At 66.3% G+C, this 114473-nt stretch carries 98 protein-coding genes and 3 tRNA genes (2 of these 101 cut by a window edge); 72 read left to right on the plus strand and 29 right to left on the minus strand.

Translation table 11 applies throughout. From position 1 onward, the window contains the following. From gyrA to cysM, 15 genes are all read left to right on the plus strand, one after another. On the plus strand, window positions 1-1867 hold the 3' portion of the coding sequence (gyrA, locus tag ACN6O8_RS01490; protein ID WP_427989318.1) for a DNA gyrase subunit A. Its footprint begins 791 nt before the window's first position; only the last 1867 of its 2658 coding nucleotides appear in the window; its start codon lies off the left edge, out of view; it ends in the stop codon at window positions 1865-1867. Beyond that, window positions 1867-2997, plus strand: a complete 1131-nt coding sequence (gene serC / locus ACN6O8_RS01495) for a 3-phosphoserine/phosphohydroxythreonine transaminase (protein WP_427989319.1) — start codon at window positions 1867-1869, stop codon at window positions 2995-2997. The genes gyrA and serC overlap by 1 nt, the downstream gene beginning before the upstream one ends. Beyond that, complete coding sequence (gene pheA, locus ACN6O8_RS01500; RefSeq protein WP_427989320.1) at window positions 2990-4075, plus strand: prephenate dehydratase; 1086 nt, start codon at window positions 2990-2992, stop codon at window positions 4073-4075. The genes serC and pheA overlap by 8 nt, the downstream gene beginning before the upstream one ends. A gap of 7 nt (window positions 4076-4082) precedes the next feature. Beyond that, entirely contained in the window at window positions 4083-5204 is a 1122-nt protein-coding gene (gene hisC / locus ACN6O8_RS01505) for a histidinol-phosphate transaminase (RefSeq protein WP_427989321.1), read from the plus strand. After that, complete coding sequence (locus ACN6O8_RS01510) at window positions 5201-6103, plus strand: prephenate dehydrogenase (protein WP_427989322.1); 903 nt, start codon at window positions 5201-5203, stop codon at window positions 6101-6103. Before hisC ends, ACN6O8_RS01510 begins: the two co-directional genes overlap by 4 nt. A gap of 5 nt (window positions 6104-6108) precedes the next feature. Next, window positions 6109-7431, plus strand: a complete 1323-nt coding sequence (gene aroA / locus ACN6O8_RS01515) for a 3-phosphoshikimate 1-carboxyvinyltransferase (RefSeq protein WP_427989323.1) — start codon at window positions 6109-6111, stop codon at window positions 7429-7431. Window positions 7432-7461: 30 nt separating this feature from the next. Further along, window positions 7462-8142, plus strand: coding sequence for a (d)CMP kinase (cmk, locus tag ACN6O8_RS01520; RefSeq protein WP_427989324.1), 681 nt, complete (start codon window positions 7462-7464; stop codon window positions 8140-8142). A 223-nt stretch (window positions 8143-8365) separates the two neighbouring features. Further along, a complete protein-coding gene (rpsA, locus tag ACN6O8_RS01525; RefSeq protein ID WP_427989325.1) occupies window positions 8366-10078 on the plus strand; it encodes a 30S ribosomal protein S1 in 1713 nt (570 codons plus the stop codon). Window positions 10079-10081: 3 nt separating this feature from the next. Continuing rightward, the gene (locus ACN6O8_RS01530; RefSeq protein ID WP_049072346.1) at window positions 10082-10441 is read left to right on the plus strand and encodes an integration host factor subunit beta; all 360 of its coding nucleotides are present in this window, start codon (window positions 10082-10084) and stop codon (window positions 10439-10441) included. 191 nt (window positions 10442-10632) lie between these two features. Continuing rightward, entirely contained in the window at window positions 10633-10947 is a 315-nt protein-coding gene (locus ACN6O8_RS01535) for a lipopolysaccharide assembly protein LapA domain-containing protein (RefSeq protein ID WP_427989326.1), read from the plus strand. Between the two features lie 60 nt (window positions 10948-11007). After that, window positions 11008-12225: a lipopolysaccharide assembly protein LapB gene (gene lapB, locus ACN6O8_RS01540; RefSeq protein ID WP_427989327.1), complete on the plus strand. Its 1218-nt coding sequence runs from the start codon at window positions 11008-11010 to the stop codon at window positions 12223-12225. Continuing rightward, window positions 12222-13163 (plus strand): D-glycero-beta-D-manno-heptose-7-phosphate kinase, encoded by a 942-nt coding sequence (gene rfaE1 / locus ACN6O8_RS01545; RefSeq protein ID WP_427989328.1) that lies wholly within the window; start codon window positions 12222-12224, stop codon window positions 13161-13163. Before lapB ends, rfaE1 begins: the two co-directional genes overlap by 4 nt. Next, complete coding sequence (rfaD, locus tag ACN6O8_RS01550; protein ID WP_427989329.1) at window positions 13160-14149, plus strand: ADP-glyceromanno-heptose 6-epimerase; 990 nt, start codon at window positions 13160-13162, stop codon at window positions 14147-14149. The genes rfaE1 and rfaD overlap by 4 nt, the downstream gene beginning before the upstream one ends. A gap of 197 nt (window positions 14150-14346) precedes the next feature. Next, on the plus strand, window positions 14347-14856 hold the full coding sequence (locus ACN6O8_RS01555) for a ComEA family DNA-binding protein (RefSeq protein ID WP_427989330.1): 510 nt from the start codon (window positions 14347-14349) through the stop codon (window positions 14854-14856). 171 nt (window positions 14857-15027) lie between these two features. Beyond that, window positions 15028-15939 (plus strand): cysteine synthase CysM, encoded by a 912-nt coding sequence (gene cysM, locus ACN6O8_RS01560; protein WP_427989331.1) that lies wholly within the window; start codon window positions 15028-15030, stop codon window positions 15937-15939. 122 nt (window positions 15940-16061) lie between these two features. On the opposite strand, the gene ACN6O8_RS01565 is transcribed toward cysM, so the two are convergent. Together ACN6O8_RS01565 and ACN6O8_RS01570 are read right to left on the minus strand one after the other, a co-directional pair. After that, a complete protein-coding gene (locus ACN6O8_RS01565; RefSeq protein WP_427989332.1) occupies window positions 16062-17042 on the minus strand; it encodes a Bug family tripartite tricarboxylate transporter substrate binding protein in 981 nt (326 codons plus the stop codon). Further along, a complete protein-coding gene (locus tag ACN6O8_RS01570) occupies window positions 17039-17815 on the minus strand; it encodes an IclR family transcriptional regulator (protein ID WP_427989333.1) in 777 nt (258 codons plus the stop codon). The genes ACN6O8_RS01565 and ACN6O8_RS01570 overlap by 4 nt, the downstream gene beginning before the upstream one ends. Window positions 17816-17883: 68 nt before the next feature. Between ACN6O8_RS01570 and ACN6O8_RS01575 the strand changes: the two genes are divergently transcribed. Beyond that, complete coding sequence (locus ACN6O8_RS01575) at window positions 17884-18933, plus strand: cyclase family protein (protein ID WP_427989334.1); 1050 nt, start codon at window positions 17884-17886, stop codon at window positions 18931-18933. Window positions 18934-18984: 51 nt separating this feature from the next. Here the strand turns inward: ACN6O8_RS01575 and mltB are convergent, their stop codons facing one another. Continuing rightward, window positions 18985-20142 carry a lytic murein transglycosylase B gene (mltB, locus tag ACN6O8_RS01580; RefSeq protein WP_427989335.1) on the minus strand — a complete coding sequence of 386 codons (1158 nt, stop codon included), beginning with the start codon at window positions 20140-20142 and terminating at the stop codon, window positions 18985-18987. 10 nt (window positions 20143-20152) lie between these two features. Here mltB and ACN6O8_RS01585 point away from each other — a divergent pair, with 10 nt between their 5' ends. The 16 genes from ACN6O8_RS01585 to ACN6O8_RS01660 all read left to right on the plus strand — a co-directional run bounded on the left by ACN6O8_RS01585 (window position 20153) and on the right by ACN6O8_RS01660 (window position 38691). Then, window positions 20153-21076, plus strand: coding sequence for a histone deacetylase family protein (locus ACN6O8_RS01585; RefSeq protein WP_427989336.1), 924 nt, complete (start codon window positions 20153-20155; stop codon window positions 21074-21076). A gap of 79 nt (window positions 21077-21155) precedes the next feature. Continuing rightward, window positions 21156-21905 carry an electron transfer flavoprotein subunit beta/FixA family protein gene (locus ACN6O8_RS01590; RefSeq protein ID WP_020924586.1) on the plus strand — a complete coding sequence of 250 codons (750 nt, stop codon included), beginning with the start codon at window positions 21156-21158 and terminating at the stop codon, window positions 21903-21905. A gap of 1 nt (window position 21906) precedes the next feature. Beyond that, window positions 21907-22836: an electron transfer flavoprotein subunit alpha/FixB family protein gene (locus tag ACN6O8_RS01595; RefSeq protein WP_427989337.1), complete on the plus strand. Its 930-nt coding sequence runs from the start codon at window positions 21907-21909 to the stop codon at window positions 22834-22836. A 213-nt stretch (window positions 22837-23049) separates the two neighbouring features. After that, window positions 23050-24741, plus strand: coding sequence for an aspartate-alanine antiporter (gene aspT, locus ACN6O8_RS01600; RefSeq protein WP_427989338.1), 1692 nt, complete (start codon window positions 23050-23052; stop codon window positions 24739-24741). Window positions 24742-24881: 140 nt separating this feature from the next. Next, window positions 24882-26708: a bifunctional aspartate transaminase/aspartate 4-decarboxylase gene (locus ACN6O8_RS01605; RefSeq protein WP_427989339.1), complete on the plus strand. Its 1827-nt coding sequence runs from the start codon at window positions 24882-24884 to the stop codon at window positions 26706-26708. A 37-nt stretch (window positions 26709-26745) separates the two neighbouring features. Then, entirely contained in the window at window positions 26746-28449 is a 1704-nt protein-coding gene (aspT, locus tag ACN6O8_RS01610) for an aspartate-alanine antiporter (RefSeq protein WP_427989340.1), read from the plus strand. A 298-nt stretch (window positions 28450-28747) separates the two neighbouring features. Then, a complete protein-coding gene (locus ACN6O8_RS01615; RefSeq protein WP_006388282.1) occupies window positions 28748-29389 on the plus strand; it encodes a peroxiredoxin in 642 nt (213 codons plus the stop codon). A gap of 225 nt (window positions 29390-29614) precedes the next feature. Further along, the gene (locus tag ACN6O8_RS01620; RefSeq protein WP_427989341.1) at window positions 29615-30643 is read left to right on the plus strand and encodes a sulfate ABC transporter substrate-binding protein; all 1029 of its coding nucleotides are present in this window, start codon (window positions 29615-29617) and stop codon (window positions 30641-30643) included. A gap of 24 nt (window positions 30644-30667) precedes the next feature. After that, window positions 30668-31558 carry a sulfate ABC transporter permease subunit CysT gene (gene cysT, locus ACN6O8_RS01625; protein WP_427989342.1) on the plus strand — a complete coding sequence of 297 codons (891 nt, stop codon included), beginning with the start codon at window positions 30668-30670 and terminating at the stop codon, window positions 31556-31558. Beyond that, a complete protein-coding gene (cysW, locus tag ACN6O8_RS01630; RefSeq protein WP_427989343.1) occupies window positions 31555-32454 on the plus strand; it encodes a sulfate ABC transporter permease subunit CysW in 900 nt (299 codons plus the stop codon). The genes cysT and cysW overlap by 4 nt, the downstream gene beginning before the upstream one ends. A 25-nt stretch (window positions 32455-32479) precedes the next feature. Further along, on the plus strand, window positions 32480-33544 hold the full coding sequence (locus tag ACN6O8_RS01635; RefSeq protein WP_427989344.1) for a sulfate/molybdate ABC transporter ATP-binding protein: 1065 nt from the start codon (window positions 32480-32482) through the stop codon (window positions 33542-33544). Continuing rightward, a complete protein-coding gene (locus tag ACN6O8_RS01640) occupies window positions 33541-34287 on the plus strand; it encodes a phosphoadenylyl-sulfate reductase (RefSeq protein WP_427989345.1) in 747 nt (248 codons plus the stop codon). The genes ACN6O8_RS01635 and ACN6O8_RS01640 overlap by 4 nt, the downstream gene beginning before the upstream one ends. Before the next feature lie 39 nt (window positions 34288-34326). Continuing rightward, entirely contained in the window at window positions 34327-35235 is a 909-nt protein-coding gene (cysD, locus tag ACN6O8_RS01645) for a sulfate adenylyltransferase subunit CysD (protein ID WP_427989346.1), read from the plus strand. Between the two features lie 43 nt (window positions 35236-35278). Beyond that, window positions 35279-36577: a sulfate adenylyltransferase subunit 1 gene (locus ACN6O8_RS01650; protein ID WP_427989347.1), complete on the plus strand. Its 1299-nt coding sequence runs from the start codon at window positions 35279-35281 to the stop codon at window positions 36575-36577. Window positions 36578-36789: 212 nt separating this feature from the next. After that, window positions 36790-38199, plus strand: coding sequence for a PA0069 family radical SAM protein (locus ACN6O8_RS01655; protein WP_427989348.1), 1410 nt, complete (start codon window positions 36790-36792; stop codon window positions 38197-38199). Window positions 38200-38259: 60 nt separating this feature from the next. After that, entirely contained in the window at window positions 38260-38691 is a 432-nt protein-coding gene (locus tag ACN6O8_RS01660) for a hypothetical protein (protein WP_427989349.1), read from the plus strand. 80 nt (window positions 38692-38771) lie between these two features. On the opposite strand, the gene ACN6O8_RS01665 is transcribed toward ACN6O8_RS01660, so the two are convergent. Then, window positions 38772-39644, minus strand: coding sequence for an EamA family transporter (locus tag ACN6O8_RS01665; RefSeq protein WP_427989350.1), 873 nt, complete (start codon window positions 39642-39644; stop codon window positions 38772-38774). A 237-nt stretch (window positions 39645-39881) separates the two neighbouring features. Between ACN6O8_RS01665 and rplS the strand changes: the two genes are divergently transcribed. Together rplS and ACN6O8_RS01675 are read left to right on the plus strand one after the other, a co-directional pair. Continuing rightward, a complete protein-coding gene (gene rplS / locus ACN6O8_RS01670) occupies window positions 39882-40262 on the plus strand; it encodes a 50S ribosomal protein L19 (protein ID WP_006218237.1) in 381 nt (126 codons plus the stop codon). A 123-nt stretch (window positions 40263-40385) separates the two neighbouring features. After that, entirely contained in the window at window positions 40386-41117 is a 732-nt protein-coding gene (locus ACN6O8_RS01675; protein ID WP_427989351.1) for a CoA pyrophosphatase, read from the plus strand. Window positions 41118-41153: 36 nt separating this feature from the next. Here the strand turns inward: ACN6O8_RS01675 and rsgA are convergent, their stop codons facing one another. Together rsgA and ACN6O8_RS01685 are read right to left on the minus strand one after the other, a co-directional pair. Beyond that, a complete protein-coding gene (gene rsgA / locus ACN6O8_RS01680; protein ID WP_427989352.1) occupies window positions 41154-42116 on the minus strand; it encodes a ribosome small subunit-dependent GTPase A in 963 nt (320 codons plus the stop codon). Next, on the minus strand, window positions 42113-43363 hold the full coding sequence (locus ACN6O8_RS01685; RefSeq protein WP_427989353.1) for a M48 family metallopeptidase: 1251 nt from the start codon (window positions 43361-43363) through the stop codon (window positions 42113-42115). The genes rsgA and ACN6O8_RS01685 overlap by 4 nt, the downstream gene beginning before the upstream one ends. A gap of 76 nt (window positions 43364-43439) precedes the next feature. On the opposite strand from ACN6O8_RS01685, the gene orn reads away from it, so the two are divergent. Together orn and ACN6O8_RS01695 are read left to right on the plus strand one after the other, a co-directional pair. Next, window positions 43440-43985, plus strand: a complete 546-nt coding sequence (orn, locus tag ACN6O8_RS01690) for an oligoribonuclease (protein WP_427989354.1) — start codon at window positions 43440-43442, stop codon at window positions 43983-43985. A 43-nt stretch (window positions 43986-44028) separates the two neighbouring features. Next, a complete protein-coding gene (locus ACN6O8_RS01695) occupies window positions 44029-44661 on the plus strand; it encodes an NAD(P)H-hydrate epimerase (protein ID WP_427989355.1) in 633 nt (210 codons plus the stop codon). A 30-nt stretch (window positions 44662-44691) separates the two neighbouring features. Here the strand turns inward: ACN6O8_RS01695 and paaX are convergent, their stop codons facing one another. Beyond that, window positions 44692-45621: a phenylacetic acid degradation operon negative regulatory protein PaaX gene (paaX, locus tag ACN6O8_RS01700; RefSeq protein WP_427989356.1), complete on the minus strand. Its 930-nt coding sequence runs from the start codon at window positions 45619-45621 to the stop codon at window positions 44692-44694. Between the two features lie 172 nt (window positions 45622-45793). On the opposite strand from paaX, the gene paaA reads away from it, so the two are divergent. The 9 genes from paaA to paaK all read left to right on the plus strand — a co-directional run bounded on the left by paaA (window position 45794) and on the right by paaK (window position 53942). Beyond that, entirely contained in the window at window positions 45794-46783 is a 990-nt protein-coding gene (gene paaA, locus ACN6O8_RS01705) for a 1,2-phenylacetyl-CoA epoxidase subunit PaaA (RefSeq protein WP_427989357.1), read from the plus strand. Window positions 46784-46874: 91 nt separating this feature from the next. Further along, window positions 46875-47159 (plus strand): 1,2-phenylacetyl-CoA epoxidase subunit PaaB, encoded by a 285-nt coding sequence (gene paaB, locus ACN6O8_RS01710; protein ID WP_006388300.1) that lies wholly within the window; start codon window positions 46875-46877, stop codon window positions 47157-47159. 15 nt (window positions 47160-47174) lie between these two features. After that, window positions 47175-47939 carry a 1,2-phenylacetyl-CoA epoxidase subunit PaaC gene (gene paaC, locus ACN6O8_RS01715; protein WP_427989358.1) on the plus strand — a complete coding sequence of 255 codons (765 nt, stop codon included), beginning with the start codon at window positions 47175-47177 and terminating at the stop codon, window positions 47937-47939. Next, window positions 47936-48442 carry a 1,2-phenylacetyl-CoA epoxidase subunit PaaD gene (gene paaD, locus ACN6O8_RS01720; protein ID WP_427989359.1) on the plus strand — a complete coding sequence of 169 codons (507 nt, stop codon included), beginning with the start codon at window positions 47936-47938 and terminating at the stop codon, window positions 48440-48442. The genes paaC and paaD overlap by 4 nt, the downstream gene beginning before the upstream one ends. A gap of 14 nt (window positions 48443-48456) precedes the next feature. Next, window positions 48457-49545: a 1,2-phenylacetyl-CoA epoxidase subunit PaaE gene (paaE, locus tag ACN6O8_RS01725; protein WP_427989360.1), complete on the plus strand. Its 1089-nt coding sequence runs from the start codon at window positions 48457-48459 to the stop codon at window positions 49543-49545. A gap of 45 nt (window positions 49546-49590) precedes the next feature. Further along, window positions 49591-51255 carry a phenylacetic acid degradation protein PaaN gene (gene paaN / locus ACN6O8_RS01730; protein ID WP_427989361.1) on the plus strand — a complete coding sequence of 555 codons (1665 nt, stop codon included), beginning with the start codon at window positions 49591-49593 and terminating at the stop codon, window positions 51253-51255. A 15-nt stretch (window positions 51256-51270) separates the two neighbouring features. Next, window positions 51271-52059, plus strand: a complete 789-nt coding sequence (paaG, locus tag ACN6O8_RS01735; protein ID WP_427989362.1) for a 2-(1,2-epoxy-1,2-dihydrophenyl)acetyl-CoA isomerase PaaG — start codon at window positions 51271-51273, stop codon at window positions 52057-52059. Then, window positions 52059-52532 carry a hydroxyphenylacetyl-CoA thioesterase PaaI gene (gene paaI / locus ACN6O8_RS01740; RefSeq protein WP_049072392.1) on the plus strand — a complete coding sequence of 158 codons (474 nt, stop codon included), beginning with the start codon at window positions 52059-52061 and terminating at the stop codon, window positions 52530-52532. The genes paaG and paaI overlap by 1 nt, the downstream gene beginning before the upstream one ends. A 93-nt stretch (window positions 52533-52625) precedes the next feature. Beyond that, window positions 52626-53942 carry a phenylacetate--CoA ligase PaaK gene (paaK, locus tag ACN6O8_RS01745; protein WP_427989363.1) on the plus strand — a complete coding sequence of 439 codons (1317 nt, stop codon included), beginning with the start codon at window positions 52626-52628 and terminating at the stop codon, window positions 53940-53942. A gap of 63 nt (window positions 53943-54005) precedes the next feature. Here paaK and ACN6O8_RS01750 read toward each other — a convergent pair whose 3' ends face one another. The 6 genes from ACN6O8_RS01750 to radC all read right to left on the minus strand — a co-directional run bounded on the left by ACN6O8_RS01750 (window position 54006) and on the right by radC (window position 60172). Beyond that, window positions 54006-55406 carry an MATE family efflux transporter gene (locus ACN6O8_RS01750; protein ID WP_427989364.1) on the minus strand — a complete coding sequence of 467 codons (1401 nt, stop codon included), beginning with the start codon at window positions 55404-55406 and terminating at the stop codon, window positions 54006-54008. After that, window positions 55403-57133, minus strand: a complete 1731-nt coding sequence (locus ACN6O8_RS01755; RefSeq protein WP_427989365.1) for an ArnT family glycosyltransferase — start codon at window positions 57131-57133, stop codon at window positions 55403-55405. Before ACN6O8_RS01755 ends, ACN6O8_RS01750 begins: the two co-directional genes overlap by 4 nt. Before the next feature lie 124 nt (window positions 57134-57257). Then, complete coding sequence (locus ACN6O8_RS01760; protein WP_006388310.1) at window positions 57258-57524, minus strand: type B 50S ribosomal protein L31; 267 nt, start codon at window positions 57522-57524, stop codon at window positions 57258-57260. A gap of 187 nt (window positions 57525-57711) precedes the next feature. Then, window positions 57712-58560 (minus strand): tryptophan 2,3-dioxygenase, encoded by an 849-nt coding sequence (gene kynA / locus ACN6O8_RS01765; protein WP_427989366.1) that lies wholly within the window; start codon window positions 58558-58560, stop codon window positions 57712-57714. Window positions 58561-58761: 201 nt separating this feature from the next. Further along, entirely contained in the window at window positions 58762-59391 is a 630-nt protein-coding gene (kynB, locus tag ACN6O8_RS01770) for an arylformamidase (protein ID WP_427989367.1), read from the minus strand. Window positions 59392-59494: 103 nt separating this feature from the next. Then, entirely contained in the window at window positions 59495-60172 is a 678-nt protein-coding gene (radC, locus tag ACN6O8_RS01775) for a RadC family protein (protein WP_427989368.1), read from the minus strand. Window positions 60173-60223: 51 nt separating this feature from the next. Here radC and ACN6O8_RS01780 point away from each other — a divergent pair, with 51 nt between their 5' ends. Genes ACN6O8_RS01780 through maiA form a run of 3 tightly spaced genes read left to right on the plus strand, consistent with a single transcriptional unit; the run spans window position 60224 to window position 62366 of the window. After that, complete coding sequence (locus tag ACN6O8_RS01780) at window positions 60224-60700, plus strand: FKBP-type peptidyl-prolyl cis-trans isomerase (RefSeq protein WP_175132455.1); 477 nt, start codon at window positions 60224-60226, stop codon at window positions 60698-60700. After that, entirely contained in the window at window positions 60700-61683 is a 984-nt protein-coding gene (ispH, locus tag ACN6O8_RS01785) for a 4-hydroxy-3-methylbut-2-enyl diphosphate reductase (RefSeq protein WP_427989369.1), read from the plus strand. The genes ACN6O8_RS01780 and ispH overlap by 1 nt, the downstream gene beginning before the upstream one ends. 38 nt (window positions 61684-61721) lie before the next feature. Then, window positions 61722-62366, plus strand: a complete 645-nt coding sequence (maiA, locus tag ACN6O8_RS01790; RefSeq protein ID WP_427989370.1) for a maleylacetoacetate isomerase — start codon at window positions 61722-61724, stop codon at window positions 62364-62366. 66 nt (window positions 62367-62432) lie between these two features. On the opposite strand, the gene ACN6O8_RS01795 is transcribed toward maiA, so the two are convergent. The 4 genes from ACN6O8_RS01795 to ACN6O8_RS01810 form a co-directional block, all read right to left on the minus strand. Beyond that, window positions 62433-63890: a DegQ family serine endoprotease gene (locus tag ACN6O8_RS01795; RefSeq protein WP_427989371.1), complete on the minus strand. Its 1458-nt coding sequence runs from the start codon at window positions 63888-63890 to the stop codon at window positions 62433-62435. Window positions 63891-63954: 64 nt separating this feature from the next. After that, on the minus strand, window positions 63955-65295 hold the full coding sequence (locus ACN6O8_RS01800) for an ATP-binding protein (RefSeq protein WP_427989372.1): 1341 nt from the start codon (window positions 65293-65295) through the stop codon (window positions 63955-63957). After that, complete coding sequence (locus ACN6O8_RS01805; protein WP_427989373.1) at window positions 65292-65951, minus strand: response regulator; 660 nt, start codon at window positions 65949-65951, stop codon at window positions 65292-65294. Before ACN6O8_RS01805 ends, ACN6O8_RS01800 begins: the two co-directional genes overlap by 4 nt. A 178-nt stretch (window positions 65952-66129) precedes the next feature. Beyond that, a tRNA-Thr gene (locus ACN6O8_RS01810) sits at window positions 66130-66205 on the minus strand. 211 nt (window positions 66206-66416) lie between these two features. Here ACN6O8_RS01810 and ACN6O8_RS01815 point away from each other — a divergent pair. The 3 genes from ACN6O8_RS01815 to ACN6O8_RS01825 all read left to right on the plus strand — a co-directional run bounded on the left by ACN6O8_RS01815 (window position 66417) and on the right by ACN6O8_RS01825 (window position 68842). Continuing rightward, window positions 66417-66492: transfer RNA gene (locus ACN6O8_RS01815), tRNA-Asn, on the plus strand. Window positions 66493-66824: 332 nt separating this feature from the next. After that, window positions 66825-67832, plus strand: coding sequence for a CobW family GTP-binding protein (locus ACN6O8_RS01820; protein WP_427989374.1), 1008 nt, complete (start codon window positions 66825-66827; stop codon window positions 67830-67832). Between the two features lie 110 nt (window positions 67833-67942). Next, window positions 67943-68842, plus strand: a complete 900-nt coding sequence (locus ACN6O8_RS01825) for a LysR family transcriptional regulator (protein WP_427989375.1) — start codon at window positions 67943-67945, stop codon at window positions 68840-68842. Window positions 68843-69892: 1050 nt separating this feature from the next. Here the strand turns inward: ACN6O8_RS01825 and ACN6O8_RS01830 are convergent. Beyond that, window positions 69893-69969, minus strand: a tRNA-Met gene (locus ACN6O8_RS01830). A gap of 69 nt (window positions 69970-70038) precedes the next feature. Here ACN6O8_RS01830 and scpB point away from each other — a divergent pair. The 8 genes from scpB (at window position 70039) to typA (ending at window position 81621) form a co-directional block, all read left to right on the plus strand. Then, window positions 70039-71235: an SMC-Scp complex subunit ScpB gene (gene scpB, locus ACN6O8_RS01835; protein ID WP_427989584.1), complete on the plus strand. Its 1197-nt coding sequence runs from the start codon at window positions 70039-70041 to the stop codon at window positions 71233-71235. A gap of 35 nt (window positions 71236-71270) precedes the next feature. Then, on the plus strand, window positions 71271-73031 hold the full coding sequence (rluB, locus tag ACN6O8_RS01840) for a 23S rRNA pseudouridine(2605) synthase RluB (protein WP_427989585.1): 1761 nt from the start codon (window positions 71271-71273) through the stop codon (window positions 73029-73031). A gap of 431 nt (window positions 73032-73462) precedes the next feature. Beyond that, the gene (gene rimP, locus ACN6O8_RS01845; RefSeq protein WP_427989376.1) at window positions 73463-73966 is read left to right on the plus strand and encodes a ribosome maturation factor RimP; all 504 of its coding nucleotides are present in this window, start codon (window positions 73463-73465) and stop codon (window positions 73964-73966) included. Beyond that, window positions 73963-75441 (plus strand): transcription termination factor NusA, encoded by a 1479-nt coding sequence (nusA, locus tag ACN6O8_RS01850; RefSeq protein WP_427989377.1) that lies wholly within the window; start codon window positions 73963-73965, stop codon window positions 75439-75441. The genes rimP and nusA overlap by 4 nt, the downstream gene beginning before the upstream one ends. Before the next feature lie 92 nt (window positions 75442-75533). Further along, window positions 75534-78587, plus strand: coding sequence for a translation initiation factor IF-2 (infB, locus tag ACN6O8_RS01855; protein ID WP_427989378.1), 3054 nt, complete (start codon window positions 75534-75536; stop codon window positions 78585-78587). A gap of 23 nt (window positions 78588-78610) precedes the next feature. Next, window positions 78611-79012, plus strand: coding sequence for a 30S ribosome-binding factor RbfA (gene rbfA, locus ACN6O8_RS01860; protein ID WP_006388333.1), 402 nt, complete (start codon window positions 78611-78613; stop codon window positions 79010-79012). A 39-nt stretch (window positions 79013-79051) separates the two neighbouring features. Beyond that, window positions 79052-79801 (plus strand): tRNA pseudouridine(55) synthase TruB, encoded by a 750-nt coding sequence (truB, locus tag ACN6O8_RS01865; protein WP_427989379.1) that lies wholly within the window; start codon window positions 79052-79054, stop codon window positions 79799-79801. Beyond that, window positions 79798-81621: a translational GTPase TypA gene (gene typA, locus ACN6O8_RS01870; protein ID WP_427989380.1), complete on the plus strand. Its 1824-nt coding sequence runs from the start codon at window positions 79798-79800 to the stop codon at window positions 81619-81621. The genes truB and typA overlap by 4 nt, the downstream gene beginning before the upstream one ends. Before the next feature lie 149 nt (window positions 81622-81770). On the opposite strand, the gene ACN6O8_RS01875 is transcribed toward typA, so the two are convergent. Further along, complete coding sequence (locus ACN6O8_RS01875; protein ID WP_427989381.1) at window positions 81771-82163, minus strand: tautomerase family protein; 393 nt, start codon at window positions 82161-82163, stop codon at window positions 81771-81773. Window positions 82164-82269: 106 nt separating this feature from the next. Between ACN6O8_RS01875 and ACN6O8_RS01880 the strand changes: the two genes are divergently transcribed. Both ACN6O8_RS01880 and ACN6O8_RS01885 read left to right on the plus strand, forming a co-directional pair. Then, entirely contained in the window at window positions 82270-83130 is an 861-nt protein-coding gene (locus ACN6O8_RS01880; protein ID WP_427989382.1) for a LysR family transcriptional regulator, read from the plus strand. 168 nt (window positions 83131-83298) lie between these two features. Continuing rightward, on the plus strand, window positions 83299-84723 hold the full coding sequence (locus ACN6O8_RS01885) for a M20 family metallopeptidase (protein WP_427989383.1): 1425 nt from the start codon (window positions 83299-83301) through the stop codon (window positions 84721-84723). Between the two features lie 67 nt (window positions 84724-84790). On the opposite strand, the gene ACN6O8_RS01890 is transcribed toward ACN6O8_RS01885, so the two are convergent. Further along, window positions 84791-85417 carry a TIGR00730 family Rossman fold protein gene (locus tag ACN6O8_RS01890; protein ID WP_427989385.1) on the minus strand — a complete coding sequence of 209 codons (627 nt, stop codon included), beginning with the start codon at window positions 85415-85417 and terminating at the stop codon, window positions 84791-84793. An 88-nt stretch (window positions 85418-85505) separates the two neighbouring features. On the opposite strand from ACN6O8_RS01890, the gene polA reads away from it, so the two are divergent. The 3 genes from polA to ACN6O8_RS01905 all read left to right on the plus strand — a co-directional run bounded on the left by polA (window position 85506) and on the right by ACN6O8_RS01905 (window position 90091). After that, on the plus strand, window positions 85506-88223 hold the full coding sequence (polA, locus tag ACN6O8_RS01895) for a DNA polymerase I (RefSeq protein WP_427989386.1): 2718 nt from the start codon (window positions 85506-85508) through the stop codon (window positions 88221-88223). A gap of 123 nt (window positions 88224-88346) precedes the next feature. Continuing rightward, window positions 88347-89186: a ZIP family metal transporter gene (locus tag ACN6O8_RS01900; RefSeq protein WP_427989387.1), complete on the plus strand. Its 840-nt coding sequence runs from the start codon at window positions 88347-88349 to the stop codon at window positions 89184-89186. A 116-nt stretch (window positions 89187-89302) separates the two neighbouring features. After that, entirely contained in the window at window positions 89303-90091 is a 789-nt protein-coding gene (locus ACN6O8_RS01905) for a dienelactone hydrolase family protein (RefSeq protein ID WP_427989388.1), read from the plus strand. A gap of 141 nt (window positions 90092-90232) precedes the next feature. Here ACN6O8_RS01905 and ACN6O8_RS01910 read toward each other — a convergent pair whose 3' ends face one another. Next, window positions 90233-91894, minus strand: a complete 1662-nt coding sequence (locus tag ACN6O8_RS01910; RefSeq protein WP_427989389.1) for a Na/Pi cotransporter family protein — start codon at window positions 91892-91894, stop codon at window positions 90233-90235. Between the two features lie 175 nt (window positions 91895-92069). Between ACN6O8_RS01910 and ACN6O8_RS01915 the strand changes: the two genes are divergently transcribed. Further along, window positions 92070-93461: an L-serine ammonia-lyase gene (locus tag ACN6O8_RS01915; protein WP_427989390.1), complete on the plus strand. Its 1392-nt coding sequence runs from the start codon at window positions 92070-92072 to the stop codon at window positions 93459-93461. 69 nt (window positions 93462-93530) lie between these two features. On the opposite strand, the gene htpX is transcribed toward ACN6O8_RS01915, so the two are convergent. Then, on the minus strand, window positions 93531-94412 hold the full coding sequence (gene htpX / locus ACN6O8_RS01920) for a protease HtpX (RefSeq protein ID WP_006388347.1): 882 nt from the start codon (window positions 94410-94412) through the stop codon (window positions 93531-93533). Window positions 94413-94565: 153 nt separating this feature from the next. On the opposite strand from htpX, the gene ACN6O8_RS01925 reads away from it, so the two are divergent. Further along, window positions 94566-95420, plus strand: a complete 855-nt coding sequence (locus ACN6O8_RS01925) for a DMT family transporter (protein WP_427989391.1) — start codon at window positions 94566-94568, stop codon at window positions 95418-95420. A 37-nt stretch (window positions 95421-95457) separates the two neighbouring features. Continuing rightward, on the plus strand, window positions 95458-96309 hold the full coding sequence (locus ACN6O8_RS01930; protein WP_427989392.1) for a sulfurtransferase: 852 nt from the start codon (window positions 95458-95460) through the stop codon (window positions 96307-96309). Window positions 96310-96377: 68 nt separating this feature from the next. Here ACN6O8_RS01930 and ACN6O8_RS01935 read toward each other — a convergent pair whose 3' ends face one another. Together ACN6O8_RS01935 and ACN6O8_RS01940 are read right to left on the minus strand one after the other, a co-directional pair. Further along, entirely contained in the window at window positions 96378-96947 is a 570-nt protein-coding gene (locus tag ACN6O8_RS01935; RefSeq protein ID WP_427989393.1) for a phosphonate degradation HD-domain oxygenase, read from the minus strand. Window positions 96948-96998: 51 nt separating this feature from the next. Further along, window positions 96999-97862 (minus strand): LysR family transcriptional regulator, encoded by an 864-nt coding sequence (locus ACN6O8_RS01940; protein WP_427989394.1) that lies wholly within the window; start codon window positions 97860-97862, stop codon window positions 96999-97001. Window positions 97863-98034: 172 nt separating this feature from the next. On the opposite strand from ACN6O8_RS01940, the gene ACN6O8_RS01945 reads away from it, so the two are divergent. From ACN6O8_RS01945 to ACN6O8_RS01965, 5 genes are all read left to right on the plus strand, one after another. Continuing rightward, window positions 98035-99165: a putative 2-aminoethylphosphonate ABC transporter ATP-binding protein gene (locus tag ACN6O8_RS01945; protein ID WP_427989395.1), complete on the plus strand. Its 1131-nt coding sequence runs from the start codon at window positions 98035-98037 to the stop codon at window positions 99163-99165. 28 nt (window positions 99166-99193) lie between these two features. Continuing rightward, window positions 99194-100936: a putative 2-aminoethylphosphonate ABC transporter permease subunit gene (locus ACN6O8_RS01950; protein ID WP_427989396.1), complete on the plus strand. Its 1743-nt coding sequence runs from the start codon at window positions 99194-99196 to the stop codon at window positions 100934-100936. Window positions 100937-100962: 26 nt separating this feature from the next. Beyond that, a complete protein-coding gene (gene phnX / locus ACN6O8_RS01955) occupies window positions 100963-101784 on the plus strand; it encodes a phosphonoacetaldehyde hydrolase (protein ID WP_427989397.1) in 822 nt (273 codons plus the stop codon). Between the two features lie 114 nt (window positions 101785-101898). Then, on the plus strand, window positions 101899-102921 hold the full coding sequence (locus tag ACN6O8_RS01960; protein WP_427989398.1) for a putative 2-aminoethylphosphonate ABC transporter substrate-binding protein: 1023 nt from the start codon (window positions 101899-101901) through the stop codon (window positions 102919-102921). Between the two features lie 86 nt (window positions 102922-103007). Further along, complete coding sequence (locus ACN6O8_RS01965) at window positions 103008-104138, plus strand: TIGR03364 family FAD-dependent oxidoreductase (protein ID WP_427989399.1); 1131 nt, start codon at window positions 103008-103010, stop codon at window positions 104136-104138. Window positions 104139-104236: 98 nt separating this feature from the next. On the opposite strand, the gene ACN6O8_RS01970 is transcribed toward ACN6O8_RS01965, so the two are convergent. The 5 genes in view from ACN6O8_RS01970 to ACN6O8_RS01990 are tightly spaced (each overlapping or abutting the next) and all read right to left on the minus strand, a layout consistent with a single transcriptional unit that may run on beyond the window. Beyond that, a complete protein-coding gene (locus ACN6O8_RS01970; protein ID WP_427989400.1) occupies window positions 104237-105031 on the minus strand; it encodes a thioesterase II family protein in 795 nt (264 codons plus the stop codon). Then, window positions 105028-106131 (minus strand): Gfo/Idh/MocA family oxidoreductase, encoded by a 1104-nt coding sequence (locus ACN6O8_RS01975; protein ID WP_427989401.1) that lies wholly within the window; start codon window positions 106129-106131, stop codon window positions 105028-105030. The genes ACN6O8_RS01970 and ACN6O8_RS01975 overlap by 4 nt, the downstream gene beginning before the upstream one ends. Then, entirely contained in the window at window positions 106128-107273 is a 1146-nt protein-coding gene (locus ACN6O8_RS01980; protein WP_427989402.1) for a saccharopine dehydrogenase NADP-binding domain-containing protein, read from the minus strand. Before ACN6O8_RS01980 ends, ACN6O8_RS01975 begins: the two co-directional genes overlap by 4 nt. Continuing rightward, a complete protein-coding gene (locus tag ACN6O8_RS01985; RefSeq protein WP_427989403.1) occupies window positions 107270-112792 on the minus strand; it encodes an amino acid adenylation domain-containing protein in 5523 nt (1840 codons plus the stop codon). The genes ACN6O8_RS01980 and ACN6O8_RS01985 overlap by 4 nt, the downstream gene beginning before the upstream one ends. After that, window positions 112789-114473, minus strand: partial view of an amino acid adenylation domain-containing protein gene (locus ACN6O8_RS01990; protein WP_427989404.1) — the 3' portion only. 4927 nt of this gene lie beyond the right edge of the window; only the last 1685 of its 6612 coding nucleotides appear in the window; its start codon lies beyond the right edge, outside the window — the gene reads right to left on this strand; it ends in the stop codon at window positions 112789-112791. The genes ACN6O8_RS01985 and ACN6O8_RS01990 overlap by 4 nt, the downstream gene beginning before the upstream one ends.

Raw genomic sequence — 114473 nt, forward strand, 5'->3', positions numbered from 1 at the left:
CCCCTACCAGGTCAACAAGAAGACGCTGCAGGAACGCATCGCCGAGCTGGTCAACGACAAGAAGATCGAAGGCATCTCCGACATCCGCGACGAGTCCGACAAGGACGGCATGCGCCTGGTGATCGAGCTCAAGCGCGGCGAAGTGCCCGAGGTGGTGCTGAACAACCTCTACAAGAACACGCAGTTGCAGGACACCTTCGGGATGAACCTGGTGGCGCTGGTCGACGGCCAGCCTCGCCTGCTCAACCTGAAGCAGATGATCGACTACTTCCTGCAGCATCGCCGCGAAGTGGTGACGCGTCGCACGGTGTTCCAGCTGCGCAAGGCGCGCGAACGCGGCCACGTGCTGGAAGGTCTGGCCGTGGCGCTGGCCAACATCGACGACTTCATCACCATCATCAAGGCCGCGCCGACGCCTCCCGTGGCGCGCCAGGAACTGATGGCCAAGTCGTGGGATTCCTCGCTGGTGCGCGAGATGCTGTCGCGCGCCGACGGCGACACGCCGGGCGGCCGCGCGGCCTTCCGTCCCGATGACCTGGGCGCCGAATTCGGCCTGCAGGGCGACGGGCTGTACCGCCTGAGCGATACCCAGGCCCAGGAAATCCTGAACATGCGCCTGCAGCGCCTGACCGGCCTGGAGCAGGACAAGATCGTCGGCGAATACAAGGACGTCATGTCCGCCATCGCCGACCTGCTCGACATCCTGGCCCGTCCCGAGCGCATCACGACCATCATCGGCGAGGAATTGCAGGCCATCAAGGCCGAATTCTCCACCGGCGCCAAGGACACGCGCCGCTCGGAAATCGAACTGAACGCCACGGAACTCGACACCGAAGACCTGATCACGCCCACCGACATGGTCGTGACGCTGTCGCACGGCGGCTACATCAAGAGCCAGCCGCTGTCCGAGTACCGCTCCCAGAAGCGTGGCGGCCGCGGCAAGCAGGCCACGGCGATGAAGGAAAACGACTGGATCGACCAGTTGTTCATTGCCAACACGCACGACTTCCTGCTGTGCTTCTCGAACCGCGGCCGGGTCTACTGGCTCAAAGTCTGGGAAGTGCCGCAAGGCACGCGCAACTCGCGCGGCAAGCCCATCGTCAACATGTTCCCGCTGGCCGAAGGCGAGAAGATCACGGTGGTGCTGCCGGTCAAGGAATTCAGCGAAGACCACTACGTCTTCATGGCGACCTCGCGCGGCACGGTCAAGAAGACCCCGCTGTCCGACTTCTCCAACCCGCGCAAGGCCGGCATCATCGCGGTCGACCTGGACGACGGCGACTACCTGATCGGCGCCGACCTCACCGACGGCAAGCACGACGTCATGCTGTTCTCGGACGCTGGCAAGGCCGTGCGTTTCGACGAGAACGACGTGCGCCCGATGGGCCGCAACGCCCGTGGCGTGCGCGGCATGATGCTCGAGGACACGCAGAACGTGATCGCGTTGCTGGTGGCCGGGGATGAAACGCAGAGCGTGCTGACCGCCACCGAAAACGGCTACGGCAAGCGCACCCCCATCACCGAGTACACGCGCCACGGTCGCGGCACCAAGGGCATGATCGCCATCCAGACCAGCTCGCGCAACGGCAAGGTGGTGGGCGCCGTGCTGGTGATGCCTTCGGATGAAATCATGCTGATCACCACCGGCGGCGTGCTGGTGCGTACCCGCGTCGCGGAAATCCGCGAAATGGGCCGCGCCACGCAGGGCGTCACCCTCATCAACGTCGACGACGGCAGCACGTTGTCCGGCGTGCGCCGGGTCGTCGAAAGCGATGCCGACGATGACAGCGAAGACCTGGACGACGGCCAGGAAGAGGGCAGCGGCGACGCCGGTGCAACGGATTCGACGGAACCTACGGAGCAATAATGGCCCGCCCCTGGAACTTCTCGGCTGGCCCCTCGGCCCTGCCCGAGGTGGTACTGCAGCAAGCCGCTGCGGAAATGCTGGACTGGCACGGCAGTGGCATGTCCGTGATGGAAATGAGCCACCGCGGCAAGCACTTCGTGCAGATCTGCGACGAAGCGGAAAGCGACCTGCGCGATCTGCTCGGCCTGTCTCCGGACTACGCGGTGATGTTCATGCAAGGCGGCGGTTCCGGGGAGAACGCCATCGTTCCCATGAATCTCATGGGGCGGCGCGGCACGCCGGCGGCCGACTTCGTCGTCACCGGCCATTGGTCGTCGCGTTCCTACAAGGAAGCCGGCCGCTACGGCGACGCGCAAGTCGCGGCCAGCAGCGCCCAGGCGACGCAACTGGACGGCCGCGAGCAGGCGCCGTTCACGTGGGTGCCGCCGGTCGACACCTGGAAGGTGCGCAAGGAATCGGCCTACCTGCACCTGTGCAGCAACGAAACCATCGGCGGCGTCGAGTTCATGGACTGGCCCGATACGGCCGCGCTGGGCGCGCCCGACGTGCCGCTGGTGGTCGATGCGTCGTCGCATTTCCTGTCGCGGCCGATGGACGTCAGCCGTTGCGGCATGATGTACGCGGGCGCCCAGAAGAACGCCGGCCCGGCCGGCGTGACCATGGCCATCTGCCGCCGTGACCTGATCGGCCACGCGCTGCCGATCTGCCCGTCGGCGTTCGACTATGCCAACGTGGCCGCCGAGCATTCGCGCTACAACACGCCGCCGACCTTCGCCATCTACATTGCGGGTCTGGTGTTCAAGTGGGTCAAGGCCAATGGCGGCGTGGCCGGCATGGAAGCGGCCAACAAGGCCAAGGCCGAGCTGCTGTACGGTTACCTCGACAGCACCAGCTTCTACCGCAACCCGATCCACGCGCCCGTGCGCTCGCGCATGAACGTGCCGTTCGTGCTGCGCGACGAATCGCTCAACGACGCCTTCCTGCAAGGCGCCGAGGCCGCCGGCCTGACGCAGCTCAAGGGCCACAAGAGCGTGGGCGGCATGCGCGCCTCGATCTACAACGCCGTGCCGCTGGCCGCCGTGGCCGCGCTGGTCGAGTACCTGAAGGAATTCGAGCGCCGCTATGGATGACGATCTGCAGCGCAAGCTGCGTCCCTTGCGCGACCGTATCGACGCCATCGATGCGCAAATCCTCGATCTGCTGTCGCAGCGCGCCCGCGCCGCGCAGGAAGTGGGCGAGGCCAAGCACGCCGCCCATGCCGACGGCCCGGTGCTGCGCCCCGAGCGCGAAGCCGAAGTCATCCGGCGCCTGCAGCAACTGAACCCCGGCCCGTTTCCGGCGGCCGGCGTGGCGTCGGTCTGGACCGAGATCATTTCGGCCTGCCGTGGCCTGGAGCGCGGCATGACCGTCGCTTACCTCGGGCCGCAGGGCTCGTTTTCCGAGCAGGCCGCGCTGGAGCATTTCGGCCATGCGGTGCAGAAGCTGCCGTGCGTGTCGTTCGACGAAGTCTTCCGCGCCGTCGAGGCCGGGCAGGCCGACGTCGGCATGGTGCCGGTCGAGAACTCCACCGAAGGCGCGGTCAACCGCAGCCTGGACCTGTTGCTGAACACGCCCCTGCGCATCCTGGGCGAGCGCTCGCTGGTGATCCGCCATTGCCTGATGTCGCAGTCCGGCAGCATGGACGGCATCAAGGCGATCTCCGCGCATCCGCAGGCGCTGGCCCAGTGCCAGGGCTGGCTGACGCGCAACTACCCGGATCTCGAACGCGTCGCCGCCGCCAGCAATTCCGAAGCCGCGCGCGTGGCCGCGTCCGACCCGACCATTGCCGCCATCGCCGGCGAAGTGGCGGCGCCGGCCTGGAACCTGCAGGTTGTCAGCGCCGGCATTCAGGACGACCCGCACAACCGCACGCGTTTCCTGGCCATCGGCAACATCGAGCCGCTGGTCAGCGGCAAGGACAAGACCAGCCTGATCCTGGCCGTGCCCAACCGTGCCGGCGCCGTCTACGAGATGCTGGCGCCGCTGGCGGCCAACGGCGTGTCGATGACACGCTTCGAATCCCGGCCGGCCCGTACCGGCGAGTGGGAATACTATTTCTACGTCGATGTCCTGGGGCATCGCAACGACCCGAATGTCGCGCTCGCCCTCGATACCCTGCGGGCGCAGGTCGCCTACCTGAAAGTGCTGGGTTCCTACCCGGCGCCGTGAGCCTTCCATGACCAACACCTCCAAGCCTCTCGCCGCTCCCGCGCACGTCAGCGCCATCGCCCCTTACCAGGCGGGCAAGCCCATCGAGGAACTGGCCCGCGAATTCGGGCTGGATCCGGCCGGGATCGTCAAGCTGGCTTCCAACGAGAACCCGCTCGGCATGCCGCAATCGGCGCGCGTCGCCATGCTGGCCGCCGCCGAGTCGCTGGCCCGCTATCCGGATCCCAACGGTTTCGACCTGAAGGCCGCGCTGGCCGCGCGCTACGACGTGCCGATGAACTGGATCACGCTGGGCAACGGCTCCAACGACATCCTGGAAATCGCCGCGCTGGCGCTGCTGGAGCCTGGCGTCTCGGCGGTCTATGCGCAGCATTCGTTCGCGGTCTACCGGCTGGCCACGCAGGCCCGCGGCGCGCGCCACATCGTGGTGCCGGCCAAGGACTACGGCCATGACCTGGACGCCATGTTCGACGCCATCGCCGACGACACGCGCCTGCTGTTCATTGCCAACCCCAACAATCCCACCGGCACCTTCGTGCCGGGCGACCAGGTGGCCGCGTTCCTGGAGCGCGTCCACGCTGCCCATGGCGACCGCGTCACGGTGGTGCTGGACGAGGCTTACAACGAATACCTCGATCCGGAATTCCGCTTCGACAGCACCGCGCTGGTGCGCCGCTATCCCAACCTGATCGTTTCGCGCACTTTCTCCAAGGCCTATGGCCTGGCGGGCCTGCGCGTGGGCTTCGCGGTGGCGCAGCCGGCGCTGACCGACCTGCTCAACCGCGTGCGCCAGCCGTTCAACGTCAACACGCTGGCGCAGGCCGCCGCCGTGGCCGCGCTGGGCGATGCCGCCTACCTGGAACAGGCCTACACCTCGAACAAGGCCGGCAAGGCGCAACTGTGCGAAGCTTTCGACCGTCTCAAGCTGCGCTATGTGCCCAGCTACGGCAACTTCGTGCTGGTGCACGTGGGCGATGCCCCGCGCATCAACCTGGCGCTGCTCAAGCGTGGCGTGATTGTGCGCCCGGTGGCAGGTGATGGCCTGCCCGAGTGGCTGCGCGTGTCCATCGGCCTGCCGCAAGAGAACGCCCGATTCATCGAGGCGCTGACCGCCATTCTGTCCGAATGAACGGTGCTTCCTCCAAGCCGAATCAGGGGGCCGCTGGCCCCCTGATTCCTGTGCTGGCCGTCGTCGGCGTGGGACTGATCGGTGGTTCTTTCGCCGCGGCACTGCGCCGGGCAGGGCAGGTGGGACGGGTGCTGGGCGTCGGGCGCAATGCCGCCTCGCTGGCGCGCGCGGTGGAACTCGGCCTGATCGACGAGGCCGTCGGCGCCGAAGAGGCCGCCGCCTGCGCCGACCTGATTTTCCTGGCCACGCCCGTGGGCGGCCTGCAGGACGTGTTGGCGCGCATGCTGCCGCATCTGCGTGACGCCACGCTGCTGACCGACGGCGGCAGCACCAAGGCCGAGGTGGTCGATGCCGCCCGCCTGACGCTGGGCGCGCGCATCGGTCAGTTCGTGCCGGGCCATCCGATTGCCGGTGCCGAGCGCACCGGCCCCGATGCCGCCGATGCCGGTCTTTATCAAGACCGCTGCGTCATTCTGACGCCGCTGGCCGAGAACGCCGCTGCCGCCGTTGCCCGGGTGCGCGAAGCCTGGCAGGCCTGTGGTGCCCGGGTGATCGACATGGACGCCGGCGCGCATGACCGCGTGCTGGCCTCGGTCAGCCATCTGCCGCACCTGCTGGCTGCGGTGTACATGGAACAGGTGGCCACCGCCGCCGACGCCGCCACGCGGCTGGCGCTGGCCGGCAGCGGTTTCCGCGACTTCACCCGCATCGCGGCGGGGTCGCCCGAGATGTGGCGCGATATCTTTCTATCCAACCGTGACGCCATGCTGGCCGAACTGGCGGCCGTGCGCGCCGTGCTGGATCGGGCCGAGCGCGCGATCGACGGCGGCGACGGCGCGGCCTTGCTGGCCCTGCTGGACACGGCGGCGCAGGCGCGCCGCAACTGGCGCAAGGAGTAATCGACATGGGCGCTTTGCCTTTCCTGGATCTGCCGCGCGTGCGGCGCGCGCAGGGCGTGATGGCCTTGCCCGGTTCCAAGAGCATTTCCAACCGCGTGCTGCTGCTGGCGGCCCTCGCCGAAGGCGAGACCGCCATCACCGGCCTGCTGGATTCCGATGACACGCGCGTCATGCTGGCCGCCTTGCGCCAACTGGGCGTGCCCGTGTCCGACCTGGCCGAGGGCCGCGTCAGCGTGCGCGGCCTGCGCCGTTTTCCGGTCGACAGCGCCGATCTCTTCATGGGCAACGCCGGCACCGCCATCCGGCCGCTGACCGCGGCGCTGGCGCTGATGGGCGGCGATTACCGCCTGTCGGGCGTGCCGCGCATGCACGAGCGCCCCATCGGCGACCTGGTCGATGCGCTCAAGGCGCTCGGCGCCCGCATCGACTACCTTGGGCAGCCCGGCTACCCGCCGCTGCATATCGGCCGCGGCCAGATCGCCACGCCGGCCGTGACGCAGGTGCAGGGCTCGGTCTCCAGCCAGTTCCTGACCGCCTTGCTGATGGCCGCGCCGCTGCAGGCCGGCCAGAGTGGCCAGCCAGTGGTGATCGAGGTGCTGGGTGAACTGATCTCCAAGCCCTACATCGAGATCACCCTGAACCTGATGGCGCGCTTCGGCGTCACCGTGCAGCGCGACGGCTGGAGCCGTTTCACCATCGCGGGGGGCGCGCGCTATCGCAGCCCGCAGCGGATCGCGGTCGAGGGCGATGCGTCCACCGCCTCGTATTTCCTGGCGCTGGGCGCCATCGGCGGCGGACCGCTGCGGGTCACTGGCGTGGGCGCCGACAGCATCCAGGGCGATGTGAAATTCGCCGACACGCTGGCCGCCATGGGCGCGTCCGTGACCTATGGCGACGACTGGATCGAGGTCAGCGGCGCGCGCGTGGCCGAAGGCGGCCGCCTGAAGGCATTCGATACCGATTTCAACCTGATCCCCGACGCCGCCATGACCGCCGCCGCGCTGGCGCTCTACGCCGACGGCCCGTGCCGCCTGCGCAACATCGGCAGTTGGCGCGTCAAGGAGACCGACCGCATCCACGCCATGCAGACCGAACTGGAAAAGCTGGGCGCGCGGGTGGAATCGGGGCCGGATTGGCTGCGCGTCACCCCTCCCGCCGATGGCGCCTGGCGTGACGCGCACATCGGCACCTGGGACGATCACCGCATGGCGATGTGCTTTTCGCTGGCCGCGTTCGGTCCCGCGGCGGTGCGCATTCTGGATCCGGGTTGCGTCAGCAAGACGTTCCCGGGTTACTTTGATGTTTACGCCGGCCTGGTGTCGGCGTAGCGAACCCGGGCTTGCGCCCATTTTTCCTACATGACTTCGACACATCCGACTTCCGCCGTCCCCGTCATCACCATCGACGGCCCCACCGCCTCGGGCAAGGGCACCGTGGCCCATCGCGTCGCCAAGGCGCTGGGTTGGGCGGTGCTGGACAGCGGCGCGCTGTACCGGCTGACCGCCCTGGCGGCGCTCAAGCGCGGCGTGGACGCCGCCGATGAGCCGGCCGTGGCGCGCGTCGCCGAAACCCTGGACGTGCGTTTCGACGGGCCCCATGTCTACCTGGAAGGCGCCGACGTCGGCCACGAAATCCGCCGCGAGGAAGTCGGCAATTTCGCGTCCCGCGTGGCCGCTTTTCCTGGTGTGCGACGGGCGCTGCTCGAACGCCAGCGGGCGTTTCGCCTGGCGCCCGGATTGGTGGCGGACGGCCGCGACATGGGCACGGTGGTGTTTCCCGATGCGTCCCTGAAGGTGTTCCTGGTGGCCGATGTGGTCGCGCGGGCCGAGAGGCGGCGTAAGCAGTTGATCGAAAAGGGAATTTCTGCTAATCTAGACGACCTTTTGCGGGATATGCGCGAGCGGGATGCCCGCGACACGCAGCGCGCCACCGCGCCTTTGGCCCCCGCATCGGATGCACAGGTACTGGATTCGTCGAATCTGACGATCGCGGAAACCGTGCAGGCAATACTGGATTTCTGGCAGGCGATTCCCCGATAGGAACCCCTGACGGAAAGCCTGGCGCAAGTCCGGCATGCTGGCAAACCCCGGCAATCCGCGCGTTTTCGGTTTTCTTTTATAGGCCCTGTCTTTGGCCAGGCGACACCCCCACGGGACACCCCGCAAGGGCAAACCGGCAGACAGGTATTTTGACTCCACTGTGGCGGGCAATCCGCTGCGGTGTGTTTTTAACGGCCATTTCGGCCCAATGGATTTCAACCCCATGTCTTCCGTTTCCACTACCGCCACCGGCGGCGAAAGCTTCGCCGACCTTTTCGCACAAAGCCTCAAGAGCCAGGACATGAAGTCCGGCGAGGTCATCAGCGCCGAAGTCGTGCGCGTCGACCATAACTTCGTCGTCGTCAACGCCGGCCTGAAGTCCGAAGCGCTGATCCCCCTGGAAGAGTTCCTGAACGACCAGGGCGAGCTCGAAGTGCAACCCGGCGATTTCGTCTCGGTGGCCATCGATTCCCTGGAAAACGGCTACGGCGACACCATCCTGTCGCGTGACCGCGCCAAGCGCCTGTCGGCCTGGCTGCAACTGGAAAAGGCCCTGGAAAACGGCGAGCTGGTCACCGGCACCATCACCGGCAAGGTGAAGGGCGGCCTGACCGTCATGACCAACGGCATCCGCGCGTTCCTGCCGGGTTCGCTGGTGGATCTGCGTCCGGTCAAGGACACCACCCCGTACGAAGGCAAGACCCTCGAATTCAAGGTCATCAAGCTCGACCGCAAGCGCAACAACGTCGTGCTGTCGCGTCGCCAGGTGCTGGAAGCCAGCATGGGCGAAGAGCGTCAAAAGCTGCTCGAAACCCTGCACGAAGGTGCCGTGGTCAAGGGCGTGGTCAAGAACATCACCGACTACGGCGCGTTCGTGGACCTGGGCGGCATCGACGGCCTGCTGCACATCACCGACATGGCCTGGCGCCGTGTGCGTCACCCCTCCGAAGTCCTGCAAGTGGGTCAGGAAGTCGAAGCCAAGGTCCTCAAGTTCGACCAGGAAAAGAGCCGCGTCTCGCTGGGCGTCAAGCAACTGGGCGAAGATCCGTGGGTGGGCCTGGCTCGCCGCTACCCGCAAGGCACCCGCCTGTTCGGCAAGGTCACCAACCTGACCGACTACGGCGCGTTCGTTGAAGTCGAAGCCGGCATCGAAGGCCTGGTGCACGTCTCCGAAATGGACTGGACCAACAAGAACGTCGATCCGCGCAAGGTCGTGACCCTGGGCGAAGAAGTCGAAGTCATGGTTCTGGAAATCGACGAAGACCGTCGTCGCATCTCGCTGGGCATGAAGCAGTGCCGCCAGAACCCGTGGGAAGAGTTCGCCACCAACTTCAAGCGTGGTGACAAGGTCCGCGGCGCCATCAAGTCGATCACCGACTTCGGCGTGTTCGTCGGCCTGCCCGGCGGCATCGACGGCCTGGTTCACCTGTCCGACCTGTCGTGGACGGAAACCGGCGAAGAAGCCGTGCGCAACTTCAAGAAGGGCGACGAGATCGAAGCCGTGGTTCTGGGCATCGATACCGACAAGGAACGCATCTCGCTGGGCATCAAGCAGCTGGAAGGCGACCCCTTCAACAACTTCGTCGCCACGTTTGACAAGGGCGCCGTGGTTCCGGGCACCATCAAGTCGGTCGAAGCCAAGGGCGCCGTGGTTACGCTGTCCGTGGACGTCGAAGGCTACCTGCGCGCTTCCGAGATCTCCTCGGGCCGCGTCGAAGATGCCACCACCGTGCTGTCCGCCGGCGAGAACATCGAAGCCATGATCGTCAACATCGACCGCAAGACGCGTTCGATCCAGCTGTCGATCAAGGCCCGCGACAACGCCGAAACCGCCGAAACGATCCAGCGCATGTCCGACGCCAGCGCTTCGTCCGGCACCACCAACCTCGGCGCGCTGCTGAAGGCCAAGCTGGACCAACAGCGCAACGACGGTTAATTCGTGACCAAGTCGGAGCTGATCGCCGCCTTGGCGGCCCGCTATCCTCAGCTGGCCGCCCGCGACACCGATTACGCGGTCAAGACCGTGCTCGATGCAATGACCCAGGCCCTGGCCTCGGGCCAGCGCATCGAGATCCGCGGTTTTGGCAGCTTCTCGTTGTCGCAGCGGTCTCCCCGTATCGGCCGCAACCCGAAATCCGGCGAACAAGTGCTGGTGCCTGGCAAACAGGTGCCGCACTTCAAGGCGGGCAAGGAATTGCGCGAGCGGGTGGACTTGGTCGGCGGCAACGACGAGGACGCTCAATCCTCTGGATCGAGTGAACCGATGCCGTCGATGGCAAGCCTGCACGCCATGCATTGACGGCTCGGCCAGCAAGCCGCCTTCGGGCGGATCGGACCGCGAGCAACGCCCCTTGAGCAATCAAGGGGCTTTGTTTTTGGGCGTCCGGCCAAGGCGCTTGGCGACCATCGAGGGCATGCCGCCGATGGCCGATACACGAGGTGTGGAGGTCGCTTACAATTGACCCTCTCGAATTCTTAGGAGCATGCGTCATGCGCTACCTTGTCTGGGCCCTGCGATTGCTCGTATTCGTGGCGGTACTGATGTTCGCGTTGAAGAACACCGATCCCGTCGCCGTGAAGTTCTATGCCGATTACGTGGTGCAGGATGTGCCGCTGATCGTCGTCATGCTGGTGGTGTTCGTGGTCGGCGCCCTGTTCGGCCTGCTGCTGACCGTGCCGGCCGCCATGCGCCGCCGCCGCGAGGCCATCCGCCTGCGCCGTGAACTCGACCGCGTGCAGGCCGTTGTGGCCGGCACCACGCCGGCCGTGCCGCCGGAAGCCGTCGCCCCGATGTCGCCGCTGTGACGGCGCCCCGCCGTCCGGCCGCCACGTTTTCCGCATTGAATCTACGCAAGAGTTCGCACAGTGGATTTTGAACCTTGGTGGTTGATATTCGTGCCGGTGTTGTTCGCGCTCGGCTGGCTGGCCGCGCGCTTCGACATCCGGCAGATGCTGCGGGAAACCCGCAGCCTGCCCGATTCCTATTTCCGGGGCCTGAACTTCCTGCTCAATGAGCAGCCCGACCGCGCCATCGACGCCTTCGTCGAGGTTGCCAAGCTCGATCCCGAAACCACCGAATTGCACTTCGCGCTGGGCAGCCTGTTCCGTCGCCGCGGCGAAATGGAACGCGCCATCCGGGTGCACCAGAGCCTGCTGAACCGCTCCGACCTGCCCGTCGCCGAGCGCGAACACGCGCAGCACGAGCTGGCGCAGGACTTCCTCAAGGCCGGCATGCTCGATCGCGCCGAAAACGGCTTCGAGCAGCTCAAGGACACCCGCTACGCCTTGCCGGCGCTGCGGTCGCTGATCCGCATCTATGAATCCGAGCACGACTGGCCGCGCGCCATCGAGGCCGTCAAGACGTTGCACGGCCTGGTCGACGAGCCGGTGCCGCAGATCGTCCACTACTACTGTGAACAGGCCGCGACGGCGCTGGCGGCCAAGCCGCCCAATGTCGATGCCGCGCACGCCGCCCTGGACGCCGCCGACCATGCCTTGTCGACCGTCGATGCCGGCATGTCGAGCAAGGGTACCGTGGTGCGTACCGCCATGCTGCGCGCGCGCCTGGCGCTGATCGAGCAGGATCCCAAGCGCGAGCGGCTGTACCTGGAGTCGGTCATGACCGACGCCCCCGAGTACGCCGGTCTGGTGGCCGAGCAGTTGCTGGCCAACTACCGCGCCGCCGGCCAGGCCGAGGCCGGGCTGGAACTGTTGCAGCGCCAGTACGCGCGCCATGCCTCGCTCGACCTGTTCAATGTCGTGTTCCGCGAGCTGCGCGTGCAGCAGGGTTCGGCGCCGGCCTGGGCTTTCGCCCGCGGTGCCCTGCGCAGCCACCCTTCGCTGCTCGGCCTGGACCGCCTGCTGGAAGCCGAACTGGCCAACGCCGAGGGCGCCACCGAACAGGGCCCGGTGCCCGGGGCAGACCTCACGCTGCTGCGCAGCCTGATCCACAAGCATACGCAACGCCTGGACCGCTACGCGTGCCGGGCCTGCGGTTTTCAAGCGCGTCGTTTCTATTGGCAATGTCCTGGCTGCAATGCCTGGGAAACCTACGCGCCGCGCCGTCTGGAAGAACTTGAATGAGCCAATTTCCCGTCGAACCCATCTCGCATAGCCGCGTGCTCGTGGTGGGCGATGTCATGCTGGACCGCTACTGGTTCGGCGAAGTGGAGCGTATTTCCCCCGAAGCCCCGGTACCGGTAGTGCGCGTCGCGCGCCGCGAGGACCGCCTGGGCGGCGCCGCCAACGTGGCGCGCAACGTCGCCGCGCTGGGCGGCCATGTCACGCTGGTGGGCGTGCTGGGCGCGGACGAGGCGGGCGACAGCGTGCGGCGCCTGGCCACCGAAGCCGGCATCCAGGCCGACCTGATCACCGACCTTAGTCTGCACACCACGCTGAAAATGCGCGTGCTGGGTCGCCAGCAGCAGTTGCTGCGCGTCGATTTCGAACAGCATCCGGGCCAGGAAGCGCTCGACAGCATCGATGCCGCCCTGGCGCGCCACCTGGCCAATCACGACATCGTGGTGCTGTCCGACTACGCCAAGGGTGTGCTGACCCGGGTGGAGGCGTTGATCGCGCTGGCCCGCAGCGCCGGCATTCCGGTGCTGGTCGACCCCAAGGGCGACGATTATTCGCGCTATCGGGGCGCCACGCTGGTCACGCCCAACCGCGCCGAAATGCAGCAGGCCGTGGGCCGCTGGAATTCCGAATCCGAACTGACCGACCGCGCGCAGCGCCTGCGCGCCGATCTGGATTTGGAAGCCTTGCTGGTGACGCGTTCCGAGCAGGGCATGACTTTGTTTACCGACACGGGCCGCGAACACATCGACGCGCAGGCGCATGAAGTGTTCGACGTTTCCGGCGCGGGCGACACGGTGCTGGCGACGCTGGCCGTCTCGCGCGCCATCGGCCTGCCCTGGAAAGAGGCCATGGGCTGGGCCAACCGGGCCGGCGGCATCGCCGTGGGCAAGCTGGGCACGTCCGTCGTCACCGCAGCCGAACTGGCAGGAGAACTCTCATGATCGTCGTTACCGGAGCCGCGGGCTTCATTGGCAGCAACCTGGTGCGCGGCCTGAATCGCCGTGGCATCGAAGACATCATCGCGGTCGATGACCTGACCGAAGGCGACAAGTTCGTCAACCTGGTCGACTGCAAGATCGCCGACTACCTGGACAAGGACGACTTCCGCCGTCGCGTCGCCGACGGCAGCCTGCCGCAAATCCGCGCGGTGCTGCACCAGGGCGCCTGCTCGGACACCACCGAGCGCAATGGCCGCTACATGCTGGACAACAACTACCGCGTCACGCTGGAGCTGTTCGAGTTCTGCCAGGCGCGCCGCATTCCGTTCCTGTACGCCTCGTCGGCCGCCGTGTATGGCGGTTCCTCGACCTATGTGGAAGATCCGGCCAACGAGGGGCCGCTGAATGTTTACGGCTATTCCAAGCTGCTGTTCGATCAGGTGCTGCGCCAGCGCATGGATTCCCTGACCGCCCAGGTCGTCGGCCTGCGCTATTTCAACGTCTACGGCCCGCACGAACAGCACAAGGGCCGCATGGCCTCGGTGGCTTTCCACAACATGAACCAGTTCCTGGAGCACGGTCATGTGCGCCTGTTCGCCGGCTGGGATGGTTATGTGGACGGTGGCCAGAGCCGTGATTTCATCTCGGTGGAAGACGTGGTCGCGGTGAACCTGCATTTCCTCGACCATCCGGAGCAGTCGGGCATCTTCAATTGTGGCACTGGCCGCGCGCAGCCGTTCAATGACGTCGCGGCGGCCGTGGTCAACACGCTGCGCGCCGAGCGCGGCGAAGCGCAACTGACGCTGGCGCAACTGGTCGAGCTGGATCTGATCCGCTACATCCCGTTCCCCGACGACCTGAAAGGCCGCTATCAGAGCTATACCCAGGCCGATGTCAGCCGCCTGCGCGCGGCGGGCTTCACCGCGCCGATGCGCGATGTGCAGACCGGCGTGTCCGAATACGTGCGCTACTGGCGCGCGCGCAAGTAGGCAACGGGCGGCCTGCCCGGCGGAGCGGCTTCATGCCGCTCTCGAAACGCCGCCGCGGTCAGGCGGCTTTTTTTCGCCCGCGTGGTTGCCGGGGTGGATGAAACCGTTCACCGCGCGCCCGCCAGCAGGGCAGCGCGGGCCATGATCCGGAGGTGGCGCGACAGCCGTTGCGCCGCGTTTCTTCCGGAGACCTTTCCATGAATCCCTTCCTGCATTCCACCCTTGCCCGCCGCCTGCCGGCACTGCCATGGCGCCGCCCGCGGCCTGCCGCCTCGGCACGCGGCCAGGCGGGCTTGCGGCACGCGCTGGGCCTGGCCCTGCTGGCCGCCGGCGTGGCGCACGCGCCGGCGCAGGCGCTCGACCTGAATGACGCCACCGCGCAGCAACTCGAAGCCATCCGCGGTATCGGCCCGCGCACGGCGCAGACCATCGTCAGCGAACGCGAGCGCGCTGGTCACTTCGAGTCGCTGGAGGACTTGGCCGAGCGGGTGCGCGGCATCAGCCGGAAGAAGGCCGAAGCCCTCGGGGCTGCCGGCCTGACCGTGGGCGCGGCCGGTCCCGGCTCCAGGAGCGCGGGCGCGCCCGGCCACGCCCGGGCCGCCGGCACCGTGCCCGGGACGCCGGCGGCCAAGGCGGGCGGCGCGGCCGCCAAGGCGGCTGGTGGCGGGCAGGGGGCCAAGCCGGCGACGCCGCATCCGCGGCCCTGATCGGGGCCGCGATGTCGGGCGCCGTTCATTGCGATAGGCGCGAGCGCGTCGTGCGCCGTCGCCGGCTCGGTGCCCGGGTTCGGCGGGCGGCGGCCTCAATGCCCGCCTGAACCCCTGGCGCGAGCGCGGCTTTTGGCGGCGTCCGGCGCCGGGCGGGGTTATGATCGGCGCATGACTATTACCTACCCCACTATCGAGCAGACCGTCGGCAATACACCGCTGGTGCGCCTGCAGCGCATTCCCGGAGCCGCCGGCGCGGCGCGGGGCAACGTCATCCTGGCCAAGCTGGAAGGCAACAATCCCGCGGGTTCGGTCAAGGACCGGCCGGCGCTTTCCATGATCAAGCATGCCGAGGCGCGTGGCGACATCAAGCCGGGCGACACGCTGATCGAGGCGACCAGCGGCAACACCGGCATCGCGCTGGCGATGGCCGCCGCCATGCGCGGCTACCGCATGATCCTGATCATGCCCGACAACCTTTCGGTGGAACGGCGCGCGGCCATGGCGGCCTATGGCGCCGAACTGATCCTGACGCCCGCCGACAAGGGCGGCATGGAGTACGCCCGCGACCTGGCCACCGAAATGCAGGCCGATGGCCGGGGGGTGGTGCTGGACCAGTTCGCCAATCCGGACAACCCGCGTGCCCATATCGAGACCACCGGTCCCGAGATCTGGAACCAGACCGAAGGCCGTGTCACGCATTTCGTCAGTGCCATGGGCACCACCGGTACCATCATGGGCGTGTCCACCTACCTGAAGTCGCGCAATCCGGCGGTGCAGGTGGTGGGGGCGCAGCCCGCCGAGGGGTCGTCGATTCCCGGCATTCGCAAGTGGCCGGAAGCCTATCTGCCCAAGATCTTCGACCGCAGCCGCGTCGATGCCTACGAGTCAATCGAACAGGCCGAAGCCGAGGTCATGGCGCGCCGCCTGGCCGCGCAAGAGGGTATCTTCGGCGGCATCTCTTCCGCCGGCGCGCTGGTCGCGGCCTTGCGCGTGGCCGAACGTGTCAATGACGCCACCATTGTGTTCATCGTCTGCGATCGCGGCGACCGCTACCTGTCCACGGGCGTCTTCAACGCCTGACGCCGGGGGCGGGGGCCGCTGCCCGCGCCCAGGAAAAACGCCCCACGTCCCGGATGCTGTCCGGGACGTGGGGCGTTTGCGTTGCGCGGCCCGGCCCGCCGGGGCCGGGCGTGGCCAGGTTCTTACTCGGGCTGGATGTTGGCGTCCTTCATGACCTTGATCCAGCGGGCGCTCTCGGCCAGGTTGAAGGCTTCGGCCTCCTGATAGGTCATGGTGCTGGGCAAGGTGCCCTGCGACTTCAGCGCCTCGACCACCTTGGGCGATTGCGAAGCCTCGATCATGGCCTTGTTGAGCTTGGCGATGATGGGTTCGGGCGTGTCCTTGGGCACCCACATGCCGTACCAGGTGACGATGTCGAAGCCGGGCAGGCCGTTCTCGGCGATGGTCGGCACATCGGGCAGCTCGGCCAGGCGGGCCTTGGTGGTGACGGCCAGCGGGCGCACCTTGCCGCTCTGGATCAGCGGCAGGGCGGGCGCCAGCGGCGCGTACATCAGGTCGACATGGCCGCCGGCGACGTCGGTCAGGGCCGGGCTGCTGCCGCGATAGCCGACGTGCGAGATGGCGGCCTTGGTGGTGGTGTTGATCAGCTCACCGGCCAGGTGCGGCAGGGTCGCCACGCCGGGCGAGGCGAAGCTCAGCGTACCGGGCTGGGCTTTGGCCTGGGCGATCAGTTCGCCGAAGGTCTTGAACTTCGAATCGGGCGGCACCACCGCCACCATGGGCACCGTGCCCAGCACGCCGACCATGCGGAAATCCTTGATCGGGTCGAACGTCAGGCTCTTGAACTGGGCCGGGTAGATGCCCTGCACCGACGGGTTCATCAGCACCGTATAGCCGTCGGCTGGCGCGCGTGCCACCTGGGCGGCGCCGATGGTGCCACTGGCGCCGGGCCGGCTCTCGATCACCAGCGGCTGGCCGAGGATCTCGCCCATGCGCACCGCGATCACGCGGCCGACCACATCGGTCGGGCCGCCGGCCGCCCACGGCATGATCACGCGGATCGGCTTGTCGGGATAGGCGTCCTGGGCCTGGGCACTGGTCAGCGGCAGGGCCGCGATGGCGATCGCCGAGCATGCCGCGGCGAGCAAAGTGCGCTTGTTCATCTGCTGTCTTCTCCTACAAAGGTGAGGTTGGCAGAGGGCAGGGCCGCGCGTAGCAGCGCCTTGACCTCTTTGAGTTGCTGGCCAGTGGTGGCTTCGTTTTTCTGCATGCGCCCCAGGGGGCCGGCCACCACAATGGCGAAGGGTTGTTCATAGGCTTTGAAGCCCAGCGAGATGGACATTACGTCCTCGACGTTTTCGCCGAGCGAGCGCTGCCAGCCGCGTTGGATGCCAGCCCGCAGGTCGCGCTCGAAAGCGGCCTGGCTGGTGAGGGTGGTTTCGGTGAAGGCGGCGAACCCGGGATAGGTCTTGAACCACTTCTGGCGTTCGTCCTCGGACAGCACCGAGAGCAGGGCCTTGCCCGAACTGGTGGCGTGTACCGCCTTGAAGCCGCCCGGCTGGTGCGAGAAGCGGATGGTCTGCTTGGATTCGGCGACGATCAGGTAGACCACCTTGTCGTCGGCCAGCTTGGCCAGCAGCGCCGTCTCGCCGGTCAGATCGCGCACGCGCGCCAGCACCGGTTCGATCACGGCGTTCAGCGGATCGCTGCGGCAGATCAGGGTGGCGACGTGGATCAGCTTCTGCGTCGGGTAGTAGCCGTGCTTCTTGCCAATCTCGTAGAGGTAGCCGCGCGCCACCATGGTCTTGAGCAGCCCATGGCAACTGGACAGCGGGATCTCCATCTGCGCGGCGATCTCGCTGTATAGCAATGGCTTCTGCGCCTCGGCGAAGAGGTTCAGGACATCGAGGACTCGGGCCGCTGTTTTCACATCCATGATGTTATTATCCTATATGTGATAATCTAATGTCAAATTTGCTTTCAATTGCCAAGGAGTCGTGCCGCATGAGATGGAAGAATCGTCCCGCAGGATCGAACTGGGGTGACTTCGGCCCTGACGATCAAAGAGGTTGCCTGAATTACATCACTCCCGCGAATGTGATGAAGGGAATCCAGGAAGTCCGCGAGGGCTTGAGCTTCTGTCTGTCTCTGCCGCTGGATTATCCGGGCGGCAACGGCGTCAACGTGCGCCGCCATCCGCCCAAGCTGCGCCCCACCGAGCGGGACGGCGACCAGTACCTGAATTTCCCGCTCGGCCGCCTGCGTCCGGGATGCGTCGATGTGCTGAGCGACGACATCGTCGAGATGAGCCTGCAGTATTCGACCCAATGGGATTCGCTGGCCCACGTGGGCGCGTTGTTCGACGCCAACGGCGACGGCCTGCCCGAGCGCGTCTACTACAACGGTTACCGCCCCAACGAGCATGTGGTCGGTCCGGTGGACTACGACGTCGACAACGGCTTCGCCAAGACCGATCTGGGTCAGGGCGGCGCCTCCCATGCCAAGAAACTGGACATTACCCAATTGGCCGAATCCTGCCTGCAGAGCCGTGGCGTGATGGTCGACCTGGCGCGGCATTATGGCCGGGCGCAGAAGTCGGTGGGCTATGACGACCTGATGCGCATCATCGAAGCCGACCGCATCGAGATCGAGCAGGGTGACATCGTGCTGTTCCACACCGAATTCGGCGACGCATTGCTGGAAAAACAGCGCGAGCCGGATCACCACACCCTGCACGAGATCTGCGCCGGGCTCGACGGCAGCGACGAGAAGCTGCTGCAATGGATCACCGATTCCAAGGTGGCCGCGATGGCCTCGGACAATCATGCCCTGGAGATCTATCCGACGCAGAAGCCAAACGCCTGCTGCGCGGCGCTGCCGCTGCATCACCATTGCATCTTCAAGCTCGGCATGCCGATCGGCGAGATGTGGTACCTGGGGGCGTTGGCACGCTGGCTGACGGCCAATGGGCGCAGCCGCTTTCTGCTGACCGCGCCGCCGCTCAATCTGCCGGGCGCGGTGGGCTCGCCCGCCACGCCGGTGGCCACGGTCTGAGCGCCGCGCCGGCCCGCTGCCCGGCGGGCGCGGGCGAGCGGGCGTCGTGCCTCAGCGACCGACGCGGGCCTCGATTTCGCTGGCCAGATCGGCCACCGCGGTGGCGTAGAAATAGCTGCGGTTGTATTTCGTCAGGGCGAAGAAATTGGGCGTGCCGACGCGATACTGCGCGGTGCCGCGGGCTTCTTCCACCAGGTCGACGACCCCCAGCGGCTGGCTGCCCCAGCCGGTGGCGGATGCGCCGGGCTGCAGCCGCGCGCCGGCCGCGGCCAGCGCGCCCCAGGTCTGCTTGGGTTCCAGGCCGCCGTCCACCAGCGCGGTGGGGTCGGCTGGCAGGGCCACCGGCGCGAACACCGGCAGGCCGCGTTGCCAGCCGTGCTGCGACAGGAAGCTGCCGACCGACATGATGGCGTCGCGGGTGTTGTTGGTCAGGTCGATGTGGCCGCTGTCGTCGCCGTCCACCGCGTAATGCTTGATGCTGGTCGGCATGAACTGCGGCATGCCGATGGCCCCGGCATACGAGCCGCGGGTTTCCATATCGAGCTTGCCTTTCATCACCAGCGTCAGGAAGTCGGCCAATTGACCGCGGAACATGGTGGCGCGCTCGGGCTTGGCCGGATCCGGATAGTCGAACGCCAGCGTGGTCAGCGCGTCCAGCACGCGGAAATTACCCATGTTGCGGCCATACAGTGTTTCAACGCCGATGATCGAGGCGATGATGGGCGCCGGCACGCCGAAGCGCTGCGCCGCCTGGTTGAGCTGGTCACGGTGTTCGTTGTAGAACGCCACGCCCCAGCCGATGCGCTTGGGTTCGACGAAGCGCGAACGGTAGGTCAGCCAGCTGCGCCAGATCTTCTTGCCGGGCGGCGAGGGGGCGATCAGCCGCGCCACGGTGGCGTTGTAACGGGCGCCTTCGAGCGCCGCGATCATGGGCTTGAGCGGCAGGTCGCGCTCGGCGGCCAGGGTTTCGACGAAGGCGCGCACCTCCGGCCGCAGGGCGCCGCTGGGCGTCAGGGCGGCCGGGCCGTCGTCCGCGGGTTCGGCACCAAGTGTCGGCGTACTCGGCCCGATGCGGATGGCAGGGGTGTCGCCGGTGGCCGCGGGAGGCTGGCCAGCGGGCGGATTGGGGGCGGTGGGAGCGGTGGTGGAGCACCCGGCCAAAAGGGCCGACAAGGTGCCGAGTTGCAGTAATCGCCGACAGGTGAACATAATCTTCCTTATGGAGACCATGTATCTTACCCACCCGGCATGCCGCTTGCATGAAATGGGCAGTTGGCATCCCGAGAGCCCGCAGAGGCTGGATGCCATCTCCGACCAATTGCTCGCCAGCGGTTTGATGCCCTATCTGGACGACCGGCAGGCGCCGCAGGCGTCGCGTCATGACGTGCTGCGGGTGCATACCGTCCAGTACCTGGACAGTCTGCGCGAACATACGCCGGAACACGGGTATTACCCGATAGATCCCGACACGCTCATGAACCCGCACACCTACGAAGCCGCCCTGTACGCGGCCGGCGCGGGCGTGGCCGCGGTGGACGCGGTGATCGGCGGTGAGGCACGCACGGCGTTTTGTGCGGTGCGACCGCCCGGCCACCACGCCTGCCGCGCGCAGGCCATGGGTTTCTGCTTCCTGAACAATGTGGCGATCGCGGCGCGCCATGCCATAGACTTTCACGGCCTGTCGCGGGTGGCCATCGTCGATTTCGACGTGCACCACGGCAACGGCACCGAGGATGTCTTCGCCGGTGACGAGCGGGTGCTGATGTGCAGCATTTTCCAGCATCCGTTCTTTCCCAACAGTGGCACCGAGCAGCCGGCGGCCAACATGGTCAACGTGCCGGTGGCGGCCTATACGGCGGGCGCCGCCGTGCGCGCCATCGTCACCGACACCTGGCTGCCGCGGCTGGAGGCGCATCGCCCGGAACTCATTCTGATTTCGGCCGGGTTCGATGCCCATCGCGAGGACGATATGGGTCAAATGGGGCTGGTGGAGGCCGACTATGCATGGATCACCGAACGGCTTGTGGAGGTGGCCGAGCGCCACTGCCAGGGCCGGATCGTCAGTACGCTGGAGGGCGGGTACAACCTGTCCGCCCTGGGGCGCAGCGTGGTGGCCCATATACGGGCGCTGGCGAAGCTGTAGAATCAGGAAAAAATTGTGCAATGCGATCCCGGCGGATCGTTATTTCCCCGGGTAATTATTTCCATTTGGAGGCAGCGGGATGAAGGTGTTGGTACCTGTCAAGCGCGTCGTTGACTACAACGTCAAGGTGCGCGTCAAGTCTGATCAGACCGGCGTGGATATCGCCAATGTGAAGATGTCGATGAACCCCTTTGACGAGATCGCCGTCGAGGAAGCCACCCGCCTGAAGGAAAAGGGCACCGTGGCCGAGGTCGTGGCGGTTTCTTGCGGCGTTGCGCAATGCCAGGAAACGCTGCGCACCGCCATGGCCATTGGCGCCGATCGCGGCGTGCTGGTCCAGACTGACGCCGAGCTGCAGCCGCTGGCCGTGGCCAAGCTGCTCCGCGCCCTGGTCGACAAGGAACAGCCGCAACTGGTGATCCTGGGCAAGCAGGCCATCGACGACGACGCCAACCAGACCGGCCAGATGCTGGCCGCGCTGCTGGACTGGCCGCAAGCCACCTTCGCCAGCAAGGTCGAGCTGGCTGACGGCAAGGCCACGGTCACGCGTGAAGTGGACGGCGGCCTGGAAACGCTGACGCTCAAGCTGCCCGCCATCATCACCACCGACCTGCGCCTGAACGAGCCGCGTTATGTCACGCTGCCCAACATCATGAAGGCCAAGAAGAAGCAGTTGGACACCGTCACCCCCGAAGAGCTGGGTGTCGATCCGGCGCCCCGCCTGAAGACGCTCAAGGTCAGCGAGCCGCCCGCCCGCAAGGCCGGCATCAAGGTGGCCGATGTCGCGGCCCTGGTGGACAAACTCAAGAACGAAGCGAAGGTGGTTTGAAATGACGACGCTGGTTATTGCCGAACACGATAACGCCCAGCTCAAGGGCGCAACCCTGAACGCCGTCGCCGCCGCCGCCAAGATCGGAGGCGACGTCCACGTGCTGGTCGCCGGCGCCAATGCCCGCGCCGTGGCCGACCAGGCCGCGCAGGCGGCCGGCGTGGCCAAGGTGCTGCTGGCCGACGCGCCGCAACTGGCCGACGGCCTGGCCGAGAACCTCGCCGCCCAGGTGCTGGCCGTGGCCTCGGGTTACAGCCACATCCTGTTCCCGGCCACCGCCTCGGGCAAGAACATCGCCCCGCGCGTGGCCGCCAAGCTCGACGTGGCGCAGATCTCCGACATCATCGGCGTCGAATCCGCCGACACCTTCCAGCGCCCGATCTATGCCGGCAACGCCATCGCCACCGTGCAATCGGCCGACCCCGTCAAGGTCATCACCGTGCGCACCACCGGTTTTGATGCCGTGGCCGCGCAGGGCGGTTCGGCCGCCGTGGAAGACGTCGCCGCCGTGGCCGATTCCGGCCTGTCGAGCTTCGTCGGCCGCGAAGTCGCCAAGAGCGACCGTCCGGAACTGGCCGGCGCCCGCGTCGTCGTCTCCGGCGGCCGCGGCCTGGGCAGCGCCGAGAACTTCAAGATCCTGGATCCGTTGGCCGACAAGCTCGGCGCCGCCCTGGGCGCCTCGCGCGCCGCGGTCGACGCCGGCTACGCGCCCAACGACTGGCAGGTCGGCCAGACCGGCAAGATCGTCGCGCCGCAGTTGTATGTGGCCGTCGGCATTTCGGGCGCCATTCAGCACCTGGCCGGCATGAAGGACTCCAAGGTCATCGTCGCCATCAACAAGGACCCGGAAGCGCCGATTTTCGGCGTGGCCGATTATGGTCTGGTGGGCGACCTGTTCCAGGTCGTTCCCGAACTGACCGGCGCGCTGTAAACCGACGCGCCTGTCGTCCCCGAAAAGCCCGCGGACATTATGTGTCCGCGGGCTTTTTCATGTCCGCGCGCTTTTAATTGTTGGCTGACAAACGCAACCATCTGATATTTATGATGGAAATCTTTTGATCTTTGGAAATATTCTGATAATGTAGCCGCGCGCAGCTAGGATTCGCGCAAGTGCTTGGCCTGTACATAACGAAGGAGATTCGGGATGGAATGGTTATTTGACACTCTGCGGAAATACCCCGAACTGGCCATATTCCTTACCCTCGGCCTGGGGTATTGGATCGGCGCCAAGAAGATATTCGGATTCAACCTGGGGGCGGTGACCGGCACCCTGCTGGTCGGTGTGCTGGTCGGCCAACTCGATATCACGATCGCCCCGATCGTCAAACAGGTTTTCTTCCTGCTGTTCCTGTTCGGCCTGGGTTATGGCGTCGGGCCGCAATTCTTTCGCGGCATGAAAAGCGACGGCCTGCCGCAGGTCCTTTTCGCCGTCATCATCTGCGTCATCTGCCTGCTGGTCACCTGGGGCACCGCCGTGGGCTTCGGCTTCGATGCCGGCACCGGCGCGGGGCTGTTGTCCGGCGCGCAGACCATTTCCGCGGTGATGGGCGTGGCGACCGACACCATCAACGGCCTGGGCATCGACGCGGCCACCAAGAAGCAATGGATCGACAACATCCCGGTGGCCTACGCGGTCTGCTACATCTTCGGCACGGTCGGCAGCGCCTGGCTGCTGGCCTCGCTCGGCCCCAAGCTGATGCGTGTGGACATCGTCAAGGAGTGCAAGGAGTACGAAGCCAAGATGTCCGGGGGCGCCGATTCGATGGAGCTGTCCGGCTATCGCAAGTTCATTTCCCGCGCCTACAAGCTGGAGCATTCCGAATTCGTCGGCAAGACCGTGGGCGAACTCGAATCGCGCTTCGTCGAGGCGCGCGTCTTCATCGAACGCATCCGTCGCGGCGACCAGATCCTGGACACCGATTCCAGCACCGTGCTGCAGGCCGGCGACGTGCTGGGCGTGGCAGGCCGGCACGATGCGCTGGTGTTGCAGGCGTCCGGCATCATCGGTGCCGAAGTCGAGGACCGCGACCTGATCAACCTGCCCGCCGAGGTGGTCGAGGTGGTGCTGACCAACAAGAACCTGGCCGGCAAGACCATCAAGGAAATCGCCGAGCTGGAGCAGGTGCGCGAACTGGGCCGCGGCGTGTTCCTGCGCAAGGTGGTGCGCGGCGGTCACGAGATGCCGGTCAACTGGGGCCTGAAGCTCGACCGCGGCGACCGCCTGTTCATCCTCGGCGCCAAACGCGATGTCGAGCGCGTGGTCGGCAAGGTCGGCTACGTGGATCGCGCCACCGAACAGACCGACATGGTGTTCGTGGGCTTCGGCATCCTGCTGGGCGGTCTGTTCGGCACGCTGGTGCTGACGGTCGGCGGCGTTCCCATCACCCTGTCGACGTCGGGCGGTTCGCTGATCGCCGGCCTGATCTTCGGCTATCTGCGGTCGGTGCATCCGACCTTCGGCCGGGTGCCGGAACCCGTGCACTGGTTCCTGACCTCGGTCGGTCTGACGGCATTCGTGGCGGTGGTCGGAATCAGTTCGGGGCCGGGCTTCGTACAGGGCTTTCAGCAATTGGGCGCCAAGCTCTTCATCGCCGGCATCATCGCCACCAGCGTGCCGATGATCCTGGGGGTGTACATCGCCCGCTACGTGTTCAAGTTTCATCCCGGCATCGTGCTGGGCGTCTGCGCCGGCGCCCGCACCACCACGGCCGCCATCGGCCAGATCACCGAGACCGCGAAGAGCCAGGTGCCCGCCCTGGGATACACCGTGCCCTACGCCATCGGCAATACCCTGCTCATCATATGGGGCATTGTCATCGTCATGCTCATGACCTAGCAGCCGTCTGCGCCGTGGGGCTTTTGCCCGGCGGCGCAAGCGGTTCCCCGCGGAGATCCGCCCGCGCATTGCGGGCGGGCCGGCGGTCCGGGGGCATCCCCGGCAAGCGCCTGTCACTCGCAAACCAGGAGTACTGAATAATGGCTTCCACCACGCCTCTCACCGTCAGCCTGGCCTCGGCCCTCAAGACCACCCGTTCGCGCCAGCGTGACCTGGAGCAGTTGTCGCCCTTCGAATTGAAGGACTACCTGATCACGCTGGCCAAGGACAGCCAGCAGACCGCCGCGTTGACCATGTTGAACGCCGGCCGCGGCAATCCCAACTGGATCGCCACCGAACCGCGCGACGCATTTTTCCTGCTGGGCCAGTTCGCCATGAAGGAAGCGCGCCGGGTGCGCGACGATGTCATCCTGGCGGGCATGCCGCCCAAGAAGGGGTGCGCCGACCGCCTGCGCAAGTTCCTGTCCAAGCACAAGGGCGCGGCCGGCGCGGACTTCCTGGCCGGTGTGCTGGAGTACGGGGTGAAGGTCAAGAACTTCGTGCCGGATGAATGGATCCACGAGCTGACCGACAGTGTCATCGGCGATAACTATCCGGTGCCGCCGCGCGCCCTGGTGCACCTGGAACAGATCCTGCACGATTACCTGATCAAGGAAATGTGCGACGGCCGCCCGCCCAAAGGCAAGTTCGATCTGTTCCCGGTGGAGGGCGGCACCGCGGCCATGTGCTACATCTTCGATTCGCTGATGCAGAACGGCTTGCTCAAGCAGGGCGACACCATCGCGCTGTTCCTGCCGACCTTCACGCCGTACATCGAGATTGCGCACCTGGAGCGCTTTCAGTTCAAGATCGTCGCCATCAATGCCAGCAGCGTGCGCGCCGACGGTACCCATGACTGGCATTATCCGGCGTCGGAGATCGCCAAGCTGGCGAACCCGAAGATCAAACTGGCGGTGACGGTCAACCCCAGCAACCCGCCGTCGGTTGCCTTCAGCCCGGTCGAGATGAAGCAGATCGTGGGGCTGATCCGCAAGAATCCGGACCTGGTGCTGGTGACCGATGACGTCTACGGCACCTTCGTGCCGAACTTCCGTTCGCTGATGGCCGAAGTGCCGCACAACACCATCTGCGTCTATTCGTTTTCGAAGAACTTCGGCTGCACCGGCTGGCGTCTCGGGGTGATCGCGACCCATGAGAAAAACACCATGGATCGCCGCATCGCCGAGTTGCCGGCAGCGTGGAAGCAGCGCCTGGAAAAGCGCTATGGCGCCATGACCATGGAGCCGGACAAGCTCAAGTTCATCGACCGGCTGGTGGCCGACAGCCGCAACGTGGCGCTCAACCACACCGCCGGGCTGTCGCTGCCGCAGCAGGTGCAGATGGGCTTTTTCGCGCTGTCGCACCTGCTGGACCTGAAGGACGCGTATAAGCACCTGACCATGCAGATCGTGCGGGCGCGGCGCGACGCGCTGTGGCGCGGGCTGGGCGTGCCGCTGCCGCCGGAAGACCCGATGCGCGGCTGGTACTACGTCGAACTGGACTTCATGGTCTGGGCCAGGAATACCTATGGCGATGCCTTCTGCAAGTACATGACGTCGAACTACGAACCGGTCGACTTCCTGTTCCGCCTGGCGGAGAAGTCCGGCGTGGTGCTGATGGACGGCGGCGGCTTTGGCGGGCCGCCCTGGTCGATCCGCATTTCGCTGGCCAACCTGGACGATGGCGACTATTCCAAGATCGGCAAGCACATGGTCGACGCCGCCACGGAATATGTCGAGGCTTGGAAGGCCGGACAACTGGTGCGGTCGGGCCCGACGGCTGGCAAGGGCCAGAAGATCAAGCCCGCGGCCGCCAAGCGCCAGGCCGCCGGCAAGCAGGCCGGTAAGAAGGCCGCCAGGAAGGCCGTGAAGCAGGCGGTGAAAGCCGCCGCCAAGGCCGAGCGCTCGGCCACCAAGGGGGCGAAGTAGCCGCCATCGTCCACCGCATCCAGGGTGACATGACCTCATGACGTGCTCAGTCGGGTTCTTCAACAACGTTCCCATCGCGGTGCTGTTTCTGACGGTGGGCTTGGGATACCTGATCGGCAAGCTCAGGGTCGGGCCGATCCAGCTGGGGGGCGTGTGCGGCACGCTCATCGTCGCCCTGCTGATCGGCCAGACCGGCTGCCAGATGCGCGGCGACCTGAAAGAGGTGGCGTTCGCCCTGTTCATCTTCGCCATGGGCTATTCGGGCGGGCCGCAGTTCTTCGCCAACCTGAACCGCTCCAGCCTGCGCTATATCGTGCTGCCGCTGATAGAAGCGCTGCTGGTGCTGACCGTGGTGCTGGCGGCGGTGCCGCTGTTCGGGCTGGATGCGGGAACCGCGGCCGGCCTGGCCGCGGGGGCGGCGACGGAGTCCGCCGTGGTCGGCACCGCCGCCGAGGCGCTCAAGCATCTGGGCCTGGCGGACGCCGAGGTGCAGCGCATGGAGGCCAATATCGCCACGGCCTACACGCTGACCTACCTGGTGGGCCTGATCAGCATTGTGTTTTTCACCAGCCAGGTGGCGCCGGCCCTGCTGCGCATCAACCTGCGCGAGGCCTCCAAGGTGCTCGAGGAGAAGCTGGGCGCGGGCCCGGGCGAGGCCGGCGACAGCATGATGCCGACCCTGCCACGCTTGGTGGGACGCTCGCATGTGGTCAAGGATGCCGATGGCAAGACCGTGGGCGAGGTCGAGGCCGCGCTGGGCGGCCGCAGCGCGATCAGCCGCGTCCTGCGCGATGGCGCGGCGATCGAGCCGGCGCCCGCGGATGTGCTGGCCACGGGCGACATCGTGGTGGTGCTGGGGCTGCGCCGCTTCGCGCTGCGCGCCGGTTCGGTGATCGGGCCTGAGATCCAACTGCCCGCGGCGCACGCCGATGATCTGCAACTGGCCGAGCTGCACGTCATCGTCAACCAGAAGGCGGTCAACGGCCACACCGTGGGTGAACTGGCCAGGCGGCCGCGCGCCCAGCGCGCGCGCGGCGTGTTCCTGCAATCGATCCAGCGCTCCGGTCATACGCTGCCGGTCACCCCGGCCACCGTGGTGCAGTACGGCGACCTGGTAACCCTGGTGGGCGCCGAGCCCGAGTTGTCGCAGGCCGGCGCGGCGCTGGGCAATGAGCTGCGGCGCAGCGGCGTGACCGACCTGGTGTTCCTGTCGTTCGGCATTCTCGCGGGGCTGCTGATTGGCAGCCTGGCGGCGCGCCTGTGGGGTATCCCCGTGTCGCTTGGCAGTGGCGGCGGCGCCCTGGTGAGCGGCCTGGTGTGTGGCTGGATCAACGCCAAGCGGCCCGCGCTGGGCCACATGCCCGAGCATGCCGTGCAATTGCTCAAGGACCTGGGCCTGGCGGTGTTTGTCGCCTGTGTCGGCCTGTCGGCCGGGCCGGAGGCGGTGGCGCTGATCCGCGAGCACGGCGCGGTGCTGCCTCTGATCGGCCTGCTGGTGTCGCTGGGGCCGGCCTGCCTGTCGCTGTGGGTGGGCCACAAGCTGCTCAAGATAGAAGGGCCGTTGCTGGTCGGCGCCATTGCCGGCCAGCACGTGAGCACGCCGGCGATCAGCGCCATCCTGGGGGCCAGCGGCAGCGCGGTGCCGTTGCTGGGCTACACCGTGACCTACGCCATCGCCAATGTGCTGCTGCCGGTGCTGGGGCCGGTCATCGTGTCGCTGGCGCATCACCTCGGCACATGAGTCCAGCGCGCCATTCATCCTGGCGCAAGCGGCGGCGAACGTCCGGGCGGCGAACGTCCGGGCGGTGTATGCCAGCAGCGTGCCGTAGCCGATGCTGGCCGGCGTGGTGGCGCACGCCTGCGGCGCGGCCGTGAATATTGCATAAGGTTATATGTCTTGCGTATTTCCCCTGCAACAGGTTTGATGGAAGAATCGTTTCGCGTGGCGCCGCAGGCCGCCGCCGAAACGTTTTTCCAGCCGGCCGCCGGACTCGGTGGCCGGTCGATTCCGCAACCCGAATCCGCAAGCAGGAGACACCATGAGCCACCTACGCCTGGGCGACACCGCGCCCGATTTCGAGCAGGAATCCTCCGCCGGCCCCATCCGTTTCCATGAGTATCTGGGCAATAGCTGGGGCGTGCTGTTCTCGCATCCGGCCGACTTCACGCCGGTCTGCACCACCGAACTGGGCTACACCGCCAAGCTGGCCGACGAATTCGCCAAGCGCAACGTCAAGGTGCTGGCCCTGTCCGTGGACGGTACCGATTCGCACACCAAGTGGATCGAGGACATCAACGATACGCAATCGACCAAGGTCAACTTCCCGATCCTGGCCGACAAGGACCGCAAGGTGTCCGAGCTGTACGACATGATCCACCCGAACGCCAACGCCACGCTGACGGTGCGTTCGGTCTTCATCATCGACCCGAACAAGAAGGTGCGCCTGATCATCACGTATCCGGCCAGCACCGGCCGCAACTTCAACGAGATCCTGCGCGTCATCGATTCGCTGCAGCTTACCGACAGCCACAGCGTGGCCACGCCGGTCAACTGGGAAGACGGCGACGACGTCATCATCGTGCCGTCGCTGCAGGACGAGGCCGTGATCAAGCAGAAGTTCCCCAAGGGGTACAAGGCGGTGCGTCCCTATCTGCGCATTACGCCTCAACCGAATAAGTAAATAAGAAATCCGTGCTTAAGGCGGCCCGCGCCGCCTTGCCGGACGGCGTGTGAAAAGCACCCGCAAAGCCGCGTATTCCCTGGGAATACGCGGCTTTTTCATGGGTGGCGGCGGACGCGCTATATGCCTGGGAGCGATGAGCAATCAAAGAATGATTCGTTCCGTTCAGAACAGGCCGCCGGCACACTTGCTCCCACATTGCCAAACACGCGAAGGGAGCAAGGAATGTCTTTCAGGAAAGCCGGATGGTTGGCCGCCTTGGCCGCAGTGACGATGTCTCTCGCCGCGATCGCGCCGGCGCAGGCGCAGCAGAAGCAGACCTTGTTGAACGTGTCGTACGATCCGACGCGCGAGCTGTATCGCGCCATCGATGACGCCTTCATCAAGCAGTACAAGGAAAAGGCCGGCGTCGACCTGACCATCCGCCAGTCGCACGGCGGTTCCGGCCGCCAGGCGCGCTCGGTCATCGACGGCCTGGAAGCCGACGTGGTGACGCTGGCCCTGGCCTACGACATCGACGCCATCGCCGACCGCGGCCTGTTGCCCGAGAACTGGCAGGCGCGCCTGCCGCAGAACAGCTCGCCCTACACCTCGACCATCGTGTTCCTGGTGCGCAAGGGCAATCCCAAGCACATCAAGGACTGGGATGACCTGGTCAAGGACGGCGTGCAGGTGATCACGCCCAATCCCAAGACCTCGGGCGGCGCCCGCTGGAACTACCTGGCCGCCTGGGCCTACGCGCTGGAAAAGAACGGCGGCAGCGAAGACAAGGCGCGCGCCTACGTCGGCGAGCTGCTCAAGCACGTGCCGGTGCTGGACACCGGCGCTCGCGGCGCCACCACTACCTTCGTCGAACGCGGCGTGGGCGACGTGCTGCTGGCCTGGGAAAACGAAGCCTTCCTGGCGCTGGAGGAACTGGGCCCGGACAAGTTCGACATCGTGGTGCCGTCGCTGTCGATCCTGGCCGAGCCGCCCGTGGCCATCGTCGACAAGATCGTCGACAAGAAGGGCACCCGCGCCGCGGCCCAGGCCTACCTGGAATTCCTCTACACCCCGGCCGCGCAGGAAATCATCGCCAAGAACTACTACCGGCCGATCGACAAGAGCGTGGCCGCCAAGTACGAAAGCAAGTTCCCCAAGGTCAAGCTGGTGACCATCGACGACAAGATCTTCGGCGGCTGGCGCAAGGCGCAGAAGGACCACTTCAGCGACGGCGGCACCTTTGACCAGATCTACCAGCCGCAGAAGAAGTAAGCGGATCTCCAGCGGACGACGGCCATGACTTCAGCCTCGATTCCGACGGCAAAGGGCGCGCAGGCGCCTTTTGCCGTTCGGCGCAACAGCCCGGGCGTGCTGCCCGGTTTCGGCATTTCCATGGGCTACGCAGTGCTGTATCTGAGCGTGCTCGTGTTGATTCCCCTGGCGGCACTGCCGATCAAGAGCGCGGCGCTCGGCTGGCAGGGCTTCTGGGACGCGGTGACGGCGCCACGGGTGCTGGCGTCCTATCAACTTACCTTCGGCGCCTCGCTGCTGGCGGCGTTGGTGAACCTGGTGTTCGGCACCATCGTCGCCTGGGTGCTGGTGCGCTACCGCTTTCCCGGCAAGAAGATCCTGGACGCGCTGGTGGACCTGCCGTTCGCGCTGCCCACCGCCGTGGCCGGCATCGCGCTGACCGCGCTGTATGCCGAAAAGGGCTGGCTGGGCGCGCCGCTGGCCAACTGGTTCGGCCTGAAGGTGGCGTTCACGCCGCTGGGCATCGTGATCGCGCTGATCTTCATCGGCGTGCCGTTTGTGGTGCGCACGGTGCAGCCGGTGCTGGAAGACGTCGAGCGCGAGATCGAGGAGGCTGCCGCCAGCCTGGGCGCCGACCGCTGGCAGACCATCCGCCGCGTGCTGCTGCCGACCATCCTGCCGGCGTTGATGACCGGCTTCGCGCTGGCCTTCGCGCGCGCCGTCGGCGAATACGGCTCGGTGGTGTTCATCGCCGGCAACATGCCGATGGTGTCGGAGATCACGCCGCTGCTCATCATCGCCAAGCTGGAGCAGTTCGACTACGCCGGCGCCGCCGCCATCGCCACGGTGATGCTGGCGCTGTCGTTCGTGCTGCTGCTCATCATCAATCTGCTGCAGGGCTGGCAGGCCCGCCGCGGCCTCGGGAGACAGGCATGAGCGCCGTGGACCGTCCCGCCCACCTGACCGAGCCGCGCTGGGTGCGCGGCATCCTGCTGTTCCTGGCGCTGGGCTTTCTGGCGCTGTTCCTGCTGGTGCCGCTGGCCGCGGTGTTCTACGAGGCCTTGCGCAAGGGCTGGGCGCTGTACCTGGAAGCGATCGTCGAGCCCGACGCGCTGGCCGCGATCCGCCTGACGCTGCTGGTGGCGGCGATCGCGCTGCCGGTGAACCTGGTGTTCGGCGTGGCGGCTGCGTGGGCCATCACCAAGTTCCAGTTCCGCGGCAAGCAGTTCCTGATCACGCTGATCGACCTGCCGTTCTCGGTATCGCCGGTGGTGGCGGGCCTGGTGTTCGTGCTGCTGTTCGGCACCCAGGGCTGGTTTGGCGGCTGGCTGCAGGATCATGACCTGAAGATCGTCTATGCCGTGCCCGGCATCATCCTGGCTTCGCTGTTCGTGACCTTCCCGTTTGTGGCGCGCGAGCTGATCCCGTTGATGCAGGCGCAGGGCAGCGAAGAGGAGCAGGCCGCGCTGACCCTGGGCGCGAGCGGCTGGCAGATCTTCTGGCGCGTGACGCTGCCGAACATCAAGTGGGGCCTGCTGTACGGCGCCATCCTCTGCAACGCGCGCGCCATGGGCGAGTTCGGCGCGGTCTCGGTGGTGTCGGGCCAGATCCGCGGCCTGACCAACACCATGACCCTGCATGTGGAGATTCTCTACAACGAGTACCAGTATTCGGCGGCGTTCGCGGTGGCCTCGCTGCTGGCGCTGCTGGCGTTGGTGACGCTGGTGGCCAAGAACGTGGTCGAGTGGCGCAACGCGCGTTATCTGAAGGCGGCGGAATTGCCGGTCGAGTATCCCGGGCCGGCGGCGGCCATCAAGCCGGCCGTCGCCTGACGCGGCCGGCCAGACGGAGACAAGCATGAGTATCGAGGTTCGCAATCTATCCAAGCGCTTCGGCCAGTTCCGCGCGCTCAACGACGTCGCGCTGCACATCGAGACGGGCGAGCTGGTGGCGCTGCTGGGGCCGTCGGGCTGCGGCAAGACCACGCTGCTGCGCATCATCGCGGGGTTGGAGTCGGCCGACACGGGCAGCGTGCTGTTCGCCGGCGAGGACGCCACCGCCGTCGACGTGCGCCAGCGCCAGGTCGGTTTCGTGTTCCAGCACTATGCGCTGTTCAAGCATATGACGGTGTTCGAGAACGTCGCCTTCGGGCTGCGCGTCAAGCACCGTTCGCGGCGGCCGCCGGAAGACGAGATCCGGCGCAAGGTGCATGACCTGCTCAACCTGGTGCAGCTGGACTGGCTGGCCGACCGCTACCCGGCACAACTGTCGGGCGGCCAGCGCCAGCGCATCGCCCTGGCGCGCGCGCTGGCGGTGGAGCCGCGCGTGCTGCTGCTGGACGAGCCGTTCGGGGCGCTCGACGCCAAGGTGCGCAAGGAACTGCGACGCTGGCTGCGCCGCCTGCACGACGAGCTGAACGTGGCCAGCGTGTTCGTCACCCACGACCAGGAAGAGGCGCTGGAGGTGGCCGACCGCGTGGTGCTGATGAACGCAGGCAGGATCGAACAGGTCGGCACGCCGCGCGAGGTCTGGGAAGGGCCGGCCACGCCGTTCGTCTACGGCTTCCTGGGCGACGTCAACCAGTTGCAGGGCGTGGCCAGCCGCGGCGTCTGGGAAGGGGCGGGGCTGTCGCTGCCGGCGCCCGAGCTGGCGCAGGCCGAGGCGCAGCGCGCCACCGCCTATGTGCGCCCGCACGAATTCGATATCGAGCGTTATCACGCCGGCGGCGCCGGGATCCCGGTACGCCTGTCCCATGCCTATCTGGCCGGCCCCAGCGCCTATCTGGAACTGGCCAGCGAGGATTCCGAAGCGGTCATCGAGGCCGAGGTGCCGGAGCATCTGTACCGGGAACTCGGCCTGCGCGATGGCGACGTGCTCCTGGCCCGCCCGCGCCGGGCCCGTGTCTTCGCGGTGCAATCATGACGGCGGCCGCGCTCGCCACCGGCCTGGCGCCGGCCCTGGCGGCACGCTGGAGCGAACTGCTCGCACGGCTGGCCGATATCCAGCGGCGCTATCCCGACGCGGCGCTGGCGTCGTCGCTGGCGGCGGAGGACATGGTGCTGACGCACGCCATCTACGGCGCCGGCCTGGACCTGGAGGTCTTCACGCTCGACACCGGCCGCCTGCACGCCGAAACGTTGGGCGTGCTGGACGCGGTGCGCGAACGCTACGGGCGTGAAATCACCATCTATCGGCCCGAAGGCGGCGCGGTCGAGCGCCATGTGGCCGAGCATGGCGCCTATGCCTTTTACGAAAGCGTCGAATTGCGCAAGGCCTGTTGCCAGATCCGCAAGGTGGAGCCGCTCAAGCGCGCGCTGGCAGGCCGTGGCGCCTGGATCACCGGGCAGCGGCGCGCGCAGTCCGCGACGCGCGGCGAGCTGCACCTGGAAGAGGATGACGCCACCTTCGGGCTCTACAAGTTCAATCCGTTGGTCGAGTGGAGCGAAGAGGATGTCTGGGGCGTGATCCGTGGCCTCGGCATTCCCTACAACCCGCTGCACGACCAGGGCTATCCGTCGATCGGCTGCGAGCCCTGTACCCGCGCCATCCGCCCGGGCGAAGACCTGCGGGCCGGGCGCTGGTGGTGGGAGTCGTCCGATTCCAAGGAATGCGGCCTGCACGCAGGCAACCGTGTGATCGGCATCGTCGCGGCGCCGCGCGCCTGACGCCGCCACCCATCAGATATCCGTTTTAGGGGAATACTCATGTCCGCAGTGATCCAACGCAGCCACCTGGACTGGCTGGAATCGGAAGCCATCTTCATCCTGCGCGAGGTGGCGGCCGAAAGCGAGAAGCCCGTGCTGCTGTTCTCGGGCGGCAAGGATTCGGTGGTGCTGCTGCGCCTGGCCGAAAAGGCCTTCCGTCCGGGGCGTTTTCCGTTTCCGCTGATGCACATCGACACCGGCCATAACTTCGACGAAGTCATCGCCTTTCGCGATGCCCGCGCGGCCGAACTGGGCGAGACGCTGATCGTGCGCAGCGTCGAGGACTCGATCAAGCGCGGCAGCGTGGTGCTGCGCCGCGAAACCGATTCGCGCAACGCGGCCCAGGCCGTGACGCTGCTGGAGGCGATCGAGGAATTCGGCTTCGACGCTTGCATCGGCGGCGCCCGCCGCGACGAGGAAAAGGCGCGCGCCAAGGAACGCATCTTCTCGTTCCGCGACGAATTCGGCCAGTGGGATCCCAAGGCCCAGCGCCCGGAATTGTGGAACCTGTTCAACACCAAGGTGCATCGCGGCGAGAACATGCGGGTCTTCCCGATCTCCAACTGGACCGAGCTGGACGTCTGGCAGTACATCCAGCGCGAGCGGTTGGCGCTGCCGTCGATTTACTTCAGCCACGAGCGCGAGGTGGTGCGGCGCAAGGGCCTGCTGGTGCCGGTCACGCGCCTGACGCCGCCGCAGGAGGGCGACACGGTCGAGCGTCTGTCGGTGCGCTTTCGCACCGTGGGCGACATTTCCTGCACCTGCCCGGTGGCCTCGGACGCCGCCGACACCGCCGCCATCATCGCCGAGACCGCGGTGACCGACATCACCGAGCGCGGCGCCACGCGCATGGACGACCAGACTTCCGAGGCCTCGATGGAGCGCCGCAAGAAGGAAGGCTATTTCTGATCGCACAAGCGGCCGGCGCCATGCCGGCCCACAGGGGACGCATATGAACGCAGTAAACGATTCTTTTCTTTCCGGCGCCGACACCGGCGTGCTGCGCCTGATCACCGCCGGCTCGGTCGATGACGGCAAATCGACGCTGATCGGCCGCCTGCTGTACGACAGCAAGGGCGTGTTCGCCGACCAGCTCGACGCGATCTCGCGCGCCAAGTACAAGCGCGTGGCCGAGGGCGGCATCGACTTCTCGCTGCTGACCGACGGCCTGGAGGCCGAGCGCGAGCAGGGCATCACCATCGACGTGGCCTACCGCTATTTCTCGACGCCGGCACGCAAGTTCATCATCGCCGACGCGCCCGGCCACGAGCAGTACACCCGCAACATGGTGACCGGCGCGTCCACCGCCGACGTCGCGGTGATCCTGATCGACGCCACCCGCGCCGCCGACGGCAAGCTGCTGCCGCAGACCAAGCGCCACAGCACCATCGCGCGGCTGCTGGGCATCCGCCACATCGTGGTGGCGGTCAACAAGATGGATCTGGTGGATTGGGATCCGGCCGTATTCGAGCGCATCCGCGATGCCTATGCCGACCTGGCTGCCAGGCTTGGCATCGCGCACTTCGACGCGCTGCCGTTGTCGGCATTGAATGGCGACAACGTGGTGACGCGGTCGGACAACACGCCCTGGTACACCGGTCAGCCGCTGCTGACGTTGCTGGAGTCGCTCGACCTGGCGGCCGACGGTCGCGCCGGACCGCTGCGCTTTCCGGTGCAATGGGTGGCGCGCCACGATGGCAGTCTCAAGGAGGATTTCCGCGGCTATGCGGGCCGCATCGCCAGCGGCGTGCTGCGTCCGGGCGACGAGATCACGGTGCAGCCGTCCGGCGTGACGGCGCGGGTGCAGGAGCTGCGTCTGTTCGATCGTGCGCTGGACGAGGCGGTGGCGGGCGACTCGGTCACGCTGGTGCTGGACCGCGATGTCGACGTGTCGCGCGGCGATGTGATCGTGCATGCCTCGGCGCCGGCACAGGTGGCGCGCGAATTCGAGGCCGAGCTGTGCTGGCTCGACGCGCAGGCGCTCAATCCGGCTCGCAAGTATCTGCTCAAGCACGGTACGCGGCTGACCTCGGTGAAGATCCGCGCGGTGCTCACGCATCGCGACATCCACGAATTGCAGGAAGTGCAGAACACCGAAGGCACGCTGCGCATGAATGACATCGGTCGCGTCACGCTCACCACGCGCGAGGCGTTGGCGGTGGATCGCTATGCCGATGTAGCCGCCACCGGCGCCTTCATCCTGATCGATGAGGCCACGCACCAGACCGCGGCGGCGGGCATGTTGCGATAAACCGCAAAGGCAGTCGGCGACACCGTGCCCAAGGTGGATCCTGAGGTGTTGTTTTTATTCCAAATCCAATGCTGGCGCGGGTTCTGGGGCGATCTCGCAACGTGAAATCGAATTCTCCGGACGCCGTCTTCTTCTTGCGGTAAAGTGGGGCTGTCTTACGGAAAGGCTTTTGGTGCTTGTCAAAACCACTGTGTTTTTGTACAGTAGTTTTCATGGCACGCACCGATCATTCTTTTCCCGCCGGTTCTGGGTCCCCGGCTGCCGCCCCCGCCGCCTTGCGCGGTCGGGGTGCGGTTACTAATGTTCGGCATCGCTTCCAAAACGACGATCGCTTGCAGGTCGACGACGGCTGGTCAGCCTCGGGCCTCCCGGCTGATTTCGTCGAAGCTGTCCCCGATATTTCCCCTGACTGTGCCGCGGATGTTCCCGCTGGCCAGGCTCTGCGAAGCGGCGCCGGTTCGCCGGCTACGATCATTCCCATCCTGCCGGACGCACGCATCGCCCCGGCCGCGCCCAAGACCACCGTCACCGCCGAAGAGGCCCGCAAGGTTCTGTCGCGCAACGACTCGCCAGATATTCCCTTCGACGTTGCGGTCAATCCCTACCGCGGCTGCGAGCACGGCTGCGTCTACTGCTACGCCCGGCCGACCCACTCCTACCTGGGCTATTCGCCCGGCCTCGACTTCGAAACCCGGTTGGTGGCCAAGGCCAACGCGGTTCAGGCGTTGCGGGCGGAAATCAGCCGGCCCGGCTACAAGCCCTCGCCCATCAACATCGGTTCAGCCACCGACGCCTACCAACCCATCGAGCGCGAATGGCGCCTGACGCGCGGCATGCTCGAACTGATGCTCGAAACGCGTCACCCGCTCACCATCGTCACCAAGAACGCCCTGGTGGCCCGCGACCTCGACCTGCTGGCCGCGCTGGCCGAGCAGAACCTGGTGGTGGTCTACATGAGCATCACCACGCTGGACGCCGGCATGGCCCGCACCCTCGAGCCCCGCGCCGCGGCCCCCTGGCGCCGCCTGGAAGCCGTGCGCAACCTGACCGCCGCGGGCGTACCCGTCGGCGTGCTGGTGGCGCCCGTGATTCCATTCATCAACGATGACGCCATGGAGCACATCCTGCAGGAATCCAAGGCGGCGGGCGCCCACTATGCCAGCTACACCGTCGTTCGGCTGCCCTGGGAAGTCAAAACCCTGTTCGAAGATTGGCTCAATGCCCATTACCCGGACCGTGCCCAGCGCGTGCTGCATCGCATCGAAGACCTGCGCAACGGCCGTCGCAACGATCCCAACTTCGGGTCGCGCATGCGCGGCACCGGCATCTGGGCAGACCTGCTGCGCCAGCGTTTCGCTGTCGCCACCCGCAAGCTGGGGTTGAACCGCCACCGCCTGGCGCTCGACTGCGACCGCTTTCGGCCCCCTGCGTCGGCCGGCGCTTCCGCCACATTGTTTTCAGCCGCGGACGCAGCCGATGCCCCCGTTTTCCCATCCCCGGTTGGCGCGCAAGCGTCTTCAGGGGTCCCTTTTCCCAGTGCCGTGCCCGTGGCCGGCGCCTACGGGCGCGGTGCGCGCCAGTTACGCGCCATGGCCGCCGGGCAATTGTCGTTGTTCGACTGACCCGCGGGTTGCCGCCGTGGCGTGTCGCCGCGGCTCCCGATCGCGCTACAAGGAGTTCCTATGAACACCGCTCAACTTTCCGTTCTGCCGGATGACCTCGCCGCCGTATCGTTGACGCCGCTGCGCCGGGTGGCGCAGCGTGCGCGGGCCATCGGCGCCCGCTTCACCGGCCTGGTCATGCCCTGGGCCGGCGCCGCGACGCCGGATCGGGCGCCGCCCGCCAGCACCGGCGCGGCGGCGCCCGCCGCGTCCGAGCCCCGGCAGCGCGAGCGTGCCGGCACCCAGCCGGGCAAGTGGCCATTCCCGCCGACGGCCGCGCCGGCGGCGCCGGCCGCCCGTGGTCCGCGCGAGCGCAGTCTGGGCAACGCCACGGTCGAACCCGTGTCGAATCAGGTCAGCGTGAAAAGCATGGTGCTGGACGTGGTGCTGGTGCTGGCGTGGGGCGCGATGATTCCCGCGCTCATGTGGCTGGGCGTGGCCGGCGGCTTCTGAGACGGCGTCACCGTTCGGGCCGGCACCCGGACGCGCCGTGGCGCTTTACCTCGCGGGCCCGCCTGTGGGCCGGCCCTGGTTCAGGTCGAACCCAGCAGCACCACGCCCATCAGGATCGACAGACAGCCGGCCAACCGGCCAGGGCCCACTTTCTCGCGCAGCAGGAACATGCCGGCCAGGGTACCCAGCATCATCGACATCTCGCGCGCCGGCGCCACCAGGCTCAGCGGCGCGCCGTTGCGCAGCGCATACAGCACCAGGATGTATCCCAGCGGCGAGAGCAGTCCCACCGCCAGCGCCAGGTGCCAGTGGCCGCGCATCAGTGCCCACGCCTGAGCGCGGCGGTTCAGCATGTGGGGCGTCATCATGGCCGTGCGGGTGACACAGGTGAACCAGTCGAACAGCACCGGGCTGATCAGCAGCACCTTGACGCCATAGGCGTCCACCACGGTGTAGGCGGCGATGAACAGGCCGATCACCACGCCCCAGCGCACGCCGATCCAGGCCTGCGCGTTGCGGAAAATCGACAGCCGTCCCTGGGTGGCGATCAGCAGCACGCCGATCACCACGCACAGCATGCCGGCGATGCCGGTGGCGGTGGCCGGCTCGCGCAGCAGCAGGAAGGCGCCGGTGGTGGAGAGCAGGGGGCCGGTGCCCCGGGCGATGGGGTAGACCACCGACAGATCGGCCACCTGGTAGCCGCGTTGCAGGCACAGGCTGTAGCCCAGATGCAACAGGCTGGAAGTCAGGATGGCCCCGACCACGGGCCAGGTCCAGGTCATGCCGTCATGCAGCAGCACCCACACGACCCACGGCGCGTACAGCACCGAGGCGCACAGCCCGTAGGCGAAGACAAACGGAGCGCCCACCATGGCCGCGCGCTTGGCGAGCAGGTTCCACGTTGCGTGGGCCATCGCCGCCAGGACGACCAATAACAGGGACGAATACGACATGAGGGAACAGCGTCTGATGACGTGTTTGTTACAGAAACCGCTAGGGTACCGCAAACCCGCGGGCAGGGCGTCATGTTACCCGAGGCGCCAGGCAATTTTTGGTGTAGAATCATTGGTTTGCCAAATCTCATCCTCTGCTTGCGGTACACGGCCAGGCGCATTTTCAGGCCCGGCCCGAACAACATCGAACGGCAAAGCGCTTTAGTCCGCAAAGGCATGATGATCTAGGAGTTCTCAATGAACCTTATCGCTATCCTGGAACAGGAAGAGATTGCCCGCCTGACTGGCGGTCAAGCCAAGCCTGAATTTGCTCCTGGTGACACCGTCATCGTGAGCGTGAACGTCGTTGAAGGCACCCGCAAGCGCGTGCAGGCTTTCGAAGGCGTCGTGATCGCCAAGCGCAACCGCGGCCTGAACTCCGCGTTCACCGTGCGCAAGATTTCGTCGGGTGAAGCCGTGGAACGTACGTTCCAGCTGTACTCGCCGCAAATCGCCGGCATCGAAGTCAAGCGCCGCGGCGACGTGCGCCGCGCCAAGCTGTACTACCTGCGCAACCGCTCGGGCAAGTCGGCGCGTATCAAGGAAAAGCTGGTCAGCAAGCAAGCCTCGGCGGCTTGATCGCTTATCGGCACACGGCCCCACCAGTGTCGAACGCTCACGCCATCCAGCGTTTTCGTTCGGCACGGGTTTCCGGGTTAAAAAGGCACCTGCGAGGGTGCCTTTTTCTTTTTGAAAAGCCGTATGTCTGATTCCTCGTCTTCTGCGCGGCCACGCCGGCCGCTGGTGCGTCCCGGGTTCGACCCGGCGTCGCAACCCTGGGTGGTTGCCAACGATTCCCTGCCGGCGGTGCCGGCCGGCCTGCTGACGCCCGACCTGCTGCGCGGCACGCTCAGCCAGCCGTCCACCTGGACGCTGGAGCTGTCGCGCGACAACGACCTGCGCTATCCCGGCCGCGAGGGCGCGCCGGTGCCCGCCGCCGTGCTGATTCCGCTGGTGACACGTGAGGACGGCGTGCGCATCATGCTGACCCAGCGCGCGGCGCACCTGCACGACCACGCCGGCCAGATCAGTTTTCCTGGTGGCCGTATCGAAACCAGCGACGCCACGCCGGTCGCGGCGGCGCTGCGCGAGGCCCAGGAGGAAACCGGATTGCCGGCCAATCACGTCGAGGTGCTGGGCAGCATGCCCCCATACCTGACCGCCACCGGGTTTTCGATCATTCCCGTGGTCTCGTTGGTCAAGCCTGGCTTCCAGCTGGCGCCGGACGCCTTCGAAGTGGCTGAAGTGTTCGAGGTGCCGTTGTCGTTCCTGATGGATCCGGCCAACCACCGCCTCTATGAGGCGCGGCTGGAGGATGGCCGTGTACGTCACTACTACGGCATGCCGTATGGCCGGCACTTCATCTGGGGCGCGACGGCGGGCATGTTGCGCAATCTCTATCACCTGTTGCGCAACGGCTTCGAACCGCGTTGACCGCGGCGGCCGGGCATGCCGGCCGCGCCGGGTCGTTCAGTAACGCTGCTGCCCCGCCAGGTTTTCTTCCAGGATACGCAGGTAGAGCGCGTAACGCGCGGGGTCGATCGCGCCCGCGTCCAGCGCCGCGACCACGCCGCAACCCGGCTCATGGCGATGGGTGCAGTTGTAGAAGCGGCAGGATTCGATCGGTTTGGTGAATTCCGGAAAGCCCCGGATGATGTCCTCGCGGCTCAGGTGCTGCAGGCCGAAGGCCTGGAATCCGGGTGAGTCGATCAGGTCGCCACCGGGCGCGGGCAAATGGTAGAGGCGGGTGCTGGTGGTGGTGTGCTTGCCCATGTCCAACGCCGTCGAGTGTTCGCGCGTGGGCGCGGCGGCATCCGGCACCAGGGCGTTCAGCAGCGTCGATTTGCCCATGCCGCTCTGTCCCAGCAGCAAGTTGGTGCGGCCGGCCAGGCGCGGCGCCAGCAAGGTGTGGACGTGTTCCGGCGCCAGCGCGCTGAGCTCGATGATGTCCACGCCCAGCGCGGCGATCGGCGCCAGCCGGGCGCGGGCGGCTGGCAGCGCGTCGGTGATATCGGTCTTGTTCAGGATGATCAGCGGCGCGATGCCGGCGCTCCAGGCGCCAGCCAGCGCACGGCCGGTGAGATCATCGGAGAAGGTCGGCTGCACCGCGACCACGATCAGTAATTGGTCGACATTGGAGGCGAACTGCTTGGATCGCATGTCATCGGAGCGGTACAGCAGGTTGCGGCGCGGCAGGACCGCATCGATGGCGCCTTCGTCCTGGCCCTGCGGCGTAATGCGGACGCGGTCACCGACCGCGGCGCCGGCTTTCTTGCCGCGCGGAAAGCACTTGCGCAGGCTGCCATCGGCCAGTTCGACGGTGTAGTGGCGGCCATGCGCCGCGATGATGCGGCCTTCGTTGGCGGCGTTGGTCTGCGCGCCGGCCTGGGGCGTGTCCTGGAAGGCGGCCTTGTGGCGGTCGTTCATGCTCATGCCGCGGGCGCCGTCAGGTGGCGGATGCGCACGGCGGCGGGGGGATGGCTGTCGTAGAAGGCGGAGTGCACGGGATCGGGTGTCAGGGTGGCGGCGTTGTCGTCATAGAGCTTGACCAGGGCGGACACCAGGCGGTCGGGCGAGCTCTGCTCGGCCGCGTAGCGGTCGGCCTCGAACTCGTCGCGGCGCGAGTACCAACTGGCCAGCGGCGTGAAGACGAAGGTGAAAACGGGAATAGCCAGAAAGAACAGCAGCAGCGCCATGGCGTCGTTGCGGCCTCCCAGCTGGGGCAGCACGCCCAGGCCCACGTAGAACCAGGGTTGTTGCGCGATCCAGCCCAGGATGGCGAAAAAAACCAGCGCGGCGGCGAAGCTGAAGAGGATGCGCTTGATGATGTGGCGCTTGGCGAAGTGGCCGAGCTCGTGCGCCAGCACGGCCTCGATTTCGTCGGCGTTCAGGCGCGCCAGCAGCGTGTCGAAGAACACGATGCGGCGCGAGCGCCCGAAGCCGGTGAAATAGGCATTGCCGTGCGCAGAGCGGCGCGAGCCGTCCATGACGAACAGACCGTTGAGGGCGAAGCCGCAGCGCTGCGCCAGGCGCTGGATGCGGCCGGCCAGCTCGGGGTCGGACAGCGGCGTGAACTTGTTGAACAGCGGCGCGATGAACATCGGGTAGACGATCAGCAGCGCCAGGTTGAACACGGTCCACAGCGCCCACGCCCAGAGCCACCAGTATTGCCCCGCGCTGCCCATCAGCCATAGCACGGCCGCGGCCAGCGGCAGGCCCAGCACCGCCGCCACCAGCAGGCCCTTGAGGGCGTCGGAGATGAACAGTTCGGGCGTCATGCGGTTGAAACCGAAGCGGGCTTCCAGCTTGAACTGCCGCCACAGCGTGAATGGCAGTCCCAGCAGGCCCAGCAGCAGGGCCACGGCCACCAGCAGCAGCATCTGGCGCAGGAAATCATTGCTGGTAAGCTGGGCCACCATGAGGTCGATGGCCTGTAGTCCGCCCAGCAGCGTCAGGCCGACCAGCAGGATGGCATCGTAGGTGCGTTCGAACATGCCCAGCCTGACCCGGGCCACCGTATAGTCGGCCGCGCGCTGGTGGCTGGCCAGACCGATACGGTGCGAGAATTCCGGCGGCACCTGGTCGCGATGGCGCGCCACATGGCGGATCTGGCGGCTGGCCAGCCACATGCGCACGGCGATATCGGTCAGCAGGAAGGCAACGAACAGCAGTGTGAACATGGGCGATGCGGCTGGCTCAAATGGGTATGTGCGAGAATCACGTGTTTGAAAATCGCGTGTTTTATAGGCAAATTATATGGCTGTGAACGAAAACCGCCTGGTCTGGCTGGACATGGAAATGACCGGCCTGGACCCTGAAAAAGAACGCATCATCGAAGTCGCCGTGGTGGTCACCGAGGCCGACCTGACCGTGGTTGCCGAAGGCCCCGTGCTGGTCGTGCACCAGCCCGACAGCCTGCTCGACGCCATGGACAGCTGGAATAAATCCACCCATGGCAAGAGCGGCCTGATCGACAAGGTCCGCGCCTCGACGATTTCCGAGGCGCAGGCAGAGGATACGCTGTTGGCGTTTCTCGCGCAGCACGTGCCGGCCGGCAAGTCACCGCTGTGCGGCAACACCATCAGCCAGGACCGCCGGTTCATGTTTGCTTACATGCCGCGCCTGGAGCAGTTCTTCCACTATCGCAATCTGGACGTCAGCACGCTCAAGGAACTGGCGCGTCGCTGGGCGCCCGCCGTGTACAAGGGGTTCGAGAAGAAGAGCCGCCACGAAGCGTTGGCCGACATCTACGAATCGATCGACGAACTGAAGTATTACCGCGAACACTTCCTGAAGGTGTAGTGGCCCGCCGCCGGCCGGTGGCGCCGTTTTTCCGCGAGCCGTCATGCCGTCCTCCTATCCTGTTGCCCGTATCCGCGCCGCCGAACGCCAGGCCTTGGCCGAAGGCCGGCGGCTGATGCCGCTGGCGGGCGCCGCCGCGGCGGCTTTCGTGGCCCGGCGGATCGCACCCGGCGCCGTGGTGCTGGCGCTGGCCGGCCCGGGCAACAACGGCGGTGATGCCCTGGAGGCCGCGACGCGGCTGCGCAAGCTCGGCCTCGACCTGCGGGTGGTGCTGCCCGCGGGCGCGCAGGGGCTGCCCGAAGACGCCGCCCGCGCCTTTGCCGGCTGGATCGCGGCGGGCGGCACGGTGACGGCCGCTCCCGAACCCGGCCTCGTTCCCGATCTGGTCATCGACGGGCTGTTCGGCATCGGCCTGAACCGCCCCCTGGGCCCCGGCTGGCAGGCGCTGGTGGATACCGTCAATGGCTGGCATGTGCCGGTGCTGGCGCTGGACGTGCCCAGCGGCATCGACGCCGATACGGGCGCGCTCCTGGGACGGCCGATCCTGGCTCGCTGGACGCTGTCCTTCATCGCCCGGGCCAGGGGGTTGGAAGTTCCCGCGGCGGCGCACGCGGCCGGCGAATTGCACCTGGACACGCTGGGCGTGGCAATGCCGGGCGAGGTGGGCGAAGCCTGAGCGGGTCGTGTCGCGGTCAACGCCCCGCGCTCACGCCGGCCGGCCGCCGAAGCGCGTCGCGATGTCGGCGGCCAGTGGCCCGTAGCGTTCGTTGTCGCGGCCGGCCAGCGCATTCAGGTGCGCTTCCGAAGCGTCGAATACCTGCCAGTAGATGCGGCCGCAGATCTCGCGAGCCGCGTGGCCGGGCCAGTTGTCGGGCAACATCGGCCCGGGCAGTTGCGGGTCGTGCAGCACGATCCGGCGCCAGCTGTGCAGCAGCAGGACGCGCGCGATGAAGGCGTCCGCTGGCGAGGGCGGGGATTCCAGCAGTTTTTCCAGCGGCCCGAAATTGCGGCTGAACTGCCGGTACTGTTCCGCCACGTCGTCCAGGTTCCAGCACTGCGCGGCCAGGCTCGCTATCGGCAGGCCGCCGGCGCCGGCCAGGTCGCGCGCCGACAGCACCAGCGCCTTGTCCGGAATGCCCAGTTTTTCCAGGATGTCATGCGCCGCGCGCGCTTCGGTGTGTGGGTGCGCGAAGAGGCCCGGCGCGATCATGCCGAACCCTTCCCAGACCAGTTCACGGCGCAGTTCCGCGCGCTCGGCCAGGCCGTTGCCGGTGCGCGGCAGCGCCACCAGCGTCCATTCCCCATTCCATTCCAGCGGCGCGCCTTCGTAGATGCGCTGCGAGGCGTGCGCCGTGTGGCGCAGGCCCTGCTCGGAGATCAGGTAGAGGCTGCGCCGCCCGTGGCGTTCGGATTGCAGCCAGTTCTGCGCCACCAGCCGGAACACGCTGGTGCGCAGCAGGCGTTCATTGATGCCCAGCGGGGCCAGCAGCTCGATCAGGTCGCCCAGCCAGATCGCGCCCCCGTGGGGCGCCAGCGCGTCGCCCAGCAGGCTGACGCAGAGGGATTTGGCGCGCGGCGGATCGCTCTTGATCAGGCGTGACAGGTAACGGTCCAGGGGCGACTGAGGGTTTGCCATAAGGGGGGCCGCAAGGGGCCGATATCGGGATCCTGGATATGATACATAAATCCAATGTGATACAGATTTGAGTTTGACAATGGATTTTTTGTATTAAATAATCCGCCTATGACATGACGGCACTGCGCGGCGTCTGCTTTGCGCTATCGCAAACCGTCTCAAGGAGACAAACATGTACGCTCAACTCGTCGAAACCGGCGTCAAGCAGGTCAAGACCGCCGACCAGCTCGAAGGCCGCGAACAGACGTTCCAGCGCCGCATCGACGATGGTGTGCGGATCGAGGCCAAGGACTGGATGCCCGAGGCCTACCGCAAGACGCTGGTGCGCCAGATCTCGCAGCACGCGCACTCCGAAATCGTCGGCATGCTGCCCGAAGGCAACTGGATCACCCGCGCCCCGTCGCTCAAGCGCAAGGCCATCCTGCTGGCCAAGGTGCAGGACGAGGCCGGCCACGGACTCTACCTGTACAGCGCCGCCGAAACCCTGGGCGTGTCGCGCGACGACCTGATCGATGACCTGCACGCCGGCCGCGCCAAGTACTCCAGCATCTTCAACTACCCCACGCTCAGTTGGGCCGACATCGGCATGATCGGCTGGCTGGTCGACGGCTCGGCCATCATCAACCAGATTCCGCTGTGCCGCTGCTCCTACGGCCCCTACGCGCGCGCCATGGTGCGGGTCTGTAAGGAGGAGTCCTTCCACCAGCGCCAGGGTTACGACCTGCTGATGCAGATGTGCCTGCACGGCACGCCCGAACAGAAGGCGATGGTGCAGGACTCGCTGAACCGCTGGTGGTGGCCGGCGCTCATGATGTTCGGGCCCTCGGACGCCGACTCGCCCAACAGCGCCCAGTCCATGGCCTGGAAGATCAAGCTGTTCTCCAACGATGAACTGCGCCAGAAGATGGTCGACCAGACCGTGCCGCAGGCCGAATACCTGGGCCTGACCATCCCCGATCCCAAGCTCAAGTGGAACGCCGAGCGTGGCCACTACGACTTCGGCGAGATCGACTGGGCCGAGTTCTACGCCGTGCTCAAGGGCAACGGCCCGTGCAACCGTGAACGCCTGGCCGCGCGCGTCAAGGCCCACGAAGACGGCGCCTGGGTGCGCGAGGCGCTGGTCGCCCACGCCGACAAGCAGGCCGAGCGCAAGGCGGCCTGAGCCCTGGCCGGGCGCGGCCCGGTTTTCTCCCATTCCTTACTGTCATCCATATCCGGGCGCGACACGCGCCCGGCATTCGAGGATATCCATCATGAGCAAAGACTGGCCTCTGTGGGAAGTGTTCATCCGCAGCCAGCACGGCCTGGCCCACAAGCACGTTGGCAGCCTGCACGCACCCGACGCCGAAATGGCGATCAACCACGCCCGCGACGTCTATACCCGCCGCAATGAAGGCTTGAGCATCTGGGTGGTGCGCGCGTCCGACATCTCCGCCAGCAGCCCGGGCGACAAGGATCCCTTGTTCGAACCGGCCAACAGCAAGGTCTACCGGCACCCGACGTTTTTCCCGATGCCCGAAGAAATCAAGCATATGTAAAGCGGTGGGGGAGACATGGACAAGACTTTCTTCGAATATCTGCTGCGCCTGGGCGACACGACGTTGATCCTGTCGCAGCGGCTGGGTGCCTGGACCGGTCACGGCCCAATCCTGGAAGAGGATCTGGCGCTGACCAATACCGCGCTCGACCTGCTGGGGCAGGCCCGCATGTGGCTGACCCTGGCCGGCGAGGTCGAAGGCGCCGGGCGCGATGAAGACGCGTTGGCCTACCTGCGCGACGCCCACCAGTTCCACAACGCGCTGCTGGTCGAACGCCCCAACGGCAACTACGCCGACACCATGGCGCGCCAGTTCCTGTTCGACGTCTGGCACTACTTCCTGCTGCAACGCCTGGCGCAATCCTCCGACGAGCGCGTCGCCGGCATCGCCGCCAAGTCGCTCAAGGAAGTGACGTACCACGTGCGCCGCTCGTCCGACATGGTGGTGCGCCTGGGTGACGGCACCGACGTCAGCCGCGGCAAGATGCAGGCGGCCATCGACGACGCCTGGCGTTTCACCGGAGAGCTGTTCACCGACGACGCGATCGACCTGGACATGGCCGCGCGCGGCATCGGCTGTGAACTGGCGGCGCTGCGCGCGCCCTGGGAGCAGCATGTGGCGGAGGTGTTGGACGAAGCCACGCTGACCATGCCCGAAGCGGCGGCCGCGAATCATCCGGCGCACCGTGGCGGCCGCCAGGGCCGGCACACCGAGGAACTCGGCTATGTGCTGGCGGAAATGCAATTCCTGCCGCGCGCCTATCCGGGAGCCAAGTGGTGAACGCTGTCGCGCCTGTGTCCATCGAACAGGTCTATGCCTGGCTGCAGGAGGTTCCCGATCCGGAGATCCCCGTGCTGTCGGTGGTGGATCTGGGCGTGGTGCGGGACGTGGCGTTCGAGGGCGACGCCTGTGTCGTCGTCATCACGCCGACCTACTCCGGCTGCCCGGCCATGCGCGAGATCACCGAGGACATCCGTCAGGTGCTGGGGCGCCACGGCATCGGCGAGGTGCGCGTCGATACGCGCCTGTCGCCCGCCTGGACCACCGACTGGATGAGCGAGAAGGGCCGCGCCGCGCTCAAGGACTACGGCATCGCCGCGCCCGCGCAGCGGGCCATCGACATCTCGGGCATCAGCCGGCGCAATGCCGGGCCCGCCATCGAATGCCCACGTTGCGGCTCGCGCGACACGCGCCTGATCAGCAATTTCGGATCGACCTCGTGCAAGGCGCTGTATCGCTGCGTCAGTTGCCGCGAGCCGTTCGATTACTTCAAGACTCACTGAGAGTGGTTTCGACAATGAGCCAGAACCAATTCCACCCCCTGAAAGTGGCTTCGGTGGCGCGCAATACGCGCGACGCGGTGGTCGTGACCTTCGACCTGCCCGACACGCTGGCCGACGCGTTCTCCTTCCGGCCGGGGCAGTACCTGACGCTGCGAACCGAGCTCAACGGCGAGGAACTGCGCCGTTCGTATTCGATCTGTTCGGCGCCGCACGACAAGCTGTTGCGCGTGGCCATCAAGAAGGTCGACGAGGGCGTCTTCTCCAGCTGGGCCAATCATGAATTGCAGCCGGGCCAGACGCTGGAAGTGATGGCGCCCGCCGGCAACTTCACCGTCGACTTCGCCCCCGAAAACAAGCGCCACTACGTGGCTTTTGCCGTCGGCAGCGGCATCACGCCGGTGTTCTCGCTGGTCAAGACCGCGCTGTCGACCGAGCCGCAAAGCAAGTTCACCCTGTTCTTCGGCAACCGCGCCTCGTCGGCGGTGCTGTTCCGCGAAGAGATCGAAGACCTGAAGAACCTGTACATGGAGCGCTTCTCGCTGGTCTACGTCATGAGCCGAGAAACCCAGGACATCGAGCTGTTCAACGGCCGCCTGGACGGCGACAAGGTCGACCAGCTGATGTCGGCCTGGATGAGCCCCGAGGATATCGACTACGCGTTTGTCTGCGGTCCGCAAACCATGACCGAGAGCGTGGTCGAGCGGTTGCAGGCCCGTGGCATTCCGAAGGCGAACATCAAGTTCGAACTGTTCGGCGCCCCGAAGGGGCCGCGCGCGCTGCGCACGGGGCAGGACGCCCGCCAGGCGCCCGGCAAGGGCCAGTGCGAGGTGACCGTGGTGCAGGACGGCCACAGCCGCAAGTTCGTGATCGACAAGAACAAAGACAGCGTGCTGGATTCGGCGCTGGCGCAGGGCATCGAGCTGCCGTATTCGTGCAAGGGCGGGGTGTGTTCCACCTGCCGCTGCAAGGTGGTCGAGGGCGAAGTGGACATGGACGCCAACTTTGCCCTGGAAGACTACGAAGTGGCGCGAGGCTTTATCCTGAGCTGCCAGAGCTTTCCGGTCAGCGACCGCCTGGTGATCGACTTCGACCAGGAAACCTGACCCGGCGCACGCCAGTCACACCCCTATTCCATTTGGAGAGACGCAGTGTCCCAGAAATTCTTCGAACGCCATCAGCCCCTGCTGGAGCAAGCCCTGGCCGCCGCCGCGCTGCGCGGTTACTGGAGCCCGTTTGCCGAGTCGCCCAGTCCCCGCAACTATGGCGAGACCGCCAATGACGATGGCCGCGCCGCCTTCGAGGCCCTGCGCGGCAAGCCGTTTCCGCTGAACCTGCACGACGCCGATGGCACCGTGGGCGGCGAGAAGTCGCCCTATGGTTTTGACCTGGGCATCACCTATCCGCACGTGCCGGCGGCCAAGCTGGTGGCTGCGTCCAAGCGCGCGCTGCAGGACTGGCGCCGCGCCGGCCCGCAGGCCTGGGTGGGGGTGTCGCTGGAGATCCTGGCACGCCTGAACAAGCTCAGCTTTGAAATGGCCTACGCCGTCCAGCACACCACCGGCCAGGGCTTCATGATGGCTTTCCAGGCTGGCGGCCCGCACGCGCAGGACCGCGGTTTCGAGGCCGTGGCCTACGCCTGGCAGGAGATGTCGCGCATCCCGGGCGTGGCCATCTGGGAAAAGCCGCAGGGCAAGAACGAGCCCATCCGCATGGAAAAGCACTTCACCGTGGTGCCGCGCGGTGTGGCGCTGGTGATTGGCTGCTCGACCTTCCCGACCTGGAACGGCTACCCGGGCCTGTTCGCCAGCCTGGCGACTGGCAATACCGTGATCGTCAAGCCGCACCCCGGCGCGATCCTGCCGCTGGCGCTGACCGTCAAGGTGGCGCGCGAAGTGCTGCAGGAAGCCGGCTTCGATCCCGACGTGGTGCTGCTGGCCGCGCACACGGCCGACGAAGACACCGCGCGCCAGTTGGCGCTGGATCCCGCGGTCAAGATCATCGACTTCACCGGCAGCACCGCCAACGGCAATTGGCTGGAGAACAACGCCCGCCAGGCGCTGGTCTACACCGAGAAGGCCGGCGTCAACCAGGTCATCATCGATTCGACCGCCGACCTCAAGGGCGTGGCGCGCAACCTGGCGTTCTCGCTGGCGCTGTACTCGGGCCAGATGTGCACCGCGCCGCAGAATATCTATGTGCCGCGCGACGGCATCCAGACGCCGGAAGGCCGGATCAGTTTCGATGAGGTCGCCGCCGCCCTGGGCGCGGCGGTCGACAAGCTCGGCGCCGACGCCGCCAAGGCCGTCGAGTTGACCGGCGCGATCCAGAACGAAGCCATCGTCGAGCGCATCGAGAAGGCCCGCGCGCTGGGCCTGCCGGTGGTGGCCGACAGCAAGACGCTGACGCATCCGCAGTTCGAGAACGCCCGTGTGCGCACGCCGCTGCTGCTGCGCGCCGAAGCCGGCAACCCGGCCATCACGCAGGAATGGTTCGGCCCGATCGCCTTCGTGGTGGCCACCGATTCCACCGCGCATAGCATCCAGATCGCGCGTGACAGCGTGATCGAGCATGGCGCGCTGTCGCTGTCGGCCTACACCACCAGCAACGAGGTGGCCGAGCAGATCCAGGAGGCGGCGGAGGAATCGGGCGTGTCGCTGTCCTTGAACCTGACCGGCGCGGTGTTCGTCAACCAGACCGCGGCTTTCAGCGACTTCCACGGCACCGGCGCCAACCCGGCGGCCAACGCGGCGCTGTCCGACTCGGCCTACGTGTCCAACCGCTTCCGCGTGGTGCAAACCCGCCGCCACATCTGAACGGTGGGATCGGATATGACTTACCAAGACATCCAATTTGAATTGGCCGGCGGCATCGCCCGCCTGACGCTGAACCGCCCGGACAAGCTCAACAGCTTCACCGCCAACATGCACGGCGAAGTGGCGCATGCGCTGACCCGCGTCGAGACCGAAGGCGCGCGCGTGCTGGTGCTGACCGGCGCCGGCCGCGGTTTCTGCGCCGGCCAGGACCTGAGCGAGCGCAAGCCCGCGCCCGACGGCACGCCGCCGGATCTGGGCGAGACCGTCGACAAGTTCTACGCGCCACTGGTGCGCCGCCTGAACGCCTTGCCGCTGCCGGTGGTGGTGGGCGTCAATGGCGTGGCGGCCGGCGCCGGCGCCAATCTGGCGTTCGCCGGCGACATCGTCATCGCCAAGGAATCGGCCAACTTCATCCAGTCGTTCTGCAAGCTGGGCCTGATCCCCGACACCGGCGGTACCTTCGTGCTGCCGCGCCTGGTGGGCCGCGCCCGTGCCATGGGACTGGCGCTGCTGGGCGACAAGCTCAGCGCGCGCCAGGCCGAGGCCTGGGGGCTGATCTGGCAATGCGTGGCCGACGATGCGTTCGACGCGACGCTGGAAAATCTGGCGCAACATTTCTCGCGCGCGCCGACCAAGGGCCTGGCCTTCACCAAGCGCGCCTTGCAGGCCAGCCTGGGCAATGACCTGGCGACCCAGCTCGACCTGGAGCGCGACATGATGCGCGAATTGGGCCGCAGCGCCGACTACGCCGAAGGCGTGGCCGCGTTCCTGGGCAAACGCGAACCGCAGTTCAAGGGGCAATGATGAGCAGCACGCACGTTCCGCCCGTCGAGGCGCCGACCGATCCGCAGGAACTGGCGCAGGCCGTGGGCACGGTGATGTACGCCGGCGACGCGGCCTCGCAGGGCCTGGACATGAAGGTCGAGGAAATGGCGCCGGGTTATGCGCGCCTGACCATGCGGGTGCGCCCCGACATGCTCAATGGCCACAAGACCTGCCACGGCGGCTTCATCTTCGCGCTGGCCGACAGCGCCTTCGCCTTTTCCTGCAATTCGCGCAACGTCAGCACCGTGGCGTCGGGCTGCACCATCGATTACCTGGCCCCCGGCTTCGAGGGCGACCTGCTGACCGCGGTGGCGCAGGAGCGCTCGCTGGCCGGCCGCACCGGGGTGTACGACGTGACCGTCACCAACCAGGACGGCCGCAACGTCGCCCTGTTCCGGGGGCGTTCGTATCGCATCAAGGGGCAGATCGTCGGCACGCCAGCCGAGGCCTGAACGCGTCAACCAACCCAAGACAAGACCACCGGCCGAGGCGGGCGCGCGGCGCGCCCCCCGGATCGGAGGATGCATTCCAGGAGAGAGATAACCATGTCCAACACCATGAGCAAGCCGGGGCTGGACCCCATCGAGCATGCCAGCCAGGATGAGCTGCGCGCCCTGCAGTTGCAGCGCCTGAAGTGGTCGCTCAAGCATGCCTACGAGAACGTGCCGCACTACAAGAAGGCGTTCGACGAGATCGGCGTGCATCCGGACGACCTGAAGCAGCTGTCCGACATTTCCAAGTTCCCGTTCACCACCAAGAAGGAACTGCGCGAGAACTACCCGTTTGGCATGTTCGCGGTGCCGCGCGAGCGCATCTCGCGCATCCACGCCTCCAGCGGCACGACCGGCAAGCCGACGGTGGTGGGCTACACGCAGGGCGACCTGGACCGCTGGGCCAACCTGGTGGCGCGCTCGATCCGCGCGGCCGGCGGCAAGCCCGGCGACACGGTGCACGTGGCCTACGGCTACGGCCTGTTCACGGGCGGCCTGGGCGCGCATTACGGCGCCGAGCGCCTGGGTTGCACCGTCATCCCGATGTCGGGCGGGCAGACCGAAAAGCAGGTGCAGTTGATCAACGATTTCCGTCCGGATATCATCATGGTCACGCCCTCCTATTTCTGCAATATTCTGGAAGAGCAGCGCCGCCAGGGGATTGATCCGCGTCAAAGTTCGCTGCGCATCGGCATCTTCGGCGCCGAACCCTGGACGGGCCAGATGCGCGCCGACATCGAGGCCGAGGCCGGCATCGACGCCGTCGACATCTATGGCCTGTCCGAAGTGATGGGCCCGGGCGTGGCCAGCGAATGCGTCGAGACCAAGGACGGCCCGGTGGTGTGGGAAGACCATTTCTACGCCGAGATCATCAATCCGGACACGGGCGAGCCCGTGGCGGACGGCGAGCCGGGCGAACTGGTGTTCACCTCGCTCACCAAGGAAGCGATGCCCATCATTCGCTACCGCACGCGCGACCTGACCCGCCTGTTGCCGCCGACCGCCCGCAGCATGCGCCGCATCGGCAAGATCACCGGCCGCAGCGACGACATGCTGATCGTGCGCGGCGTGAACATGTTCCCGACCCAGGTCGAGGAACTGGTGCTCAAGATCACGCAACTGGCGCCGCACTACCAGCTGGTGCTGTCGCGCACCGGCAATATGGATGAGCTCGAAATCCTGACCGAGGTGCGGGCCGAGTTCTCGAACCTGTCGGACACCGAGCGTGCCGCGCTCGGCAAGCAACTGCAGCATGCCGTCAAGACGCACATCGGCGTCAGTGCCCGCATCCAGGTTGCGGAGGCCGGCCACGTCGAGCGTACGCTGACCGGCAAGGCCCGCCGTGTGATCGACAAGCGGCCGAAGGGCTGAACGGGGCCACGCAGGTGGAAAAAAAGCAGCCCATGGCTGCTTTTTTTTCGTCTTGGCGTCGTGTTAGCGCGCCACGCTGCGCACGATGTACCGGTACCAGAAATGCAGCAAGGTGGCCGACAGCGCCAGGCCGACCATGGCCATCAGCCACATGCTGCCGGCGCCCGTGGGCGAACCTGGCACCAGGACGTTGCGCAAGCCGTCCAGGCCGCCGCGGCCCGGGCCGAAGCCGAACCACCAGCCGCCGACCAAGCCGACTCCGGCCAGCGCCACGGTCTGCAGCAGCAGCGGCACCACCGCCACCTTGTAGGCCCGCAGCAGGTACGAGTTGATGCATTGCATGGAATCGAACAGGTGAAACAACGGCAGCACGGCCAACAGCGTGGTCGCCACCGCGGCCACCTGCGGATTGTCGGTGTAAGCCGCCAGGATCAGCGGGCGGCCGGCCAGCAACACCACGGCGGTCAGCAGCGCGCCCATCAGGCCCAGCGCCAGGCCGGCCATGCCGGTGCGATGGGCATGCGCCAGGTTGCCCGCGCCGATTGCCTGCGCCGTCAGGGCGGCGGTGGCCACGCCCAGCGCCATCGGCATCATGTAGCACAGGGCCGCCAGGTTCGACATGATCTGATGGCCGCCGGTCACGAAAGTGCCTTCGCGCGCCACCAGCAGCGCCATGAAGGTGAAGGCCGAGACTTCGACCAGATAGGAGCCGCCCATGGGGATGCCCAGGCGCAGCAGCTCTTTCAGTGTCTGCCAGTCGGGCCGGCCGACATGCAGGTGGAAGCGGCGGTAATAGCGGTCGTGGGTGATGACCCACAGGCCCAGCCCCAGGCTCATCCAGGACACCACGGCGGTGGCCAGTCCGGCGCCGGTGGCGCCCATCGCGGGCAGGCCCAGGCTGCCGTAGATGAACAGCCAGTTAAAGAACGCCTTGAAACCGATGGCGGTCAGATTGATCGCCATCACCAGTTTGGGCCGCGATACCGACGTGCCCAGTGCGTAGATGGTGCGGAACACCAGCGCCGCCGGTAAAGCCAGCACCAACGCGCGCAGGTAAGCGGCGATGCGCTCACGCACGCCCGGGTCGACGTTGCCCGACATCGACAGCCAGAAATCCGGGAACAGCATCAGGATGCCGCCCAGCACCGACAGGCCCAGTGCCAGCCACACGCCCTGGCCCCAGCAGCGGCCCACTTCCCGGTTGTTGCCGGCGCCGAAATGCTGGGCGAGGATCGGGATGAGGGCGTGGACCACGCCCATCAAGCCGACGAAGACGGTGATGTAGATCGAGGCGGACAATGCCATCGCCGCCAGGTCGTTGGCGCTGGCGTGGCCGGTCATGGCGGTGTCCAGCACGCCGAACGAGATGCCGGCCCATTGGCTGACCAGAACCGGCCAGGCCTGTCTGGCGATGTTGCGCAGGGTGGCGCCGAAACCGGGCGCCGCCGGTTGGGCAGGCATCATCGGGTGGGGCCGACTCGCAGCAGGCGGAACACTTCCTGGCGGTCGGCGCGACGTCCGCCCTGCCACAGCACATCGGCGCTGTCGCTGTAGGCGGCGGTGTTGTCGCGCAGGCTCTGATTGGTGGTTTGCTGCAGCACCAGCGTGCACTTCGAGTCGAAAGTGAACGTCAGGTTGTCGAAGATCAGGAAGGAGGCACGCTGGCCGCTGCCCAGGCTCAGGCCGCGCACGCACTCGCCGGGGCGGATGTTCTGGGCCAGAGCTTGCGCCAGTTCCCCCGAGACGGTGCGGTAGCTGCGGGCGTAGTCGACCGCCGGTTGCCACAGCAGCACCAGCAGGATCCAGGTGACGGTCAGGCCGCCGGCGGACAGCACGGTGCCGCGCCACAACGCCTGCGGCTTGACCCGCAGGCGCCACACCACCAGGGCGATCCAGCCGATGGTGAAGGCCACGGCCAGGCCGAAGGCGGTCCAGGAGATGACGGGCTCGTAGCCGGTGGTCTGGCGGCCGATGTTGCGGGCGATTTGCGCCGGCCATTGGAAGTGCAGTGCGATCCAGCCCAGCCAGGCGGTAGCGGCGGTCAGCGAAAAACACATCACCGCGAACCAGTCCAGCGTGTTGACCACGCCGCGCCGCAGGGTCGGCAGCGAGAACGCGCCCAGCACGGCGCAGGGCACGGCCATCAGCGCGTATTCGGAGTCGCTGGCTTCGTCCAGGCCGAACAGCGTGAGGGCCGCGAATACCAGCAGCACCAACGGCAGCCAGATGTGCGGCGCATAGATCCAGGCGCGCCAGCGCCAGATCGCCAGCAGCGCCAGCGGCCAGGTCGGCCACAGGTACCAAGGCAGGTCGCGCAGGGTACGGCCCACGTCGTGCCACGACGGCACCGAGAACGAAGACAGGTTCCAGCTCTTCCAGTTGCGGATCCAGTACTCGCTATGGTGGCTGGCGGGAATCCACCAGGCCAGGATCAGCGCCGCGGCCAGCAGGGCCGCCCACGGCAGCCAGCGCTTGCACTTCCACAGCGGGCCGCGCGGGTAGAACGCCAGTAGCGCGGCGATCAAGATCGGCAGGGCGCCGACCCAGCCGCGGGTCAGGAAGCTGGCGGCCAGCGCGATGCCCAGGGTGGTCGAGCCGGTGACCGGGCGGTCGACGGTGCGCGCCAGCGAATAGAAGGCCAGCGCCTGGCAGGCCATGATCGCTGGCACGACGGTGGTTTCGTGGGTGCGCTGCAGGATGCCGACCGTGGCCAGCAGCAGCAGCAGGGCGGCGTCGGCCAGCATGCGGCCGTAGTCGCGGGGTTCCGGCTCGCCGCCGAAGGGCAGGGCCAGCGGCTGGGCCTCGGCGCGGCGCCCGAGCAGATAAGTGCCATACCACACGCTCATCGCCGTGATACCGAACCACAGCAGGTTCGGCAGGCGGCCGGCGGTGATGTCGCCGATGAACGGGCCGAACAGCCAGATGCAGATCGCGCCGACCCAGGTGATCAGCGGGCCTTCCTCGGCATGGGCCAGGTGCCCCACTTGCGGCAGCAGCCAGGTGATCCCGCCCTCGCGGATGGCGGTGATCATGGTTGCCAGGCCGACCGCGTCGTCGGTTTTCCACGGGTCGCGCATGAACAGGCCGGCGACGATATACGCCAGCGCCAGCCCCAGCAGGATCAGCCTGGGCAGTTTTGCGGTGGCCACGGACGTCAGCCGGGCCGGAGTGGAAATGGAAAGTGGGGACACGGGCGTTAATGTAACCGAGAGATCGGGAAGCGCCAGCCCCCGGTGGGTCGACGAGCAGGATCGGGGGAAAAAAAAGCAGCCCGGAGGCTGCCTTTTTGCTGTGACTCCCGCAGGAGCGACAGGATCAGGAAGCGGACTTGACCGTGCCAGCGGTGCGGGCGAAACGGGCGCGGAACTTTTCCACGCGGCCGGTTTCGACGATGCGCGTCTGGGCGCCCGTGTAGAACGGGTGCGATTCGGAGGTCACGTCGCACTTGAAGAGCGGGTACGTCTTGCCATCGAGTTCGATGGTTTCACGCGTCTGGACGGTCGAGCGGGTGATGAACTTGCTGCCCGTTTGCAGGTCGGCGAAGACGACTTCGCGGTATTCGGGGTGAATGCCTTCTTTCATGGTGCTTTCCTAGGACTCCCCCAGGGAGTCATGTCAAAAGTTAGGGTCGCCAGCACGAACCGCTTACAGGCGTTCTTGCCACGTATCCGAAAAGTAACTGTGCATTCTAGCATGGGAATTACGGTCGGTGACGGGCGATGCGCGCGCGCGTCCCCGGAGGTGCCATTCAGGGACGGATACGCGTTGATCAAAGCTCCGTGCGCAGCTTCCAGATCTCCGGGAACAACACCACCTCCAGCATGCGCCGCAGGTAATCCACCCCCGAGGTGCCGCCGGTGCCGCGCTTGAAGCCGATGACGCGCTCGACCGTGGTGACGTGGCGGAAACGCCACAGCCGGAAAGCGTCCTCCAGGTCGGTCAGCTTTTCGCCCAGTTGATACAGATCCCAGTAGCGGTCGGTGTTGCGGTAGACCGTCAGCCAGGCCTGTTCGACGCCCTCGGACGCTTGATAGGGTTGGGTCCAGTCGCGTTCCAGGCGGTCGGCCGGCACCGCCAACCCGTGCCGCGCCAGCAGGCGCAGCGACTCGTCGTACAGCGACGGCGCCTCGTAGGCGCGCTGCACCTGCGCCAGCAGGTCGGCGCGATGCGCATGCGGCTTGAGCATGGCGGCGTTCTTGTTGCCCAGCAGGAACTCGATCTGGCGGTACTGATAGCTCTGGAAACCGCTGGAGCGCGCCAGGTAGGGACGCAGGGCGGAGTACTCCGGCGGCGTCATGGTCGCCAGCACGTCCCAGGCGTGGACGAGCTGTTCCATGATCTTGCTGACCCGGGCCAGCATTTTGAAGGCCGGCTGGGGACGGTCGGCCGCCAGATTGGCGATGGCGCCGCCCAGCTCGTGCAGCATCAGCTTCATCCAGAGTTCGCTGGTCTGGTGCTGGATGATGAACAGCATCTCGTTGTGCTCGGGCGACAGCGGGTGCTGCGCCCCCAGCAGCTCGTCCAGATGCAGATAGTCGCCGTAGGTCATGTCGCGCGTGAAATCCAGCTGCGCTTTTTCCTCGTGGACGATGTCTTCGGGGCGTTGGGCTTGGCTCATGCCTGGCCTCCGTGGCAGGGTGGGGCGGCGCGGCGCGCGGAGGCGGGCAGGCTGCGCCAGCCGGAGAATGGCAGCCGGGCGCAGGCGAGCGCCATGCGCGGGTCGAACGGTGTGGTCATGATCATGCTTCTCGAAGGGGGACGGCCGGGCGGGCGGCGGGATGGTCGCCGCGGCGCGCACGGCCGGCCCATGGCCGGGGTGTCAGCCCAATTCGCGCAAGACGGCGCGCACCGGGCTGGCGTCAGCCTGGATCAAAGCCAGCGGCAGTGCGATCAGTTCGTAATCGCCCTCCGGCACGTCATCGAGCACCAGGTTCTCCAGTACCCGCATGTCGTGCCGCAGGATGGTGTGATGGCTGTCCAGGGTCTTGCTGGACGCGGGGTCGATGCTGGGGGTATCCAGCCCGATCAACATGACGCCGCGTTCGGCCAGCCATTCGATGGTCTGGGGCGCGTAGGCCGAGAAGTCGTCGGTCCACCAGTCTTGCGCCGCATGCTTGGCGGTGCGCACCAGGATGCGCGGCGGCAGGTTGTCGGCGGCGTGGAGCAGGTGCTCCGGGGTGATCAGCGGGCCGCAGTCGATCGCGTGGATCACGCGACAGGGCCCCAGGAAGGGTTCGAGCGAGACCGCGCCGATGGCGGCGGCACCGTTCTGGTAGTGCAGCGGCGCATCAGCGTGCGCGCCGATGTGCGGCGATAGCGTGATTTCGCTGACGTTCACGGGACAGCCGGGCGCGAGCGACCACTTCCATTCCTGGCGATACGGGGTATCGCCGGGAAACACGGGCGAGGCCGTGGACACGGGAGGGGAAATATCCCACAGGCGTTTCATGGAGGGCGCGGGTCGCGGGGCGGAATCGGGAAAGCGGAATTAGGTTAAGCCTAAAGCAATATCGGGCGGTAGTCTAACGAATTCCGGCGGTGCGCGCAGTTCCTCATATGCGGCCCAGTTCCGCCATCGAGGTGACCGCGTCGCCGGCGACGATCAGGTGGTCGACCAGGGCGACGTCCACCAGCGCCAGCGCCTGTTTCAGATGGCGCGTGAAGGCCTGGTCGGCGGCGCTGGGTTCGGCCAGGCCGGAAGGGTGGTTGTGCGCCACGATCAACGCGGCGGCGTGGTGCCGCAAGGCCTCGCGCACGACCTCGCGCGGATACACCGAGGCCTGCGACAGCGTGCCACGCGCCAGTTCTCCGCTGGCGATCAGCCGCAACTGGCTGTCCAGGTAGAGGGCGATGCAGTGCTCGACGCGGCGATGCGCCAGCGTGACCCGGCAGTATTGCTTCACCCGCGACGGGTGGTCGAGCGTGCTGTCGCGCGCCAGTTCCTCTTCGATGGCGCGTTTGGCCATTTCCAGGATGGCCGCTAGGGCGCAGGCCTTGGCCGTGCCCAGCCCCGGCATGGTTTGCAGCTCCTCCGGGGAGGCGCCCAGCAGCCCGCGCAGGCCTTGAAAGCGATCCAGCAGTTGGCACGAAAGATCCAGCACATTCAGGCCCGGCACCCCGGTGCGTAGGGCGATGGCGAGCAGTTCCGTATTTTGTAACGCCGAGGCGCCCAGGCGCAGCAGGCGCTCCCGGGGACGGTCGGCTTTTGGCACCCGCGCAGACAATTTCATAAGAGGCTCTAAAATCGGGGTTTATTTACTGTCTGAATACGGTGGCAGATCTTGAGCATCGCCTCTAACGAAGTGAACGTTTTGGTCCGTCCGGACTCCTACCTGACGCTGCACTACCGCATTACCCTGGCCTCGGGACCGGGCGAAGGCTCGGTGTTCACCGATACCTTCGACGGCCGCCCCGCGACGTTGCAGATGGGTAGCGGCCAATGGGCGCCGGGCCTGGAGGCCGCCTTGCTGGGCAAGGCCGAGGGCGACCGCTTCAGCGTCACGCTGGAGCCGGCCGACGCCTACGGCGAGCGCAATCCCGAGCTGATCCAGCGCGTCACGCGCAAGATGCTCGCCGAGCACGCTGGTGCCGACGCGACCTTCGAGCCGGGCGATCTGGTCGAATTCGCCGCGCCCAACGGCGGGCGCTATTCGGGCGTCCTGAAGGAAATCAACGAGGAATCGGCGTTGTTCGATTTCAACCATCCGCTCGCGGGCGTGCGGTTGCGGGTCGACGTGGCGCTGCTGGGAGTTCTCTGATGAGCCAGGTTGTCCCCGTCACCGCCGCCGATGCCGAAGTCGTGCTGGCGCAGCCGCGCGGCTTCTGTGCCGGCGTCGATCGCGCCATCGACATCGTCGAGCGCGCGCTCGAACTGCACGGCGCGCCGATCTATGTGCGCCACGAGATCGTTCACAACCGCTATGTGGTCGAAGACCTGCGCGCCAAGGGCGCCATCTTCATCGACGAACTGGACGACGCCCCCACGGGCGCCATTGTGGTGTTTTCGGCCCACGGCGTGTCCAAGGCGGTGCGGGCAGAGGCCGAGGCCCGCGGTCTGCAGGTGTTCGACGCCACCTGCCCGCTGGTGACCAAGGTGCACATCGAGGTGGCCCGCATGCGCGCCGCCGGCCGCGAGATCATCATGATCGGCCACAAAGGGCATCCTGAAGTCGAGGGCACGCTCGGTCAGGCCCAGGGCGGCATGTACCTGGTCGAAACGGTCGAGGACGTGGCGGGCCTGCGGGTCACCGACCCCGACAACCTCGCCTACGTCACGCAGACCACACTGTCCGTGGACGATGCCGCCGCCGTCTCCAAGGCGCTCAAGGCGCGTTTTCCCAGCATCGTCGAGCCCAAGAAAAGCGACATCTGCTATGCCACCCAGAACCGCCAGGACGCGGTCAAGGTGCTGGCGCCCGAATGCGACCTGGTGCTGGTGGTGGGCAGCCCAAACAGTTCCAACTCGAACCGCCTGCGTGAAGTGGCCGACCGCAAGGGCGTGGCGTCCTACCTGATCGATGGCGCGCATTCCATCGACCCGGCCTGGCTCGAGGGCCGCAAGCGCATTGGCGTGACCGCCGGCGCCTCGGCGCCCGAGATCCTGGTGCAACAGGTGATCGCGCGGGTCAAGGAGCTGGGCGCGGTGTCGGTGCGCACCATGGCGGGCCTGGAAGAGAACGTGGCGTTCCCGCTGCCCAAGGGCCTGTCGCGCAAGGTCGCGCAGACCGAATCGCTGGAATAGCCGCGGCGCCCCTGACAAGAAAGAATCGAGGAGACTCCATGCAGTTGTACAGCTATTTCCGCAGCTCGGCCGCCTATCGCGTGCGCATCGCGCTGAACCTGAAGGGCCTGCCCTACGAATACTTGGCCGTGCACTTGCTGAAGGAGGGCGGCCAGCAGTTGTCGGCAGACTATCGCAAGGTCAACCCAACGGCGCTGGTGCCCACGCTGGTCGACGGCGACGCCGTGATCGGGCAGTCGCTGGCCATCATCGAGTACCTGGAAGAAACGCATCCGCAGGTGCCGCTGCTGCCGGCCGACGCGATCGGCCGCGCCCGCGTGCGCGACCTGGCGCTGGGCATCGCTTGCGATACCCATCCCCTGAACAACCTGCGCGTGTTGAAGTACCTGAAGCACACGCTGGGCGTGGACGAGGCCGCCAAGACCGCCTGGTACCAGCATTGGGTGCGCCAGGGGCTGGAAGCCCTGGAGGCGCAGTTGGCCGGTTCGGCCGCCACCGGCAGGTTCTGCCATGGCGACACGCCGACCATCGCCGACCTGTGCCTGGTGCCGCAGGTGGCCAATGCGCGCCGCTTCGAATGCGACCTGAGCGCCATGCCGACGGTGGTGCGCATCGACGCCGCTTGCCGCGAATTGCCCGCGTTCGACGCCGCCGCCCCGGCCAAGCAGCCCGACGCGGAATGACGCACGCGACGCCGGCCGGGATGTCGTCCCGGCCGGCGCCTGCGTGGCTGGCCCCTCGATCAGGGATCAGCCCAACTGCACGGGCACGAAGATCTTGTCTTCGCCGCGCTGCACCAGCAGCGCGACCGTCTTGCCCGCCTTGGATAGCGCGTCCTTGACCTGACCGATGTTGTGCACCGGCACGCCATTGAGCGACAGCAGCACGTCGCCTGGCTGGATGCCGGCCTTGGCTGCCGGGCCGGCCGACTGCTCGATCAACAGCCCCTGCGCGCCCGCGGCTTCCTGCTCCTGCGGCGAGAGCGGGCGCAGCGCCAGGCCCAGTTGCCCCTTCTGCACGTCGCGCGAGTCGCCCGCGGTCTGGGTGCTGTCCTTGGGCATGCCGCCCAGCGTCGCCACCACTTCCTTGGCGGCGCCGTTGCGCCAGAGATCCAAGGCGATCTTTTCGCCCGGCGAAGACAGCGTGATCAGCGAAGCGAGGTCGCCGGACGACACGATGGTCTTGCCATTGATCTTGCGCACCACGTCGCCGGGTTGCAGGCCGGCCTTCTCGGCCGCGCTGCCTTTCTCGACGCTCGATACCAGCGCACCGGTCGGCGTATCCAGCTTGAACGAATTGGCCAGGTCCTGGTTGACCTCCTGTACCGTCACGCCCAACCGCGCATGCCGCACCTTGCCGTGTTCCAGGATCTGATCCTTGATCTTGTAGGCGACATCGATGGGGATCGAGAAAGACAGACCCTGAAAGCCGCCGGTGCGGCTGTAGATCTGCGAGTTGATGCCGACCACCTCGCCGCGGTCATTGAACAGCGGGCCACCGGAGTTGCCGGGGTTGACGGCGACATCGGTCTGAATGAACGGCACCGAGGTGTCGTCCGGCAGCGAGCGGCCCTTGGCGCTGACGATGCCAGCGGTGGCGGTGTTTTCCAGGCCGTAGGGCGAGCCGATGGCCAGTACCCATTCGCCCACCTGCAGTTGGTTGACGTCGCCGATCTTCACCACCGGCAGGTTCTTGGCGTCGATCTTGATCACGGCCACGTCGGTTTGCGGGTCGGCGCCCAGCACCTTGGCGCGGTACTCGCGCCGATCGGTGAGTTTGACGGTGACCTCCTTGGCGCCTTGCACCACGTGGGCGTTGGTCAGGATGATGCCATCGCTGCTGATGATGAAACCCGAGCCTTCGCCACGGACCGGCACCTCGCGCGAGGGCATGCCGCCGCGCGCGCCGGGGATCTGGCCAAAGAACTGGGCGAAGGGGTCTTCGTCCTCGTCGGACACCTTGCGCGTGCCGCTGATGCTGATGTTGACCACGGCGGGCCCGTAGTCCCGCGTGATCTGCGCGAAGTTGGGGGCGCCCTGCATGGGGGCGCCCATGCTGCTGGCTGCCGGTGCGCTGGCCACGGCTGCCGGCGCGCTGGCGGCCATTGAAACGCCGCCAAACGTGGCGGCGACGCCCGCGCCGCCGATCGCGCCGGCGGCCAGCAGCGCCATTACCAGGCGCGAGGGTGTGATTTGCGAAGTCTTCATGTCGGCTCCTGCGTTCATGTGTGGGGACATGGCGCTATCTTCGGGCCTGACACTTAGGTGAATCTTAAATCGGGGCGGACTCGCGCGGGAAGGTGACCCTGGCCCGCAGGCCGCCGGCGGGCGCATCCTCGAGCGTGATCGTCGCAGCGTGGCGCTCGGCGATGGCGCGGGCGATCGCCAGCCCCAGGCCGCTGCCGTGCTGCGTGTTGCCTTCGAGCCGGTAGAAGCGGTCGAACACACGGCCGCGTTCCGCGGCCGGGATGCCGGGGCCATTGTCGTCGATCAGCAGCAGGGCCTGTCCGGCCTGGGTCTCGAGCCGGATGTCGATGTGGCCCCCGGCCGGCGTGTATTTGATGGCGTTGTCGAGCAGGTTGCGCGCCAGCAGCACCAGATCGTCGCGCCGTCCGCGTACCCGGGCTTGGGGCTCGCCGCGCAATTCCACGCCGATGTTCTTGGCGTTGGCGTCGGCCAGGGTTTCGGACAACGCCAACCGCACGACGTCGGCCAGATCCACTGGCTCGGCGGGGGCGGGTTCGGCGGCGTCCTCCTGGCGTGCCATGGACAGCAATTGCTCCACCAGCCGTGTGGCGCGCTCGATGCCCGCCGCCAGCCGTTGCTCGGCGACGCGGCGGCTGGCGTCATCGGAGGCGCGGCGCAACGATTGCAGTTGCAGGGTCAGCGCCGCCAGCGGCGAGCGTAGCTCGTGCGCGGCGTCGCCCACGAATTGCTTCTGCTGCGCGAAGGCGCCGCGCATTCGCTCCAGCAGCAGGTTCAGTTCCTGCATCAGTGGACGGATCTCGTCGGGCAGGTCGGGCACGTTGATGGGCGACAGGTCTTCGGGCCGGCGGTTGGCCACTTCGGCGCGGGCGCGCTTGACTGGCCGCAGCGACCAGCTCACCACGCACCAGACGATCAGCATCAGCAGCGGCGCCGCCGCCGCGGTCGGCGCCACCGTGCGCCAAGCCAGCGCGCCGGCCATGCGCTTGCGCACTTGCATGTCCTGCGCCACCTGGATCACCTGGAACGGCGTGGCCAGGGAGTAGACGCGATAGGTGCTGCCTTCGACCTCGGTGTCGGCAAAGCCCAGGATGATCTGGTCGGGCAGGGGACGGCGCGAGCGCGAATTGAATACGCGCACGCCGTCCGGTGTCCAGATCTGGATGATGAGGTCGTCGGCCATCGGCGTGGCCGAGCCCGTGGCATGGGAGGGGCCCATGCGCAACAGCCCGTCCCCCGTACCCAGCGACAGCGCGGTGCGCTGCAGCAGCGAGTCGAAGATGTCGTCGGCCTGCTGTAAGGTGCTGCGGTAGGCGATGGTGCCTTGCACCAGCGCGCCGACCGCGATCGCCGCCAGCAGGAAGAACAGCAACCGGGCCCGCAGCGAATAGCTAAGCGGAATGCTCATGTTTTGGGGATGACATAGCCGACGCCTCTGACGTTCTGGATCAGGTTCTGACCCAGTTTCTTGCGCAGGCCATGAATATAAACCTCAACCGCGTTACTGCTGACGCTGTCTTTCCAGCTGTACAGCTTTTCCTCGAGCTGGGCGCGCGAGAAGATCATGCCGGGGCGGGCGATGAGCGGTTCCAGCACCGCCCACTCGCGCGCGGTCAGCGGCACGGGGGTGCCGTCGACCGTGGCGGCGTGCGATTGTGGATCGATGGTGATGCCCTCGTGCTCGAACACCGGCTCGGCCCGACCGGCGCTGCGGCGGATCAGGGCGCGCATGCGGGCCAGCAGTTCGTCCAGGTCGTAGGGTTTGACGATGTAGTCGTCGGCGCCGGCATCCAGCCCGGCGATACGGTCGCTGACGGCGTCGCGGGCGGTGGCGATCAGCACGGGGGTGCGATCCTTGCGCGCGCGCAGGTCGCGCAGCAGCGTCAGGCCATCGCGGCGGGGCAGGCCGAGATCCAGCAGCACGAGGTCGTAGGGATCGGTGCGCAGGGCCAGTTCGGCCGCGTGGCCGTCCTTGACCCAGTCGACGGCGTAGTGCTCGGCACGCAGGCAGTCCAGCACGCTTTCACCGATCATGGTGTCGTCTTCGACGAGAAGGATGCGCATGATAGTCGTCGCCGTGAGGTGTCCAGCAGATTGGACGCGCGCGGCAAGGCGGGAGTTCCCGCCACCAACGGGGCGGCGCTGTGGGGCGGCGCGGGGGCAGCGATGGTAAGGCCGGATAGCCTGGCCTTTGCGGGCCGGAAATGAAAAAAGCAGCCCGAGCGGGCTGCTTTTTGAATTCTGGTGCCGGCAATAGGAGTCGAACCTACGACCTTCGCATTACGAATGCGCTGCTCTACCAACTGAGCTATGCCGGCAAGACCATTTGCTTCGTTTCCGGCAAGCCAGAACTTCGAGCAAAACATCTTTTCTTCGCAGTTCACACCCTGTTTATGGGGGCCTGATCTGGAAAGACCGAAATCATATCAGAGTTTTTTCGCAATGGGAAACCGGGCGCAAGGCTGGCGTGAAAAAACATCGGATTTGCACACTTCAAATTTTTCCTTCATAATCTCGTTTCTTAGCAGTTCCCCGATAGCTCAGTCGGTAGAGCGACGGACTGTTAATCCGCAGGTCGCTGGTTCGAGCCCAGCTCGGGGAGCCAAAGAATTCAGGGCCACTCACGCAAGTGAGTGGCCCTTTTGGTTTCTACACTTCGCTCGCTCGTTGCGGACACCTTCACGCCTATCCCTGCTTTCTTTATCGAATTTCCGCGCGGTTCCGGCAGGCTGTGCAGGCGGGTTTCGCCTCTATTTTAGTATGTAATAACATTTCTTTTGTTGTGGGGTTGGATGCGGGAGGAGTGGCCGGGCGTGGTACGTTCCAAGGGATGCTTCTGGCTGGCGACGCGGCCGGCGAGCGAATTGGCTACGATTCGGGAGCCGTTTCCCGTCTTGGGGGAGCAATAGCGAGGGCGGGGGCAGGCCCGTGAAAGGGATGGGGTTGGACAGCGACAAGCGCATCGGCGTGACGGTGATTTCGGGGTTCCTGGGCAGCGGCAAGACGACGCTGCTCAATCGCCTGCTGCATGAGCCGGCCTATGCCGACGCCGTGGTCATCGTCAATGAATATGGCGATGTCGGTGTGGATCATCACCTGGTGCGCCTGGCGCAGGACAACATCGTGTTGATCGAAGGAGGGTGTCTGTGCTGCGCGGTCAGTGGCGCAGTGACGGATACCCTGCGCGACCTGTTCATGCTGGCCCTGACGCGTCGCATCAAACCATTTCGCCGGGTAGTGATCGAGACCAGCGGCCTGGCGGATCCCGCGCCCGTGCTCTTCACGCTCAAGCACGACCGTTTCCTGGCCGAGCGTTATGCCTACCGAGGCGCTGTCGTGGTGGTGGATGCGCGGCACGGGCCGCGCCATCTGGAGGCGCGGCCGGAGGCCTTGCGGCAGCTGGCCCTGGCCGATACGGTCGTGTTCAGCAAGTCCGACCTGGTGGATGCGGCGCAGTTGCGTCATGTCGAGCAGCTCGTGGCCGCGATCAATCCGGGGGCGCGCCGCTGTGTCCAGCGCACCGACGCCCCGGTGGTGGAGGCGTTGCGCGAGGGGCCTGACACGCAGGCGCGGCGCGATGGCACTGACCTGGCGGGGTGGCTGCAGGCATTTGCCAAGCCGATGGCCGGGTGGCATGCCCAGGTGGCGAGCTTTTCGCTGGCGCTGACCGCGCCGATCGGGCGTGCTGCCTTCCTGGCCGGCGTGTCGCGCGTGCAGGAGCGCTTCGGGCAGGCGTTGTTGCGGATGAAGGGGTTGGTCTGTTTCGAGGGTGAGGTGCTGCCGTGCGAGGTGCACGGAGTGCATGGCGAACTCTACCCGATCCGACCGCTGTCGCAGTGGCCGGGCGATGAGCGGCTGTCACGGCTGGTGTGTATCGTCCAGGGCGTGGACGTGCACGAGGTGCGCGCGCTGGCGGCGGCCGCGTTGGGGCAGTTTCCAGTCTGAGCGCGCGTCGCCCCAGAGCCTGAAATGGTCTGGCACCTGTCCTGCAAGGCGCGGAAAGTGCACGGAAGTACGGTATAACCGCAGAGTCTGATGCAAAAATCGAGACAATCATGGACCGATTGAAAGCGATGCAGGTATTCGTCGAGGTCGCCGACAGGGGGAGCTTGTCGGCGGCGGCGGTTCATCTGGATATGTCACGGGCCATGGTGTCGCGTTACCTTGCGGAAATGGAGCAGTGGGTCGGGGTGCGTCTGCTGCATCGCACCACGCGGCGCCTGAGCCTGACGCCGGCCGGGGCCGAAACGCTGCCCCGCTGCCGCCAGATGCTCGACATGGTGGGCGACCTGCGCAACGCGGTGTCCACGCCCGAAGATACGCCGCGCGGCCTGTTGCGCATGACCACCAGCATGTCGTTCGGCTCGCGCCACCTGGCCAAGGTGGTCACCGACTACGTCAAGTTGCACCCCGGCACCTCGGTCGACCTGATGCTGGTCGAACGCGCGGTCAACCTGGTCGAGGAACGGGTCGATCTGGCGGTGCGCATCACCAATGACCTCGATCCCAACCTGATCGCGCGCAAGCTCGCGGTATGCCGCTCGGTGGTTTGCGCCTCGCCCGACTATCTGCGGCGCGAGGGCGAGCCGGCGCGGATCGAGGATCTTTCCCTGCGCAATTGCCTGACCCACTCCTATTTCGGCAAGAGCCTGTGGCGCTTCGAGCGCGAAGGTGTGCCGGTGGATGTGCCGGTCAGTGGCAACATCAGCGCCAACGAGGTGTCGGTGTTGTCGCAAGCGGCCCTGGAGGGGGCGGGTATTGCCATGTTGCCGACCTATTACGCCGCCGAATACGTGGCCCAAGGGCGTCTGAAGGCGATCCTGCCGCAGGCCCGGCCGCAGGAACTCGGTATTTATGGCGTTTATGCGTCGCGCCGGCAGATGCCCTTGATCCTGCGTTCGATGCTGGATTTCCTGGTGCAAAGGCTGGGCTCGGCGCCTTGGGATCAGTCCTAAGTGGCTCCAGGCTGAGTGCGATTCGCGCGCATCGCTTGAGGGTGGGGTATATAACGGTATAATTTGGCTGCTGCCTCGACGGGCCGGGCTTTGTGCATCAGGGCTTGGGCCAATGTCCGCCAGCATGTAGTCTCAGACATTCAAGAATCGTGGTTCCGGTGGGTGTGCCGGATTCCGGCTCGTGGCCGGTGTCGGCAAAACCGGGCGCCAGGAGCATCAGGGGAGGCGCGCCGGGTTGTTGTCCGGATGCTGACCGCAGGCGCGTGGCGCCGGTGGCCGTGCCTGAAGATTCAGGTTCTAGATATCGATTGCCGCAATATCGATTGCCGCGAAAAAAAAGCGCCAGGTAGTGGCGCGCTTCGCGGGCTCGTTGGCATGGTAGTCGGCATATTGAGCATACAAGGGCCCTGTTTGCCATATGCCTATGTGCCCATGCCCTGCGTGCCATGGACGCCAGCTTTTCCAGATTTTGCTTAAACGAATTTGTCGCTGACAGCATTTATCTCTTGCCGCGTTGTCGCTGACGGATTTCTCCCCGCCTAGCCCCGGGGGATGCACGCAGCCCATCTCGAATGGCGCGAATCTCGCCGCGCGAGCCCGCGGCGATTGGCGGCGGTTGGCAGCGATAGGCAGCGATTGGCAGTAAATACAGGATTCTCGTGAGAAATACGCAAACCAGCGCTGTCTGTAGCCGTTCTGCCCATGGCGTGGTCCGGGCGGCGGTGCGGATCGCTGTCTCGCGCCGTTCCCGCAATTTCCATCTTCCCCGCGTGTTTCGTGCTGCTGCCATGGTGCTGCTGCCATGGATGACTGTTCTGGTCATGGCGGCTCTGACTATGACCGCTCTGGCTGCGGGCGCTTCGGCGTCGGGCGCGTTGATGGCGGCCGCCTGGGTTTTTGTTGGTCTCTGTGGTGGTCTCTGTGCCGGCCTCTGCCTGGTCTGCCGCGAGCGGGCTTCGCGGCTGTCAATCCGGCTGTGGGCAATCCTGCGGGCAATCTGCCGGCCGCAAATGAAAAAGGCCCGGCGCATTCGCCAGGCCTTGATCAATTTGGTTGCGGGGGCAGGATTTGAACCTACGACCTTCGGGTTATGAGCCCGACGAGCTGCCAGACTGCTCCACCCCGCGTCTGAGAAAAGAATAATAGCCTTATTTTCAACCTAACGCAAGTTGGCCCTTTTTTGAATCTGAATGTCGATGAACGATAGCGAGGCGATACTCGTGCTGGAAACCGCGCTGCTCTGCGCGGTGCAGCCGATGCAACTTTCCGAAATGCGCAAGCTGTTCGGGGACGATGAACAATTCGACAACAGTGCGCTGCGCGCGTTGTTGGAAACGCTGCAGAACAACTGGGCCGATGGCGGGTTGGAGTTGGTGCAACTGGCGAGCGGATGGCGTTTTCAGAGTCGCCCGCACATGCAGCGCTACCTCGAGCGGCTCAATCCGGAAAAGCCGCCCAAGTATTCGCGCGCGGTGATGGAAACCCTGGCCATCGTGGCCTGGCGTCAGCCGGTGACGCGCGGCGACATTGAAGACATTCGTGGCGTGACGGTCTCGTCGAACATCGTCAAGGCGCTCGAAGACCGCGGCTGGATCGAGGTGATCGGCCATCGCGATGCGCCTGGCCGGCCGGCCCTGTTCGGCACCACGCGTCAATTCCTGGATGACCTGGGGTTGCGCGCGCTGGACGAATTGCCCGCGCTGGAGTCGGCGCATGCCGCCGCCGCGCTGGCGGGGCTGGATCTGGGCGAAGTGCAGCAACTGGCGCAGGCCGCGGAAGAAGGCGATGCGGCGGCGGCCGAAGGGGGGGATCGAGCCCGGTCGGACGAGGTTGTCGGGTCGCTGGCCGCGGCTGAGACGCTAGCGGATGAGGGGGGGCAATCCAATATTTCGATGACGGAATTGTCTGTTTCGAACGACGATGCCCCCGCCGCGGCTGGTGATAGCGTAGAATCCTCGCTTTCGCGCACAGAAGAAGACGCGATTCCCGCAGACGATTCCACCGTCCGGGCGCAAGCCGCAAGCTTGTCCGATGCGCCTTCCGCGGGCATCGGGAATGCCGGGCGCTTCGATGAAGCCGAGGCGCCGGGTGTGGATGTCGCCCAAGAGGCGCATGGCGGGTCGCCCGACCATCCCGCAGAGACTGGCAGTACCGACGCAGCCGCCGGATCCGGCGCCGCGGACGAAACTGTCGAGCACGCGGAAAGCGCGAAACCGACCGAACCGCTGGACAAGGCCGAACCGCTGGTGCCTGGCGCCAGGCCGTTCGAGCCTGATACCGGCTCCGCCGCGGCGGAGCCTGCCGAGCCGGATTCCGGTCAGCCTGAGGCTGATCGCGAGCCGGCGTCCCCCGATGACGATGTGCCTGCCTCCGGCAGGCCTCCCCAAGTTTGAAATTCGGAGCTGTCCCAGTGACAACGAATACCGCAATGCAGGACGACAACCCGCGTCCCGATGACGCCGTTTCCAATGGGCCGGCGGAAACCTCCGTCAGCCGCGAACCGGCCGCCGAGGGCGAGGCCCGCGGCCGTGGCCGCAAGCTGCGCACGCCGTTCCGTCGCCGTCGCGGCGACGCCGCCGAACAGGCGCCCGCGGCCGACGCGCAGGCCGCCGCCCCCGGCCAGGCTGATAACGCCGACAGCCGTGGTGGCGAGCAGGAAGCCGAGCAGGCGCTGTCGTACCTGGATACCGCCGATCGCATGGAGCAGCGGCTGGGCAAGTACCTGAACAGCGAAGCGGTCATGCCCAAGCTGCACAAGGTACTGGCCGACGCGGGCATCGGCTCGCGCCGCGAAATGGAAGAACTGATCGTGGCCGGCCGCGTGTCGGTCAACGGCGAGCCGGCGCACATCGGCCAGCGCGTGGCCCCGAATGACCAGGTGCGCGTCAATGGCAAGCCCATCATGCGCACCAACACCAAGAAGCCGCCGCGCGTGATCCTGTATCACAAGCCCGCGGGCGAGATCGTCAGTCATGATGATCCCGGCGGCCGCGCCAGCGTGTTTGCGCGCTTGCCCAAGCTGCGCACCGGCAAGTGGCTGTCGGTCGGTCGTCTCGACCTGAACACCGAGGGTCTGCTGATCTTCACCACCTCGGGCGACATGGCCAACCGCATCATGCACCCGCGCTACGGCACTGAACGTGAATACGCGGTGCGCGTGCTGGGCGAAATGGACGAGGCGCAGCGCCAGTCGCTGGTCGACGGCATCGAACTGGAAGACGGCCAGGCCGCGTTCGGCGCCCTCGACTATCTGGGGGGCGACGGCAGCAATCGCTGGTATCGCGTGACCTTGCAGGAGGGGCGCAACCGCGAAGTGCGGCGCATGTTCGAAGCGGTCGGTGTGACGGTCAGCCGGCTGATCCGCACGCGTTTTGGCGACGTGGTCCTGCCGCGCACGCTGCGCCGTGGTCGCTGGGAAGAACTCGATGCCTCGCTGGTTACCGCCTTGATGGTGCAGTTGGGCCTGTTGCGGGAAGACGACGAATCCGGCGGCAACCGCCGCCGCTCCAAGCAACCGCAGTCGCATGACAGCGCCTTGCCGCCGGGCTTTGGCACCATGGAGCGCAACGGCATGAACGGCGCTCGTATCGGGCGCCGCGGCAAGATCCAGGGCGGCCGGGTCGGCAGTGCCGGCCAGACGGCGGCTTGTCCGTCCGATCCCTTTGGAACCGGCTTGATGATTGCTGGTGGCTATGCCAATGGCCATCCGCTGGCTGGTGAGGCCAACGGCAACCGCAAGGGCGGCAAGTCCGGCGGTGGTGGCCGTGGCGCGGCGGGCGCGGGCGGCAACAAGGCTGCCGGGCGTGGTGCCGGTGGCAAGGCAGGAGGGGGCGGTGGCAAAGGGCGCGGTGTGCGCGCCGCGGCCGCCAACGGCCCGGTGGCCGCCACGGCGGAGGCCCCCGCGGGGGCCGGCCGCAAGCCGGCCGGCGCCAAGCCGGCAGGCAAGCCGGCGGGTGCGCGGGGTGGCAATGCCGGTCGCGCTGGCAAGCCGGCCGGCGCCGGTCGCGGTGGCAACAAGGCCGAAGGCCTGCGTGCCGGTGGTGGCAACAAGGGGCCCGGCGCTGGTGGCAAGCCGCGCGCGGCGCGTGGCGGGGCCGCACCACGCGGCGACGACTGGCAGCCGCGTGGCGCGTCGGCCCATGAATCGCGTCTCGGCGTGATGGGCGGTCGGGGTGGCCGGGGGCGTTAAACCGTCACCTTGAGGCGGCGTCCCGGGGCGCCGCCGGCCCGATGTGTCCCAGATAAACGTAAGCCCTCGACGAATCAGGCGTTTTTCTGGTTTATCTGGTAAAATCAATGGTTTTCATGGCTTCGCGTTCGTTGCGCGTTCCCTGGTTCGCGCCCCCGGTTTTGCCGTCTGGCGCGCTGGAATGCATGTAATTGCGTGCATCCTGGCTGTGGCGATTGGCACGGCGGGTGGGGCGGCAGATGTGGCAAGTGGACACGGACAGCGCGGACACGGAAAGCGAAGCTGGCGCAGGTGCCGCAAGGGCGGCGCGGGCCGAAAATTAGGTCGCAATATAGGGCACCGCCCGGCATTGCTCCTTACGTGCAGTAAGGTGGCGGCTGGGCACTGTGCAATACGGTGGGCTGGGCGTGCAGCCCATTTTTTTTGAGTATATGGCTGATTTATTCGCATTGACCGAAGAGGCACTGGCCGGCATGGGCGTCGAACTCGTTGACGTCGAACGTGCCGCGCTGGGCCTTTTGCGCGTCACGATCGATCGGGTCGGCGGTGTGCGCATCGAAGACTGCGAGCAGGTGTCCCGCCAATTGTCGCGGGTCTATGAGGTCGAGAACATCGACTACAAGCGCCTCGAGGTCGGGTCGCCGGGCGTGGATCGCCCGCTGCGCACCGAGGCCGAGTTCCGCCGGTTCGCAGGCGAGCGCATCGAAATCAAGCTGCGCGAAGCATTGGACGGCCGCAAGGTCTTCTCGGGCACGTTGACCGTGCCGGAAGACGACGCCGCTGCTTCCGACGCGGCTGCTGGCATGCACAAGACCGTGTTCGGTCTCGAATTTGAGGCAAAAAAGAACGAAGTCCAGGTGTTGAATTTCACGGTCGAAGACATCGAGCGTGCAAAACTGGATCCCGTTCTGGATTTCAAGGGCAAAAAGCGATGAGTCGCGAAATTCTTCTGTTGGTCGATGCCTTGGCGCGTGAAAAGAACGTCACGCGTGACGTCGTGTTCGGCGCTCTCGAAAGTGCGCTGGCCTCGGCCATGAAAAAGCGCTTCAAGGATGATGCGGACATTCGTGTTTCCATCGATAGGGAAACGGGAGACCACGAAGGCTTCCGCCGTTGGCTGGTCGTGCCCGACGAGGCCGGCCTGCAAGAACCCGACAAGCAGGAAATGCTGTCGGACGCGGAGGAAATCGTCCCCGGCATCAAGGAAGGCGAGTACATCGAAGAGCCCCTGGAGCCCATCGAGTTCGGCCGCATCGGCGCCCAGGCCGCCAAGCAGGCGATCCTGCAAAAGATCCGCGACGCCGAGCGCGAACAGGTGCTGAACGACTTCCTGGACCGTGGTGAAACCATCGTTTCCGGCACGATCAAGCGCATGGACAAGGGCGACGCCATCGTTGAAACCGGCAAGATCGAAGCGCGCCTGCCGCGCTCCGAAATGATCCCCAAGGAAAACCTGCGGGTTGCCGATCGCGTGCGCGCCTTCGTGTTGCGTGTGGACCACGCCGCGCGTGGCCAGCAGGTCATCCTGTCGCGCACGTCGCCCGAGTTCATCCGCCAGCTGTTCGAGAACGAAGTGCCCGAGATCGAGCAGGGTCTGCTCGAGATCAAGGCCGCTGCCCGCGATGCCGGCGTGCGTGCGAAGATCGCCGTCGTGGCATACGATAAGCGTATCGATCCCATCGGGACGTGCGTGGGCATGCGCGGTTCGCGCGTGACCGCCGTGCGCAACGAACTCGGCGGCGAGCAGGTCGACATCGTGCTGTGGTCGGAAGACCCCGCGCAGTTCGTCATCGGCGCGCTGGCGCCGGCCAACGTCGAATCCATCGTCGTCGATGAAGACAAGCATGCGATGGACGTCGTGGTGGACGAGGAAAACCTGCCGAAGGCCATCGGCGCCAAGGGCCAGAACGTGCGCCTGGCATCCGAACTGACCGGCTGGCAGATCAACATCATGACGCCGGAAGAAAGCCTGAACCGCCAGGAAGTCGAGCGTTCGGGTCTGCGCACCACGTTCATGAGCAAGCTGGACGTCGACGAGGAAGTCGCTGACATCCTGATCGACGAAGGATTTACCGGTATCGAGGAAATCGCCTACGTGCCCATGCAGGAACTGCTGGAAATCGAGGCGTTTGACGAAGACACCATCAATGAGTTGCGCGCCCGTGCCCGCAACGCGCTGCTGACCGAGGCCATTGCCCAGGAAGAGCGCCTTGAAACGGCGCAGGATCTGCTTGAACTCGAAGGCGTGACGCCCGAACTGGCCGCCAAGCTGGCCGAGCGTCAAGTGCATACGCGTGATGATCTGGCCGAACTGGCAACGGACGAGCTGGCGGAAATCGCCGGCCTGACCGAGCAGGAAGCCAGCGACCTCATCATGCGTGCCCGCGCCCATTGGTTCGATGAAGAATAACCAAAAGGACACGGGTCTGCGGCGGAGGGCCTTCGAGTCCCCCGCTCGTTCACGTTGTTTGTAATAGCTGCATATAGGGAAGAGAGAGCCTAATGTCGAGTAACACCGTCGCCCAGTTCGCTACCGAGCTGAAAATGCCTGCCAATGTGCTGCTGGAACAGCTGCGCTCGGCCGGCGTTGACCTCAAATCGGTGGACGATTCCGTCACCGACAGCGACAAGGCGAAATTGCTCGAATCGCTGCGTCGCGCCCACGGCGCGACCGAAGGCAAGAAGATCACCCTGACGCGCCGCCAGACCTCCGAGATCCGCCAGGCTGATGCCACCGGCCGCTCGCGTACCATCCAGGTCGAGGTTCGCAAGAAGCGCGTGTTCGTCAAGCGTGATCCCTCCGAAATCGCCCTGGAGCAGGCCGCCAGCGCCCGCGCTGAGGAAGAAGCGACCGTCGAGGAAGCACAGCAGGTGCCCGCACCGGCCGTGCCCGAAACGGTCAAGCCGGCCGAACCGCGCGAAGCCACGCCTGCCCAGGCGCCGGCTCCGGCCCCGGTGCAAGAGCCCGCTGCTGTAGAAGCGCCCGCGCCGGTAGAAGCGGCCGCGCCTGTAGAACCCGTCGCGGCCGAAGTGCCCGCCCCCGTCGCGGCGCCCGCCGCTGAAGTCCAGGCCCAGCCTGAACCGGAACCGACGCCGGCGCCCGCTCCTGCCGAGCCCGTGGCCGAAGAGGCCAAGCCCGAAGTCAAGACTGAATCCACCGAGCCCAAGGCTGAAGAAGCCAAGCCGGAACCCGTTGTGCTAGCCAATAAGTCCGAACCATCGTCATCGCAGGCCGCCGCGCCTGTCGCCGCGCAGGTGCCGCCTGCCGCGAAATCCGAATCCGTCAAATCCGCCGCGAAGCCCGCCGAGCCCGCCGCGCCTGCCGTCAAGGTGGGCAACCGTGCCGACAATCGCCGCGCCGGCCCGCCGCTCGCCGCCTCCGCCACCGGCGCTGGCCGCGACGAAGCCCGCCGTGCCGCCGAGGCCGAAGCCGCCGCCCTGCGCGAGATGCTGAACCGTCCGCGCAAGGTGCTGCGCGCCCCCGAACCGGAAGCGCCCGCCGCCGCGGCCGCGCCGATCTCGGGCACGCTGCACAAGCCGGCCGGCAAGGCCAATGCCGCCCCGGGCGCCAAGAAGGACGCCAAGCCCGCCGCGCCGGGCACCAAGAAGACCATCAAGACCGCCGAAGTCGCTTCGACCTGGTCCGATGACGCCTCGCGCAAGAAACCGGCCGACAAGCCGGCGGCGCCGGCCAGCCGTGACGGCTGGCGTGCCGGTGGCAAGGGCGGTGGCAAGAGTGGCGGCCGCGGTGGCCGCAACCAGCAGAACGACCGCCGCAACGAGCCGGCGCCGCAGGAATTCATCGCGCGTGAAGTGCACGTGCCGGAAACCATCAGCGTGGCCGACCTGGCTCACAAGATGTCCGTCAAGGCCGCCGAAGTCATCAAGCAGTTGATGAAGCTGGGCCAGATGGTCACCATCAACCAGGTACTGGACCAGGAAACGGCCATGATCGTGGTCGAGGAACTGGGCCACGTGGCGATCGCCGCCAAGCTCGACGACCCGGAAGCCTTCCTGGACGAAACCGCCAGCGTGTCGGAAGCCGAACAACTGCCGCGCGCCCCGGTGGTGACCGTGATGGGCCACGTCGACCATGGCAAGACCTCGCTGCTGGACTACATCCGCCGCGCCAAGGTCGCCGCGGGCGAAGCCGGCGGCATTACGCAGCACATCGGCGCCTACCACGTGGAAACCGAGCGTGGCATGGTGACCTTCCTGGATACCCCGGGCCACGAGGCGTTCACCGCCATGCGTGCCCGTGGCGCCAAGGCCACCGACATCGTCATCCTGGTCTGCGCGGCCGACGACGGCGTGATGCCGCAGACGCGCGAAGCCATCCACCATGCCAAGGCCGCGGGCGTGCCTATGGTGGTGGCCATGACCAAGATCGACAAGCCCAGCGCCAACCCCGAGCGGGTCAAGCAGGAACTGGTCGCCGAGGAAGTGGTGCCGGAAGAGTACGGCGGCGACGTGCCGTTCGTGCCGGTGTCGGCCAAGACCGGCGAGGGCATCGATGCGCTGCTCGAAAACGTGCTGCTGCAAGCCGAACTGCTGGAGCTGAAGGCGCCGGTCGATGCGCCCGCCAAGGGCCTGGTGATCGAAGCCCGTCTGGACAAGGGTCGCGGCCCGGTCGCGACCATCCTGGTCCAGAGCGGCACGCTGAACCGCGGCGACGTGGTGCTGGCTGGCGCGAGCTTCGGCCGCGTCCGCGCCATGCTCGACGAGAACGGCAAGCCGATCCAGGCCGCCGGCCCGTCGATCCCGGTGGAAATCCAGGGCCTGACCGAAGTGCCGGCCGCCGGCGACGAACTGATGGTGCTGTCCGACGAGCGCAAGGCGCGCGAAATCGCGCTGTTCCGCCAGGGCAAGTTCCGCGACGTCAAGCTGGCGCGCCAGCAGGCCGCCAAGCTGGAATCGATGTTCGACAACCTGGGCGAAGGCACCCAGACCCTGGCGCTGATCGTCAAGACCGACGTGCAGGGTTCGCAGGAAGCGCTGGTGCAGTCGCTGACCAAGCTGTCGACCGACGAAGTGCGCGTGCAAGTGGTGCACGCCGCCGTGGGCGGCATCTCGGAAAGCGACATCAACCTGGCGATCGCCTCGAACGCCGTGGTGATCGGCTTCAACGTCCGCGCCGAAGCCAGCGCCAAGAAGCTGGCCGAGACCAACGGCATCGACGTGCGCTACTACAACATCATCTACGACGCCGTGGACGAAGTGAAGGCGGCCATGTCGGGCATGCTGGCGCCCGAAAAGAAGGAAGAGATCATCGGCCTGGTCGAGATCCGCGAGGTCTACAGCATCTCCCGCATCGGCAACATCGCCGGTTGCATGGTGCTCGACGGCCTGGTGCGTCGCGATTCGCAGGTCCGCCTGCTGCGCAACAACGTGGTTCAATGGACCGGCCAGCTCGATTCGCTGCGCCGCTTCAAGGACGACGTCAAGGAAGTCAAGTCGGGCTTCGATTGCGGTCTTACGCTGCGCGGCAACAACGACATCCAGGTGGGCGACCAGCTGGAAGTCTTTGAAATCAAGGAAATCGCGCGTACGCTGTAAAGCGTCGCGAGGCATTATTTCTAATGAGCCGTCATAAGTCCAAAGCCATCCCCGGCCGCAATCTGCGGCTGGCCGACCAGATCCAGAAGGATCTGGCCGGGATCATCCAGCGCGAGATCGACACGACCCGCGCTGGCTTGATCACGCTCTCCGGTGTGGAACTGTCGACCGACTACGCGCATGCCAAGGTATATTTTACGGTCCTGGGCGCCGAGCCCGAGGCCGCGACCGCCTTGCTGAACGAGAAGGCCGGCTGGCTGCACTCCCAGCTTTACAAGCTGCTGCACATTCATACTGTCCCCACTTTGCGCTTCTTCCACGACGAGCAGATTGCCCGTGGTATCGAAATGTCGATCCTCATCGACCGCGCAAACCGGCCCGGCCCGCACTCGGGCGTGCCCGACGAACCTGAAGACCAGTCCTGATCGGGCTGTCGTCACTGCTTTAATTTCCGGATTCCGACGATGGCTAAACGACGCGGGCTTGCGCTCGACGGTGTGCTGTTGCTCGACAAACCCGTGGGTTTGTCGAGTAATCACGCCTTGCAACGCGCCAAGCGTGCCATGGACGCGGCGAAAGCCGGCCATACCGGCACCCTCGACCCCTTCGCCACTGGCCTGCTGGTGTGCTGCATGGGACGGGCGACAAAAATTTCCGGCGCGATGCTTGACGCCGACAAGGCGTATCGCGCTACGCTGCAATTTGGCGAGGAAACCGATTCCGGCGACCTGACCGGCAATGTGGTGGCCACCGCCGCGCCCGGCTTCGTGATCCAGGAGCAGGCGCTGCGCGATGCGCTGTCACGATTCTCCGGCACGATTGAGCAGATTCCGCCCATGTATTCGGCGCTCAAGCGCGACGGCAAGCCGCTGTACGAATACGCGCGGCAGGGCATCGAGCTGGAACGCCCGCCGCGGCAGATTACGATTTACCGCATCGACCTGCTATCCCTGAACGGGACGCAGGCAGAGATCGATGTGGCTTGCAGTAAAGGCACATACATCCGGACGCTGGCCCAGGACATCGGGCGCGCGCTGGGCTGTTACGCCCACCTGGCGGCGCTGCGGCGCACGCACGTCGGGCCATTTTCTCTGGAACGCGCCGTTGCGCTGGATGCCTTGCAGGCGATGCCAGACCCGAAGCAGGCATTGCTTGCACTGAACGAATTGCCGGCGGGCTTGCTGCCCGCCACCACCTTAAAGGACTCGCTATGACTCGCGCCTTGCGCAACGTCGCCATCATCGCCCACGTGGACCACGGTAAAACCACCCTGGTCGACCAGCTGCTGCGCCAATCCGGCACCTTCCGCGAAAACCAGGCGCTGACCGAACGGGTCATGGACTCGAACGATCTGGAAAAAGAACGCGGCATCACGATTCTGGCCAAGAACTGTGCCGTTGAATACGAAGGCACGCACATCAACATCGTCGACACCCCGGGGCACGCGGACTTCGGTGGCGAAGTCGAGCGCGTGCTGTCGATGGTCGACGGCGTGCTGCTGCTGGTCGATGCCGTCGAAGGCCCGATGCCGCAGACCATTTTCGTGACCCGCAAGGCGCTGGCCCTGGGCCTGAAGCCCATCGTGGTGGTCAACAAGGTCGACCGCCCGGGCGCCCGCACCGATTTCGTGATCAACGCCACTTTCGACCTGTTCGACAAGCTGGGCGCGACCGACGAGCAGTTGGACTTCCCGGTGGTGTACGCCTCGGGCCTGTCCGGCTACGCCGGCCTGACCCCGGACGTGCGCGAAGGCGACATGCGTCCGTTGTTCGAAGCCATTCTGCAGTACGTGCCGCAGCGTGACGACGATCCCAACGGCCCGCTGCAGATGCAGATCATCTCGCTGGACTACAACAGCTACGTCGGCAAGATCGGCGTGGGCCGCATCAACCGCGGCCGCATGCGCCCCGGCATGGAAGTGGCCTACAAGTTCGGCCCCGAAGGCCAGGGCGGCCGCGGCCGCATCAACCAGGTGCTGAAGTTCCACGGCCTGGAGCGCGTCGTGGTGGATGAAGCCGAAGCCGGCGACATCGTGCTGATCAACGGTATCGAAGACCTGGGCATCGGCTGCACCGTGACCGACCCGGTGACGCAGGACGTGCTGCCGATGCTGCGCATCGACGAGCCGACGCTGACCATGAACTTCATGGTCAATACTTCGCCGCTGGCCGGCCGTGAAGGCAAGTTCGTCACCAGCCGCCAGCTGCGCGACCGCCTCGATCGCGAACTGAAGTCGAACGTGGCGCTGCGCGTGCGCGACACCGGTGACGACACCGTGTTCGAGGTGTCGGGCCGTGGCGAACTGCACCTGACCATTCTGCTGGAAACGATGCGCCGCGAAGGCTACGAGCTGGCCGTGTCGCGTCCGCGCGTGGTGTTCAAGGAAGTCGACGGCGTCAAGTGCGAGCCGTTCGAGTCGCTGACCATCGACGTCGAAGACGCCCACCAGGGCGGCGTGATGGAAGAACTGGGCCGCCGCAAGGGCGATCTGCAGGACATGCAGCCGGACGGCCGTGGCCGCACCCGCCTGGAATACCTGATTCCCGCCCGTGGCCTGATCGGCTTCCAGAACGAGTTCCTGACGCTGACGCGCGGCACCGGCCTGATGAGCCACATCTTCCACGAATACGCGCCCATCAAGGAAGGCTCGATCGGCGAGCGCCGCAACGGCGTGCTGATCAGCCAGGACAACGGCGACGCCGTGGCCTACGCGCTGTGGAAGCTGCAGGATCGCGGCCGCATGTTCGTGAACCCGGGCGATGCGCTGTACGAAGGCATGATCATCGGCATCCACAGCCGCGACAACGACCTGGTCGTGAACCCGATCAAGGGCAAGCAGCTGACCAACGTGCGCGCCTCGGGCACCGACGAAGCCGTGCGCCTGGTGCCGCCGATCCAGATGTCGCTGGAATACGCCGTGGAATTCATCGACGACGACGAACTGGTCGAAATCACGCCCAAGTCGATCCGCCTGCGCAAGCGCCACCTGCAGGAAAACGAGCGCAAGCGCGCCGCGCGCGAATCCGCGGTCTGAGTCTGGCGGGGCGGGAGCCCCGCCATGCCGGGATCGGAAAAGCCGCACACCTTTCGGGGTGCGCGGCTTTTTTTCGTCGATGGCCAGGCTTTGCCAGGCGCCGGGGCGGGGTGGCGTTGGCGCGATCCGGCGCTCGCGACGCGCGGGTCTCAGGCGTGTTGGTGGCGATATTCCTGTGTCTTGCCGCCATAGCCATAGGCTGCCGCGCGCGCGTCGATGACGTGCACGTAGGAGCATTCGTGCAGCTCACCCAGGATATCGCTGAAGGACGCGTAGATATCCTGGATGAAGCGCGCCTTCTCGGCCTTGGTGTTGGTCTCGTCGGTGACGCTGATATCCAGGTGGAAGGCGTTTTTGCCCAGTTCGGACAAGGCCCGCGCGCCGATGAACCATTGGTCGTGGGGAATGTATTGCAAGGTGATGGCGATCACCGGCGGCTTTTTGCCGAGCACCGATTCGGTCAGACCGGCGACTGCGTCGACGATGCGGCGGTTGCGGGCGGGGTCGGGCTGGCCGGAAACGTGGACGACGATGTGGGGCATGACAGGCTCCTTGGGTGAGGGGAATGGAGCCAGTTTAGGGACGGGATTGACATCGGAAAAGCGGGAATTTACGATTTTAACCATCGTTAAAACCGTTGAATAGGCCATGTCCGGATTCGATCTCGACCAGTTGCGCACGCTGGTGGCCGTGCTGGATGCGGGAAGCCTGACGGCGGCCGCGCCCAAGGTGTTTCTGTCGCAATCGTCGGTCAGCGAGCAGATGCGCAAGCTGGAGGAGCGTGCCGGCCAGCCGCTGCTGATCCGTGGCAAGGCCGGCGTGATCGCCACCCCGGCTGGCGAGCGCCTGCTGGCCCATGCGCGCGCCATCCTGGCGCTCAGCGACGAGGCCTACCGCGATCTGCGCGGCGTGGCGCTGCGCGGCGAGTTGCGCTTGTGCATCACCGATTACTTTCGCCCCGGCGACGTGGCGCGGCTGTTGCGGCGCCTGAACGAACAGTATCCCCAGGTGCGCATGCACGTCACCATCATGAAGAGCGGCACGATCGAGGCCGCCTACGAGCGTGGCGAGGTCGATGTCGGAATCTCGATGGTGATCCAGGAACGCGGCGCGTTGAAGGGCCGGGCGCGGGGGCCGCTGCTGCGGCGCGAATCGCTGTTGTGGATGGCGGCCGAAGGCGCGCCGGCGCCACCCGGCCCGTTGCCGTTGCTGGCGCTGCCCGAGACCTGCGCGCTGCGGCAGTATGCCGAACGGTTGCTGGCGCGACGTGCCGTGCCGTACGCGGTGGCGCACGTGGCCTCGGGGGTGGCGGGGTTGCAATTGGCGATCGCGGCGGGTCTGGGCGTGGCCTGCCTGAACGAATCGGCGCTGGCGCCCGGCATCGGCCGCCTGCAGGCGGCCGGCCTGCCTCCCTTGCCCGATGTCGAATTCCGCCTGTTGCCGCCGCGGCCGGGCGAAGACCCGTTCATTGGGCAGGCGCGCGCGGCGATCGAGCGGGCGCTGCGCTGAGCCCGCCACGGCATTCGCGTCGCGGCCGGCTCGCTTGCCGGACGCTGGCGGCCGATCGAGAAATCATTGAAACTGCTGCCATCGAGCTCGACGAATGACGTTTTGCCACTGCCGGCGATGCAGCGTGGCCGGCGCTCGCAGATCCTGTAGACCGCCACTGGAGACACGATGGGAGCCCTTGATATTCTCGCGCCGTTCATCGACGCGCGCAGCGACCGCTACGCCGAACTGAGCGACCGCATCTGGAGCCTGGCCGAACTGCGCTATGACGAGCACAAGTCGGCCGAACTGCACATTGCCATGCTGGAAGAGGCAGGTTTTCGTGTCACCCGCGACGCGGCCGGCATCCCGACTGCTTTCGTCGCCGAGGCCGGCCAGGGCGGGCCGGTGATCGGCATCCTGGGCGAATACGACGCCCTGTCGGGCCTGAGCCAGGAAAGCGGCGCCTACGCCTGCCAGCCCTCGCCGGAGACCCCCAACGGCAATGGCCATGGCTGTGGCCATCATCTGCTGGGCACGGCCGCGCATTGCGCGGCCGTGGCGGTCAAGGAGTTCCTCGCGCGCAATGGCCTGCCGGGGCGGATCCGCTTCTACGGCTGTCCGGCCGAGGAGGGCGGCTCGGGCAAGACTTTCATGGCGCGCGCCGGCCTGTTCGACGACCTGGCCGCGGCGCTGACCTGGCACCCGGCCTCGCACACCGGCATCTTCCACCAATCCTCGCTGGCCAACATCCAGGCCTATTTCCGCTTTCGCGGAGTGGCCGCGCACGCGGCCAATTCGCCGCATCTGGGGCGCAGCGCGCTGGACGCGGTGGAACTGATGAACGTGGGCGTGAATTACCTGCGCGAGCACATGGTGCCGGACGCGCGGGTGCACTACGCGGTAACCAATAGCGGCGGCATTTCGCCCAACGTGGTGCAGGCGCGCGCCGAGGTGCTGTACCTGGTGCGCGCGCCGATCAATTCGCAGGCCGCCGAATTGTACGAACGGGTCAAGAACGTGGCCCGCGGCGCGGCGCTGATGACCGGCTGCGAGCTGGAGATCGTGTTCGACAAGGCCTGCTCGAACTACATTCCCAACAGCGTGCTCAACCAGGTCATGTATGCCAACATGCAGGCGTTGCAGGGGCCCGCCTACACCGAGGGCGAGCAGCAGGCCGCGCGCCGCATGTGGGATGCGATTTCGGCCGACGACATCGACAACGCCGGCAAGAACCTGGGCGCGGTGCTGCGCAACCCGACGCCGTTGTTCAGCGGCGTGGCGCCTTACGACCCCGGCAAGCACGAGATCAGCTACGGCTCGACCGACGTCGGCGACGTCAGTTGGGTAACGCCCACGGCGCAATGCTGGGGCGCCTGCTATGCCTATGGCACGCCGTTCCATTCGTGGCAGATGGTGGCGCAGGGCAAGCTGTCGCTGGCGCACAAAGGCATGGTGCATGCGGCCAAGATCATCGCCGCGACCGCCGCCGACCTCTATGGCCAGCCCGAGACGCTGGCGCGCGCCAAGGAGGAGTTGCTGGCGATGCGTCGGGGCCAGCCATACGTGTGCCCGATTCCGGCGGAGGTGGTGCCGTCGTTCCTGCGCAAATAGACGCAAGCCGGCGGCCGCGATGCGGGGCCGCCGGGCGTTGCCGGCCAGGGGCGCGGGCTGGCGGGCGTCAGGCCGGCAGCGAGGGCGCGTACTGCGCTTCCGTGCTGACCTTCTGGTGGAATTCGACCACCTTGCGCACGACCTTGCGCGGATCGTCCTCGATGATGAACAGATCCAGGTCGTGCGCGCCGATCATGCCATTGCCCAGCACCTGGCCGCCCAGCCATTCGACCAGGCCGGACCAGTACTCGCTGCCCACCAGCACGATGGGCGCGGGCGGGACTTTGCCGGTCTGGATCAGGGTCAGCGCTTCGAAGAGCTCGTCCAGGGTGCCGAAGCCGCCCGGCATCGCCACGTAGGCGATGCTGTGCATGAAGAACGTGGCCTTGCGCGAAAAGAAGTATTCAAACGACAGGCTGATGGTTTGATATTCGTTGTTGTGGGCCTCGTGCGGCAGGCTGATGTTCAGCCCGATGCTAGTGCCGCCGGTTTCGAAGGCGCCCTTGTTGGCGGCTTCCATGATGCCCGGGCCGCCGCCCGCGATGACCGCGAATCCCGCCTCGGCCAGCGCGGCCGAGATGGCCACGGTGGTTTCATAGTGGGGCGAGTTGCGGCTGATGCGGGCGCTGCCGAAGACACTGACCGCGGGCCCGATGTGCGCGAGCTTTTCCGCCGCCGTCCGTAACTCTGACATAATCAGCGGAATTTGTTTTTCGGCGGGCGTCGCCGCAGTTGTTGCCGCAGTTGTTGCCGCAGTTGTTGCCATATCTGCCTTTGTAACCATGAAAAAAACCTTATTGCTGGTCGACGGTTCAAGCTACTTGTACCGCGCTTTCCACGCTATGCCGGATTTGCGCAATGCGCAAGGCGAACCTACGGGTGCGCTGTATGGCGTGGTCAATATGTTGCGCAAGCTTGTATCCGACTATAAGGCAGAGTATGCCGCATGTGTTTTCGATGCGCGTGGCAAGACGTTCCGCGACGATCTGTATCCGGAGTACAAGTCGCACCGCCCGCCCATGCCGGAAGACCTGGCGGCCCAGATCGAGCCCATCCACCGCGCCGTGCGGGCACTGGGCTGGCCGGTGCTGGCCATCGAGGGCGTCGAGGCCGATGACGTGATCGGCACGCTGGCCTGCCGCGCCGCCGAACACGGCGTGCACACGGTGGTGTCCACCGGCGACAAGGACCTGGCGCAACTGGTCAACAGCCACGTCACGCTGGTCAACACCATGAGCGGCGAGGTGCTGGACGAGGCCGGCGTGCTCAACAAGTTCGGCGTGACGCCGGACCGCATCGTCGACTACCTGATGCTGGTGGGCGATACCGTCGACAACGTGCCGGGCGTGACCAAGGTCGGCCCCAAGACGGCCGCCAAGTGGATCTCCGAATTCGGGTCGATCGACAAGCTGGTCGAGGGCGCCGAGGGCATCAAGGGCGTGGCGGGTAACAACCTGCGCGATGCCATTCCCAACTTCCCGCTGACGCGCCAGTTGCTGACGGTAAAGTGCGATTGCGATCTGACCGGCTACGTCGACCGCGTCGACGACCTGACGCCGCGCGACCGCGATGTGGCCACCCTGACCGAACTCTACGAACGCTACGGTTTCCGCACTTGGCTGCGCGACCTGACCGGCGACGCCGAACGCGTGCCGACGGGCGATGCGCGCGTGGCCGCCGAGGTGCCCGCGGCGCCCGCGGAACACGATTACCGCATCATCGACGACTGGGCGGCGTTCGACGCGTGGATGGAAATGGTGGCGGCGGCGTCCCTGGTGGCCGTGGATACGGAGACCACCTCGCTGGACGAAATGCAGGCGCGGTTGGTGGGGCTGTCGATGGCGGTGGCGCCGGGCGTGGCCTGCTATATCCCGGTGGCGCACCGCGGCCCCGATGGCGCGACGCAATTGCCCAAGAACGAGGTGCTCGAACGGCTGCGCCCATGGCTGCAGGACGCCTCGCGCGCGAAACTGCTGCACCATGCCAAGTACGACACGCACGTGTTCGCCAACGAAGGCATCCGTCTGGCCGGTATCGCCGAAGACACCATGCTGCAGGCGTATGTGCTGGAGTCGCATCGCAGCGTCGGCCTGAACGACCTGGCGCAGCGTTACCTGGGCCGCAGCGGCGTCTCGTACGAGGACTTGTGCGGCAAGGGCGCCAAACAGATCGGCTTCGATGAGGTGGCGGTGGACAAGGCCGGCCATTACGCCGCCGAGGACGCCGATTTCACGCTGCAATTGCACCAGGTGCTGCGCCCGCAGGTGGCGGCCGATGCCGGACTGCAACGCATCTATCTGCTGGAGATGCAGGTGTCGGCGGTGCTGACCACGGTCGAACGCAACGGCGTCAAGGTCGATGCCGCCGAGCTGGGACGCCAGAGCCACAAGCTGGGCCAGGAAATGCTGCTGCTCGAGCAGAAGGCCTATGAGCTGGCTGGACAACCCTTCAACCTGAATTCGCCTAAGCAACTGGGGGAGATCCTGTTCGGCCGCATGCAGTTGCCGGTGGTACGCAAGACCGCCGGCGGCGCGCCGTCGACGGACGAGGAAGTGTTGAGCAAGCTGGCGCAGGACTACCCGTTGCCGCAGGTGCTGCTGGAGTACCGCGGGCTGTCCAAGCTGAAGTCCACCTACACCGACAAGCTGCCGCGCATGATCAACCCGGACACCGGCCGCGTGCACACGCACTATTCGCAGGCGGCGGTGATCACCGGCCGGCTGGCCTCGTCCGATCCCAATCTGCAGAACATCCCGGTGCGCACGGAGGCCGGGCGCCGGGTGCGCGAAGCGTTCATCGCCGAGCAGGGCATGCTGCTGTCGGCCGACTACTCGCAGATCGAACTGCGCATCATGGCGCACGTGTCGGACGACGCCAATCTGCAGCGCGCCTTCGCGGCCGGCGAGGACATCCACCGCGCCACGGCATCGGAAGTGTTCGGCGTGGCGCTGGCGGATGTGTCGTCCGAGCAGCGGCGCGCGGCCAAGGCGATCAACTTCGGCCTGATCTACGGCATGGGGGTGTTCGGCCTGGCGTCCAACCTGGGCATCACGCGCGACGCGGCGCAGGCGTATATCGACCGTTACTTCGCCCGCTATCCCGGCGTGGCGATGTACATGGAGAACACGCGCAGGGTGGCGCGCGAGCAGGGCTATGTCGAGACCGTGTTCGGCCGCCGGCTGCAACTGCCGGAGATTCGCGGCGCCTCGGGGCCGCGTCGCCAAGGCGCCGAGCGCGCGGCGATCAACGCGCCGATGCAGGGTACCGCGGCCGACCTGATCAAGATGGCGATGGTGGCGGTGCAGGACTGGCTCGAGGCCGAAAAACTGCAAACCCGCATGATCATGCAGGTGCATGACGAACTGGTGCTGGAAGCGCCCGACGCCGAGCTGGAGCTGGTCAGGAAGACCCTGCCGCGCCTGATGTGCAACGTGGCCGAGCTGCGGGTGCCGCTGGTGGCCGAGGTGGGCGTGGGCAAGAACTGGGAACAGGCGCACTGATCTTCCGGCGCGGCCGGCCGCGATGGAACCGATGGGCCGCCTGGCTGTCCGGGCGGCCTATTTCTGCTTTTGCCGGCGTAACAATATAATGTTTCGCTTCCGTTTCCAATAATACGTCCCCCAATGCTGCTGCTCTGGGTTCTGCTTGCCACCGTCACCGGTGGCCTCATCGCCGTCCTTGTCGCCAGCTGGCTGGCCTACAAGGTGTTCGCCCATTACCTGCATCACATGGTCAGCCTGTCCGTGGGGGTGCTGCTGTCGGTGGCGCTGCTACACCTGCTGCCCGAGGCTTTCGAGAGCGCTGCCGCCGATGCCCACGTGCTGTTCGGGCTGATGCTGGCGTCGCTGATCGGCTTTTTCGTGCTCGAGAAAATCGCGCTGCTGCGCCACAGCCACCATCACGAGGGCGACGGGCACCATCATCATCATGGCCACGACCGTCACGAGGCGGGGCGCGGGGGCGTGCTGATCCTGATCGGCAGTTCGCTGCACAACCTGTGCGATGGCGTGCTGGTGGCGGCTGCCTTCCTGACCGATCCGCTGCTGGGCGTGCTGACGGCGGCCTCGATCATCGTGCACGAGGTGCCGCACAAGCTGGGCGACTTCGTAGTGCTGCTCAACGCCGGTCTGGCGCGCCGTCGCGCCTTCGCGCTGATCCTGTTCACCAGCTTGTGTTCAGCCGTGGGCGGCATAATAGGCTACTTCGTGCTGCAGCAGGCCCAGGACTGGGTGCCGTACGTATTGGTGGTTGCCGCCAGCAGCTTCCTATACATCTCGGTGGCCGACCTGATGCCGCAGATGCACGAACGGGTATCCCTGGCCGATGCGGTGCCGCAGTTGTTGCTGGTGGGTGTGGGCGTGGCGCTGATCTACAGCGTGACGACCTTGATGCACCACGGACACGAGCATGACGCGGACGCCGGCCACGGCGCGGCGCGCGCGGAGCACATGCACACCCATTGAACCGTGGCGCGCGCGGTACCCGGCATTGTTTTCGAACCGGCCGGTCGTGCCGCGGGCGCCCTGATGGCGAACCGCGGGGCGTCGGCCTCGCGTTGATCCCTGCATAGGAGTTCGCCATGAGTTTTTCCGCCGCCGCCGGCAATGTCGCCCCCACTGTGATTCACACGGATTCCCTGGGACTGGTCCACGGGGATTTCCAACTGCCCGTGGCCGACGGATCCATCAGTGCCTATTACGCCGCCCCCGAGGGCCAGCGCGACCTGCCGGTGGTGCTGGTGATCCAGGAGATCTTCGGGGTGCACGAGCACATCAAGGACATCTGCCGCCGGGTCGCCAAGGCCGGCTACCTGGCCGTGGCCGCCAATCTGTACGAGCGCCAGGGCGACGCGTCGGGCTATACCGACATCCCCAAGCTGATCGCGGAGATCGTCAGCAAGGTGCCCGACGAGCAAGTGTTCGCGGACCTGGACGCCTGCGTGGCCTGGGCCGCGCAGCATGGCGGCGATCCGAAGCGGGTGGCGGTGACGGGGTTCTGCTGGGGCGGGCGCCTGACGTGGATGTATGCGGCGCACAATCCGGACCTCAAGGTGGGCGTGGCCTGGTACGGCAAGCTGAGCACGGGGCATGGGCCGCTGATCAAGCGCTATGCGTTCGATGTGGCCAACGAGTTGCATGCGCCGGTGCTGGGGCTGTACGGGGCCAAGGATGCCAGCATTCCGGTGTCGGATATCGAGATCATGAAGACGAAGCTGGCGGCGGGCAATGAGCATGCCCGGCGGTCGGCGTTCGTGGTGTATCCGCAGGCGGATCATGCGTTCATGGCGGATTACCGGGGGAATTATCAGGCCGAGGCCGCCAAGGATGGGTGGGGAAGAATGCTCGAGTGGTTCAAGCGGTATCTTTGAGGGGGATTTCCCCCCTGGGCATGATGAAGCCGCTGCGCGTTTTGCGTGGCGGTTTTTTTTCGGCGATTGTGGCTTCCTAGGCCGCCCGAAGGCGGGCCAGCCCCCTCGGGGGGCGCAAGCGCGCGCCGCGTGGGGGCTCTTTCAGTTCCCCGCTTCGCGCAGGCGGCTGGGCAGGAGTTCGCCGTGGCGGGCCAGGAGCGGGTAGGCGGCGGCGCCGACCAGGTGGGAGTTGATGCCCTTCATGTCGCGCAGGATGTCGAGGTAGAGGGCGCCGACTTCGGCGGCGTCGACCTGGCCGGCCTTGATTTTCTGCAGGTGGGCGTCGGCCGCCTGCGATTCGATGGTGCGAAAGCGCGATTTTTCGCCGGCCAGGGCGCGCGCCTGGCGCAGGTCGTCGTTGACGAACAGGGCCGCGGCCTGGCGCTGGTTGGTGATCAGTTCGCCCAGGGTGCCATCGAGGCTGGCGCGCTGTTCGGGGGAGAAGGTCCAGCCCTGTTTGCGCAGTTTGGCGATGTGGCTGAGCAGGCCGTGGTGGGCGATGTCGCCGGCGTGGCCGATGTTGCTGATGAAGGCGAGGATGTCGTCCATGCGTTGGAGATCTTCGCGCGTCATGTTCTCCTGGTCCAGCGTGGCCAGGTAGGTGGTGATGGCGTTTTCCAGTTTGTCCAGGGCGGCGTCGAGCTGGCGCGCCTGCACCATGCGGTGGCGGTTATCGCGCTTGAAGCCGGCGCGGGCGTACAGCAGCAGGGTCTGCAGCATGTCGGCCATGCGCAGCGCCTCGCGCGCGGCGTTGCCCAGGGCGACGGCGGGCACGTCGTGGGCCCACTCGTCCAGGTACTGGGGACGGGCCGGGTCGTTGGGATCGGTGCGCTTGGGCAGCCAGCGGGTCAGCAGGGCCGCATAGGGCGCCAGCAGCGGCAGGAATGCCAGCGCGATGACGGCATTGAATAGCGTGTGGAAGTTGGCGACGGCACGGGCCGGGTCGGTGGACATGTCGCTCATCAGGGGTTGCAGCCAGGGCAGCAGCACGAGGCCGGCCAACACGCCGAGAATGCGCGTCAGCAGGTTCCCCAGGGGCAGGCGGCGGGCGGCCGGGTCGTCTCCGGTGACGCCTTCGATCATGGGGTTGATGGCGGTGCCGAGGTTGGCGCCCAGCACCAGCGCGAAGGCAACGTGCGGCGCCACCATGTGGTGGCTGGCCAGCGACATGACCAGCACCACCACGGCGACGCTGGAGTGCGCCGCCCAGGTGAAGGCGGCCGATAGCAGCACGGCGGCCACCGGCTGGGTGGTCAGGGCGTCCAGGATCATGCCCAGCATGGGGGCGGTCTGGAACGGTTCGAACAGTTCGACCAACTGGTGCAGCGACAGCAGCAGCAGCCCCAGGCCGATGAAGACCCGGCCCAGGTCGCGGGTGCGGCCCGGCGGGTAGCGGCGGAACATCCAGACACCGGCCAGGATCAGGATGGGCGCCAGCGAGGTCAGGTCGAACGACAGCAACTGCACGATCAGCGTGGTGCCGACGTTGGCGCCCAGCATGGCGGCCAGGGCCGGCACCAAGCCGACCACGCCGCCGGCGGCGAAACCGGTGATCATGAGGCCGGTGGCGGTGCTGCTTTGCAGCGCGGCGGTGATGCCCAGGCCGGCGGCGAAGGCCCGCAGGCGCGTGCCCAGGGCGCGGCCGAGAGCGGCACCGAGGGCGGCGCCGAAGGCGCGCTGCACGCCTGTCTGAACCATATGGACGCCCCACAGCAGCAGGGCGACGTAGCCGGCGAAGTCAAGCAGGGTGATGAGTCCGGACATCCTGGGGCAGTTCCATTCTTTTTATGACAAGAAATAATTCTGTAATGATCGCATGCCGGGGCGGGTGGGGAAACCCGCCCCTGGAATACAGCATACGCCCCGCGGGGCTTTGCTGCGCGGCGGCGGACCTTGCGCGTATGATTGCCGGATCATTCTTGGATGCAGGGGATTTGCGGTGGCCGTTTCCGTTTTCGATCTGTTCAAAATAGGCATAGGCCCGTCGAGTTCCCACACTGTCGGCCCCATGCGGGCCGCGTTGCTGTTTGTCCAGGGTCTGGAGCGTGATGGCCTGCTGCCCAGGGTGGCGAGCGTGCGCGCCGAGCTCTATGGCTCGCTGGGTGCCACCGGCAAGGGCCACGGCACCGATAAGGGCGTGCTGCTGGGCCTGATGGGCGAGGCCCCGGATACGGTCGACCCGGCCGCCATCGCCGGCATGATCGCCTCGGTGCGGGCCAGCCGCCAGTTGCCGTTGCTGGGCCACCATCCGGTGCCCTTCGTGGAAAAGGAACACATGATGTTCTACCGCCGCGAAGCCATGGCCGAGCACCCCAACGGCATGAAATTCCACGCCTTCGACGCCGAGGGCCAGTCGCTGCGCGAGGCCCGCTACCTGTCGGTGGGCGGCGGCTTCGTGGTGACGGCGGGCGCGTCCAACAGCCAGGTCATCGCGGCGCACGACCAATTGCCTTATCCGTTCCGCACTGGCCGCGAATTGCTCGCCATGTGCCGGGAAAGCGGCCTGAGCGTGGCGCAACTGATGATGCGCAACGAGCTCACCTGGCGCGAGGCCGGCGAGGTCGCGGCCGGGCTGGATCGCATCTGGCAGGTGATGCAGGGCTGCGTCTCGCGTGGCTGTGGCATCAACTACCCCGAAGCCGACGGCGAACTGCCGGGGCCGCTGCGGGTGCGCCGCCGCGCCCCCGAGCTGTACCGCAACCTGACCCAGCGCGCCGAGCGCACGCTGTCCGATCCGCTGTCTGTAATGGACTGGGTCAACCTGTACGCCATGGCGGTGAATGAGGAAAACGCCGCCGGCGGCCGGGTGGTGACGGCCCCGACCAACGGCGCGGCGGGCATCATTCCGGCCGTGCTGCATTATTACGACCGTTTTGTCCCCGGATCCAACCGCGAGGGCGTGCGTGACTTCCTGCTGACGGCGGCGGCCGTGGGCCTGCTGTACAAGTACAACGCCTCGCTGTCCGGCGCCGAAGTCGGCTGCCAGGGCGAGGTCGGGGTGGCCTGTTCGATGGCGGCGGGCGGCCTGGCCGCGGCGCTGGGCGGCTCGGTCGAGCAGGTCGAGAACGCGGCCGAGATCGGCATGGAGCACAACCTGGGCCTGACCTGCGATCCGGTCGGCGGGCTGGTGCAGATTCCCTGTATCGAGCGTAACGCCATGGCTTCGATCAAGGCCGTCAACGCCGCCCGCATGGCGCTGCGCGGCGACGGCCAGCACTATGTGTCGCTGGATTCGGTGATCAAGACCATGCGCGAGACCGGCGCCGACATGAAGACCAAGTACAAGGAAACGGCGCGTGGCGGCCTGGCGGTGAACATCGTCGAGTGCTGACGCCGGCACGCCCCAAGCAAAAAGCCCCTTGAGCGATCAAGGGGCTTTGTTCATGGGCCTTTGCCGGGATCAGATCACGCGGGCGTTTTGCAGCGCGGCGATGCGGGCCGGGATCGGCGGGTGCGAGGCGAACATGGCCGCCAGGCCGCCCTTGCCGGTGATGCCGGAGGCTTCGAACGACTTGGGCAGCTCGCCCGGTTCCAGGCCGCCCAGGCGGGCCAGGGCGCGGATCATGGGTTCGCGGGCGCCCATCAGGTGGGCCGAGCCGGCGTCGGCACGGTACTCGCGCTGGCGCGAGAACCAGGCCACGATGATCGAGGCCAGGATGCCGAAAATGATCTCACAGACGATCACGGTGACCATGTAGCCCGGGCCGAGGCCGCGCTCGTTCTTGAACACCACGCGGTCGATGAAGTAGCCCACCACGCGCGCCAGGAACACCACGAAGGTGTTGACCACGCCCTGGATCAGGGTCAGTGTGACCATGTCGCCGTTGGCGATGTGGGCCACTTCGTGGGCCAGCACCGCGGCCACTTCCTCTTCGCTCATGCTTTCGAGCAGGCCGGTCGAGACCGCCACCAGCGAGTCGTTCTTGAAGGCGCCGGTGGCGAACGCGTTGGGCGCGCCGTCGTAGATGGCGACTTCCGGGCGGCCGATGCCGGCGCGGTCGGCGAGCTGGTGGACGGTGTCCAGCAGCCAGGCTTCGCGCTGGTTGCGCGGCGCGTTCGGATCCAGCACCTGGGCGCCGGTGCTCCATTTGGCCATGGGCTTACTGATCAACAGCGAGATGATGGCGCCGGTGAAGCCGACCACGACCGAGAAGATCAGCAGCGCCTGCAGGTTCAGGCCGTTGGCGGTCAGGTAGCGGTCTACGCCCAGGATGCGCAGCGTGGCCGACAGCACCAGCATGACGGCCAGGTTGGTAATGACGAAAAGGATGATGCGTTTCATGCTTTTTTTGTTCCTCAGCGAGCGGGACTTGTGCGGGATTGGACTATGCCGCGGCGCCGCAGTTCCCCGACCGCCGCGCCGCTCCCGGTGACGGAGAGTATAGTATCGCTTTCCCCTATTTCTCCCTCCTTTTCACCTGAGCGCAAAGCCCCGATGCAGGCACTTTGGATGTTGCTGGCGTCCGCCATGTTCGCCATCATGGGGTCGTTCGTGAAGCTGGGCACCGAGCATGGCGCGACGCTGCCGCAAGTGGTGCTGTTCCGCGGCCTGCCGTCGGTGGTGCTGCTGCTGATCTGGGCGCGCGCCGGACGCCAGTCGATCGTGCCCACCAGTTGGAAGCTGCACCTGTGGCGCAACCTGTCGGGCGTCACCTCGATGTGGCTGGGTTTCTTCGCCATTGCGCACCTGCCGCTGGCCACCGCTACCAGCCTGAACTACACCGCGCCGCTGTTCATCGCCTGCTGGATGCTGGGGTGGGGCGGGGCGCAGCGCGACCCGGTGCGGATCGCCGCCGTGGCCCTGGGATTCCTGGGCGTGATCGCGGTGTTGCGGCCGAGCATCAATGAAGACCAGTGGCTGGCCGCCTTGTTCGGGCTCGGGGCCGGCGCCATGTCGGCGATCGCCATGATGCAGATCCGCCAGCTCGGCCGCATCGGCGAGCCTGAATGGCGCACCGTGCTGTTCTTCTCGGTGGCGGTGTGCGTCTCCAGCTTTGCCGGCCTGGGGTTCGAAGGCTGGGGCCAGGCCGACTGGACCGGCTACAGCTCGCTGCTGGGCGTGGGCGTGACCGGCCTGTTCGGCCAGTTGGCCATGACGCGGGCCTTCGGCCTGGGTTCGGCGCTGCTGACCGCGGCCCTGCAATACAGCACCATCATCTTTGCGGCCCTGCTCGGCATGGGCTTCTGGGGCGACACCCTGGACGGCCTGGCCTGGGCCGGCATGGGCCTGATCATTTCGGCGGGCCTGCTGTCGGTCTGGCGCACCATGCGCGATCCCAAGCCGGCCTGATCCCGCCAATCCGATCCCAATCCGAGGAGCCTTTCCGATGACCATGACCCTGATTTCCGCGGCCGACCTGGCCACGCACCTGGGCGCAGCGGACGTGCGCGTGTTCGACGTGCGCCATGATCTGACCAACCATGCGGCCGGCCGTGAAGCCTATGCCGCGGGCCATATCCCCGGCGCCCGCTACCTCGACCACGAAACCGAGCTGGCCGCCCCCCGCACCGGCAGGAACGGCCGCCATCCGCTGCCCGAGCGCGGTCAGTTCGGCGCGCTGATGGCCGCACACGGCGTCACGCCGCAGACGTTGGTGGTGGCTTACGATGCCAGCGGCGGCATGTACGCCGCGCACCTGTGGTGGATGCTGCGCTGGCTGGGCCACGACCGCGTCGCCGTGCTCGACGGCGGCTGGCAGGCGTGGCAGGCCGCGGGGCTGCCGACCTCCACCGAGGCGGCCGCGCCGGTGCAAGCCGGTGCGCCGGTGACCCCGGCCGCGCCACGCGTCGGCACCGTGGACGCGCAGGCGGTGCTGGACAATATCGCCCGGCCCGCCTTTACCGTGATCGATGCGCGCGCCGCCAATCGCTATCGGGGCGAGGTCGAGCCGATGGATCCGGTGGCCGGCCACATCCCGGGCGCGCTGAACCGGCCGAACGGGCAGAACCTGCAAGCCGATGGCCGCTTCAAGGACGCGGCGCAATTGCGCGAGGAGTTCACCGCCTTGCTCGATGGCCGTGACCCCGCGGCCATCGTGCACCAGTGCGGCTCGGGCATCACGGCGTGCCACAACCTGCTGTCGATGGAAATCGCCGGCCTGGCCGGCTCGCGCCTCTATCCGGGCTCGTGGAGCGAGTGGTGCAGCGATCCGTCCCGGCCGGTGGCCAAGGGCGAATGAACGCTCGCCCCTGCCTGGCCGCCAGCCTGGCCTGACGCCGCGCCGGGCCTCCCGCCGAGGGGGGGCGTTTACCAGACCGCCGCCAGCTTCACGCGTCCGGAGACGCTTTCGGCGATCTCCAGGAAATGATCCAGCGGCGGCGTGGCCAGCCCCGGCACCTTGGCCATGTCGTCCCAGCGCCTCAGCCGGATCGCATCCGGCGCGCCCGGCATGCTGGCGAAATCCACCGCCTGGCCCGCATCGAAGCAGCCCCCCTGAAGCGCCAGGCTGCGCTTCGAATCCTCCGAAAGCGTCGCTTCATACTGCGGCTCCACATAGCAGAGGTAGCGCTTGGCCTCCACGTGCAGCCGGATCGGATCGAGCACCGCCGAGCTGAACAGCCCGCGCAGGAACGGCAGCACGAAATACTGGTGCTTGTCGTCGATGCCGCGCAATGTGGGCGTGTCCGGATGATCGGCGATCAGGTGTCCCAGGTCGTGCAGCAGGCAGGCGGTGATCAAGTGGGCGTTGGCGCCGTGGCGCTCGGCCAGCGAGGCCGTCTGCAGTGCATGCCTGAGGTGGCTGACGGATTCGCCATGATAGGAACGGTGCCCACGTTCCAGGAAAAGTTGTTCGATATCCTGCAAGGTCAAGGCCATGGTTGTCTCCTGAGTGGCCGCAAGGGGAAGAGGCGGGCAGTGATCCGTGGATCAGCCGGCTGCCGGCGCCATCTCCAGAAAGCGCGCGATGAGTTGCACCGGTTGGCGCTCGCGCAGGCAGTACAGGTATTCATGCATCACGACGTCGGCGCCCTCGATGTCCAGGGCCGCCAGTTCGGGATGGGATGGAATTTCACGCGACGGGATCAGGCTGATGCCCAGTTCGCACAGGATCGCCTGGCGGATCGATTCGCGGCTGCCGATTTCCAGGGTGCGTTTGACGCTCACTCCGGCGGCCTGCAACGCCTCTTCGGTCAGCTGGCGCGTCATCGAACCGGGTTCACGCAGCAGCAGGGCGTGGTCGGCCAGATCCGCCAGCGTCACCTTGCCGCGCCGCGCCAGCGGGTGGCCGCGATGCGTCACCACGCGGATCGGGTCGGCGGCGATCATGCGGCGGTACAGATGCTTGTCATCCATCAGAAATGAAGACGTGGCAATCTCGATGCGATAGTCATGCAGCGCCTGCAGCATGCTTTGCGAGTTGCCGATGGCCACGGTCAGGTCGATGCCGGGATAGCGCTGGTTGTAGCGGCGCACCGTGTCCATGATGTAGTACGGGCCGGTGGCGCCGATGCGCAGATTGCCTTCGCGCAGGTCGCTGGCGTCGCGCAGCCGGAAATCGATCTCGGTTTCCTGCTGTACCAGCTTTTCGACCATCGGCATCAGGCTGTGCCCGGCGTCCGACAGCCGCATGCCGCGGCCCTGGCGGTGGAACAGCTCGACGCCATAGCGCGATTCCAACTGGCGCAATTGCCCCGTCACCGTGGGCTGGCTCACGCCCAATTGGGCGGCGGCCTTGGTGACGGTGCCGCAGCGAGCCACGGCATAGAAGGATTTGAGTTCGGCGACGAGCACGGTGGATGAAGCCTGTAAACGGACGGATTGACGAACGGATTGAAGGACGGATTGCGCAAGACCGCCAGTACACCAAAATAATTTGATGTTTTTATTACTGCATTTGCGCGAAGTGTCATAAACACTCAATACGCGCCTTCCATACTGCCTTCGTTCCCAGACCGGAGGCTCCATGGCCCAACAGCTCCAACGCGATACCAACACTGTGCCGACGGGCGCCGCGCCACCGTCCGCAGCGCAGCGCGGGGGCTTTCTGTCGGTCAGCAATCTCGTCAAGCGCTTCGGCAGCCATACGGCGTTGTCGGATGTGTCCCTGGATATCCGCGCTGGCGAACTGGTGTGCCTGCTGGGCCCCTCCGGCTGCGGCAAGACCACGCTGTTGCGCGCCATCGCCGGCCTGGAGCGCCAGGACAGCGGCACCATCCTGCTGTCGGGCCGCGACATCTCCCAGGCCGAGCCGCAGGAGCGCGATTACGGCATCCTGTTCCAGTCCTACGCGTTGTTTCCCAACCTGACCGTGGCCCAGAACGTGGCCTACGGCCTGAGCGGCAAGCGCGCCCATCGCAAACACGTGGCCGACCGGGTCGAGGAAATGCTGACGCTGGTAGGACTGGCCGGCGCCTCCCATAAATACCCGGGACAGATATCGGGCGGCCAGCAGCAGCGCGTGGCGCTGGCCCGCGCCCTGGCGCCGTCGCCGTCCCTGCTGCTGCTGGACGAGCCGATGTCGGCGCTGGACGCCCGCGTGCGCGAGCACCTGCGCATCGAATTGCGCGCATTGCAAAAGCGCCTGTCGATCACCACGTTGATGGTGACGCATGATCAGGAAGAGGCCATGGTCATGGCCGACCGCATCGCCGTCATGAACGGCGGCGTCATCGAGCAATTCGGCACCCCGCGCGAACTGTATCGGCAACCGGGCTCGGCCTTCATCGCCGATTTCGTCGGCGAGGCCAACTGGCTGCCGTTCGAGCGTATCGACGCGCACCGCGCCCGCGTCGGCCGCCAGGAACTGGCGGTGGATGCGGCGCTGGAGCGCAACGTCGGCAAGCTGTTCGTGCGACCGGAGGCGGTGCGCGTGAGCGTGGCGCGTCCGGATCAACCCAACAGCATGCTCGCCGACGTGCTGGACGGGGTGTTCCTGGGCCGTGGCTACCGCCTGGCGCTGCGCCTGGAAGGCGTGCCCGGCGCCACGGTGCATTCGATCGTATCCCCCGAAACCGGAGACGCCCTCTTGGGCCCTCACGCCGCCAGCCGCTGCTGGGTGGAGCTGCCGCGCCATGCGATTCGCGCCTACGCTTGAGCCGGCTTCGGGCTCCGCTTCCGCCGCCATGTCCGCGTCCGCCGACACGTCCGCCGTGCCCGTCGCTCCGTCACTGGGCCGCCGGCCGCTGCCCGCCTGGGTCGGCGCCTTCGGGCTGACGCTGGGGCAGGGCGCCCTGGCGCTGGGCCTGGCGCTGTTCCTGGCCCTGCCGCTGGTGGCCATCCTGGCCAAGTCGGTCACCGGCGCCAACGGCGATTGGGCCGGCCTGTCGGTGGTGCTGGGCATCATCGGCGCCGATGGTTTCATGGGCATGGTGGGGCGCAGCCTGACCGTGGGCATGGTCACGATGATGCTGGTGGTGCCGTGCGCCTACGCCTTCGCCTACGCCCTGACGCGCAGCCGCATTCCCGGCAAGGGCCTGCTGCGCACCATCGCGCTGTTGCCGCTGCTGGCGCCCTCGCTGCTGCCGGGGATCGCGCTGGTCTACCTGCTGGGCAACCAGGGCCTGCTCAAGGGCCTGTTCGGCGGCGCCACCATCTATGGCTTCTGGGGCATCGTGGCGGGCGAGGCGTTCTACACCTTTCCGCATGCGCTGATGATCCTGCTGACCGGCCTGGCGCTGGCTGACGGCCGCCTCTACGACGCGGCCCGCGCCATGGGCGCCGGTCCGCTGCGCACCTTCATGACGGTGACGCTGCCCGGCACGCGCTACGCCGTGTTCTCGGCCTGCTGCGTGGTGTTCACGCTGACCGTGACCGACTTCGGCGTGCCCAAGGTGGTGGGCGGCGATTACAACGTGCTGGCGATGGAAGCCTACAAGGCGGTGGTCGGCCAGCAGAATTTTCCCAAGGGCGCGGCCATCGGCATCCTGCTGTTGCTGCCGGCACTGCTGACCTTCGTGCTGGACCGGCGCCTGCGGGCCCGCCAGGGCGCCCAGTTGAGCGGCCGCGCCCAGCCCTACGCGGCTGGCGCCAATCGGCGGCGCGACGCGGTCTTGCTGCTGCTGGCGGGCGCCATGGCGGGATTCCTGCTGTTGATCATCGGCGTGGCGGTGTGGGCCTCGTTCGTGAAGATGTGGCCCTACAACCTGTCGCTATCGCTGCGTTCGTACGATTTCGACAACATGGACGGCGGCGGCTGGCTGGCCTGGCGCAACAGCCTCGAAATGGCTTTTTGCACTGCGCTGATCGGCACGGTGGTGGTGTTCCTGGGCGCCTGGATGATGGAAAAAATACCGGCCCGCAGCGCCATGGCGCGCGGCTTGCGCGGCGTGCTCGGCATGCTGGCGCTGATGCCGATGGCGGTTCCCGGCCTGGTGCTGGGCCTGGGCTACATCTTCTTCTTCAACGGCGCCGCCAACCCGCTCAACGTGCTGTACGGCACCATGCCGCTGCTGGTGCTGTGCACGGTGGTGCACTTCTACACCAGCGCGCACCTGACCGCCGCCACCGCGCTGAACGCGCTCGATCCTGAGTTCGAGGCAGCTTCGGCCTCGCTCAAGGTGCCGCGCCTGACCACTTTCCTGCGCGTGACGCTGCCGATGTGCCTGCCGGCCGCGCTTGACGTCGCCCGCTATCTGTTCGTTTCCGCCATGACCACCGTGTCGGCCGTGGTGTTCCTGTACAGCCCGTCCACGGTGCTGGCCGCCGTCGCGGTGCTGAACATGGACGATGCCGGCTTCATCGGCCCGGCCGCCGCCATGTGCACCGTGATCATGGCCAGTTCGGCGCTGGCGGCCCTGTTGCTGCACCTGGCCAGCCGCGCCCTGGTGGCGCGCAGCCAGGCCTGGCGCCGGCCCGCGGCGCTTTGATTGAATATCCTGCAAGGAAGATCCTCATGACTGTTTCGCCTCTGCCCGTCCGCCTGGAAGCGGTGATCTTCGATTGGGCTGGCACGCTGGTCGACTTCGGTTCCTTCGCGCCGACCAAGGTGTTCGTCGACGCCTTCGCCGAGTTCGGCATGGCAGTCACCCTGGAGCAGGCCCGCGGCCCCATGGGCGTGGGCAAGTGGGACCACATCCGCGCGCTGTGCGACGAACCGCTCATCGCCCATCAATACCAGGCTCAATTCGGCCGCCTGCCGACCGATGACGATGTCACCGCCATTTACGAGCGTTTCCTGCCGATGCAGTTGGACAAGGTGGCGCAGTATTCGGCGGCCATCCCCGGCGCGGCCGAGCTGTTGCGCGCGCTGCGCCAGCGCGGCCTGAAGATCGGTTCGTGTTCCGGCTACCCCGGCAGCGTGATGCGCCGCGTGGTCGAGCGCGCCGCCGGCGAAGGCCTGCAACCCGACTGCATCGTTGCCAGCGACGACGTGCCGCGCGCCCGTCCGGCGCCGGCCATGGCGCTCAAGAACGTGGTGGAGCTGGGCCTGACCGACGTGGCCGGCTGCATCAAGGTCGACGACACCGCCCCCGGCATCGAGGAAGGCCGCCGCGCCGGCATGTGGAGCGTCGGCCTGCTGCTGTCGGGCAACGCCGCCGGCCTGACGCTGGACGAATACCTGAGCCTGGACGACAGCGGCCGGCAGGCGGCGCGCGAGCGCGCCGGCCGCGAGCTGTCCACCGCCGCGCCGCATTACCTGATCGACACCGTGGCCGACCTGCCGGGCGTCATCGCCGATATCGAATCCCGCCTGGCGGCGGGCCAGCGACCCTGAGGCTGCCACCGCCGCCGACCCCGACTCACCCCTTTTCGCCACGCACTGCGGCGGGCTTGCGCCCGTCGCGACGCTCCGACTCACCCTTTTTCCGCTCACCCACGGAGTTTCCCCATGAAACGCTTCACGCTGCTTGCCCTGGCCGCCGCCTTCACCGGCATCACCGGCGCCGCTTCCGCCGAGACCACGCTGACCGTCTACACGGCGCTGGAAGCCGACCAGATCAAGGCCTACCAGGCCGCCTTCGAGAAGGCCAATCCCGACATCAAGATCCAGTGGGTGCGCGACTCCACCGGCATCATCACGGCCAAGTTGCTGGCCGAAAAGAGCAACCCCAAGGCCGACGTGATCTGGGGCCTGGCGGGCACCTCGCTGGGCCTGATGGACAAGGAAGGCATGCTGCAGCCCTACGCCCCCAAGGGCCTGGACCAGATCGCCGCCAACATGCGCGACGCCAAGGCCGAGCCCACCTGGGTCGGCATGGACGGCTTTGCCGCCGCCATCTGCTTTAACACCGTCGAGGCCGAAAAGCAGAAGCTGCCCAAGCCCGAATCCTGGCAGGACCTGACCAAGCCGGTCTATGCCGGCAAGATCGTCATGCCGAACCCGGCCTCGTCGGGCACCGGCTTCCTGGACGTCAGCGCCTGGCTGCAGATCTTCGGTGAAGAGAAGGGCTGGGCCTACATGGACGCCCTGCACAAGAACATCGGTTCGTACACGCACTCGGGCTCCAAGCCGTGCAACATGGCCGCCGCCGGCGAGTTCCCGATCGGCGTGTCGTTCGACTACCGCGCCGCCAAGCTCAAGGCCGACGGCGCGCCGGTCGAAGCCGTGTTCCCGTCAGAAGGCCTGGGCTGGGAAGTGGAAGCCACCGCCATCGTCAAGGGCACCAAGAACCTGGAAGCGGCGCGCAAGCTGGCCGACTTCTCGGCCAGCCGCGAAGCCAACGAGCTGTACAAGGCCAATTTCGCGGTGCTGGCGATTCCCTCGATCGCCACGTCCAACCCCAACCTGCCGGCCGACCTGACCAAGCGCATGATCAAGAACGACTTCGTCTGGGCCGCCACCAACCGCGATCGCATCATCGCCGAGTGGACCCGCCGCTACGACGGCAAATCCGAGCCCAAGAAGAAGTAATCGGGCCACCGCGGCGGCCACGCCGCCGCGGCAGGGGAGCGTCCGGGCGGGCGCTCCCCGCGCAACCTTTCTGTCTCGTTTTCCAAATGAAAAAATTCGACGTCGTCGTGATCGGTGCCGGCATGCTCGGCATCGCCCACGCCTGGGCCGCCGCCAAGCGCGGCCTGTCGGTGGCCGTGATCGAACGCAGCCGCCAGGCGCATGGCGCCACCATCCGCAATTTCGGCCAGGTGATCGTCACCGGCCAGGCCCCCGGCATGATGCTGTCGCACGCCCAGCAGGCGCGCGAACTGTGGCTGGACCTGGCATCCAAGGCTGGCTTCCATGTGCGCGCCAACGGCGCGCTGGTGCTGGCGCGCGACGCCGGCGAGGCCGACGTTCTGGACGAATTCGCCCGCACCCGCCTGCTACAGGAAGGCTACCGCGCCGAGTTGCTGTCGGGCCGTGAGGTGGCCAAACTGTACGACGGCCAGCTGGCGCACCACTGCGCCGCGCTGCGCGGGCTGGACGACCTGCAGATCTATTCGCGCGAGGCCTTGCCGGCCATCACGCGTTACCTGGCCGAATCGCTAGGCGTCGAATTCGTCACCGGCACCTTGGCGCGCGCCGTCGAGCGCGGGCAGGTCGCGACCACCGCGGGCGACTTCACCGGTGCGCACGTCTTCGTCTGCCCCGGCCACGACTACCTGACGCTGCTGCCCGAACAGTTCGCACCGCTGAACCTGGAAGTGACGCGTCTGCAGATGCTGCGCGCGGCCTTCGAGACGCGCCCCTTGGCGCTGGACCGCCCGCTCTTGACCGGTCTGTCCTGCGTGCACTACGGCGCCTTCTCGGACCTGCCGTCGGCGCTGGCGCTGCGCGAGCAGATCCAGGCGCGCACGCCGATGCTGCTGGAAAACGGCATCCACCTGCTGATCAGCCCCACGCCCTATGGCGAGCTGATCATCGGCGATTCGCACCGCTACGGCCAGGATGCCTTCCCGTTCAACGACGAGGCCGTCGACAACGCCATGCTGGACCTGGCGTCGCAGGCGCTGGGCGCGCGGCTGCGGGTGCTGGAGCGCTGGCAGGGCGTCTATGGCACGCATGGCCCGGCGCCGTTCTCGGTGATGCCGGTGGATGCCGCCACCACCGTGGCGGTGATGCACTCTGGCGTGGGCATGACGGTCGGGCTGGCCATCGGCGAACGTACGGTCGCCGGCGCGCTGGGCGACTGATCCGGCGCGGGCGTTCGCGGCCGCCAAAAGAAAAGGAACCCGCCAAGGTGATCTGCCCCCCAAAAATTGGACAGCAGATCACCATCAGCGAAAGTCGCTCAAGGTGTTGACGGCCAGACTGAGGTATGGGACATCTGCAATAAGCGAACCAGATCAGCAACGACAACCGCTTTCTGATTTTGGAGATAGAAATGGCCGCCATCAAAAGCCCGCAGCTCGAATTCCCCTGTCGCAAACAACCTCCAATCGGAGGCCTGCCGCGCGGTTACTTCGCCATCACCGCGACCGATAAAGGCACTGATGGATAGCGGCAAAGGTGCATCGCTTCGGGGCGGAAGATAGGTTTCGATCAATCGGTAATCGCAACGTATGACCGGTAGCATCAACGCTCGCAGTTCGTCCGATTCCAACAGTGCAGACGATGTCCCGCCAAGTCGGACTAGTTCCTCGCACAAGGCTGCATCGGTTGCGCCATGCCAGTGGCCGCTCTGGTGATGCATCGGCGCCTCCCGCGCCGACACGACCAGACGTTGCGGCAGACGCAGGCTACGTTGCATCAATGCGAGGCATAGTTCATGAGCGACTGCTGCCCCCATGCTGTGTCCGAACAGCAGGTAGGGCCGATCGATGAGCGAGGGCATGGCTTTGACCAGTGAATCGACCAGTGCCGACATCGTGTCGACCGGTTCATCATCAATGCGCTCTTCCCGACCGGGATATTGTATGGCGACCAGTTCCACGGTGTCGGGTAAGCTATCGATCCAACCACGAAAGAAGCTGGCCGCGCCACCGGCGTGTGGCAGACATATCAGTCGCGCTGTCGCGTGCGGACGGGGACTGTAAATACGAAACCATGGCGAGTTCGCCGGCGGCCGAAGACGTGGGATCATCATGTTCCTACCGACGCTTGGACATGTGCGGCGATGCCGTCCACTGCCAGCGGCAGCGTATCGGGGGGCGCGATGTCCCGGGGCGGCCCAAGCTGCATTCCTAACTCGCCCCACGCCTTGGCGGCACCAAGCATGTACTGATGGAGCGCTGTATCCTGGCTGCCTGCCAGGATGGCGTCACGAAAGCGCAACAGGCCGCGTGCCACCGCTTTAGCCCAGTATTCGTTGAATACCTGATGATAGGACGGTGCCGCTGCCGGGCCGATGGTCGAGCTGACAGAAAGCGAGACAGCCTGGTGTTCAGCCGACAGATCGATGACACCGTCGCCGCGTCGTTCCAAGTGCATCCGTGGATGCCATAGCAACTGGCCGTGGCTATCGACGAGCGTCAATGTGCCGCCGTCAGTGCCGAGCGCGATCTGATGGAACAGATGAATATAGTTGTCCGGGTCGCGTGGGTCGAGCTGGTTTTGTACGCGCAGCGTTAACGGTACGCCGCCGAGCCGACCGCTAACGCATGTGAAAGGCCCCGCGTCGGACTCTGCGACTGATTGCAGCACAAAGAACCATGGGCGCAGACCGCCCAGTGCTTGCCCAATGATGTCGATTAACGGATATAGTACGTGGATGCTGCACGCGGCATCGAGAAAAAGCGCACGGCGTTTCCCAAGCACATGGCGGGCCGCAGCGATGAAGCGCGCGACGGGGGCCACGTCCGGGTAGAAGCCGTTCAGTCGGTACTGGCATCCCGCCTTGCGCGCAAGGCGCAACAGGCTGGCCAGTTCGTCATGATGTACGGGTTGTTCCTGCAACACATGGACGCCGCGTTCTAGCAGGGCTTTTGCCAGCGCTGTCCCGGCGCCGCCGACGACACCTGAGCGAACGACCACGCAGGCCAAATCGATGGCTGGGGGCAACTGTTCCACCGCGGTATAGAGTGGTACGCGGTGCCGCTCTGCACACGCGCGTGCAAAAGGACTGCCGCGCGCCAGGATGCCGGCCAGCTCGAAATGTTCCGGTAGGCTGGTGAGCCCGTTCAGATAGGTCTGCCCGAAGGTCGTGCCGCAAACGACAGCGCGCAGGCGAGATGGCCGTGTCGTCATAGCGCCCCTTCCTCCACGGACGTCGTCGCCGCATGGATATCATCCGCCGACAATTCCACCAAGTTGAAGGCTTCGATCACGCCCCACGTCTGCAAGCGATCGCGTACCGCATTCCACACAAGCACGCGGTCTGCACTATGGACACCTGGCTCCGGTGGAGCATCGAGCAGACATAGAGCGGCACTCGCCGCGACGGCGCCACTCACGCAATAGCTGTCCGGCGCACGCAGGACGGCGCGCAGATGGTGTGGCTGTTCCGCTCGTACCCCTTCCATTTCGATCACGAGACGGTAATACGGCGTTTGCCCGGCGACATCGAGTTGGGCGGTCTGTACCAATTCTGCGACGGCCTGCGCCAACCACGTTTCGTCGATCGATTCAGGTGTGCCCAGTCGGCTACGCCAGCGACTGATGATGCCGATCGTTCGGGCGCCGGGCATGACATTGTTCCACTGCGCATCGTGCAGACCGAGTTCCACCACAAGCTGTTCCAGTTCCTCACTGAAAAACGGCTGCACGCGGACTCGGCCCGGAAATCCCACCACTTCGACCGCGTCGCGCGGCGCCAGCGCTCCCGCCATGCGGCGACCCTCGACCCACGCGGTGCCGGCCTGGCCGAAACCCTGTACGGTACTGAGCAGCACGTCGGCAGCCGCTGCAGGGGTACAGCGCTCGCGCCCACCCGCCCAGCCACGCAATGCGAGCACGAGATCGAAGCCCTGTCCGGCCATCCAGCGTGGCAGCAAAGCGGACAACCCTGGATAGACGCCAGCCGAATGTATGACGCACCGTTCGGGAGACAACGGTAGCGTAGTGAGTTGCTGGACCAACAGGGCACCGCCGAAAGCATCGACGTAATGGGCGCCAGCCGCATCGGCGGCGCGCGCGACCCGGTCGCCGATGCGGCAGGACGGACCGGCCGCATTCAGTACGACCGAGCAACTTTTGCAAAAGCGCGCAAGCGAAGCTTCGTCGTCGACGTCCACTTGCTGTCGCTCGACGCAAGAGGTTGTATCGCCGCGTGGCGGTCGTGATCGGTAGCCCGCGCGCAATACATACCGACCCTCGCTGACCAGGCTTGCCAATGCGGTGCTTCCAACGGCACCACTGGCGCCCAAAATGCCGATCATGGGGGCCGTCATGCCGCCTGCTCCCGCAGGATGCGTGCGGCGGCGGCCTGCACGTGCGGCGGCTGCAGGCAGGACAGATGGTTGCCCTCGATACGGTCAACGCGGATGTCGCCCAGGGCGATCCCGGTCCAGAATGTTTTCATGTCTGGCTGCAAACCGGGCAGGAAGTACAGCGCCTCGTCGTCGTGCAGCAGGTGCAAGTCGCCCGCGAACGGGTCGGGCTGGTAGCAGGCCACTGCGCGCAGGCTATGGCGGAAAATGTGGAACAAGCTCTCGACCTGCGTGTCGACCACCTCCCATGCCCTAGTCGAGACGGTTGCCGCCAAAGCCAGGAGCCGCTGTGATGCAGGCTTTTGCGCCAGTTGCGTGTAGCATTCGCCGACCTCGCGTAATTCGCCAGTCAACTGTTGCAGGCAACCGGCCGGCAGGTGTTCACCGTGGCGCTCGCGCAGGACGTGAAGGGCCCGTGCCAGTTGCATGTTGTCCACCGTATGGCCGGCGGCAGCAATATCTGCACCGAGCAGGCCGCCAAAGGCCCGTTCGAGCAGCAGGTCGTCGTCGATGCGATAGCGAAAGCGGTCACTGCTGATCACAGTGACGGGGTCAAGCATCAGGCCAGCTTCCAGCAGCACTCGCGCCACCTCGGTGGCCAACAGGCCGCCCATGCAGTAACCGATCAGGTGAAAGCGCCGGGCACCGTGTGCCCGCAGCAGCGCCGCGTACTCACCGGCCAATTCCGGAATCAGTCGCCGCGGGTCGCGTGCCAGATACGTCTTGGCATCGGGCACTGTGAGCCCGACTATTTCGCCGATCCGGCCGGGGGCTTTAGCGAGCAGAGGCAGCAGTGCGCGATAAGGTGCCAGGGTTCCGCTGCCATCATGCAGCACCACATGAATCACATCCGTGGGACCTCGCGCGGGTACGAGCGAAAGGAGGGGTGATGGCACCACATGGCCCCCTTCGTCGGCCCCATCGTCGGCGGTGCGCCGCAAGGTCACCGCCATAGCGGCCACAGTGGGCGCACGCAAGACTTCTCGCATCAGACGGTCCCACTCCCACCCTTGTGCTTCGGGCAGGCGTTCGCGCATCTTTGCCACGACTTGGGCAATCAGCAGGGAATCGCCGCCAGCCTGGAAGAAGTCCTCGTCGCGACCCATGCCATCACGGCCCAACGCGGTTGCCCAAAGGTCCGAGATACGTGCTTCCAGCTCATCGTGCGGCCGTTCGCTCGTCGGCGCGACGTCGGGATGACTGGCCTCCTGCGCACGTTGCTGAAGTACGGTGCGATCAACTTTGCCGTTGCGCGACAACGGCAGGGCATTGAGCCACTCCAGTCGATTGGGCAGCATGTGTCCGGGTAGCCGATCACGCAGGTGATCGCGCAGTTCCTGCTCATACAGGACCGCTCGTTCCTGTGGAAAGCGCACTATAAAGGCGGTCTGTCCGACGCTGGCCAGCGCGTCGTCCGATGGTGGATAGCTGCATACCAGCTCGCCGCGCACCTGGGCAAACAGGCACTCCCACTGCGCGCGAGTGAAGAACGTCTGGTCCAGCGCGTCACGCTCGTCCACGAAGCCGGACAAGCCGGTCTGGAACTCCATCGAGGTCATCAGCGCCGCGATTTCGCGGGTGGCCTCGATCACGATCAGCGTGCTACCGGGCGCACCCAGCTCGCGCAGACGTTCAAGCACGGTCGGGGCGTGTCGCGCGTTATGCAGTACGTTGGAGCAGACGATCACATCCCAACTGCCGGCACTCAGACCCTGCGGCGTATAGTCCTGGTTGAGATCGAAAAGGCCATAGCGGACCCATGGGTAGCCGGCGTGACGTTCGCGGGCTTCATTGAGGAAGAATGTCGAGACGTCGCTGTAGAGATAGTCGACCGGGAAATCGGCCAGCGCCGGGATCAACGCGCGACTGGTACCGCCGACACCGGCACCGATTTCCAGCACGCGCAATGGCCGCGCCGCGTCGCCGGGGCGAGTCCGCACCGCCGCTATCTCTCGGGTAGCCGCGCAGACTACGGCGTTCATGCAGCGGTTGACCAGGTTGTCGTTGTAGGCGGCCACCGCCGTGTCCAGCCGGCCCTGCGGAAACAGCAGGTCCAAGGGATCGACCTCGCCGCGAAGCAGACCGGGAAGGTGTGTGCTGGACTCGTGCAGATAGCGCAGCAGTTCGCTGCTGTAGCGTACCTGTTTTTCGAGTTGCTGGAGTTCGTCCCAGCGTTGCTCGGCCCCGCCAGCGGCCGGTTCACGAAGCAGGCGATAGTGGCCCTGCTCGGAGTCCCGCGCCAGCCAGCCGGCTTCGCACAAAACCCGCAACCACCGCCGCAGCAAACGCTGGTGTGCGGCGGCAGTAGCACTACGGGTGAAAATCTCCTCCAGACCATGATCGGTCTGGAGATCGGAAAAAAGACCGAAGCTACGCAACGCCGCGAGCATGTTCAGTCGTGCGATGTCATCGGCCGTGGCAACCCAGCGCAGGAAGGCTGCACGATCCAGTGAGGCGACACTCTGCTCGCCTGCGCCGCACGCCGCAGCGGCGAGCTGAAGATGGGCGTCACCGTTGTCGGGCTGCGCCTGCGCTACCGGTTCGACGAACGCGGCCAGACGTCGATCCATCGTGGTGTCGCCACACACGACTGCCACAGCCATGGCCACATCGGGATGGGCCTGCAATGCACTTTCGATTTCCCCCAGTTCGATGCGATGACCGCGGAGTTTGACCTGACCGTCTTCGCGTCCCAGGAATTCGATGACCCCATCCAGACGGTAACGTCCCAGATCGCCGGTGCGATAGAGGCGCTCGCCGCTCTCCGGATGGCGCACGAAGCGCGCCTCGGTGCGCTCGCGGTCGTGCAGGTAACCCAGCGCGAGACCGACGCCACCGATGTAGAGCTCGCCCGGCACTCCGTTCGGGCAGGGACGCATCCGCGCATCCAGCACTTGGAAATGCTGGTTCGCCAGCGGCACGCCGTAAGGGATGCGACGGGCGTCGGTTGGCACCTCGCCGACCTCGTGCCAGATCGACCAGATCGCCGCTTCGGTAGCGCCGCCCAGGCTGATCACGCGCAATCCCGGGAAGTGGACGCGGATGGCATTGGGTAGCCCGGTTGGAATCCAGTCGCCGGATAGCAGCGCCAGGCGCAAGCTGGACGGCATGACGGCCGGTTCGGTGTCCAGATAGCTTTGCAGCATCTGCATCTGTGCGGGCACTGAATTCCATACCGTAACGCCCTGCGTTGTAAGGCATTCGGCCCAGTGCGCAGGATCGCCGCGCCGAGCGGGATCTGGCAGAACCAGCGTGCCGCCTGCGCCGAGCGTGCCGAAGATGTCATAGACGGACAGGTCGAAGGCGAGGCTCGCCAGACCCAGGACACGATCCTTCGCACCGAGGCCGAAGCGTACATTGATGTCGGCGATGGTGTTGAGCACTGCTCCGTGGCTCATCATCACGCCCTTGGGCGTTCCAGTGGTGCCGGAAGTGTAGATCACATAGGCGAGCTGGTATGGATCGACTGGCGCTGGCGCCATCGCGTCGAAATCCTGCCGCAGCGGTGCGAGACCGTCGGCGGCAATAACCTGGATACCCTCCGGCCATACCGCGTCTCGCCTGTCCGCATCGGCGAGCACATAGCGCACGCGCGCATCGGCGAGAATCGCATTTCGACGCTTTGTCGGCTGCTGCAGGTCGATCGGCAGATAGCTGCCGCCAGCCCACAGGATGCCCAGTACCGCCGCGATCTGCGCAACGCTCTTGTCCATGGCGATGGCGATGCACTCGCCCTTCGGGTAGCCGATATCGTGCAAGGTCTGAGCGACGGCTGCCACCCGCTGCATCAGTTCGCCATACGAGGTGGTGCCATGGATGTCGATCACCGCAGGTGCGTGCGGCTGTTGCCGGACCTGGTGCCAGAAACCCTGGTGCAGCGTGCCGTGAGGCAGCGGTGCCGCCGTGTCGTTGACCCGGGCCCGACACGCCAGCGTGGTCGCGGTCAGCGTGAGTGGATCTTCGTCCAGCCAGGCACAATCGTTCGCGGCCAGCGTCCGGAGCAGGTTGCTGAAAGCCTCGAAAGCCTCCTCGATCAGACCCGGTGGGAAGACGCCTTCGCGCACATCCCAGTTCAGATGCAATGCGCCGCTGCGTTCGCTCGCCTGGCAGTCCAGCCAGACTTGCGGTGTCTGGGTGATGCCATAGCCGAGCTTGGCGCCCTGCATGAATTCCCCATCGATGCCCGGGTTGGCTGTGTCGGGATCGACGCCAAGCGTGCTGGTGAACACCACGGGCATGATCAGGTCACGCTGCTGCCGTTCGCGTGCCATCTCGCGCAGTACGTCGATGCCCGAAAAACTGGCGTGCTCCAGATCTTCCCAGAGCCGTTGCTGTAACTGCAGGGCGCGCTCGCCGAAGCTGGCGGCGGGGGCGGCGGCTACTTCCAGGATATTGATCGAGGTGAAGTCACCGACGATCCGGTAGATATCCGGGTGGATTGCCAGCCGGTTCAATACCGTCACATTCAGACAAAACGACGGCTGCCGAGACCAACGGGCAATCGTGTCGGCGAATGCCGACAGCAGTGCTGAGGAAGGGGTCACGCGCCTGCTGCTTGCATGGGTACAAAACGCCTGCCAGTTGGCGACAGACAGCACCAGCGCATGACGCTCGAAGTACACCGACCCTGTCCGCCGGGGATTCTCTCGCGCCGGAAGCTCCGGTGCGCCGGGCAGATCGGGAAGGCGCGCGATCCAGTAAGCACGATCGCGTTCGTAGCGGGCACGATGCGCAGGCAATTCGCGGACACGCCGCACGGTAAGCATCGCGTCGCGAAATGTGAGTCCGGGTGGTGGGGGGGCGGCTTCGGGCATGCGGTAAAGCTGGTCGAGTTCGGCGAGCATCACCTGGATGCTGACGAAATCCGCGATTAGCAGATCCAGCGACAGGTGCAGGCGGCTGCCGGCATCGGTTCGGCTGAGCTGCAATTCATAGAGCGGCCAAGTGTCGGGGGCGTAGCGGCGGGTGGACATCCCGGCGCGTACCTGTTCCAAAGCTGTCTGCACGCGTTGGGCGGACTGGCCGCGCAGATCCTGGACGACTAGGGCGGGCGGAACCACGTCGTCCAGCACCCGCTGCCATCCTTCCGGCGAGACGACAGCATGCAGCATGTCGTGCCGCCGGATCAGGCGATGCCAGGATCGCTCCAGGCGTGCGGGATCGAGGTCGGGCATGTCCAGTTCCACGTAGCCATGACAACCGACACCACCGTAGTCGTAGGCTTCACCGCGTCCCACCAGGTAGGCCGCCTGCACGTCGGTCAAGGGAAACGGGGCATGACGATTTTCGGGGTCGGCTACGACAGCGCCGTCGTTGTCGGTCGCGAGATACGTGATGAGCGCATCTTTGTGTGCACGCAGGGCGGCCTTGCGCTCGTCGGTCAGCGTGCCGGCTGGTGCGCGAAAGCGTAGCTGACCGTCTTCGACCCACAGCGAGATACCGAGCGCCTCCAGTTCGGCGATGAGCGTGGCGGGATTCATAGCGTACCTTCCTCGAAAGTGGCATCGACAGCGGCAGGTGCGTATCCGCCGGTATAGCGCTGCGAACGCAACCATGCGGCCTGTGCAGCGACCGTCGGGGCGGCGAACACACTGCGTAGTGACAGCGCGGCACTGGCCAATCGGCGCCGGCGCAGTGACTCGACCAGCCGCGTCGCGCGCAAACTGTCGCCGCCCAGTTGGAAGAAATCGTCGTGGCGCGACACCCGCTCGCAACCCAGAACCTGTGCCCACAGCGCGGCCAGTTCCTGCTCCAGCGGGTCGCAGGGAGCGTCGTAGGGCACGGGGGGAGATGCGGCCTTGGCGAGTTGTTCGGCCAGCGCACGATAATCGACTTTGCCGTTGGCGCTCAGCGGCAAGGCGTCGAGTTGCTGCCAGTGCGTGGGCACCATGTAGTCGGGCAGTAGCGTGCGCAGCGCGGTGCGAAGGGCGTCGGTTTCGGGCATCGCGTCGACGACGAGCACTGCCATCAGTGCCGGCGGCTGCCCGGTGACCAGCGCGACAGCCTGACGCACATCCGGTTGCGCGAGCAGCGCGGTCTCGATCTCGGCGAGCTCGATGCGATGGCCGCGCAGCTTGATCTGGTGATCACGACGGCCGAGGAATTCAAGCGTTCCATCGGGCCAGTAGCGCCCCATGTCACCGGTACGGTACCAGCGCTGCCCATCGTGCTCGACGAAGCATTCGGCGGTGCGTTGCGGATCGCCGCGATAGCCGCGTGCGACGCCCGTGCCACCAATCCACAGCTCGCCCGGAACCCAATCTGGGCAATCGTATCCCTGCGCGTTGACCACCCGATAGTGCTGATTGGAGAGTGGCCGGCCATAGGGAATCGAGCGCCAGTGACCCGGCAGGGGGACTTCGACGTCGCACACGTTCGACCAAATGGCTGCTTCGGTGGCTCCGCCCATGGCGATAAAGCGAGCGAATGTTGTCAAGCGGACCAGCCGCCCAGGCAGATCCAGTCCGATCCAGTCACCGGAAACCATCGCCAGGCGTAGTGGTAAGGGTCGGCTGTCGCCTTCGGCGGCGACCAGCAGCATGTCCAGAAGCACCGGCACACTGTTCCAGAGCGTCACGCGGTGTTCGTGGACCAGTTGTAGCCAGGTCGCCGCGTCGCGCCTATCGTCTTCCCCGAGCAGGACCACGGCACCGCCCGCGCCAAGCAGACCGAAGAGGTCGTAGACGGAAAGATCGAAGTCCAGCGCAGAGACGGACAGTACGCGGTCGTGTGGGCCGACGGCATACCGCTGGTTTAGGTCATCAAGCGTGTTCGCGGCGGCACGATGGCTGATCTCGACGCCTTTGGGCTCGCCGGTCGAACCAGATGTGAAGATCACATAAGCCGTATCATCCGGCTCGCTGGGTACCGGCTTGGAAATCGGCGATATATGGATGGCTTCGGCGATGTCTATGGGCCGGACGCCAAGGGCAGCGAATGCTGGCATTTTAGCCGTATCGGTCAGCACATGCCGCACGCCGGCACGTCGATGCATGCGTTCCTGACGTATGACTGGCTGAGCGATACCGATCGGGACATAGCAGGCGCCTGCGGCGAGGATGCCCAGCACGGCGACGACCTGCGCGATGCCGCGCGGCAGCGTGAGTGCGACTGCATCGCCTGCGAGCACGCCCTTCTCATGCAGGAGCGCGGTCACTTGCA

The sequence above is a fragment of the Achromobacter sp. genome (genome assembly GCF_050285565.1).
Taxonomy (GTDB): Bacteria; Pseudomonadota; Gammaproteobacteria; order Burkholderiales; family Burkholderiaceae_B; genus Achromobacter.

Coding starts and splice junctions, on each gene's coding strand:
- serC (WP_427989319.1), top strand. CDS start 1,867: ATGGCCCGCCCCTGGAACTTCTCGGCTGGCCCCTCGGCCCTGCCCGAG.
- pheA (WP_427989320.1), top strand. CDS start 2,990: ATGGATGACGATCTGCAGCGCAAGCTGCGTCCCTTGCGCGACCGTATC.
- hisC (WP_427989321.1), top strand. CDS start 4,083: ATGACCAACACCTCCAAGCCTCTCGCCGCTCCCGCGCACGTCAGCGCC.
- ACN6O8_RS01510 (WP_427989322.1), top strand. CDS start 5,201: ATGAACGGTGCTTCCTCCAAGCCGAATCAGGGGGCCGCTGGCCCCCTG.
- aroA (WP_427989323.1), top strand. CDS start 6,109: ATGGGCGCTTTGCCTTTCCTGGATCTGCCGCGCGTGCGGCGCGCGCAG.
- cmk (WP_427989324.1), top strand. CDS start 7,462: ATGACTTCGACACATCCGACTTCCGCCGTCCCCGTCATCACCATCGAC.
- rpsA (WP_427989325.1), top strand. CDS start 8,366: ATGTCTTCCGTTTCCACTACCGCCACCGGCGGCGAAAGCTTCGCCGAC.
- ACN6O8_RS01535 (WP_427989326.1), top strand. CDS start 10,633: ATGCGCTACCTTGTCTGGGCCCTGCGATTGCTCGTATTCGTGGCGGTA.
- rfaE1 (WP_427989328.1), top strand. CDS start 12,222: ATGAGCCAATTTCCCGTCGAACCCATCTCGCATAGCCGCGTGCTCGTG.
- rfaD (WP_427989329.1), top strand. CDS start 13,160: ATGATCGTCGTTACCGGAGCCGCGGGCTTCATTGGCAGCAACCTGGTG.
- ACN6O8_RS01555 (WP_427989330.1), top strand. CDS start 14,347: ATGAATCCCTTCCTGCATTCCACCCTTGCCCGCCGCCTGCCGGCACTG.
- cysM (WP_427989331.1), top strand. CDS start 15,028: ATGACTATTACCTACCCCACTATCGAGCAGACCGTCGGCAATACACCG.
- ACN6O8_RS01565 (WP_427989332.1), bottom strand. CDS start 17,042: ATGAACAAGCGCACTTTGCTCGCCGCGGCATGCTCGGCGATCGCCATC.
- ACN6O8_RS01570 (WP_427989333.1), bottom strand. CDS start 17,815: ATGGATGTGAAAACAGCGGCCCGAGTCCTCGATGTCCTGAACCTCTTC.
- ACN6O8_RS01575 (WP_427989334.1), top strand. CDS start 17,884: ATGAGATGGAAGAATCGTCCCGCAGGATCGAACTGGGGTGACTTCGGC.
- mltB (WP_427989335.1), bottom strand. CDS start 20,142: ATGTTCACCTGTCGGCGATTACTGCAACTCGGCACCTTGTCGGCCCTT.
- ACN6O8_RS01585 (WP_427989336.1), top strand. CDS start 20,153: ATGGAGACCATGTATCTTACCCACCCGGCATGCCGCTTGCATGAAATG.
- ACN6O8_RS01590 (WP_020924586.1), top strand. CDS start 21,156: ATGAAGGTGTTGGTACCTGTCAAGCGCGTCGTTGACTACAACGTCAAG.
- ACN6O8_RS01595 (WP_427989337.1), top strand. CDS start 21,907: ATGACGACGCTGGTTATTGCCGAACACGATAACGCCCAGCTCAAGGGC.
- aspT (WP_427989338.1), top strand. CDS start 23,050: ATGGAATGGTTATTTGACACTCTGCGGAAATACCCCGAACTGGCCATA.
- ACN6O8_RS01605 (WP_427989339.1), top strand. CDS start 24,882: ATGGCTTCCACCACGCCTCTCACCGTCAGCCTGGCCTCGGCCCTCAAG.
- aspT (WP_427989340.1), top strand. CDS start 26,746: ATGACGTGCTCAGTCGGGTTCTTCAACAACGTTCCCATCGCGGTGCTG.
- ACN6O8_RS01615 (WP_006388282.1), top strand. CDS start 28,748: ATGAGCCACCTACGCCTGGGCGACACCGCGCCCGATTTCGAGCAGGAA.
- ACN6O8_RS01620 (WP_427989341.1), top strand. CDS start 29,615: ATGTCTTTCAGGAAAGCCGGATGGTTGGCCGCCTTGGCCGCAGTGACG.
- cysT (WP_427989342.1), top strand. CDS start 30,668: ATGACTTCAGCCTCGATTCCGACGGCAAAGGGCGCGCAGGCGCCTTTT.
- cysW (WP_427989343.1), top strand. CDS start 31,555: ATGAGCGCCGTGGACCGTCCCGCCCACCTGACCGAGCCGCGCTGGGTG.
- ACN6O8_RS01635 (WP_427989344.1), top strand. CDS start 32,480: ATGAGTATCGAGGTTCGCAATCTATCCAAGCGCTTCGGCCAGTTCCGC.
- ACN6O8_RS01640 (WP_427989345.1), top strand. CDS start 33,541: ATGACGGCGGCCGCGCTCGCCACCGGCCTGGCGCCGGCCCTGGCGGCA.
- cysD (WP_427989346.1), top strand. CDS start 34,327: ATGTCCGCAGTGATCCAACGCAGCCACCTGGACTGGCTGGAATCGGAA.
- ACN6O8_RS01650 (WP_427989347.1), top strand. CDS start 35,279: ATGAACGCAGTAAACGATTCTTTTCTTTCCGGCGCCGACACCGGCGTG.
- ACN6O8_RS01655 (WP_427989348.1), top strand. CDS start 36,790: ATGGCACGCACCGATCATTCTTTTCCCGCCGGTTCTGGGTCCCCGGCT.
- ACN6O8_RS01660 (WP_427989349.1), top strand. CDS start 38,260: ATGAACACCGCTCAACTTTCCGTTCTGCCGGATGACCTCGCCGCCGTA.
- ACN6O8_RS01665 (WP_427989350.1), bottom strand. CDS start 39,644: ATGTCGTATTCGTCCCTGTTATTGGTCGTCCTGGCGGCGATGGCCCAC.
- rplS (WP_006218237.1), top strand. CDS start 39,882: ATGAACCTTATCGCTATCCTGGAACAGGAAGAGATTGCCCGCCTGACT.
- ACN6O8_RS01675 (WP_427989351.1), top strand. CDS start 40,386: ATGTCTGATTCCTCGTCTTCTGCGCGGCCACGCCGGCCGCTGGTGCGT.
- rsgA (WP_427989352.1), bottom strand. CDS start 42,116: ATGAGCATGAACGACCGCCACAAGGCCGCCTTCCAGGACACGCCCCAG.
- ACN6O8_RS01685 (WP_427989353.1), bottom strand. CDS start 43,363: ATGTTCACACTGCTGTTCGTTGCCTTCCTGCTGACCGATATCGCCGTG.
- orn (WP_427989354.1), top strand. CDS start 43,440: ATGGCTGTGAACGAAAACCGCCTGGTCTGGCTGGACATGGAAATGACC.
- ACN6O8_RS01695 (WP_427989355.1), top strand. CDS start 44,029: ATGCCGTCCTCCTATCCTGTTGCCCGTATCCGCGCCGCCGAACGCCAG.
- paaX (WP_427989356.1), bottom strand. CDS start 45,621: ATGGCAAACCCTCAGTCGCCCCTGGACCGTTACCTGTCACGCCTGATC.
- paaA (WP_427989357.1), top strand. CDS start 45,794: ATGTACGCTCAACTCGTCGAAACCGGCGTCAAGCAGGTCAAGACCGCC.
- paaB (WP_006388300.1), top strand. CDS start 46,875: ATGAGCAAAGACTGGCCTCTGTGGGAAGTGTTCATCCGCAGCCAGCAC.
- paaC (WP_427989358.1), top strand. CDS start 47,175: ATGGACAAGACTTTCTTCGAATATCTGCTGCGCCTGGGCGACACGACG.
- paaE (WP_427989360.1), top strand. CDS start 48,457: ATGAGCCAGAACCAATTCCACCCCCTGAAAGTGGCTTCGGTGGCGCGC.
- paaG (WP_427989362.1), top strand. CDS start 51,271: ATGACTTACCAAGACATCCAATTTGAATTGGCCGGCGGCATCGCCCGC.
- paaI (WP_049072392.1), top strand. CDS start 52,059: ATGAGCAGCACGCACGTTCCGCCCGTCGAGGCGCCGACCGATCCGCAG.
- paaK (WP_427989363.1), top strand. CDS start 52,626: ATGTCCAACACCATGAGCAAGCCGGGGCTGGACCCCATCGAGCATGCC.
- ACN6O8_RS01750 (WP_427989364.1), bottom strand. CDS start 55,406: ATGATGCCTGCCCAACCGGCGGCGCCCGGTTTCGGCGCCACCCTGCGC.
- ACN6O8_RS01760 (WP_006388310.1), bottom strand. CDS start 57,524: ATGAAAGAAGGCATTCACCCCGAATACCGCGAAGTCGTCTTCGCCGAC.
- kynA (WP_427989366.1), bottom strand. CDS start 58,560: ATGAGCCAAGCCCAACGCCCCGAAGACATCGTCCACGAGGAAAAAGCG.
- kynB (WP_427989367.1), bottom strand. CDS start 59,391: ATGAAACGCCTGTGGGATATTTCCCCTCCCGTGTCCACGGCCTCGCCC.
- radC (WP_427989368.1), bottom strand. CDS start 60,172: ATGAAATTGTCTGCGCGGGTGCCAAAAGCCGACCGTCCCCGGGAGCGC.
- ispH (WP_427989369.1), top strand. CDS start 60,700: ATGAGCCAGGTTGTCCCCGTCACCGCCGCCGATGCCGAAGTCGTGCTG.
- maiA (WP_427989370.1), top strand. CDS start 61,722: ATGCAGTTGTACAGCTATTTCCGCAGCTCGGCCGCCTATCGCGTGCGC.
- ACN6O8_RS01795 (WP_427989371.1), bottom strand. CDS start 63,890: ATGAAGACTTCGCAAATCACACCCTCGCGCCTGGTAATGGCGCTGCTG.
- ACN6O8_RS01800 (WP_427989372.1), bottom strand. CDS start 65,295: ATGAGCATTCCGCTTAGCTATTCGCTGCGGGCCCGGTTGCTGTTCTTC.
- ACN6O8_RS01805 (WP_427989373.1), bottom strand. CDS start 65,951: ATGCGCATCCTTCTCGTCGAAGACGACACCATGATCGGTGAAAGCGTG.
- ACN6O8_RS01820 (WP_427989374.1), top strand. CDS start 66,825: ATGGGGTTGGACAGCGACAAGCGCATCGGCGTGACGGTGATTTCGGGG.
- ACN6O8_RS01825 (WP_427989375.1), top strand. CDS start 67,943: ATGGACCGATTGAAAGCGATGCAGGTATTCGTCGAGGTCGCCGACAGG.
- scpB (WP_427989584.1), top strand. CDS start 70,039: ATGAACGATAGCGAGGCGATACTCGTGCTGGAAACCGCGCTGCTCTGC.
- rluB (WP_427989585.1), top strand. CDS start 71,271: ATGCAGGACGACAACCCGCGTCCCGATGACGCCGTTTCCAATGGGCCG.
- rimP (WP_427989376.1), top strand. CDS start 73,463: ATGGCTGATTTATTCGCATTGACCGAAGAGGCACTGGCCGGCATGGGC.
- nusA (WP_427989377.1), top strand. CDS start 73,963: ATGAGTCGCGAAATTCTTCTGTTGGTCGATGCCTTGGCGCGTGAAAAG.
- infB (WP_427989378.1), top strand. CDS start 75,534: ATGTCGAGTAACACCGTCGCCCAGTTCGCTACCGAGCTGAAAATGCCT.
- rbfA (WP_006388333.1), top strand. CDS start 78,611: ATGAGCCGTCATAAGTCCAAAGCCATCCCCGGCCGCAATCTGCGGCTG.
- truB (WP_427989379.1), top strand. CDS start 79,052: ATGGCTAAACGACGCGGGCTTGCGCTCGACGGTGTGCTGTTGCTCGAC.
- typA (WP_427989380.1), top strand. CDS start 79,798: ATGACTCGCGCCTTGCGCAACGTCGCCATCATCGCCCACGTGGACCAC.
- ACN6O8_RS01875 (WP_427989381.1), bottom strand. CDS start 82,163: ATGCCCCACATCGTCGTCCACGTTTCCGGCCAGCCCGACCCCGCCCGC.
- ACN6O8_RS01880 (WP_427989382.1), top strand. CDS start 82,270: ATGTCCGGATTCGATCTCGACCAGTTGCGCACGCTGGTGGCCGTGCTG.
- ACN6O8_RS01885 (WP_427989383.1), top strand. CDS start 83,299: ATGGGAGCCCTTGATATTCTCGCGCCGTTCATCGACGCGCGCAGCGAC.
- ACN6O8_RS01890 (WP_427989385.1), bottom strand. CDS start 85,417: ATGTCAGAGTTACGGACGGCGGCGGAAAAGCTCGCGCACATCGGGCCC.
- polA (WP_427989386.1), top strand. CDS start 85,506: ATGAAAAAAACCTTATTGCTGGTCGACGGTTCAAGCTACTTGTACCGC.
- ACN6O8_RS01900 (WP_427989387.1), top strand. CDS start 88,347: ATGCTGCTGCTCTGGGTTCTGCTTGCCACCGTCACCGGTGGCCTCATC.
- ACN6O8_RS01905 (WP_427989388.1), top strand. CDS start 89,303: ATGAGTTTTTCCGCCGCCGCCGGCAATGTCGCCCCCACTGTGATTCAC.
- ACN6O8_RS01910 (WP_427989389.1), bottom strand. CDS start 91,894: ATGTCCGGACTCATCACCCTGCTTGACTTCGCCGGCTACGTCGCCCTG.
- htpX (WP_006388347.1), bottom strand. CDS start 94,412: ATGAAACGCATCATCCTTTTCGTCATTACCAACCTGGCCGTCATGCTG.
- ACN6O8_RS01925 (WP_427989391.1), top strand. CDS start 94,566: ATGCAGGCACTTTGGATGTTGCTGGCGTCCGCCATGTTCGCCATCATG.
- ACN6O8_RS01930 (WP_427989392.1), top strand. CDS start 95,458: ATGACCATGACCCTGATTTCCGCGGCCGACCTGGCCACGCACCTGGGC.
- ACN6O8_RS01935 (WP_427989393.1), bottom strand. CDS start 96,947: ATGGCCTTGACCTTGCAGGATATCGAACAACTTTTCCTGGAACGTGGG.
- ACN6O8_RS01945 (WP_427989395.1), top strand. CDS start 98,035: ATGGCCCAACAGCTCCAACGCGATACCAACACTGTGCCGACGGGCGCC.
- ACN6O8_RS01950 (WP_427989396.1), top strand. CDS start 99,194: ATGTCCGCGTCCGCCGACACGTCCGCCGTGCCCGTCGCTCCGTCACTG.
- phnX (WP_427989397.1), top strand. CDS start 100,963: ATGACTGTTTCGCCTCTGCCCGTCCGCCTGGAAGCGGTGATCTTCGAT.
- ACN6O8_RS01960 (WP_427989398.1), top strand. CDS start 101,899: ATGAAACGCTTCACGCTGCTTGCCCTGGCCGCCGCCTTCACCGGCATC.
- ACN6O8_RS01965 (WP_427989399.1), top strand. CDS start 103,008: ATGAAAAAATTCGACGTCGTCGTGATCGGTGCCGGCATGCTCGGCATC.
- ACN6O8_RS01970 (WP_427989400.1), bottom strand. CDS start 105,031: ATGATGATCCCACGTCTTCGGCCGCCGGCGAACTCGCCATGGTTTCGT.
- ACN6O8_RS01975 (WP_427989401.1), bottom strand. CDS start 106,131: ATGACGACACGGCCATCTCGCCTGCGCGCTGTCGTTTGCGGCACGACC.
- ACN6O8_RS01980 (WP_427989402.1), bottom strand. CDS start 107,273: ATGACGGCCCCCATGATCGGCATTTTGGGCGCCAGTGGTGCCGTTGGA.
- ACN6O8_RS01985 (WP_427989403.1), bottom strand. CDS start 112,792: ATGAATCCCGCCACGCTCATCGCCGAACTGGAGGCGCTCGGTATCTCG.